This window comes from Citrobacter sp. CK206 (genome assembly GCF_030333125.1).
Taxonomy (GTDB): Bacteria; Pseudomonadota; Gammaproteobacteria; order Enterobacterales; family Enterobacteriaceae; genus Citrobacter_B; species Citrobacter_B koseri.
This window is the reverse complement of sequence record NZ_JAOWGM010000023.1, coordinates 114,732-230,074: the sequence shown is the minus strand read 5'-3', so window position 1 is coordinate 230,074 and position 115,343 is coordinate 114,732. Positions and strand designations below refer to the sequence as shown.

Below are 115,343 nucleotides of genomic sequence, written 5' to 3'. Positions count from 1 at the left end.
TTCTCGCGTGAAGGCGCTAACGTCTCCATCATTGAGAACGGGAAAACGATCGAAGCGGTGGAAGGCCCTTACGGCGAAGAAGGCATGATTGTGCAGCAGTTCTGTCCGCTGCCGAAGTTTGGCGACAGCTATATGCTGATTGGCAGCTGGTTGATCAACGATCAACCCGCCGGGATCGGTATTCGCGAAGACAGAGCGTTGATCACCCAGGATCTGTCCCGCTTCTACCCGCATATCTTTGTCGAATAGTTTCTTGTGCCGGGTGGCGGCTCCGCCTTACCCGGCCTACGGCACGAACGGTAGGCCCGATAAGCGTAGCGCCATCGGGCATTAATCATCCCACCTGTACCGACAGCATACTCAGGCTGCCCATCTCGATGCCGTCAACCGGGATCGTCACCGGCTCTTTGCCATCCCATGCGCCTAACACATACAGCAGCGGCAGATAGTGATCCGGCGTTGGGTTCGACAGCGATCCTCCTTCATGATCGAGGTAGTTAACCAGCGGATGCTGCTCTACCGGCCCCTGCCATGTCAGATTCGCTTTCACATACTCATTGAATGACGTTGCCCACGGGTAGGGCGTATTCTCGCCATGCCAGCGCGCCGTGCGCAGGTTATGCACCACGTTGCCACTGGCGACCAGCATAATGCCTTCGTCCCGCAACGCCGCCAGTTTGCGCCCTGTTTCAAAATGCCAGGCCGCCGGTTTGGTGCTGTCGATGCTCAACTGCACCATCGGGATATCCGCATTCGGGTACATCTTGATCAACACGCCCCAGGAGCCGTGATCAAAGCCCCACGCCTCTTTATCCAGCGCGACCGGCGCCGGCGACAGCAACTCAACCAGATGTTGCGCCAGTTCCGGCGAACCGGGCGCAGGATAGTGCGTGTCATACAATGCCTGAGGAAAGCCGCCAAAATCATGGATCGTCTTTGGCGCTTCCATCGCCGTCACGCCCGTCCCTCGCGTGAACCAGTGCGCCGAAACAACGACAATCGCTTTTGGACGCGGCAATGTATCCCCCAGATGCCGCCAGGCGCGGGTATACACATTATCTTCCAGAACGTTCATCGGGCTACCGTGACCTAAAAACAATGCTGGCATACGTGTTGAAGACATGATGATATCCTTACTGAGGGAGTCATTTTGATATCATCACAATACGCTTTTTCGATGGATGAAGAACTCAGATAACCATGATGAAGATCATCAGTTATTTTGAAGGTCAGGTTCGGACAGTTGAATCATAAGGAGTTGTCGATGTCAGTACCTTTAATTCTGACCTTACTGGCGGGTGCCGCCACCTTTATTGGCGCGTTTCTTGGCGTGCTGGGGCAAAAACCGTCCAACCGCGTACTGGCGTTTTCACTGGGATTCGCCGCAGGCATTATGCTGCTGATCTCGCTGATGGAGATGCTGCCAGCCGCGCTGGCGGCGGATGGCATGTCTCCGGTGCTGGGTTACGGTATGTTTATTATCGGCTTGCTGGGTTATTTCGGTCTCGACAGGCTGCTTCCCCACGCCCACCCACAAGATTTAGTGCAAAAAACCGCGCGTCCTCTCCCCGGCTCGATAAAACGCACCGCCATCCTGCTGACGCTGGGCATCAGCCTGCACAACTTCCCGGAAGGTATCGCCACCTTCGTCACCGCCAGCAGCAACCTCGAATTGGGTTTTGGCATTGCCCTGGCGGTCGCCTTGCACAATATTCCTGAAGGATTAGCGGTCGCCGGGCCAGTCTATGCCGCAACCGGTTCAAAACGGACAGCAATTTTCTGGGCCGGTATCTCCGGGATGGCGGAAATTCTTGGCGGTGTGATGGCGTGGCTTATTCTGGGCAGCCTGATCTCACCGGTCGTTATGGCGTCCATCATGGCCGCCGTCGCGGGAATTATGGTGGCACTATCCGTTGATGAGCTGATGCCGCTGGCAAAAGAGATCGACCCTAATAATAATCCCAGCTACGGCGTACTGTGTGGAATGTCGGTGATGGGGTTGAGTCTTGTCGTGCTTCAGGCGATGGGAATCGGATAACAGAGGCAGCAGGAAGCGCTTATTCCTGCTCTTTGGTCATAACGCGTTCTTCATCATCGCGACGAAGTAATTTATTGCGGATTTCCAGCAGCGCATCTCTGTCCTGCCGAAACGCCTTACAATAGCGTTTCATATGGCAAAAATACCCTACGATCACCAGAAAAATTAAGACGAGCCAATACCAGGCGATAAACATCCTTTTACCCTTAAAATCTAATATTACCAAACAATTAGCGTTAAAACCTTTTCTACCTATATTGAGGTAGCCCTATATACTGGCACAGTATGAAATCGAGAATATGATTTTGATCATAGAGAAAAAGGTTGGGCTTTTATTAACAGATGGGATGTTTAAAAAAGCAAAATATAAGGGATAAACGGCGGGATTAATGACCTCTGTAAACACAAAAAACCGAAGCCTGCGAACCGGCTTCGGTTTTTATTATCATCTCATCGCCTGATGGCGCTTCGCTTATCAGGCCTACAGAATTAGCTGGCTTTACGCTCGTGCGCCTGGCGGTAAGCCACCAGATCTTCGATCGTCACTACTGCCATGTTGTGTTTACCGGCAAACGCGATGCATTCCGGCGCGCGCGCCATTGTGCCATCGTCATTCGTCAGCTCGCACAGTACGCCAGCAGGTTTGAACCCGGCCAGCATCACCAGATCGATGGTAGCTTCAGTATGGCCGCCACGGGTCAGAACGCCGCCCGGCTGCGCGCGCAGCGGGAAAACGTGGCCTGGACGGTGCAGATCGGCAGGTTTCGCGCCATCGGCAATGGCTGCGCGAACGGTCGTTACGCGGTCTGCGGCAGAAACGCCGGTAGTCACGCCTTTTGCGGCTTCAATGGTCACGGTAAAACCGGTGCCGTAGGCGCTGGTATTGTTCTCCACCATCATCGGCAGATCGAGCTGCTTGCGACGATCTTCAGTGATGCACAGACAAACAATGCCGCTGCCGTGGCGAATGGTCAGCGCCATCTGCTCAACGGTCATGGTCTCGGCCGGGAAAATCATATCGCCTTCGTTTTCGCGATCTTCATCGTCAAGCACCATCACACCGCGTCCTTCACGCAGCGCGGATAGCGCATGTTCCACACGTTCAAAAGGCGTACCAAAAGAGGAAAGTAGCGTCTGATTCATGGTAAAAAAACCTCATTAAAATTATGGTTACCAGAATCAGGGCAGTCTTAGGAGTACCGACAAGCGGCAAAAAAATAACGTGAGCGGGCCCATGCCCGACTGGATCGTTACTCTCTCCCATCCGGACTTTAACCGTCGGCCCCGGAATTACACCGGATCTGCTGACCTTCAGATTTGCACCTGAAGCGCTCGCGGGCTTTCAACCTGTCCTTCATCTTTCACGCCGCTGCTGCGTTGCCGCAACGCGAAATCTTTTGGACATACGCTGATTTACCGCCGGTGGGGAATTTCGCCCCGCCCTGAGAATAAGCGAGTTAACTATAACGCTATTGATTACCTTCATCAACGCCTTTACTCCGCTAAGCGACACACAATTCTGGTTTATGACGCCTGCATATCGCACTACAATGTGTTCTGACACTTACCAGTTCAGGGAAACCACAATGATTGACCCGAAAAAAATTGAGCAACTCGCTCGTCAGGTTCACGAGTCGATGCCGAAAGGGGTTCGGGAGTTCGGGGAAGATATCGAGAAGAAAATCCGTCAGACGCTGCAATCGCAGCTGACGCGTCTCGATCTGGTGAGCCGTGAAGAGTTTGACGTGCAGACTCAGGTCTTACTGCGCACCCGCGAAAAGCTGGCGCTGCTGGAGCAACGCCTCAGCGAGCTGGAAGCGCGTGAGAAACCTGTAGATGTTAAACCTGCGCCCGCCATCCCGCCTGTCGATCCGCAAGAGTAAAAACCACAACGGGCCGTAAGGCCCGTTGATATTTTCAGTGTTCGAGTTCTAGCTTCTTAGCCTGTGTCGCCTGTTGGCAGTAAAGCGCATAGCGTTTGCAAAACCAGCTGCGGTGCGCCTCATCCATATTTCCGGTAACGGCCTGGATATCAACAGGATGGCCCTCAGCCTGCATCCTGGCGAAACTGCGCGCCAGAAAATCAAAATTGTTTAACGAATATACGTTCTTGTCGTTCATCAGCATACCCTCCAGTTATCAAATATCTGTTAAGGCCATATGCTTTTTCTAATTTCAGTATTCTCTTATATGTGTTGAACGGTTGTGCAAAAAGTGCGCATATCAGTTGCCTGACATCACACTTTGGGAACAAGCCAGATGCCCGATGGCGCTGTGCGTATCGGGCCGTCTGTTCAGCGGTTATTTATCGCTGTCTTTCTGGATTTTCTTGATGATATTGGTGGTCGAACAACCGTCTTCGAAGTTAAGCACCAGCACTTCGCCGCCGTTGGCCCAGACTTCTTCGCTACCGGCAATCTCTTCTGGCTTATAGTCACCGCCTTTCACCAGCAGATCCGGCAGCACGCCTGCAATCAGCCGCTGCGGGGTGTCCTCGTCGAAAGAAACCACCCAGTCAACGGACTCCAGCGCACCCAGCACGATCATTCGCTGTTCCAGCGGATTCACAGGGCGAGTTTCGCCTTTCAGACGTTTGGTGGAGGCGTCGCTGTTCACCGCGACGATCAGGCGATCGCCCAGCTTGCGGGCGTTCGCCAGGTAAGACACATGTCCGGCATGCAGAATGTCAAAAACACCGTTGGTCATGACCACTTTCTCGCCGCGTTTACGCGCGCTGGCCACGGCCTGTTTCAGTTCGGCTTCCGTCATCACGCCGAAGCCGGTATCCGCACGACCGCGCACCGCATTTTCCAGTTCGATTGGCGAAACGGTTGATGTTCCCAGTTTACCGACGACAACGCCTGCTGCCGCGTTCGCGAAATAGCAGGCCTCTTCCAGGGAGTTCCCCGCCGCTAATGTGGCCGCCAGTACGCCGATCACCGTATCCCCGGCACCGGTAACGTCATACACTTCCTGCGCCTGGGTCGGCATATGCAGCGGCGCTTTACCCGGTTGCAGCAGCGTCATTCCCTGCTCGGAACGGGTCACCAGCAGCGCAGAAAATTCGAAATCGGCAATCAGCTTCATGCCGCGTTCGACAATCTCTTCTTCACTTTTACATTTACCCGCCACCGCTTCGAACTCAGACAGGTTCGGCGTCAACAGCGTGGCGCCGCGATAACGTTCGAAATCGGTGCCTTTCGGGTCGATCAGCACCGGGACGCCCGCTTTACGCGCAAGCTGAATCATCTGCTGAACGCTGGCCAACGCGCCTTTGGCGTAATCAGACAACACCAGCGCGCCAATTGAGCCCAGCGCCTGGTTAATACGCTCGTGCAATGGCAGCGGATCGACGCCTTCAAAGCCTTCTTCAAAATCCAGGCGAATCAGCTGCTGGTTACGGGAAAGTACACGCAGTTTGGTAATCGTCGGATGCGTAGGCACAGAAACGAAGTCGCATTTTACGTTCACATCCGCCAGCGTTTTGCTCAGCGCGCGCGCCGCATCGTCAATACCGGTCAGACCCACCAGACGCGAATTTGCGCCCAGAGAAGCGATGTTCATCGCCACGTTCGCCGCGCCGCCCGGACGTTCTTCAATGGTGTCCACTTTGACAACGGGCACCGGCGCTTCGGGGGAAATACGGCTGGTCGGCCCGTACCAGTAGCGATCCAGCATCACATCACCAACAACCATGACTCCTGCACGTTCAAACTCTGGCAGCGTTACTTTCATTCCTGTCTCCTGAGAGATTCTCTGAGGGTCTTAAAATTTGCGCGCGATAATAGCACACTTCACCCGGCAACCAGCCACTTCTGCCAGCTTGCCCGTACCAGTGCGCGTTCCTTGCTGAAGCACTCTTGCGCCACATGCCCCGGAAGCTCCTGTAGCGCAAGGTGATGAAGCTCATCGCGCAGCGTGGTATAAGCCTGCGTCAGCGCCTGCGCTTCCTGTTCATCCATAATGTCGTTTTGCGCCAGCAGTTCCAGAATGCGCACGTTATCGGACCAGCGCGTCAGCTTCGGCTTTTCATGCGCATAGCGCAGCACCAGATATTGGGTAATAAACTCAATATCGGTAATCCCGCCTTCGTCGGCTTTGATATCAAAACGATCGCGATGCTTGTTGCCCAGATGCGCGCGCATTTTCTCGCGCATTTCGCGCACCTCGGTCTGCAATGTTTTGCCTTCGCGAGCGAGGGTCATGATATCGCGACGCACGGCGTCAAACTGCGAGGTCAGTTGCGGGTCGCCATAAACCACACGGGCGCGCACCAGCGCCTGATGCTCCCATGTCCAGGCTTCGTTTTTCTGATAATCGGCAAAGGCTTCCGCCGACGTGACCAGCATTCCCGCCGCGCCGGACGGGCGCAGCCGCGCGTCCACTTCATACAAGATACCGGAAGAGGTGCGGGTGCTGAACAGGTGCATAATGCGCTGCGCCAGGCGTAAGTAGAACTGGCGACCGTCGATTTCACGCTCGCCGTCGGTCATCACGTCCATTGGGCAATCGTGCAAAAAGATCAGATCAAGATCGGAACTGTAGCCCAGCTCCCAGCCGCCCAGCTTGCCATAACCCACCACCGCAAACCCGCGTCCGGTGCGCTCAGCAAGGTGCGTCGGCTGCCCATAGCGCGCCACCATTTGCCCCCACGCCTGCTGGACAACGGCGTCGATAATGGCCTCCGCCAGCCAGGTCAGGTGATCGCTGACCTTCATCACCGGTAGCGTACCGGCGATATCCGCCGCCGCAATGCGCAACAGTTGCGTTTGTTTAAACTGGCGCAGCGCTTCCAGCTGCTGCTCTTCGTCATCTTCCGGCACACGCAGCAAATACTGGCGTAACTCATCGCGATAAGCGTCGGTCGCCGTTGGCTGATACAGCGTATTCGGGTCCAGTAGTTCATCGAGCAACAGTGGATAACGCGCCAGCTGGCTCGCCACCATCGGCGAAGCGGCACACAGCGAAATCAGGTGCTTCAGCGCGCCGGGAAATTCGCTCAGTAATTCAAGGTAGGTGGTACGCGTAACGATCCCCACCAGCAGCGGCGTAATACGCGACAGCGGCACAGAAGCATCTTCGCGCGAGCACACGTCGCTAAGCAGATGCGGCATCAGATGGTCGAGCACCTGCCGCCCACGCGGGCCAATGGTGCGCTTATCCAGCTCTTTACGAAAGTCGGCGATTAACGCCAGCACGCGTCCGCGATCGTCGTCGGACAGATGCGCCAGCACTGGCGTGGTATCATCTTCCTGTAGCGCATCCTGCCACAGTTCGCGCCAGTGTTCCGACAGCGTATCTTCCTGAGTATCGGTTTCGTCATCGCCAATCAGTTCGTTAAATACCCGACGCACGTTAGCCATGTGCGCCGCCAGAATGTCGGTGAGCTGCGACCAGTCATCCGTGCGCATTCCCCAGGCCAGGCGCGCCCGGTTCAGTTCATCGCCCGGCAGCGTCTGGGTCTGCTCATCATTGATGCTTTGCAGCAGGTTTTCCAGACGGCGCAGGAAGAGATAGGCCGCGCGTAACTGTCCGGCGTCATTTTCTGGCAACAGGTGCAGCGCATCAATCGCGCTCAGCGTCGGCAGCAACGAGCGCGATTGCAGCGAGGGTTCCCGTCCGCCGCGAATCAACTGGAACACCTGCACGATAAACTCAATTTCACGAATACCGCCGGCGCCAAGCTTAATATTGTCTTTCAGACCGCGACGGCGCACTTCACGGGCAATCATCCCTTTCATATTACGCAGGGACTGGATCACGCTGAAATCGATATAGCGGCGGAACACGAAAGGTCGCAACATGGTGCGCAGTTCATCGACATACGCACTGTCGGCAGCGCCCATAATGCGCGCTTTGACCATCGCATAACGCTCCCAGTCGCGCCCTTGTTCCTGGTAATAATCTTCCAGCGCGGCAAAACTCAGCACCAGCGGGCCACTGTCGCCAAACGGGCGCAAGCGCATATCCACCCGGTACACAAAGCCGTCCATCGTCGGCTGGTCCAGCACTTTGATCAAACGCTGCCCCATGCGGGTAAAGAACTGCGCGTTATCCAGCTCGCGCCGACCGCCCCGGGTGGAACCGTGCTCCGGCCAGGCGAAGATCAGATCGATATCCGAGGAGAAATTCAGCTCGCCGCCGCCCAGTTTTCCCATCCCCAGAATCAGCAACGGTTGAGGTACGCCATCATGGTTGCAGGGCGTCCCCCATTCGCGACAGCAGGCGTCATACAACCAGTCGCGCGCGGCGACGATCAACGTTTCCGCCAGATGGCTTAGCTGTTGCAGAATGTTTTCTTCTTCCACCAGCGACAGCGCCTGCGCCCAGGCGATACGTACCATGATGCGGCGACGGAATACGCGAAGCTCACGCATCAGCGCCGCTTCATCAGTCACCTGCGCCAATGCGTCCTGTAACCACGCGGCATAATGCCGCCACTCATCGGCCTGCGGCGGCGCGCTTTCCAGCTCAGTCAGCCACTCGGGATGCGCAATCACGCTGTCCTGCACAAAGTCACTAAATGTAAGTACTGACTTCGCCTGAACGCTAAGCGTGGCTTCAGCCAGGATTTCTGGTAACCGCTCAACCACGGTCTGCCAGTGCTGCTGTAACGGTGAAGAAAGCGGCTTCATTTAAGGTGTGTCCTCAGATGGCTAACTAATCCCGATGAGTGTTGCCGGATGGCGGCGTAACGCCTTATCCGGCCTACAAAACCTGTGCGCCGTAGGCCTGATAAGATGCGCAGCATCGCCATCAGGCGTTACTGGTTATCGTTTTCCGCTATGCAGCCAGAACGGTTCCTGAAAGATCGCCTCATTGCGGAAGTGTTCAATTTCAATGCGCTGCCCTGTCACAATCGCGTGGCGCAGACCCTGCCAGTTCTCCAGCCAGGCCTGTACCGCATTCGCGTCGTAATAACCTGCCAGCAGCAAAATGCTGTCGATATCGCGGGTCAGGCGCGGAAGCTGATCGCGATACCGATCGCCCAACGGCTGCCCGAAAGTCGCTTTCAGCTCCGCCGCATGGCGCGACAGGTGAATATCGGCAAAGCGTTTGAAAGAATCGGCCATTTTCGCCTGCGCTTTGGCATCGAGGAACGGTTGCCAGGCTTTGGTGACCAGCCATTCGGTCAGCGCCAGTTTAGCCATCGCCGTTTGCGTGCTATAGATAGCCGTGATGGCTGAAACCTCAGAGACAAGGGTCGCTTCCGACTGCGTCAGCAAATCGCGTAAGTGAGCGCTTGCTTTACGCGGTACAATGCCGCCAAACAGCATCAGCGCATGGCGAACCAGCCCCATCGCCGCCAGTACATCCGCTTTGGCGGCGTCATTTCCACGCACCCACAGCTCTTCATGGTACTGCCATTGCGACAATGCCAGCTCCAGCGCCGCTTCCAGCCCCTGCTCAATGCTGGCTTTGGCTGGCGCTTTCAGCACCGCAGTAGGTCTGATCCCACGCGGAGCATTCCCCTGCGCCAGATGATATCCCCGTGCGGCCTTGCTCAGGCTGCCCTGACGCAGACCCGCTTGCGATACCAGTTGGTTTGCCAGTTTCAGCACCGCACGGGTCTCGCCGCTTAACAGTTCCAGCTCCAGCTCGCAAATTGGCTCGGCACATTCTCCGGCCTTCACTTCGCCAAGATCGAGCGCGATTTCAATACGGCTGCCGTCAACGTCCACCAGCCATTTCTCACGGTAAAAATCGGTGCTGAACAGCGGCTGCACGCGTGAAGCGAGATCCGCGGGCAGCTCGCCGTTCGGCCAGACCTCCTGCGGGAGCAGTGCGAGATCCAACGTCGGCTCGCTCAGCGCAACATTGTATTCCGGCCGTTGATGCAGGCCCCCCGTAACCCGACCGGCGATTTTCATGGTCATTTCATAACGACCATTCTCGCCACGGATGCGCAGACCCATATCATGTCCACGCAACCACTTGTCCGGCGTTTCGTAGTAAATATTCTGTAACTGGCTGGGCGCATGGTGCTCGCCGCCGAGTGTTTGCAGATGGTCACGCAACGCGTCTACAGCGTCGTGATTAACGATAAACTTTAATTCGATTTCCTGAGCCATTGCCTTGTACTTATGGGTTATGTCACATATGGGAAGAATGACGGCGAACTTAACGCGTTCTTTTTTGTCAGTAGATAGTATTTTGCGCCAAATTGCCATGCAACGAGCAATTTGACGGGCGTAAAAGTTTAAAACAGTGGCAAAGATGACACAGATGATTCCGATTGATGTCGAATGCTTTGCGTAGAGACACTGATGCCACTACTATCGTTCCACTTTTTATGACAAAAACGACAGCCTGATGCCAAAATTACGCCTGATTGGATTAACTTTACTTGCACTTAGCGCCACTGCCGTCTCCCACGCAGAAGAGAAGCGCTATGTCTCTGACGAACTGAATACCTGGGTCCGCAGCGGTCCGGGAGATAATTATCGCCTCGTGGGTACGGTGAATGCCGGCGAGGAAGTGACATTATTACAGACTGACGCCAACACGAATTACGCTCAGGTGAAAGACAGTACAGGTCGTACTGCCTGGATCCCGATGAAAGAGCTGAACAGCTCGCCCAGCCTGCGTATCCGCGTACCGGATCTGGAAAATCAGGTTAAGACGCTGACCGACAAGCTAAACAATATTGATACCACCTGGAATCAGCGCACGGCCGACATGCAGCAAAAAGTGTCGCAGAGCGACAGCGTGATTAACGGGTTGAAAGAAGAAAACCAGAAGCTGAAAAACGAGCTGATCGTGGCGCAGAAGAAAGTCAGCGCTGCCAATCTGCAACTTGATGACAAGCAGCGCACCATCATTATGCAGTGGTTCATGTATGGCGGCGGCGTGCTGGGGCTCGGCCTGCTGCTCGGCCTGGTTCTCCCGCACATGATCCCAAGCCGTAAACGCAAAGACCGCTGGATGAACTAAATCGCCTTCTCTGCCGCACTGACATATGATTAAGGGATGATTTTTTTCAGGAAGGGAAAGTGGCGTGAAGATTTATCTGGTCGGTGGTGCTGTTCGGGATGCGTTGTTAGGGCTACCGGTCAAAGATAAAGATTGGGTGGTGGTTGGCGCCACGCCGCAGGAGATGCTTGACGCGGGCTACCAGCAGGTAGGCCGCGATTTTCCCGTGTTTCTTCATCCGCAAACGCGTGAAGAGTATGCGCTGGCGCGCACCGAGCGTAAATCCGGTTCAGGCTATACCGGCTTTACCTGCTATGCCGCGCCGGACGTGACGCTGGAAGAAGACCTGCAACGTCGCGACCTCACCATTAATGCCCTCGCGCAGGATGACGACGGCCATATCGTCGATCCCTACCAGGGGCGTCGCGATCTGGACAATCGCCTGCTGCGCCATGTTTCCCCCGCCTTTAGCGAAGATCCGCTGCGCGTGTTGCGCGTGGCGCGTTTTGCCGCCCGCTACGCGCACCTCAGTTTCCGCATCGCTGATGAAACCCTGGCCTTGATGCGCGACATGACCGCCGCAGGCGAACTGGAACACCTCACGCCGGAGCGCGTATGGAAGGAGACCGAGAACGCCTTAACCACGCGCAATCCGCAGGTTTTCTTTCAGGTGCTGCGCGACTGCGGCGCGCTACGCGTTCTGTTCCCGGAAGTGGACGCGCTGTTTGGCGTTCCGGCTCCGGCAAAGTGGCACCCGGAAATCGATACCGGCATCCACACATTAATGACGTTATCAATGGCCGCCATGCTCAGCCCGAACGTTGATGTGCGTTTCGCCACGCTCTGTCACGACCTTGGCAAAGGCTTGACGCCCAAAGCGCTCTGGCCGCGCCATCATGGTCACGGCCCGGCAGGCGTAAAGCTGGTCGAGCAGTTATGCCAGCGTCTGCGTGTGCCGAATGAGATTCGGGATTTAGCCAAACTGGTGGCGGAATTCCACGATCTCATCCATACCTTCCCGATTTTGCAGCCGAAAACGATCGTGAAGCTGTTCGATTCGATTGACGCCTGGCGTAAGCCGCAGCGCGTAGAGCAAATCGCCCTGACCAGCGAGGCCGACGTGCGCGGTCGTACCGGTTTTGAGGCGTCTGACTATCCGCAAGGCCGCTGGCTGCGCGAAGCGTGGCTGGTCGCGCAGGCGGTGCCGACAAAAGAGGTGGTGGAGGCAGGCTTTAAAGGCGCGGAGATCCGCGAAGAACTCACCAGACGGCGAATTGCAGCGGTGGCTAACTGGAAGGAACGGCGTTGCCCGAAACCCGAGGCGTAAGCTCACCGTTTTGTTGCCGGATGGCGCTCCGCTTATCCGGCCTACAAAATCGAACCGCAAGCCGGATAAGGCATTTACGCCACCATCCGGCAACAAAATCGAACCGTAGGCCGGATAAGGCATTTGCGCCGCCATCCGGCAACAAAATCGAACCGCAGGCCGGATAAGGCATTTACGCCGCCATCCGGCAACAAAATCGAACCGTAGGCCGGATAAGGCGTAAACGCCGCCATCCGGCATCAAGCGTTATCAGAAGAAAACAACGTAGACCGCAGCAGCCACGATAAAGCGGTAAATCGCAAACGGAATGAACGAGATACGCTTAATCAATTGCAGGAAGGTTTTGATGGCGATCAGCGCCACAATGAACGCAGTCACAAATCCCACGGCGAACATGGGGATATCTCCCACCGTCAGGAACGACCAGCTCTTGTAGAGATCCAACGCCGTCGCGCCCATCATCATCGGAACGGCCAGCAGGAATGAGAATTCCGATGCGGCATAGCGACTCACCCCCATCAACATCCCACCGGAAATGGTCGCGCCGGAACGGGAAAAGCCCGGCCACAGCGCCAGACACTGGAAGCAGCCAATCATAAACGCCTGACGATACGTCATATCGTCCAGGCCCGGCGCGCGCGGCTCTTTCGGCTTCAGGCATTCCGCGGCAATCAGCAGCAGACCGCCCACGACCAACGCATACATCACGTTGACGGGATTAAACAAAGACTTAATGGTGTCATGGAACACCAGGCCCAGCACCACGGCCGGGATCATCCCCAGCACAATATGCCCTAACGTCAGGCGCCCTTTTCCGGTGCCCTCATGCGGTTGTTTGCCAAAGTGAATGCCGATCAGGCCGAACAAACGCCGCCAGAACATCACCACCACCGCCAGGATCGATCCCAGCTGAATTACCACCTCAAACGTCTCTGCCGTATCGCCTTCAAAACCCAACAGGTGACCGACAATGATCATATGGCCCGTGCTGGAGACGGGCAAAAACTCCGTCAATCCTTCGACCACACCCAAAATTGCCGCCACCAGCAGCGAGTGTATATCGCTCATCAATAAACCCCTAAATCAAAAAAAACGAACAGCAGTTATGACTCCAGCTTTAAGACCCATATATCGCCGTTTGGTTTAAAAACTATGAAGTTAATTATTTTCTTTCAGATTATTGCCACGCTCAATGATAACGCCAACATTCGCCGCACGCGCTACGGCGCCGGGCTTACTGAGTTTGATGCGCACCCACGGAGAGTTAAAGCGGCTGAGCAGCAGATCCGCCACCTCTTCCGCTACGCGTTCGACTAACGCAAAACGGCCGCCCTCCACATGGCTGACTACCGTATCGGCAATGTCGGCGTAGCTCAGACAATCCGCAACGTCGTCGCTTCTGGCTGACTTACGGTTGTCCCACGCCATTTCGATATCGAACACCAGTTTCTGTTCGATAGTTTGCTCCCAGTCGTAAACACCGATAGTGGTGATTACCGAAAGTTGCTCTATAAATACAATATCCATCACGACCTGCCTGCTTTTTGGCTAACCCGGATACCACTTCCGGCGAAATATGCGTATTATCCACAGAAGTAGCGTTTAACACGACATTTTCAAAACGGAACAGCTTATGAGTGCAATCGCGCCTGGAATGATCCTCTTCGCGTACCTCTGCGGCTCAATTTCCAGTGCTATTCTGGTCTGCCGCATTGCAGGTTTACCCGACCCGCGTCAGAGTGGCTCCGGTAACCCTGGCGCGACCAATGTGTTACGCATAGGGGGCAAGGGAGCAGCCGTAGCGGTACTGATTTTCGACGTCCTCAAAGGCATGCTGCCCGTCTGGGGCGCTTATGCATTAGGCGTAACCCCTTTCTGGCTGGGCCTGATTGCCATCGCCGCCTGTCTGGGGCACATCTGGCCGGTCTTTTTTGGCTTCAAAGGCGGAAAAGGCGTCGCGACCGCATTCGGCGCGATCGCGCCCATCGGCTGGGACTTAACTGGCGTGATGGCGGGCACCTGGCTGCTGACCGTCTTACTGAGCGGTTACTCGTCATTGGGCGCGATCGTCAGCGCGCTGATTGCGCCATTCTACGTGTGGTGGTTTAAACCTCAGTTCACCTTCCCGGTCTCTATGCTGTCTTGCCTGATTTTGCTGCGCCACCATGACAACATCCAGCGCCTATGGCGTCGTCAGGAGACGAAGATCTGGACGAAACTCAAGAAGAAGCGCGAGAAAGATCCGCAGTAGTTTTTTGCACCACGCCGTAGGCCAGGTAAGGCGAAGCCGCCATCAGGCACATACGCATCGCCGGATGGCGACGCAAAGCGTCTTATCCGGCCTACAGATTGGTTCACCACGCCACCTGATATCCCTCGTCTGGCTTGCCGAGTCGCTTCTGGCACCATGCCGCCAGAAACTCCACACATACCCGTAACTTTACGCTGCGGTACAGCGGTTCCTGATAGACCGCCCAGATATTGGCGCTCTGCGCATACTCCGGCAATACCCTCACCAGTTTACCGCTCGCCAGAAACGGTTGCACATCCCACTCTGAACGCAGCATGATCCCTTTGCCCTCCAGCGCCCACTGCAAAACAATTTCACCGCTATTGGAAGAGAGGTGTCCGGTTACTTTCACTGATTTTTTCTCTTGCCCGTTCCCCAGTTCCCATATGCCGTGGGTCATATCACGTTCTTTTGTCACCAGACAATCATGACCGCTTAATTCTTGTAAAGTTTTTGGCTCAGGATATTTCTGGAGATATGCGGGAGACGCGCATAATATTCTTTTATTCTTTGTTAACAAATGCGCAATATAATAATCAGGAATTTCATCGTTAATTCGAATATCCAGATCGATATTATCCTGTACCAAATCAATTTGCCGATCGAAGAGTTCAAAGTGAACCTGTAATTCAGGATAATTGCGCATCAGGTCGGTAATGGCAGGTGCAATATAACTGCGGCCAAAACCAAAACTACAGCCAATGCGAATCATTCCCTCCGGGCGCGTTTTAATTTGCGTCACCTCATCCACCAGCCGCTGATAGTGCGTGAGGAGCTTCAGCGCATGTTCATAGCAGCGTTGCCCGCTTTCCGTCAGCGCAACACCTCTTGCCGAGCGGTTCAGCAGCGTGGTGGCAAGGGTTGTCTCAAGAATCTGAATCCGTTTCGTCACGAACGCGGGCGTTTGCCCCAGCGCCGCCGCTGCCGCGCTAAAGCTTCCCGTATGGACAATTTCAACCAAAACCTGTAGGTCTTTGGCTAAGGGATAGTTGTTCAGCATCTGTCGGTTATCCGTGATTTTAATACGCGCAGTGTAAATCTCTTAACGTCGTTAAACCCTGCCTTTGCTCAATTTTCATCACCTTTCTGTGGTGTGATTCACGAACTGTTAATTGCATATACACAGTGACAAAAAATATAAAACCACACCTTTAGTGGTAGTTTACTTCAGAGAATTTATTTCCAGATTAATAAAAGAACTGGAGTTGATATGATGAGCAATCAAAATAACCAAAATGCGGTTACCACGTTGACGGATATTGTCGCTAATTTTACCGCCATGATCTCCACCCGAATGCCCGACGACGTCGTCGATAAATTAAAACAGCTGCGTGATGCCGAAACCTCATCGATGGGAAACATTATCTACCACACGATGTTCGATAACATGCAGAAAGCAATCGACCTGAACCGCCCGGCCTGCCAGGACACGGGTGAAATTATGTTCTTCGTAAAGGTCGGTTCCCGCTTCCCGCTGCTGGGCGAGCTGCAAAGTATTCTTAAGCAGGCCGTGGAGGACGCCACCGTAAAAGCGCCGCTACGCCATAACGCGGTTGAAATCTTCGACGAAGTGAATACCGGCAAAAACACCGGCAGCGGCGTGCCGTGGGTCACCTGGGAGATTATTCCTGATGGCGACGATGCGGAAATTGAAGTTTATATGGCGGGCGGCGGCTGCACGCTGCCGGGGCGTTCCAAAGTGCTGATGCCTTCCGAAGGCTACGAAGGCGTGGTGAAATTCGTCTTTGAAAACATCTCCACGCTGGCGGTCAATGCCTGTCCACCGGTACTGGTCGGCGTGGGCATCGCAACCTCCGTCGAAACCGCCGCCGTGCTTTCCCGCAAAGCGATTCTGCGCCCGATAGGCACCCGTCATCCGAATCCAAAGGCGGCAGAGCTTGAGCTGCGGCTGGAAGAAGGACTAAACCGCCTGGGAATCGGTCCACAAGGGCTGACCGGCAACAGCTCGGTGATGGGCGTACACATCGAATCCGCCGCCCGTCATCCGTCAACCATTGGCGTGGCCGTCTCCACCGGCTGCTGGGCGCACCGTCGCGGTACGCTGCTGGTTCATTCTGACCTCTCCTTCGAAAACCTGTCCCACACCCGGAGCGCGTTATGAAAAAGATCCTCACTACCCCGATCAAAGCCGAAGACCTGGAAGATATCCGCATTGGCGATGTGATCTACCTGACCGGAACGCTGGTGACCTGTCGCGACGTTTGTCACCGCCGCCTGATCGAACTCAAGCGCCCCATTCCTTACGATCTCAACGGCAAAGCGATTTTCCACGCCGGGCCGATTGTGCGTAAAAACGGTGATAAATGGGAGATGGTCTCCGTCGGCCCGACCACCAGCATGCGTATGGAAGCCTTTGAAAAAGAGTTCATTGAGCAGACCGGCGTGAAGCTGGTGGTCGGAAAAGGCGGGATGGGGCCGCTGACCGAAGAAGGCTGCCAGAAATTCAAAGCGCTGCACGTCATCTTCCCGGCTGGCTGCGCGGTGCTGGCGGCGACCCAGGTCGAAGAGATAGAAGAGGTGCACTGGACGGAACTCGGCATGCCGGAATCGCTGTGGGTTTGCCGGGTGAAAGAGTTCGGGCCGCTGATTGTTTCTATCGATACCCACGGCAACAACCTGATCGCCGACAACAAAAAACAGTTCGCCGAGCGTCGCGGTCCCATCGTTGACGAGATCTGCGAGTACGTGCACTACATCAAATAACCCTTCAGGAGAGGCGCTACGCCTCTCCCTTTTCTCAGGGATACGACAATGGCACCTTTATCTGGTTGGTGGCGATACCTGGCTCCACTGGTGGTCATCGCCATTATTGCTGTTTTGCCCGTCCCCACCGGTCTTGAGAGCCACACCTGGCTCTATTTTGCGGTCTTTACCGGCGTCATTGTGGGACTCATTCTGGAACCTGTGCCGGGCGCGGTCGTGGCGATGATCGGGATTTCGATCATTGCCGTTCTGTCGCCGTGGCTGCTGTTCAGCCCCGATCAGCTCGCGCAGGAAGGCTTCAAATTTACCGCCAAAGCCCTCTCGTGGGCGGTGTCTGGTTTTTCTAACTCGGTTATCTGGCTGATTTTCGCCGCCTTTATGTTTGGCACCGGCTATGAAAAAACCGGTCTCGGTCGGCGAATTGCGCTGATGCTGGTAAAAAAGATGGGCCATCGCACGCTGTTTCTTGGCTATGCGGTGATGTTTTCCGAGCTGATCCTCGCCCCGGTCACGCCGTCTAACTCCGCGCGCGGCGCCGGGATCATCTACCCGATTATCCGCAACCTGCCGCCGCTCTATAACTCGCAGCCTAACGACGCCAGTTCCCGCTCCATTGGCTCGTATATTATGTGGATGGGCATCACCGCCGACTGCGTTACCAGCGCCATTTTCCTGACGGCGATGGCGCCTAACCTGTTGCTGATTGGCCTGATGAAAAGCGCATCCCATACGGCGCTAAGCTGGGGCGACTGGTTCTCAGGAATGCTGCCGCTAAGCATTCTGCTGGTCTTGCTGGTTCCGTGGCTGGCCTACGTGCTGTATCCGCCGGTACTGAAGTCGGGCGACCAGGTGCCGCGCTGGGCGGAAGCTGAGCTAAAGGAGATGGGCCCGCTCTGCTCGCGCGAGAAAAAGATGCTGGTGCTGATGGTCGGCGCGCTGGTGCTGTGGATCTTCGGCGGTGATTACATTGATGCCGCGATGGTCGGTTATAGCGTAGTGGCATTGATGCTGGTATTACGCATCATCTCCTGGGATGACATCGTCAGCAATAAAGCGGCATGGAACGTTTTCTTCTGGCTGGCTTCGCTGATTACGCTCGCCACCGGACTGAACAATACCGGCTTTATCACCTGGTTTGGCAAACTGCTGGCAAACGGGCTAAGCGGCTATTCGCCGATGATGGTGATGGTCGCGCTCATCGTGGTGTTTTATCTGTTACGCTACTTTTTTGCCAGCGCCACCGCTTATACTTCCGCGCTGGCGCCGATGATGATTGCCGCCGCGCTGGCGATGCCGGACATCCCCTTACCGGTGTTTTGCCTGATGGTCGGCGCCGCCATTGGTCTGGGCAGCATTCTCACCCCCTATGCGACCGGCCCAAGCCCCATCTATTACGGTAGCGGTTATCTGCCGACGGTGGATTACTGGCGGCTGGGCGCTATTTTTGGCCTGATCTTCCTGGTTCTGCTGGTAATAACCGGTCTTATCTGGATGCCTCTCGTTTTGCTGTAAACCTCGTTGGGGCGGCATGACGTCGCCTCTTTTTTCCATAAGCTTCTCGTATGACCGTTTTCCCGATGCGCTGAGGCATACTTTTTTGTATGCACTCCCCTCACGCTGATAAGGGAAACGCTCTGGACACCGTTGCGCACAAGACTCTCACACGGGGCTGGCAGGCCGAACTGGATCTGCGGTTTACCCGCGCCGCGCATAAAACAGTGCTCACTTCGGCGCGACACGTCGGCCCGCTGACGGTACAGCGTCCGTTTTACCCGGAAGACGACGTTTGCCACCTCTATTTGCTTCATCCGCCGGGCGGCATTGTCGGGGGCGATGAACTCACGATTTCCGCCACGCTTGCAACAGACAGCCACGCATTAATCACCCAGCCTGGCGCAGGGAAGTTTTACCGCAGTCGCGGCCCTCAGGCGCAGTTGCGGCAGGATTTTTATCTCGCCCCGCAGGCCACGCTGGAGTGGCTGCCGCAGGATACGATCCTTTTTCCCGGCGCGAACGCTAACATCCAGTCGGTCTTTCATCTGGCGCAAGAGAGCCGGCTGCTGGCCTGGGATCTGCTCTGTCTGGGGCGACCGGTGATGCAGGAGACCTTCAGCCACGGCACGCTGCGCAACCGCCTGGAAGTATGGCGGGACGGTACGCCGCTATTAATAGAAAGGCTGCATCTTGAGGGAGGAAACCTGCACACCGTCGCCAGACATCCCTGGAGCGGTACGCTGCTCTGTTATCCCGCCACGGAAAAGATGCTGGACGGCATACGCGAGCAAATTGCCCCCCTCGGCGACTACGCTGGCGCGACGCTGATTGATTCACTGCTGGCCCTGCGCTTCCTCGGGCACGACAACCTGCTTATCCAGCGCGTTATGCGCGCCGTCTGGCAATCCTTACGACCACAACTGACCCAAAAACCGCCACTCCTGCCCCGTATCTGGCAGACATAAGAGAATCACTATGGAACTGACTCCCAGAGAAAAAGACAAGCTGTTGCTCTTTACCGCCGCGCTGGTGGCGGAGCGTCGTCTGGCGCGTGGACTGAAGCTGAACTACCCGGAATCGGTGGCGCTGATCAGCGCTTTCATTATGGAAGGCGCCCGCGACGGCAAAAGCGTGGCGTCACTGATGGAAGACGGTCGCCATGTGTTGACCCGCGATCGGGTGATGGAGGGCGTGCCGGAAATGATCCCGGATATTCAGGTTGAAGCCACCTTTCCAGACGGCTCGAAACTGGTCACCGTTCATAACCCGATCGTATAAAGGAGGAACCATGATTCCAGGCGAATACAGGATCTCCACGGGAAACATCGCGATCAATACAGGCAGAGAAACCTGCACGATCGTGGTTGAGAATCATGGCGATCGCCCGGTTCAGGTCGGATCGCACTATCACTTTTACGAGGTCAATCCCGCATTACGCTTTGACAGGCGAGCCGCACGCGGTTTTCGCCTGAACATCCCCGCAGGCACGGCGGTGCGTTTTGAGCCGGGGCAAAAACGCGAGGTCGAACTGGTGCGCGTCGCCGGGGCACAGCGTATTTTTGGTTTTCGCGGCGAGGTAATGGGCTCTCTGGAGGCAGACAATGACTGAGATTTCCCGGCAGGCTTATGCCGACATGTTTGGCCCGACGACCGGCGACCGGGTGCGTCTGGCGGATACCGAACTGTGGATCGAAGTCGAAAACGATCTCACGACCTACGGCGAAGAGGTGAAATTCGGCGGCGGCAAAGTGATCCGCGACGGTATGGGCCAGGGGCAGATGCGTGCTCGCGCGTGTGTGGATCTGGTGATCACCAACGCGCTGATCGTCGATCACTGGGGGATCGTCAAGGCGGACATCGGCATCAAAGACGGCAGGATCTTCGCCATCGGCAAAGCCGGTAACCCGGATATTCAGCCCAATGTGACGATCCCAATTGGCGTCGGCACGGAGGCGATCGCCGGTGAAGGAAAGATCGTTACCGCAGGCGGCGTGGACACGCATATTCACTGGATCTGCCCGCAGCAGGCGGAAGAGGCGCTGGTCTCTGGCGTGACGACCATGATTGGCGGCGGCACCGGCCCGGCGGCGGGCACCAATGCCACCACCTGCACGCCTGGCCCGTGGTACATCGCCCGCATGTTGCAGGCGGCGGACAGCCTGCCGGTGAATATCGGTTTTCTCGGCAAAGGGAATGGATCGAACCCGGACGCGCTGCGTGAGCAGATTGCCGCCGGCGCGATCGGCCTGAAGATCCACGAGGACTGGGGCGCGACGCCTGCGGCGATCGACTGTGCGCTGACCGTGGCTGAAGAGATGGATATTCAGGTCGCGCTGCACAGCGACACGTTAAACGAGTCTGGTTTCGTCGAGGACACGCTGGCGGCAATTGGCGATCGCACGATCCATACCTTTCATACCGAAGGGGCGGGCGGCGGTCACGCCCCGGATATTATCACCGCCTGCGCGCATCCCCATATTCTCCCCTCCTCCACCAACCCGACGCTGCCTTATACCGTCAACACCATTGACGAACACCTCGATATGCTGATGGTCTGCCACCATCTCGACCCGGATATCGCCGAAGATGTGGCGTTTGCCGAGTCGCGTATTCGTCGGGAAACCATCGCCGCCGAAGATGTGCTGCACGATCTCGGCGCCTTTTCCCTGACCTCGTCGGATTCCCAGGCAATGGGACGGGTGGGCGAAGTCATTCTGCGAACCTGGCAGGTGGCGCACCGGATGAAAGTACAACGCGGCCCGTTAGCGGAGGAGACGGGCGATAACGACAACCAGCGTGTAAAACGCTACATCGCCAAGTACACGATAAACCCGGCGCTAACCCACGGCATCGCCCATGAGGTCGGTTCTGTTGAGGCCGGAAAGCTGGCGGATCTGGTGCTCTGGTCTCCGGCCTTTTTTGGCGTAAAACCCGCAACACTCATTAAAGGCGGGATGATCGTCTGCGCGCCGATGGGTGATATCAACGCCTCGATTCCCACACCGCAACCGGTGCATTACCGGCCGATGTTTGGCGCGCTTGGCGCAGCGCGTCATCACTGTCGCCTGACCTTTCTTTCTCAGGCTGCGGTTGAAAACGGCATTGCGCAGCAGCTCAACTTACGCAGCGCCACCGCCGTCGTGAAAGGCTGCCGGGCGGTAAAAAAAGCCGACATGATCCACAACAGCCTGCAACCCAACATCACCGTTGACGCCCAGACTTACGAGGTGCGCATTGACGGTGAGCCGATCACCAGCGAACCGGCAGACGTGTTGCCGATGGCCCAGCGTTATTTTTTATTTTGAGGAGACGATATGCTGTATCTGACGCAACGTATTGAAACGCCCGCCGCCGTCACGGCAACGCTGACGCTCCCCATTGATGTCCGCGTCAAAAGCCGGGCGAAGGTAGTGCTAGGCGACGGACGCGAAGCCGGTTTACTGCTGCCGCGCGGTTTGCTGTTACGCGGCGGCGATCGCCTGAGTACGGAAGATGGCGCAGAGGTGGTGGAGATCATCGCCGCAAACGAAGCCGTTTCGGTCGTGCGCTGCGCCGATCCGTTCCTGCTCGCCAAAGCCTGCTACCACCTGGGCAACCGCCACGTTCCGCTGCAAATTCTGCCTGACGAGCTGCGCTATCACCACGATCACGTACTCGACGACATGCTGCGCCAGTTCAGCTTAGAGGTGACTTTCGCGCATCTGCCCTTTGAACCGGAGGCGGGGGCATATGCCAGCGAATCTCACGGCCATCACCACGGCCACACCCACTGATGACTGACGCCAGACAACGGCTGCGCCTGATGCAGCTCGCCAGCAGCAGTTTACCGGTGGGATCGTTTACCTGGTCTCAGGGGCTGGAGTGGGCGGTGGAGATCGGCTGGGTGAAAAACGCGGAAGACTTTGCGCACTGGCAAACGCAACAGCTGGAGCAGAACTTTTTTACCGTCGACCTGCCGATTTTCGCCCGGTTGTACCACGCCTGTGAACGGAATGACGTTACCGCCGCTCGCCGCTGGAGCGCATATCTGCTGGCCTGCCGGGAAACCCGGGAACTGCGTGAAGAAGAGCGCAGCCGGGGGGCGGCGTTTACACGCCTGGTGGTGGACTGGGTGCCGGACTGCCCGCAGACGTGGCGTCCGCTTTTTGCCGACAGCCAGCTCTGCGGTATGGCGTGGCTGGGCGTGCGCTGGCGCATCCCGCTGACGGATCTGGCGTTAAGCCTCGGCTACAGCTGGTTAGAAAGCGCGGTGATGGCGGGGGTGAAGCTGGTGCCCTTCGGACAACAGGCGGCACAGCAGCTCATTCTTTCGCTTTGCGACCATTACGCGCAGGGTATGGCGCAGGCGCTGGCTCGCCCGGATGCGGATCTGGGCTCATCCACGCCGCTGGCCGCCATCGCTTCTGCCCGCCACGAAACACAATATTGCCGATTATTTCGCTCCTGAGGAGACACGATGAACGACTATAAACATCCCCTGCGCGTCGGCGTGGGCGGTCCGGTGGGTTCCGGTAAAACCGCCCTGCTGGAAGCGTTATGCAAAGCGATGCGCGATACGTATCAACTGGCGGTGGTGACTAACGATATTTATACCAAAGAGGATCAGCGTATTCTTACCGAAGCGGGCGCGCTGGCGCCGGAAAGGATTGTCGGCGTGGAAACCGGCGGTTGTCCGCATACCGCCATTCGCGAAGACGCCTCAATGAACCTGGCGGCGGTGGAAGCATTAAGCGAGACATTCGGCAACCTGGATCTGATCTTTGTCGAGAGCGGCGGCGATAACCTGAGCGCCACCTTCAGCCCGGAACTGGCCGATCTGACAATCTATGTGATCGACGTGGCCGAAGGCGAGAAGATCCCGCGTAAAGGCGGGCCGGGGATCACCAAATCCGATTTTCTGGTGATCAACAAAACGGATCTGGCGCCGTATGTGGGCGCGTCGCTGGAGGTAATGGCGCGCGATACAATGCGCATGCGCGGGGATCGGCCGTGGGCGTTTACCAACCTGAAAACCGGTGACGGCCTGGCGACGATTATTGCGTTTCTGGAAGATAAAGGGATGTTGCGGGTGTAGCGTTTTTTATCGCCGGGAGGCGGCTTCGCCTGACCCGGTCTACGGTATTGTAAGCCCGGTAAGCGAAGCCGCCACCGGGCAAAACATCACGCCGCAGGCAGCTCCGCCAGCGGCCAGCGAGGACGCACGCTCACGCCTAAATCCGCCGTTGCGCCGGCTTTGAAGCGCACCATACCGGCGTAGGCGATCATCGCGCCGTTATCGGTGCAAAACTCTGGCCGCGCGTAGAACACTTCGCCACGCCGTTTTTGCATCATTTCCGCCAGCTTCGCACGCAGCGTGCGGTTGGCGCTCACCCCGCCCGCCATCACCAGACGCTTAAAGCCGGTCTTATCCAGCGCTCGCTTACACTTGATCATCAGCGTATCCACCACCGCATCTTCAAACGCACGGGCAATATCGGCGCGGGTCTGTTCATCATCACCGTTGCTGCGGATCGTGTTTGCGGCGAACGTTTTCAGCCCGGAGAAGCTGAAATCCAGCCCAGGACGGTCGGTCATCGGACGCGGAAAGACAAAACGCCCTGCGGTGCCCTGCGCCGCCATTTTCGACAGCATCGGGCCGCCAGGGTAATCCAGCCCCAGCAGTTTGGCGGTTTTATCAAACGCTTCACCGGCCGCATCGTCAATGGATTCGCCTAACAGCGCATACTGACCAATCCCGGTCACGCTGATAAGTTGGGTATGACCGCCGGAGACCAGCAGCGCCACGAACGGAAATTCCGGCGGATTGTCTTCCAGCATCGGCGCCAGCAGGTGCCCTTCCATATGGTGTACCGGAATCGCTGGAACATTCCAGGCAAACGCCAGCGAACGGCCAACGGTCGCGCCGACCAGCAGCGCCCCCACCAGACCCGGCCCTGCGGTATAGGCCACGGCATCAATCTCTTTCGCCGTCAGACCCGACTCTTTCAACGCCGCCTGGATCAGCGGTACGGTCTTGCGTACGTGGTCGCGCGAGGCCAGTTCAGGCACTACGCCGCCGTAGTCAGCGTGTAATTTCACCTGACTATACAATTGGTTGGCTAACAGACCTTTTTCGTCGTCGTAAATAGCGATGCCGGTTTCATCGCAGGATGTCTCAATACCCAGTACACGCATGACTTGTTTTACCTCACTCTGATACCGCGCAGTGTAGGGCCAATGCGGGTTGATGTAAAACTTTGTTCGCCCCTGGCGACAGCCTCGTGTATACTCCTCACCCTTATAAAAGTCCCTTTCAAAAAAGGCGTCGGTGCTTTACAAAGCAGCAGCAATTGCAGTAAAATTCCGCACCATTTTGAAATAAGCTGGCGCTGATGCCAGCGGCAAACCGATTTAATCAAAGGTGAGAGGCACATGCCGGTAATTAAAGTACGTGAAAACGAGCCGTTCGACGTAGCTCTGCGTCGCTTCAAGCGTTCCTGTGAGAAAGCAGGTGTTCTGGCGGAAGTTCGTCGTCGTGAGTTCTATGAAAAACCGACTACCGAACGTAAGCGCGCTAAAGCTTCAGCAGTGAAACGTCACGCGAAGAAACTGGCTCGCGAAAACGCACGCCGCACTCGTCTGTACTAATGCGTTGAGGGCGTAAGCTCTCGATTCAGACCGAGTTGTAGTTGTAAGGCCGTGCTTCCGAAAGGAATGCGCGGCTTATTTTCGTTTATGCATTGGCATATATACAAAATCATTCAGGATGCGGCAAAGCGGCGCCTGAAGGATGAAGTGTATAAAAGGGGCATATGGCTGGACGAATCCCACGCGTATTTATCAATGACCTGCTGGCACGCACCGACATCATCGATCTGATCGATGCGCGGGTGAAGCTGAAAAAGCAGGGCAAGAATTTTCACGCGTGCTGTCCGTTCCATAACGAAAAAACCCCCTCTTTCACCGTGAACGGTGAAAAACAGTTTTACCACTGCTTTGGCTGCGGCGCACACGGCAACGCGATCGATTTCCTCATGAACTACGACAAGCTCGATTTCGTGGAAACCGTCGAAGAACTGGCTGCAATGCACAACCTGGAAATTCCCTACGAAGCAGGGACAGGTCTTAGCCAGATAGAGCGCCACCAACGGCAAAACCTCTATCAGTTAATGGACGGGCTGAATGCGTTTTATCAACAGTCGCTCGCCCACCCCACAGCAGAGCCTGCGCGCCAATATCTGCAAAAACGCGGCCTTAGCGCTGAAATCGTTCAACGCTTCGCGATTGGTTTCGCTCCGCCAGGCTGGGATAACGCATTAAAACGTTTCGGTAATAATAGCGACAACAGAGCGCTGTTACTGGATGCCGGAATGCTGGTCAACAATGACCAGGGCAGAACCTACGATCGTTTCCGTAATCGGGTGATGTTCCCGATTCGCGATAAACGAGGACGGGTGATTGGTTTTGGTGGTCGCGTACTCGGTAACGATACGCCGAAATACCTGAACTCCCCGGAAACCGATATTTTCCATAAAGGTCGACAGCTGTATGGCCTTTATGAAGCTCAGCAACATAACGCTGAACCGCAGCGACTGCTTGTTGTTGAAGGCTATATGGACGTTGTCGCGCTGGCGCAGTACGACATTAACTACGCCGTGGCATCGTTGGGGACATCGACAACAGCTGACCATATCCACATGTTATTCCGGGCGACTAACAATGTGATTTGCTGTTATGACGGCGATCGGGCCGGACGCGATGCGGCATGGCGAGCGCTTGAAACGGCAATGCCCTATATCACCGACGGACGGCAGTTGCGCTTTATGTTCCTGCCTGATGGCGAAGACCCGGATACGCTGGTGCGTAAAGAGGGCAAAGAAGCATTCGAAGCACGGATGGAGCAGGCTCTGCCGCTCTCTTTGTTTCTCTTCAATAGCCTCTTGCCGCAGGTTGATTTGAGTACGCCGGATGGAAGTACGCAGCTTGCCGCGCTGGCGCTGCCGCTGATTAACCAGGTTCCCGGAGATACGCACAGGATCCAGCTACGACAGATGCTGGGGCTGAAATTAGGCATCTTTGACGATAGCCAGCTTGACCGCTTAATGCCAAAACAGGCAGAAAGTGGCACGGTACGCCCAGCTCCGCAGCTAAAACGCACGACCATGCGTATACTTATAGGGTTACTGGTACAAAACCCGGATTTAGCGCCGTTAGTACCACCGCTAGGCGGTCTGGATCAAAAAAAGCTGCCCGGGCTTGGCTTATTTGAAGAACTGGTCAACACTTGTTTGTCTCAACCAGGTCTGACCACCGGCCAACTTTTAGAACATTATCGCGGCACAAATAGTGCTGCGACCCTTGAAAAATTGTCGATGTGGGACGATATAGCTGATAAGGACATTGCTGAAAAAACCTTCACCGACTCACTCAACCATATGTTTGATTCGATGCTTAAGCTGCGCCAGGAAGAGTTGATTGCTCGCGATCGCACACACGGTTTAAGCAACGAAGAACGCCGGGAACTCTGGACGCTGAACCAGGAACTGGCCAAAAAATGAATTGATAGACAAAATCGTTCAAGTTGTATTAAGGCAGCAAGAGAACGCAGCTAACGCAGAGACAACTTGAAGAATGACGTATTTAACGGCTTAAGTGCCGAATAGCGATCGGGAAGCCCCCGACAGCCGCACTGAGAGGCAGCGGCAAAAATATAAGTACGCCCTCGCTTTAAAGGTTGGCAGATACACCGCCGACACCAATCAAACGAAATAAGTGTGGATACCGTCTTATGGAGCAAAACCCGCAGTCACAGCTGAAGCTTCTTGTCACCCGTGGTAAGGAGCAAGGCTATCTGACCTATGCCGAGGTCAATGACCATCTGCCGGAAGATATCGTCGATTCAGATCAAATCGAAGACATCATCCAAATGATCAACGACATGGGTATTCAGGTGATGGAAGAAGCACCGGATGCCGATGATCTGCTGCTTGCTGAAAACACCAACAACACCGACGAAGACGCGGAAGAAGCTGCTGCTCAAGTTTTATCCAGTGTTGAATCTGAAATCGGTCGTACCACTGACCCGGTACGCATGTACATGCGTGAGATGGGTACGGTTGAACTGTTAACCCGTGAAGGCGAAATCGACATCGCTAAACGTATCGAAGACGGGATCAACCAGGTTCAATGCTCCGTTGCCGAATACCCGGAAGCGATTACTTATCTGCTTGAACAGTACGATCGCGTTGAAGCCGAAGAAGCTCGCCTGTCAGATCTGATCACCGGCTTTGTTGACCCGAACGCTGAAGAAGATATGGCGCCTACCGCCACGCACGTCGGTTCTGAACTCTCTCAGGAAGAGATGGACGACGACGATGATGAAGACGAAGAAGAAGACGACGACAGCAGCGATGACGACAACAGCATCGACCCGGAACTGGCGCGCGAAAAATTCGCAGAGCTGCGTACGCAGTACGAAGTCACCCGTGACACCATCAAAGCGAAAGGTCGCAGCCACGCCGATGCGCAGACCGAAATTCTGAAGCTGTCTGAAGTGTTTAAGCAGTTCCGCCTGGTGCCGAAGCAGTTCGACTACCTGGTGAACAGCATGCGCGTCATGATGGATCGCGTTCGCACGCAAGAACGCCTGATCATGAAGCTCTGCGTTGAGCAGTGCAAAATGCCGAAGAAAAACTTCATCACCCTGTTCACCGGCAACGAAACCAGCGAAACCTGGTTCAATGCCGCCATTGCGATGAACAAGCCGTGGTCCGAAAAGCTGCACGATGTCACTGAAGACGTTCAGCGCAGCCTGCAAAAACTGCAACAGATTGAAGAAGAAACCGGCCTGACCATCGAGCAGGTAAAAGACATCAACCGTCGCATGTCCATCGGCGAAGCGAAAGCCCGCCGTGCGAAGAAAGAGATGGTTGAAGCGAACTTGCGTCTGGTTATCTCTATCGCCAAAAAATACACCAACCGTGGTCTGCAATTCCTGGATCTGATTCAGGAAGGCAACATCGGTCTGATGAAAGCGGTAGACAAGTTCGAATACCGTCGTGGTTACAAATTCTCCACCTATGCCACCTGGTGGATTCGTCAGGCGATCACCCGCTCTATCGCGGATCAGGCGCGCACCATCCGTATTCCGGTGCATATGATTGAGACCATCAACAAACTCAACCGTATCTCCCGCCAGATGCTGCAAGAAATGGGTCGCGAGCCGACGCCAGAAGAGCTGGCCGAGCGCATGCTGATGCCGGAAGACAAGATCCGTAAAGTGCTGAAGATCGCCAAAGAGCCTATCTCCATGGAAACGCCGATCGGCGACGATGAAGATTCGCATCTGGGAGATTTCATCGAGGATACCACCCTCGAGCTGCCGCTGGACTCTGCCACCACCGAGAGCCTGCGTGCCGCAACGCATGACGTGCTGGCTGGCCTGACGGCGCGTGAAGCAAAAGTGCTGCGGATGCGTTTCGGTATTGATATGAACACCGACCATACGCTGGAAGAAGTGGGTAAACAGTTTGACGTTACCCGCGAACGTATCCGTCAGATCGAAGCGAAGGCGCTGCGTAAACTGCGTCACCCGAGCCGTTCTGAAGTGCTGCGTAGCTTCCTGGACGATTAATCTCGCCGCATAAGCATCAACGCCACCGCAAGGTGGCGTTTTTTTACCGCTTACAGTCCATCAACCACCAGCGATTCATCAAGTTCCCGATACGCCTCCACCAGTTTTTCCGTCCTGATGCGATTTAAGCCGCTGGGATTCGGCAACACCCAGATCTGCGTATCGCCAATGGTCATCGTCTGTTTTCCCCACTGCGCGCCGCGCTGGCTAAATCCCTGCTCAAACGCCTGCTTGCCCAGAATCGCCAACGCCGCAGGTTGATAGTGCTCAATCTTCTCAATGAGCTTATGACCGCCGCTACGCATCTCCTGAAGCTTAACTTCGTTCGCCTGCACGGTAGGTCTGTCGACAAATTTGGTAACGCCACAGCGGAAATCCAGCAGATGCTGCGCCTCTTCCGGTTTCAGTTGACGCCCGGTAAATCCGGCAAGGTGGATTACCTTCCAGAAACGGTTGGCAGGATGCGCGAACGGGAACCCTGTCCCCGCAGAAGAGAGGCCGGGATTGATGCCGCAAAATACCACTCTCAGCTCCCGCGCCAGTATGTCCTTAACCATGTTAACTCCTGAACGATACATCAGGCTGAAAGTATAACGGATTGAAAATACGTTGTTTATAAAAACAGCATCCGTACGGTTATGGCTGGATTGCAACACGGAGTTACTTTATAATCCACCGCCACGGCCCCTTAGCTCAGTGGTTAGAGCAGGCGACTCATAATCGCTTGGTCGCTGGTTCAAGTCCAGCAGGGGCCACCAAATATCAAGGACTTGCGAGAAATCGCAGGTCCTTTTTTCTGGGTGGCCGGAATAGATGCTCCCGAATTGAAGGCGAGAGCATCGGGGCAGATAGATCTTTTTGCGCGTGCTCAGCTTATACCAGTGCCCGAAGCTGCTCACGCATATATAAAGAAAAATATTCAGGGTTTTTAATAAGCACCCGCTCTCCTGACGCAATTTTTTCAGCCCACCCGACCAATTTTTCCGTAAACCCGGCATTCCACCCTTCCCGATCGCCTCGGGCTGCCACATCTTCTGCTCTCGCCGGAACCCCCAACTCGTTCAAATATTTAAAAATCCCCTTGGCTGTACTTTCATCCATTGGGTGTGGGACTGAAGCGGATGTATTCATACCGTTAATGAAATCTAAGGCTTTATCAATGACTGCTGGCATACTTTTATCCTTAAAATTAACCATCTGAAAAACACCTCTCTAATATGCCCCTGGATTGAACTTAATATCAAAGAAATCATTAAATTTATCCTTTTCTTTCAACCAGGTTTCGAGGTGAGTCACAACACCATCCGTCTTCCTCTCCACAGATCAACCAGATAGCCCGCAAGGCTGGAAACAACAAGCGCAGCAAGTGTGGGGGATTAGACGTCTGGTGAGGAGGCGGTCAGTGCCGGGTTCACCGAGAGAAAAAACAAAATTAATTACGCTCCAGTTTGATACGCCTCTAAAAATATGAGTTTCAGTATGAAACACAAATAATGGTCTGTAGAGAAAAGTGTGATCATGTCGAATGACATTAATCAAAAAATACGTCTGGAAGATAATTGCGTTATCAATTGAGCAATTTTTATCCTGTTGACTTAATACCTGAGAGCGACAAAATAAAGAACATGAAATAAAACATTTACCGCCGCGCGATAATTCATCACGGCCTCAGCCCTGTACGTCGTAGCAGGATATGTTATTGGCAGAAACTGCGTTGCGCTGTTTCTCTGAATGCTCATTCGAACCCGGGAAGGTCTTATTATGAGCTATCGTGTGTTTGATGATCTGGTGCCAAATGTGAACTTTTTCGGCCCCAATGCCATTTCGGTTGTGGGCGAACGCTGCAAACTGTTGGGCGGGCTGTAACCCGGAAAAATTTGCGGATATCGCCGGGAGCCCCCGGCGAAAGCCGGTCTAGTCGTGATGCTTGCGCTTGAACTGGCTGGCGTCGATGTCGTACTGCTTCATCTTACGCCACAGCGTAGTGCGGCCAATGTTCAGCAAATGAGACATTTCCTGCACCCGTCCGCTGGTGACGCGGGCGGCATGGATAATCGCCTCTTTCTCGATAGCCGTAAACGTCAGGCTGGCGGGTAGCAGCGATGATGTCGTATCCATGCCGGGGCGTTCAGAAAACAGATATTCCGGCAGATTACTCAGGCGGATGTGGCCGTTATCGCTGCTGATAGCGATGTTTTCGATGACGCTGTTCAGCTCGAAGTCATTGCCCGGCCAGGAATAGGCCACCAGCTGCGCCAGCGCATCATCATCCACCTTCAGGCTGGTTGAAAAGCGTTTTTTCAGGCCGTTCAGCCGGTTATAGACCAGCGAAGGGATGCTGTTACGCCGCGCGCGTAGCGGAGGAATAATAATTTCAAACGAATGCAGGGCATAGTAAAGCTGACGGCTAAAGCGGTTCTGCTCGACCAGATTCGCCAGATCAACCGTGGTCGTCGCGATCACTTTCACATCCACCGGGATCAGACGTCGCGCGTCAAGGCGGGTTAACACGCCCTGCTTGATCACTTGCAGCAGCGCAGACTGTAACTCCGGCGCCAGATATTCAATTTTTTCCAGAAACAGCGTGCCACCGCTCGCCAGTTCAAGGCGACTCAGACGACCATTTTCATCATCGGTTGGCGCACTGCCCATAAAATCCTGCCCCAGCACGCTATTGGCATAGAGCTGGCAGTTTACGGCGATATAAGGCCCGCTCGCGCGCTCGCTTTCGTTGTGGATAGCCTGGCTGAGAAGCTCTTTGCCCACCCCTTCTTCACCACACAGCAGAACCGGGAAGCTCCCCCTCGCCGCCTGGCGGCCAAAGTGGATCAACCGACGCGTTTCTGGATCGTCCGTCGACATCTGCTCAAAGGTATGGCTCACTTTCCCCAGTTGACTGGTCATCAACTGGCGCATTTGCTCCACCGGGTGCAGCAGCAGAATAAAGCTGTTGCCCTGCTCCTCAACAATCGGTTTCAGGGTAATGACGGCATCAACAAACTGATGCTGACTTTCAAAAGTCACTTCGACATGGCTCAACCCGCGGGCGTGTTTAATGGCGCGACGCAGCAAGGCAGGCAAATTGACCAGATCATGGATGTTTTTCCCCTGGCTGGCCTGCGTATCCAGATGCAGCATCGTGGCCGCCCGCGCGTTGAGAAACTGCAACACACCCTGCTCGTTCCACGCCATAACGCCATCGTCCATGCTTTCCAGCAGCCCGTACATCTGATTCAGATGACGATTAGACTCGGCCAACAGGCTATCGGTTAACAGTGAATTTCCCACTTCACGGGCGATCGCCAGCGTCAGCGATAAATCAGAAACTGACTGGTGCTCCACCAGACAGCAGAGCGAAATGGAGCCAAACAGGCGGCCGTGATTATCAAATACCGGGGTTGAGCAGAATGACCACGGGTGCAGCGCCTGTTTAAAATGCTGCTCTCCGGCCGTTTTGGTTGGTTGCCCCGGCATGGTCGCCAGCGACAGCGCACAGCTGCCGATGATGCTTTCCGCACAGTAGCTGCCGTCGAGAAAGCCCAGTTCCGCCAGTTTCTCCAGCGTCCCGGGATCGCCGCAGCGGTTTAAGATACAGGCGGATTCATCCAGGATAAACAGCGCGCAAGGTCGTCCATCCATGAACTCCCAGGCATCTTCCAGCGCAGCCTGACCTATCGTCAGCAACGCCGTTTTGCGTCGGCAAATCGATTCAAAGGTCAGCCCTTGCGCCTGGTGCGGCGTCTGCCAGGTTTCTCGCTGCATAAACTTGCTGCAACGATGCCATGACTGAGCGATGACGGAAGATACTTCCTTCCCAATGTCCTGCGTCTGAGCCGTCATATCCTTTTCCGCTGTTTTACCATAGACACCCCCTCCGACCGGAACGGTCAGAGGGGAAGAGAAACTGCCTTTTCATCTCGGGAAGAGAACGTAACTAAAGGCGGATTAACGCGCCAGCCACTGCTGGCCTAACAGATCCGCCGTCAGAATCGCGGCATAAACGCTGTCCGGCGTCACCTCAAACGGCATATTGTGGATGGTTTCGCCTTCCGCGCAGGTCGCTTTCGCCACCGCCTGAATTTTCCCTTCAATGCCGTCTTTCACGCCCATCTGCGCGAGGGTAATCGGCAGTCCCACTTTCTCGCAGAACCCCAGAACGGTTTCGATCTCTTCCATCGGGCTGTTCTGTAATACCAGTTGCGCCAGCGTGCCAAACGCGACCTTTTCGCCGTGATACAAATGGTGGCACTCTTCCAGAATAGTGAAACCGTTGTGAATCGCATGCGCCCCGGCCAGACCGCTGCTCTCAAAGCCAATGCCGCTGAGATAGGTGTTGGCTTCAACGATACGTTCCAGCGCATCAGTCACAACGCCAGCCTGAGCCGCCAGACGCGCTTTTTCACCTTCTGCGAGCAATGTATCATAACACAGGCGCGCCAGGCTCAAGGCCGCCGCCGTAGACTGCCCGCCCGCCATGCTGGTCGCTCTGGCGTCATAGCAGGCTTTCGCTTCAAACCAGGTGGAAAGCGCATCCCCCATCCCGGACACCAGTAAACGCACCGGCGCTTTGGCGATGATTGCCGTGTCCATCACCACCATATCCGGGTTTTTCGGGTAGATCAGATACTCTTCAAACTCGCCCGCTTCGGTATAGATAACCGACAATGCGCTGGTCGGGGCATCGGTGGACGCAATAGTCGGAATAATAACGACCGGCAGTTTCTGGTAGTAGCCAATGGCTTTTGCCGTATCAAGCGTTTTCCCGCCGCCGATCCCCACCACGCCACGGCAGCCTTTTTGTTTCAAAATGGCCATCAGACGGTTGATTTCAACATGGCTGCATTCGCCATTGAAACGTTCTGCGTGGCAACGGATTTCGTGGCTATTCAGGCCATTCAGCACCTTCTCTCCCGCCAGCTTCATGACGAAGTCATCTGCAATCACGAAAAAGCTGTCCGCCAGGTCTTTGGCATATTGACCGAATAAGACAGAAGCATCAGGTCCCTGGAGATATTTGGCTGGAGATTGAATAACTTTTAGCATTCCTGTCATCCTCAAATAAGTGCATGTATTTACATGGTGAGCCCTGGCGTTATCCTGTTTGGCCCTGTGTTAATGGCGAAAACGGAGCGATACCGGAGCGATGCAATCACTGTAGGACGAGGCATCGCCAAAAAAATCTTTCCTCTTTTTGTTCTGAAATGGAACACAGAAAAATTCATCACGTTTCATAGTGGAACAATAACCCCTAAAAAACGGCAGGATTGCGATCCCGATCCGTTCAGCCTTCTCATAATGCCTCTGAAAAAAAGGGAATCACGCGTGGTTTTCGCCACCGATTGCCGACAAAACAGGAAAATATTTTTCTGTCCGGCCAACTTTTCTGCGTGAATGAGCGGGAAAAAGGCGCGCTCCGGCTCGCATTTTGGCTTTTTCCCATCATAAAACGTTTCATTACGGAACATAAAAGAATAATTTCGTTTCGTAATGAAACTCATTTTCCTCAAATTTTTTTCTTCATGAACTCAGCCAGAATCTCCTCATCGCCGACCTGCCCCGCAGCGTCCCGATGATGAGCGCCTCCGCAACCATAATGTGCAGCCGGGGGTCTGTTTTTCCCCACTCTCCAGGAACCGTTATGACTCAATTCTTTTTTAACCAGCGACCCCATCTCGTCAACGATGTCATTGAAGGAACGATTATCTCCAGCCCGTGGAACAATCTGGTGCGCCTGGAGAGCGATCCGGCGATTCGTGTCGTGGTTCGCCGCGATCTGAACCGTAGCAACGTCGCGGTGATTTCCGGCGGCGGCTCCGGGCACGAACCTGCCCACGTTGGCTTCATCGGGAAAGGCATGTTAACCGCTGCCGTCTGCGGCGATCTGTTTGCCTCCCCCAGCGTCGATGCAGTGCTGACCGCTATCCAGGCAGTCACTGGCGACGCCGGCTGCCTGTTAATCGTAAAAAACTATACCGGCGATCGTCTGAACTTCGGCCTTGCGGCAGAGAAAGCGCGCCGTCTGGGCTACAACGTTGAAATGCTGATTGTCGGGGATGACATTTCGCTGCCAGACAATAAGCACCCGCGTGGTATCGCGGGCACCATTCTGGTTCATAAAGTCGCCGGCTATTTTGCCGAACGCGGCTACAACCTGGCGACCGTCTTGCGTGAAGCGCAGTACGCCGCCAACAATACCGTGAGTCTTGGCGTTGCGATTTCCAGTTGCCATCTGCCGCAGGAGACGGAGAACGCACCACGCCATCATCCTAATCAGTCTGAGCTGGGAATGGGGATCCACGGTGAACCCGGCGCATCAGTCATTGATACCCAAAACAGCGCGCAGATTGTGAGCCTGATGGCCGACAAACTCCTCTCCGCTCTGCCTGAGACCGGTCGTCTGGCGGTGATGGTCAATAACCTTGGCGGCGTCTCCGTCGCGGAAATGGCCATCATCACGCGTGAACTGGCGCGCAGCCCGCTGCATAAACGCATCGACTGGCTTATCGGCCCGGCTTCGCTGGTGACTGCGCTGGATATGAAAGGTTTTTCACTGACGGCAATGGTGCTGGAAGAAAGTATCGAAAAAGCGTTGCTCTCCGGGGTGGAAACCAGCAGTTGGCAAACGCCGGTGCCGCCGCGTGAGATAACCATTATGCCATCCTCACTGCAAAGCGCGCGGGTAGAGTTTCAGCCTTCAGAGAACGCGTTAGTTGCCGGGATTGTTGAGCAAATCACCCGCACGCTGTCCGATCTGGAAATGGATCTTAACGCGCTGGATGCCAAAGTCGGCGACGGCGATACCGGCTCAACTTTTGCGGCAGGCGCGCGTGAAATCGCGGGCCTGCTACACCGCCAGCAGTTGCCGCTCGACCATCTCGCCACGCTGTTCGCACTCATTGGCGAACGCCTGACCGTCGTCATGGGCGGCTCCAGCGGTGTGCTGATGTCCATTTTCTTTACCGCCGCAGGGCAGAAACTGGAGCAAGGCGCCAGTGTGGCGGAAGCGCTGAATACCGGTCTGGCGCAGATGAAGTATTACGGTGGCGCGGATGAAGGCGATCGTACCATGATCGACGCTTTACAGCCGGCCCTGACATCGTTGCTTGCGCAGCCACAGGATCTGCACGCGGCCTTTTCCGCCGCGCAAAATGGCGCAGAACGTACCTGTCAGTCCAGCAAAGCCAACGCCGGACGCGCATCCTACCTCAGCAGCGAAAGCCTGCTTGGCAATATGGACCCTGGCGCACACGCCGTGGCAATGGTGTTTAAAGCGCTGGCGGAAAGTCACAACGTCTGATAGTCAGCAGAAAACCGGGCCCGCTGTGGCCCGGTTAAGTTTCCACCTATAAGGAATGATTAAGCCGGCTTACGATGCCAGTATGCTGCGGCGCGCACCCGTTGCGGATCAAACTGTTCCGTCTCAAAGCGACGGCTGAGATGCTTAACCACTTTCCCTTCACCCGTGATCCAGATGAAATAATCCGCCTCCGGCACCGTTAATTGCGCCAGCCGCTCATCAATCGCCTGCTCATCGTGTCCGACCACCCATTCAATGGCAAAGCCATCAAGATGCGCCAGATAATCCTGATACGCGGCATCCTGTACGCTGACCAGCGCCGTAACATGCGGGCGAACGGACAAGCGATCGAGCGCTTCCAGGCGGCGGCGCAGCGCTGGCATCCCTGATTCATCGCAAACATAAACCTGATATGCATAGTCTTCCGGCACCACCAGCGATCCACGCGGCCCACCGATGGTGAGCGTGTCGCCTTCGCGAGCGTTTACTGCCCATGTGCTCGCCACGCCGCCGTCGTGAATAAAGAAATCCAGCGCCAGCTCGTGCCGCTCTTCATCATATAAGGGCGTGTAATCGCGGGAAGCAGGACGTACGCCCTCTCCCCAGACAATCCCTTCGTCCGTCACCGTCGGAGGAACGAACAGGCTGCCCGGTTCAGGGAAAAACACTTTGGTGTGATCGTCAAAGCCGCGCGAGCTAAAGCCTTCCAGCGCTTCACCGCCAAGAACAATGCGCTGAAAACCGGCGCTAATACGCTCGACGCGCAGAACGGTAAGTTCACGAAAACGCAGTTCGTTACGAACGCGCTGTGGGTAGCGTGAGGATGTATTTATCATTTTTTCGCCTTCATGCAGATAATACGATATATCTAAATTAAATTTTAAATGATAATGATTGTTAGTTATGAAGATTGCAAGCACTTTTTTGATACAGTAACCTTTGATATATCTCACGATATAAAACAATTTTAATCACTTTAAAATCAATAAATTAAATAAAATAAAAATCGATCCACTTGCAAGATCACAAGTTTTAGATATAAATTAGATATATCTAAATAAAGCAGGAGTACATCATGCGACATCATCATGAAGGTTGCGAGAGAGAGCATCACCACGGCCATGAACATGGCTGCGAGCACCGTCATGGCCGGGGCGGCGGCGGACGTCGCCAGCGCTTTTTTGGCCACGGCGAACTACGCCTGGTGATTCTGGAAATTTTGACCCGCGAGGCCAGCCACGGTTACGAATTGATTAAAGCCATCGAGAACCTGACGCTGGGCAACTACACCCCAAGCCCAGGCGTGATTTACCCAACGCTGGATTTTCTTCAGGATCAGGAATTTATCACTATCAAAGAAGAGGACGGCGGGCGTAAGCAGATCACCATTACAGAGCTGGGGCAACGGTGGCTGGAAGAGAACCGTGAACACCTGGAGCACATCCACGAACGCGTGAAAGCGCGCTGCGTCGGCTTTGAACTGCGTAAGAACCCGCAGATGAAACGGGCGCTGGACAACTTCAAAGCCGTGTTGGATCTGCGGGTGAATCAGGGCGGGATCAGCGACGCGCAGCTTAAGCAGATCATCGGCGTTATCGATCGCGCGGCGCTGGAAATCAGCCAACTGGATTAAGCAGGCGGTACGTCCTCCGCACGGATGCGGAACACTTTCACGATCTCTTTTAAGTGCTGGGCCTGCTCATTCAGCGACGCCGCTGCCGCAACGGACTCCTCAACCAGACACGAGTTCTGTTGCGTGGTGGCGTCAATCAGCCCAATCGCGCTGTTGATTTGCGAAATCCCATCGGTTTGTTCGCGACTGGCCTGACCGATTTCACGCAGAATCACATCCATCTCTTCAACGTTATCCACCATACCATTAATCAACGCACTGGCTTTTTCCACCAGTTGCATCCCCTCCTGCGTCTGGCTGGTAGAGTCTTCGATCAGGTGGCGGATCTCACTGGCCGACGACGCGCTTTTTTGCGCCAGTTGACGAACTTCCCCCGCCACGACCGCGAAGCCACGCCCGTGTTCCCCGGCGCGAGCGGCTTCCACGGCGGCGTTAAGCGCCAGAATGTTGGTCTGGAAGGCAATAGAATCAATCAGGTTGATAATGTCGGACATGCGGTTAGAGGTCTCATTTATCACGCGCATTTTTTGCGTGACCTGACGCATCATCTCACCGTTATTTTTCACCACGCTGGCCGCATCGGCAGAAAGATGGGTCGCTTCGCTGGTGTGGTCCGCCGTATTTTTGACAGTGGCGGTAATCTGCTCCATAGAGGCCGCCGTTTGCTCAACAGAACTGGCCTGTTCTTCAGTACGCGCCGCCAGATCCTGGTTGCCCGCGACAATTTGCGCCGCCGCGCTGGAGATATTTTCAGAGCCGTTCTGAACTTCCTGCACGATCACCAACAGACGGTTTTTCATCTCCATCAGCGCCTGCAACAGCACGCCGGTTTCATCCTTTTGCGCGATATGAATCGTGCGGGTCAAATCCCCCTCCGCAATCGCCCCGGCAAACTGCACGGCGTCATTAAGCGGTCGGGTAATGGAACGTACGATGTACCATCCCATTATCACTCCGGCGGCAATGCTGATAAGCGCCAGGAGAATCAGCTGTGCCCGGTTGGTGCGAAAATCCTGGTCAACCGACGCGCCCGCGTTGCGCATCAGCGTATCTTCAATAGCGATCAGCTCCTGTACTTTGGCTTTATACGCCTGCTGTATGTTGACGGTGGTCGTCATCATTTCCTGTATCGCCGCCGGACGATTATGGTTCTGAATTTCCTGCAAAATACGGAACCGGGAGGCCAGATACTGCTGACGCACATCGCGAATTCCGGCGATAATGGCCTTTGAGGCCTCGTCCTGACTGCTGGCGGACAGTTCATCGAGCAATACCGTAATGCGCTGGCTAATCGCATCCAGCTGCTTTTGCGACTCCTGGCTCCAGCGTCCTTCTTCATCCAGCAGCATCAGCTGCTGCGTGCTAACGAAATCCTGAAAATTATCGATCAGCAGGTTGGCTTTCACCGTCGTGGGATAATCGTGAGTAATGATGTTCTGCATACTGGTATTCGTTCGATCCAGGCTGAACAACGAAAGGCCAGAACTCACGATCATCAGTACAATAAACAAACCAAACGCAATAAATAATTTCGAGCGGATCTTCATGTTATGCAAAAGCATATTTCCCCCTGGAGATTGTTTTTCCTCTATACAGGGTTCGTTATCGGTTACGGTTGTGCTAACTTTATGATATTGATCGTTTTTTATTTCAAGTTATTACAGTAAATAGTTTTCAACGATGAATATCGGCAGACCGATCGTTGTACAATTCATTTTTCAGGTTCGGGAAAATGAAGAATCACACAAAATAACGCAGCGGGTTTAAATAAGGAAATAGCTCGAAATGGTAAATATTTAATATGTGCTTAACATTGTTAGCCCAATATTATGACAAAACGCTTATCGGCTTCGATAAGCGTTTGTCGGCAGAAATAAAGGGAATTTGATTTAATGCAGAACCGTTACCGCGTCTTCCAGACGGCTGGCGCGATGTTTAACCATCGCTGAAACCTGAGCGCTCTCCTCCACCAGCTCGGCATTTTTCTGCGTGATATGGTTTAACTCATCCACGGCACGGGTCAGGCTGGAGAGTCCGTCCGCCTGTTCCAGCGTCGAGTGGCTGATTTGCGCAATAAGCTGAGTGACGTTTTGCACCTGAGCCACAATATCATCCATCGTGCGTCCTGCCGCATGCACCTGTTCGGAACCGGACTGTACCCGGCTTGCGCTGGCGTCAATGAGCTTACGAATATCATTCGCCGCGCTGGCGCTTCGGCTGGCAAGATGGCGAACTTCCCCGGCGACAACGGCAAATCCTTTACCCTGCTCGCCCGCTCGCGCCGCTTCAACCGCCGCGTTCAGCGCCAGGATATTCGTCTGAAAAGCAATATCGTTAATCAGCGTAGTGATTGTGCCAATCTGCTGCGTGCTGTCAGCGATGTCATCCATCGTTTTAATGACGGTTTCCATCGCCTCTCCGCCCTGCGTCGCCGCACTGCTGGCCGCGCTGGATAATTTATCGGCGGCGGACGCGGTGGTGGAATTTTTCTTCACGGACTCCGCCATCTGGTTCATAGTCGTCACCGTCTGCTGCACATTCTCCACCGTCTGGCGGGTGTGTTTATTCAGATCGTCATTGCCTTTCGCTAACGTCTCGCTGCCGTTTCTGACGCTGGAAACCTGGCTTGAGACGTCATTAATCAGCCAGCGGCACATAAGCCCAAGCTGGCCTACCGCGCGCAACATCAGCCCCAGTTCGTCACTACGGTTAAGATGCGATACGCTGTTACGCTCGCCCGTTGCGACTTTCAACGCCTGCCGGGCGACATTTTCGATCGGACGCACAATCTGCCATTCAAACACCGCCGTTCCCGCCAGCATCAGCAGGGCGTTCACGAATAGCGCTGGCCACGCAACGCCCATTTGCGCCATCGCCGCCATCAGCACCACGCCCGTCAGCGCCATAACGCTGCGTACACGCCAGCGAATGGGGATTGCCGGCAGTTTCCCCAGCCAGCCTTTACGCACCACCAGTCCTTTGTGGATACGTTTGTTGCTGCGGCCTTCATTCAGCGCCTTATACAAAGGCTCAACGGCAGCAATCTCTTCGTCTGTCGCGCGGGTACGAATCGACATATAGCCGGTCACGCGCCCTTCCCGCACCATCGGCACCGCATTCGCCCGCACCCAGTAGTGATCGCCATTCTTCCGTCGGTTTTTCACGATGCCGCTCCACGGCTCACCCTGCCTGAGGGTGTACCACATATCCGCAAACGCGGCTTTCGGCATGTCCGGGTGGCGTACCAGATTATGCGGTTGCGTAAGCAGTTCATTCAGCGTAAAGCCGCTTACCTGAACGAAGGTATCATTTGCATGGGTGATATAGCTTTGCAGGTCAGTTGTGGACATCAGAGTTGTATCATCATCCAGCGGATAATTATGCTGGCTGACGTAGGGATGAGAAGACATGGTTGCGTCCTGTGCAGGTTACTTGAATGTTAACTTTTCTGTCAGATGTTATTTCGGCGATAATTGGTTTATCTTTAGTTGTTAAATTTGATTTAGATCGCAATTTGCGTTTAAACCGTAATATTTGTATGTTTTCTAATTCATTGATTTAAAATACTTTCGTTAAGTAACTATTCAGTTCTGCTATAACTTCCGCCCCATATACGCACACCGCCCGCACTGTTCTGGTGCGACTGCCCGCTCGTCAGCCCCCGCGTCCCCACACACGCACTGCGCAAAACATCACCAATTGTTAATGAATGAGATTAAATATTGCACACTTGATATTTTCCCTGGTGTTTATCCCGATTTTCATGATCCACGCCGATATGGCGCAATCCCTGCAATACTTAACTCAGTATCATGTGATACGCGAGTTCCGGGAGCATATTTTGAACAGGTTACCTTCCAGCGCATCGGCCCTGGCCTGTAGCGCACACGCACTGAATCTCATTGAAAAGCGAACGCTTGATCATGAGGAAATGAAAGCACTGAACCGAGAGGTGATTGATTACTTCAAAGAGCATGTTAATCCGGGGTTTTTAGAGTATCGAAAATCTGTGACCGCTGGCGGGGATTACGGAGCCGTAGAGTGGCAAGCGGGAAGTCTGAATACGCTTGTCGACACCCAGGGACAGGAGTTTATTGATTGCCTGGGTGGTTTTGGCATTTTCAACGTGGGGCACCGTAATCCAGTTGTCGTATCCGCCGTACAGAATCAACTCGCAAAACAACCTCTGCACAGCCAGGAGTTACTGGACCCGCTCCGGGCCATGCTGGCTAAAACGCTCGCAGCGCTCACGCCTGGAAAACTGAAGTACAGTTTTTTCAGCAACAGCGGCACCGAATCGGTGGAAGCGGCGCTGAAACTGGCGAAAGCGTATCAGTCGCCGCGCGGTAAGTTTACCTTTATCGCTACCAGCGGCGCGTTTCACGGTAAATCGCTGGGGTCGCTTTCCGCCACGGCGAAATCCACGTTCCGCAAGCCGTTTATGCCGCTGCTGCCGGGCTTTCGCCATGTACCGTTTGGCAACATTGAGGCCATGCGTACTGCGCTTAGCGAGTGTAAAAAAACCGGCGACGATGTGGCAGCCGTCATTCTGGAACCAATTCAGGGCGAGGGCGGCGTGATCCTGCCGCCGCAGGGCTATCTGACCGCCGTGCGTAAACTCTGCGATGAGTTTGGCGCCCTGATGATTCTGGATGAAGTCCAGACCGGCATGGGGCGCACCGGTAAGATGTTCGCCTGTGAACATGAAAACGTGCAGCCTGACATTTTATGTCTGGCAAAAGCGTTAGGCGGCGGCGTGATGCCGGTTGGGGCAACCATCGCTACCGAAGAGGTATTCTCCGTTCTGTTCGATAATCCGTTCCTGCACACCACAACCTTTGGCGGCAACCCGCTGGCCTGTGCGGCAGCATTAGCGACCATTAACGTGTTGCTGGAGCAGAATCTACCGGCACAGGCAGAGCAGAAAGGCGATATGTTGCTGGACGGCTTCCTCCAGCTTGCCAGGGAATATCCTGACCTGGTGCAGGACGCTCGCGGAAAAGGGATGTTGATGGCGATTGAGTTTGTTGACAACGAAATCGGCTACAACTTCGCCAGCGAGATGTTCCGCCAGCGGGTACTGGTTGCCGGGACGCTCAACAACTCGAAAACGATTCGCATCGAACCACCGCTGACATTAACAATTGAGCAGTGTGAACAGGTGTTAAAAGCGACCCGCAAGGCTCTGGCGGCGTTACGGGTGAGCGTTGAGGAAACATAACACACCGCCGGATGGCGCTACGCTTATCCGGCCTACAGGAATCCGATCCGTAGGCCGGATAAGATGCGCCAGCATCGCCATCCGGCAACGTTCACACAGCCCGCACACCCGCCATCCGGCAACGTTCACACAACCCGCACGCCCGCCTGTAGGCCGGATAAGACGCGCCAGCGTCGCCATCCGGCAATGTTCACACAGCCCGCACACCCGCCTGTAGGCCGGATAAGATGCGCCAGCGTCGCCATCCGGCAATGTTCACACAACCCGCACACCCGCCTGTAGGCCGGATAAGATGCGCCAGCATCGCCATCCGGCAATGTTCACACAACCCGCACGCCCGCCTGTAGGCCGGATAAGATGCGCCAGCATCGCCATCCGGCAATGTTCACACAACCCGCACGCCCGCAGGCATTACGCGTTCCGGCGTCAGCAATACGCTTTCACTGCCGTCATCGGTTTCGGCGCACAGCAACATGCACTCTGACGTTTCACCACGCATTTTGGCTTTTTGCAGATTGCACAGTACCACCACCGTTTTCCCCATCAGCGCATCCTCACGGTAATAAGGTACGAGGCTGGTTACCGTTTGCAGCGTACGCTCGCCCACATCCACCTGCACAATGTAAAGCTTATCGGCATTATCATGACGCTTTACCTGTACAATCTTTCCAACACGCAGCTCCAGTCGGGCAAAATCCGCAAAGGCCACCGTCTCCATCTTTTTCTCCCTTTGGTAAAAATTTACTAAATCATAGCAATAATTTTTCCAGGCGCTGTTCTTAAAAAAGGGGAAATGCTGCGTTTATCACACTCTTTAAGCTGAAATTTACCCCTGGCACGTCAAATAAACGCGCTTTATTTACTGAAAACAGATGCATAGATAAGCACTTCCTTTACAATGAAAAGGCTACTCAGGGGAAAGTCGAAAAAGGTAATCATGGCAACACTTAAAGATATCGCAATTGAAGCTGGCGTATCCCTGGCGACAGTGTCGCGGGTCTTAAACGACGACCCCACGCTGAATGTCAAAGAAGAGACCAAACACCGCATTCTGGAAATCGCGGAAAAGCTGGAGTACAAAACCAGCAGCGCCCGTAAGAGCCAGAATAGTACGGTCAGCCTGCAACACATCCTTGCCATCTACAGTTATCAGCAAGAGCTGGAAATTAACGATCCCTACTATCTGGCAATCCGCCACGGGATTGAGACACAGTGTGAAAAACTGGGGATTGAACTGACCAACTGCTACGAACACAGCGGGTTGCCGGATCTTAAAAACATCACCGGCATTCTCATTGTCGGCAAGCCCTCAGCCGCCTTACGCGCCGCCGCCGCCGCGCTGACTGACAATATCTGCTTTATCGACTTTCACGAATCAGGCAGTGAATACGATGCCGTCGATATCGATTTGTCCCGCATCAGCAAAGAGATCATCGACTTTTTCATTGCTCAGGGCGCAACCCGTATCGGTTTTATTGGCGGGGAGGATGAGCCCGGCAAAGCCGATATCCGCGAAGCCGCGTTTGTCGAATATGGCCGCCTGAAGCAGGTCGTGCGTGAAGACGATATCTGGCGCGGTGGTTTTTCCAGTTCATCAGGTTACGAACTGGCGAAACAAATGCTGGCTAAAGCGGATTATCCGCGCGCGCTGTTTGTCGCCTCCGACTCGATAGCCATTGGCGTGTTACGCGCAATCCATGAGCATGGCCTTGAGATCCCACGCGACATCTCCCTGATAAGCGTGAATGACATTCCGACGGCGCGATTCACCTTCCCACCGCTTTCCACGGTGCGCATTCATTCCGAAATGATGGGCAGCCAGGGCGTAAATCTGGTGTACGAAAAAGCCCGTGACGGGCGCGCACTGCCGCTGCTGGTCTTCGTTCCCAGTAAACTTAAACTGCGCGGCACCAGCCGCTAACCCCCTTTTTCCGCCGCCCGGTTTTCCTGATAGCCGGGCGTATTCCGCTTTTCGCCGCTTTTCTTCTCACAGCTTATTTTCGTGATCCAGTTAAAGTAAATCATTTTACCCACTACATTTTAGTAAAAATTTTACTAAAATCATTTCCCATAACGCACACTTACCATCGCCTTGAAGGGTTCCGACTTCGCTCCACAGGGAGGCATTATGAATCGCTGGGAAAACATTCAGCTGACCCACGAAAACAGACTGGCGCCACGCGCCTACTTTTTTTCTTATGACTCAATAGTCCAGGCTCGCACATTCGCCCGCGAAACCAGCAGCTATTTTTTGCCACTAAGCGGTCAGTGGAACTTTCAGTTCTTCGACCACCCGCTTCAGGTGCCGGAAGCCTTTACCTCAGAGTATATGCGTGACTGGGGAACAATTACCGTTCCGGGGATGTGGCAAATGGAAGGCCACGGCAAGCTGCAATATACCGACGAAGGTTTCCCGTTTCCGATCGATGTGCCGTACGTCCCCAGCGATAACCCCACCGGCGCTTATCAACGCATTTTCACGCTGAGCGAAGGCTGGCAAGGAAAGCAAACGCTGATTAAATTCGACGGCGTCGAAACGTATTTCGAAGTTTATGTGAACGGCCATTATGTGGGATTCAGCAAAGGCAGCCGCCTGACGGCAGAGTTCGACATCAGCGCAGTCGCGAAGACGGGCGACAACCTGTTATGCGTCCGCGTGATGCAGTGGGCAGATTCCACCTATGTTGAAGATCAGGATATGTGGTGGTCGGCGGGCATCTTCCGCGACGTTTATCTGGTTGGTAAACACACCGTCCACATTCAGGACTTCACCGTTCGCACCGATTTTGACGACGATTATCGCAATGCCACCCTCTCCTGTCAGCTGGTTCTGGAAAACCTGACCGCCGACCCGGCAATCGCTTCTCTGGAGTATGCGCTGTTTGACGGTGAGGATGTTGTACATGCAGGCGCCATCAACGCACTGACCATTGACCAGCGCATCAGCACCGACTTTGCCGTTAGTGTCCACGCTCCGCACCAGTGGTCCTCTGAGTCGCCGTATCTCTACCACCTGGTGATGACCCTGAAAGACGCCGATGGCAATACTCTTGAAGTGGTGCCGCAACGCGTGGGCTTTCGCGATATTCAGGTTCGCGACGGGCTGTTTTACATCAACAACCGCTACGTGATGCTGCACGGCGTCAACCGCCACGATAACGATCATCTTAAAGGTCGGGCTGTCGGCATGGATCGCGTTGAAAAAGATCTGCGGTTAATGAAACAACACAACATCAACTCGGTACGAACCGCGCACTACCCTAACGATCCACGTTTCTACGAGCTCTGCGATATCTACGGCCTGTTTGTGATGGCGGAAACTGACGTCGAGTCACACGGATTCGCTAACATCGGCGATATCAGCCGCATCACCGACGACCCGGCGTGGGAAACGGTCTACGTCGAGCGCATCGTGCGCCATATCCATGCGCAGAAAAACCACCCTTCTATCATCATCTGGTCGCTGGGCAACGAATCCGGGTACGGCTGTAATATTCGCGCGATGTACCACGCCGCCAAAGCGCTGGATGACACGCGCCTGATTCACTACGAAGAAGACCGCGACGCCGAAGTGGTGGATATCATCTCCACCATGTATACCCGCGTGCCGCTGATGAACGAGTTTGGTGAGTACCCGCATCCGAAGCCGCGCATCATCTGCGAATACGCCCACGCGATGGGCAACGGCCCCGGCGGACTAACCGAATATCAGAATGTCTTTTACCAGCACGACTGCATTCAGGGGCACTATGTCTGGGAATGGTGCGATCACGGTATCCAGGCGAAAGACGACGATGGCAACGTGTGGTACAAATTTGGCGGCGATTACGGCGACTACCCGAATAACTACAACTTCTGCCTTGATGGTCTGATTTACCCTGACCAGACGCCGGGCCCGGGTCTGAAGGAGTACAAGCAGGTCATTGCACCTGTAAAAATCCACGCGCAGGATCTGGAACGTGGCGAACTGAAAGTAGAAAACAAACTGTGGTTCACCTCCCTTGACGACTATACCCTGCATATTGACGTTCGTGCCGAAGGGGAGACGCTCTCCACGCAGCAGATCAAACTGCGCGACGTCGCGCCGAATAGCGAGGCGTTACTGCACTGCACGTTGCCAGCGCTGGATGGGCGAGAAACGTTTCTTAACGTCACCGTGACCAAAGACTCCCCCACACTCTACAGCGACGCAGGGCATCATATCGCCGCCTGTCAGTTCCCGCTGAAGGCCAGAACGGCGCCTCCTGTACCGTTTAGCCAGCCAAACGCGCGCGCGTTGACGCTGGAAGACGATCGTCTGAGCTGCACCGTGCGCGGCTACAACTTCCATCTGACGTTCTCAAAACTGAACGGGAAGCCAACCGCCTGGAACGCTAATGGTGAAGCGCTGCTGACCCGCGCGCCAAAAATCAATTTCTTTAAGCCGACGATTGATAACCACAAGCAGGAGTTCGACGGGCTCTGGCAACCAAACCATCTGCACATCATGCAGGAGCATCTGCGGGCGTTTACCGTCGAGCAAACGGAAGATGCGGTGCTGATTACCAGCCACACCCTTATTGCTCCGCCGGTATTTGATTTCGGCATGCGCTGTACGTATCGCTGGCGCATTGCGATGGATGGTCAGGTAAACGTCGCGCTTTCCGGCGAACCCTACGGCGAATATCCGCACATTATTCCGTGTATTGGCTTCACGATGGGAATCAATGGCGCCTTCGATCAGGTTGCCTGGTATGGTCGCGGCCCGGGAGAAAACTATGCCGACAGTCAGCAGGCCAACATCATCGACATCTGGCGCTCCACCGTGGATGACATGTTTGAGAATTACCCGTTCCCGCAGAACAACGGTAATCGCCAGCATGTACGCTGGGCGACGCTAACCAACCGCCACGGCAACGGCCTGCTGGTGGTGCCGCAACGCCCCATCAACTTCAGCGCCTGGCATTACACACCAGAAAACCTCTTTGTCGCGCAGCACTGCAATGAGTTGCAGCACTGCGACGACATCACTCTGAATCTGGATCATCAGTTGCTTGGGCTGGGTTCCAACTCCTGGGGAAGCGAAGTGCTCGATTCCTGGCGCGTCTGGTTCCGGTCATTCCGTTATGGCTTTACGTTGCTACCGGTGTCCGGCGGCGAAGCGACCGCCCAGGCTATCGCCAGTCATGCCTTCGGCACGGACTTCTTTTCCACAAATTTGCATAGCGAGAATGAAAAATGAGGCTCCTCGATAACTTAGAACAGTTCCGGCAGGTCTACGCCTCTGGTCGAAAATGGCAGCGCTGCATTGAAGCGATTGAAAATATCGACAACATTCAGCCCGGCGTCGCTCACTCCATCGGGGATTCTCTGACGTATCGCGTGGAAACCGACTCTGCCGCTGATGCGCTGTTTACCGGGCATCGCCGTTACGTTGAAGTGCATTACTACCTGCAAGGGCGACAAAAAATTGAATATGCTGCCAAAGATACGTTGCAGGTCGTTGAATATTATCGCGATGAAACCGATCGCGAATATCTGAAAGGTTGCGGAAACACCGTAGAGGTTCACGAAGGACAGATGGTGATTTGCGACAACCATGAAGCCTACCGTTTTATCTGTAATCACGCTGTAAAAAAAGTCGTACTCAAAGTGACCATTGAAGATGGTTATTTTCATAACAAATAAAAATAACGGGCGGCACCTGTGATGTGCCGCTGACTACCCTACAAAAATCAGGAATCGGAGATGTGTTATGTCTGATACCAAACGTAATACAATCGGCAAGTTCGGCTTACTCTCGCTTACCTTTGCCGCCGTTTACAGTTTTAATAACGTTATCAATAATAATATTGAGCTGGGGCTGGCATCGGCGCCGATGTTTTTCCTGGCAACGATTTTCTACTTTATCCCCTTCTGTTTAATTATTGCAGAATTCGTTTCATTAAATAAAAACTCTGAAGCAGGCGTTTATGCTTGGGTAAAAAGCTCCCTCGGCGGACGCTGGGCATTTATTACCGCCTACACCTATTGGTTCGTTAACTTGTTCTTTTTCACCTCGCTGCTCCCGCGCGTAATTGCCTATGCCTCTTATGCGTTCCTGGGCTACGAATATATTCTGACGCCGGTCGCAACAACCGTATTGAGTATGGTGCTGTTCGCCTTCTCAACCTGGGTTTCCACCAACGGGGCAAAAATGCTGGGGCCAATCACCTCCGTCACCTCCACGCTGATGCTCCTGTTGACGCTTTCCTATATTTTACTGGCCGGTACGGCGCTGGTGGGCGGCGTTCAGCCTGCCGATCCGATCACCGTGGAGGCGATGATCCCAAACGTTAACTGGGCGTTCCTCGGTATTACGACCTGGATCTTTATGGCCGCAGGCGGCGCGGAATCCGTTGCGGTGTATGTTAACGACGTAAAAGGCGGATCAAAATCATTTGTAAAAGTGATCATCCTGGCCGGGATTTTCATCGGTGTGCTTTATTCCATTTCGTCGGTACTGATCAACGTATTCGTGAGCAGTAAAGAGCTGAAATTTACCGGCGGTTCAGTACAGGTCTTCCACGGTCTGGCAGCCTGGTTTGGTCTGCCCGAACTGTTGATAAACCGCTTTGTCGGTCTGGTTTCTTTTACTGCGATGTTCGGCTCCCTGCTGATGTGGACTGCAACGCCGGTTAAAATTTTCTTCTCCGAAATTCCCGCAGGGATTTTTGGCAAAAAAACCGTCGAACTGAATGAAAACGGCGTCCCCGCCCGCGCCGCCTGGATTCAGTTCCTGATTGTCATTCCGTTGATGATTATCCCGATGCTCGGCTCGAATACCGTTCAGGAATTAATGAACACCATCATTAATATGACCGCAGCGGCCTCCATGCTGCCTCCACTGTTTATTATGCTGGCCTACCTGAATCTGCGGGCAAAAATGGAGCACTTACCGCGAGACTTCCGTATGGGATCGCAAAGAACCGGTATTATCGTCGTGTCGATGTTAATTGTTATATTTACCATCGGATTTATTGCCTCCACTTTCCCAACCGGCGGCAATATTATGACCATTGTTTTCTATAACGTGGGCGGTATTGTTATTTTCCTCGGATTCGCCTGGTGGAAATACAGCCGATACATTAAAGGACTCACAAAAGAAGAACAGGATATTGAAGCCGCACCCGCATCAAACATTAATTAACAGATTGATTTCATAACTATAAGAACCATTTTCACATTGGCTATAACAATAAAAAATATTTATTTTGGCTTAGGACAGAAGCATGAAAATGATGAAAAATATTCGCAGGGCAATGATTGCCCTGCCCTTCCTCTGTGTTTTTCCCCTGGCTGCGGAAGACGTTCATCCGGCAGAACACGACGACACAAAAATGCCAGCCGTCACCTCTCCCTCCTTTCGTTTTTACGGCGAGATGGGGCTGGGGGGATATATGGATTTAGAAGGACAGGATAAACATAAATACAGTGACGGCACCTATATTGAAGGCGGCCTGGAGATGAAATACGGCTCATGGTTTGGCCTGATTTATGGCGAAGGCTGGACGGTGCAGGCCGACCATCAGGGGAACGCCTGGGTTCCCGATCATAGCTGGGGCGGGTTCGAAGGCGGTATCAACCGTTTTTATGGCGGTTATCGTACTGATGACGGCACGGAACTGATGCTGAGCCTGCGTCAGGATTCCTCGCTGGATGACCTGCAATGGTGGGGCGATTTTACGCCGGATCTGGGCTACGTCATCCCCAATACCCGTGACATCATGACCGCGATTAAGGTGCAGAATCTGAGCGGCGCCTTCCGTTATAGCGTCACCGCCACGCCAGCCGGGCATCACGATGAGGGGAAAGCCTGGCTCCATTTCGGCAAATACGATCGCTATGACGATAAATACACCTATCCGGCGATGATCAACGGTTATATCCAGTACGATCTTGTCGAAGGCGTCACCTGGATGAACGGTCTGGAAGTTACCGACGGCACCGGGCAACTGTTTCTGACCGGCGTTCTCTCTCCCAACCTGGCCGCCCGCGCCTGGCACCACACTGGTCGCGCCGACGGTCTGGACGTGCCGGGCAGCGAAACCGGCTTTATGGTCAGCGCCATGTACGAAGCGCTAAAAGGCGTTTATCTCTCTACGGCCTACAGCTATGCCAGACACCGGCCAGACCATGCCGCAGACGAAACCACCTCTTTTATGCAGTTTGGCGTCTGGTACGAATACGGCGGCGGGCGTTTCGCCACCGCCTTCGACAGCCGGTTCTATATGCAAAACGCATCTGGCGATCCCAGCGACCAGATTTTCCTGATGCAATATTTCTACTGGTAATAAGGACATGAACACCATGAAAATCACGACGACCCTGACGCCGCTGACCTGCGCTTTGCTGATAAGCCTCTCCGCACATGCCGCCACTGCGGACGATTATAAAAATGTCATTAACCGCACCGGCGCGCCGGGCTATATGCATGATTACGATTACGATGATCACCAGCGTTTTAATCCGTTTTTCGATCTTGGCGCGTGGCATGGATACCTGCTGCCAGACAGCAAGGCCACGATGGGCGGCTTTCCCGGCGTCGCACTGCTGACGGAAGAGTACATCAACTTTATGGCCACCCATTTTGACCGTCTGTCGGTGTATCAAAACGGCCAACAGGTTGACTTTGCGCTTGAGGCTTACAGCATTCCCGGCGCGCTGATCCAAAAATTATCCTCAAAGGACGTGCAGGTTGAGATGACGCTGCGCTTCGCCAGTTCGCGCACGGCCCTGCTGGAAACGAAAATCACCAGCAAGACGCCGCTGGATCTGGTGTGGGACGGCGAGTTACTGGAAAAACTGGAAGCGAAAGAGGGAAAAGCGCTCTCCGATAAAACCATTGATGGAGAATACCCGGACTATCAGCGAAAAATCATCGCCACCCGTGATGGTCTGAAAGTCACCTTCGGCAAAGTGCGTTCCACCTGGGATCTGCTCACTTCCGGCGAATCTGAATATCAGATACATAAATCCCTGCCAACAGACACGAAGGTCAACGGCCACCGCTTTACCAGCAAGGCGCACATCAACGGTTCCACCACGTTTTATACCACCTGGTCGCATCTGCTCACCGCGCAGGAAGTGGATAACGAGCAGGCACAGATCCGCGACATTCTGGCTCGCCCGACTGACTATCTCAACGCATCACAAAAACGCTGGGAGGGCTATCTGCAAAAAGGCTTAACCAACCCGGACGCCACGCCAGAACAGACGCGGGTTGCGGTTAAAGCCATTGAAACGCTGAACGGCAACTGGCGCTCGCCAGGCGGCGCGATCAAACACCATACCGTGACGCCATCGGTCACTGGCCGCTGGTTTTCCGGTAATCAGACCTGGCCGTGGGACACCTGGAAGCAGGCCTTTGCGATGGCGCATTTCAACCCGGAAATCGCCAAAGAGAATATTCGCGCCGTCTTCTCCTGGCAGATTCAACCCGACGATCCGCTTCGCCCACAGGATGCGGGCTTCGTTCCCGACCTGATCGCCTGGAATCTCAGCCCGGAACGCGGCGGCGATGGCGGCAACTGGAACGAGCGCAACACCAAACCAAGCCTCGCGGCATGGTCAGTGATGGAAGTCTACAACGTCACCAAAGACAAAGCCTGGCTTGAAGAGATGTACCCGAAACTGGTGGCATACCATGACTGGTGGCTGCGTAACCGCGATCACAACGGCAATGGCGTCCCGGAATATGGCGCAACCCGCGACAAAGCCCACAATACCGACACCGGCGAAATGCTGTTTACGGTAAAACAGGGCGACAAGGAAGAGACGTTATCCGGGCTGAGAAACTATGCCCGCATCATCAGCGAAGGCCAGTACGACAGCCTGGAAATTCCGGCGCAGGTCGCCGCCTCCTGGGAGTCCGGGCGTGATGACGCCGCAGTGTTCGGTTTTATTGATAAAGCGCAGTTGGATAAATATGTCGCAAACGGCGGCAAACGCAGCGACTGGACGGTGAAATTTGCGGAAAACCGTCGCCAGGACGGCATGCTGCTGGGCTATTCGCTGCGACAGGAGTCAGTCGATCAGGCGAGCTACATGTACAGCGACAACCACTATCTGGCGGAAATGGCGACCCTCCTCAATAAGCCGAACGAGGCGCAGCACTATCGCCAGTTGGCGCAGAAGCTCGCGGATTACATCAACACCTGCATGTTCGATCCGACAACACACTTCTTCTATGATCTGCGGATTGAAGAAAAGCCGCTGGCAAACGGCTGTGCGGGGAAACCGATCGTTGAGCGTGGCAAGGGGCCGGAAGGCTGGTCGCCATTGTTTAACGGCGCTGCGACGCAGGCTCACGCCGATGCGGTTGTGAAGGTGATGCTTGACCCGAAAGAGTTCAACACTTTCGTACCGCTCGGCACCGCCGCGCTGACTAATCCGGCGTTCGGCGCGGATATTTACTGGCGCGGACGCGTATGGGTGGATCAGTTCTGGTTCGGATTAAAAGGCATGGCGCGTTACGGCTATCGTGATGATGCGCTGAAGCTGGCGGATACTTTCTTCAGGCATGCGAAAGGGCTGACCGCCGACGGGCCGATTCAGGAAAACTACAACCCGTTGACCGGCGCACAGCAGGGCGCGCCGAACTTCTCCTGGAGCGCCGCGCACCTGTATATGCTGTATAACGACTTCTTCAGGAAACTGTAATCTGAAATGCGATGCCGGATGGCGCTACGCTTATCCGGCCTACAGGAATCCGATCCGTAGGCCGGATAAGATGCGCCAGCATCGCCATCCGGCAAATTCGTTCTCTGGCCCCGCTCCTTTTTTGAATCCCATCACAATCATCGCATTCCCCTTTTCCCTTTTACGCCGCGACGGCTAAATTATTAACTCATCCGACCACATAACAATAATTTTACATACTGGACACACTTATGAGCTATCCGTCGCTTTTCGCCCCGCTCGATCTGGGCTTTACCCGGCTTAAAAACCGTGTGCTAATGGGTTCGATGCATACCGGGCTGGAGGAATACCCCGATGGCGCCGAACGGCTGGCGGCTTTCTACGCCGAACGTGCGCGGCATGGCGTCGCGCTGATCGTCACCGGGGGGATTGCCCCCGCACTGTCCGGGGTGGGAATGGAAGGCGGCGCTACATTAAATGATGCCAGTCAGCTGCCGCACCACCGCGTGATCACGGACGCCGTTCATGAGGAAGGCGGGAAAATTGCGTTGCAGATCCTGCATACCGGACGCTATAGCTATCAGCCGCATCTGGTCGCCCCTTCGGCGATCCAGGCGCCCATCAACCGTTTTACGCCGCACGAACTCACGCACGATGAAATCCTGCAACTGATTGACGATTTCGCCCACTGCGCCCAGCTGGCGCGGGAAGCGGGTTACGACGGCGTCGAGGTGATGGGTTCGGAAGGCTATCTGATCAACGAATTTCTTACCGTGCGCACGAACCAGCGCGACGATGAATGGGGCGGCGATTACGCCAGGCGTATACGTTTCGCGGTGGAAGTGGTACGGGCGGTACGCCAGCGCGTGGGCAGCGATTTTATCATTATCTACCGTCTGTCGATGCTCGACCTGGTGGAAAACGGCGGGACGTTCGACGAAACCGTACAGCTGGCGCAGGCCATTGAAGCGGCTGGCGCGACGCTCATCAACACCGGTATTGGCTGGCACGAAGCGCGTATCCCGACGATCGCCACGCCGGTTCCGCGCGGCGCCTTTAGCTGGGTGACGCGCAAACTGAAAGGCCACGTCACCGTTCCGCTAGTCACGACCAACCGGATCAACGATCCGCAAGTAGCGGACGATATTCTGGCGCGCGGCGATGCGGATATGGTATCGATGGCGCGCCCGTTCCTGGCAGATGCCGAGCTGCTGTCGAAAGCGCAATCAGGGCGGGCGGATGAGATCAACACCTGTATCGGCTGCAACCAGGCCTGTCTGGATCAGATCTTCGTGGGTAAAGTCACCTCTTGCCTGGTGAATCCACGAGCCTGTCACGAAACCAAAATGCCGATAGTTCCGGCTGAACATAAGAAAAGCCTGGCCGTCGTCGGCGCAGGCCCGGCGGGTCTCGCATTTGCCATTAACGCGGCGGCGCGCGGGCACGACGTTACGCTGTTTGATGCCCTGGCCGAGATCGGCGGGCAGTTCAACATCGCTAAACAGATCCCCGGCAAAGAAGAATTTTATGAAACGCTGCGCTATTACCGTCGGATGATCGAAGTGACCGGCGTGACGCTGAAGCTCAACCGGTTTGTCACCGCAGACGATCTGCAACCGTTTGATGAAGCGATCCTCGCTTGCGGGATCGAGCCGCGTAAACCGTCGATCGAGGGCATTGATCACCCGAAAGTGCTGACCTATCTTGAGGTGCTGCGCGATAAAACTCCCGTCGGGAAACGTGTCGCGATTATCGGCTGCGGCGGGATTGGTTTTGATACCGCGATGTACCTCAGCCAGCCAGGCGATCCCAGCAGCCAGAGCATTGCCGAGTTCTGCGTGGAATGGGGGATCGACACCAGTCTGCAACAGCCCGGCGGGTTACGCCCGGAAGGGCCGCATCTGTCTCGCAGCCCACGTCAGATTGTGATGCTACAGCGTAAAGCCAGTAAACCCGGTCAGGGGCTGGGGAAAACCACCGGCTGGGTCCATCGCGCAACGCTGTTGTCCCGCGGCGTAAAAATGATCCCGGCAGTCAGTTATCAGAAGATCGACGATGACGGATTGCACGTATTGATCAACGGCGAACCGCAGCTTCTGAACGTCGATCATGTCGTGATCTGCGCGGGGCAGGAGCCACGGCGCGAACTGGCGGAGCCGCTGCGCGCGTCAGGGAAAACGGTACACCTGATTGGCGGATGCGACGTGGCGATGGAGCTGGATGCGCGGCGGGCAATTGCGCAGGGAACAAAATTAGCGCTGGCGATTTAAGGGGCATTGCCTGATGGCGCTACGCTTATCCGGCCTACGGGGTAGCACGTTGTAGGCCGGATAAGGCGTTAGCCGTCATCCGGCACACGCTATTAGCGGCGGCGACCGATTTTGACCGCTTTCAACACCACAAATTTGTTATTGGTGGCGATGGTGGTGCAGTTACCGAAAATCTTCTTCAGCTTGTGGAAATAATCCAGGTGACGGTTCGCCACAATGTACAGCTCGCCGTTGATCTTCAGGCAACGGCGCGCATGGTGGAACATCTCCCAGGCAACGTTATCCGTCAGCGCATGTTTCTGATGGAACGGCGGGTTGCACAGCACGGCGTTAAAGCAGAAAGGCTCCACGCCGGACAAAGCGTTGTTAATCATAAACTCGCAGCGATCCAACGCTTCCGGCATGTTGGTTTCCACATTCAAACGGCTGGACGCGACCGCCATCGGCGATTCATCGACAAACACGACGCTCGCCTGAGGGTTCTTCGCCAGCAGCGTCAGGCCAATCACGCCATTGCCGCAGCCGAGATCGACGATCTCCCCTTCCAGATTTTCCGGTAAATGCTGCATAAAGAAGCGCGCGCCGATATCCAGGCCGGTACGCGAGAAAACGTTCGCATGATTGTGGATAGTCCAGTCGGTGCCGTCCAGTTTCCAGCTCAGCGTCTGCGGCGCATCCGCCAGTTCAGGCTTACTAAAGGTACAGTTGATCAGGCGCGCCTTTTTCCAGGCCAGCGTCGTGGTCGTGGGGCCGAGCACTTTTTCGAACAGTTCCAGCGTGGAGGTATGAATGTCACGCGCCTTTGCTCCCGCAATAATACGGGTCTGCGGAGTCACGACCTGGCGCAACGCGCGCAATTGTTGCTCCAGTAGCGCCAGCGTTTTCGGCACCTTAATCAACACGACGCCCGGCGCCGGCGGGTACGCGGCAGTGCTGTCGAGAAACTTCACGCTGGATTCGGCGATATCGTTGTGGCGTAAATTTTCGCGCGTCGCCAGCTCGCTTAAATACGAGTCGCCGATGCTGTATGGTGTATGTTCAGCCAGCGCGCAGCTTAATGCGCCAAAGGCATCATTCAGGATCAGCAGCGGGCCGCTGATTTCCGTGTCGTCTAACTGTTGCAGCAGATATTCATCCGCCGCTTCCCACGCCTGAAGCGGGTTAACGTCATCCGTTTCCGGGAAACGTTTCAGTGTCAGTGAACGGAAACCGTTGTCTACGTGGCTCATCGGCCCTCCTGAATGGTAAAATTTCGCTGTTATCCCTGAAAGGGTGCGTGAGTATACTCTTTTTTTAGATTTAATTTGGGGCTTTGATGGGTCAACTTACTTATCTCCACGGCTACCCGGAGAATTTACTGTCTCAGGTACGCACGCTCATTGCTGAACAGCGTCTGGGCGCAGTGCTGGAAAAACGCTACCCGGGAACGCATGATTTTGCGACCGATAAAGCGCTCTGGCAGTATACCCAGGATCTGAAAAGCCAGTTTCTGCGTAACGCCCCGCCGATCAACAAAGTGATGTATGACAACAAGATCCATGTGCTGAAAAATGCGCTGGGGCTGCATACCGCCGTTTCGCGCGTACAGGGCGGCAAGCTGAAGGCGAAAGCCGAGATCCGCGTCGCTACCGTGTTTCGCAATGCGCCGGAACCTTTTCTGCGAATGATCGTGGTTCACGAACTGGCGCATCTGAAAGAGAAAGAGCACAACAAAGCGTTTTATCAACTGTGCTGTCATATGGAGCCGCAGTATCACCAGCTTGAGTTTGATACCCGCCTGTGGTTAACGCATCTTTCGTTAAAGCAATCTGAGCAGTAGCGCACTGGCTTTGTCATAAAGGCATGCTAAATTGACGAAAGAATCCCTTTATGGAGCCTGAAGGCGTTTATGATACGTTTCGCTGTTATTGGCACAAACTGGATCACCCGCCAGTTTGTCGATGCCGCCCATGAAACCGGCAAATATAAGTTAACCGCAGTCTATTCCCGTCGCCTCGAACAGGCGCAAACCTTCGCCAATGATTATCCCGTCGAGCATTTATTCACTTCGCTTGAAGCAATGGCGCAAAGCGACGCCATTGATGCGGTGTATATCGCCAGCCCGAACTCGCTGCATTTCCCCCAGACTCAGCTCTTTTTAAGCCACAAAAAGCATGTGATCTGCGAGAAGCCGCTGGCCTCGAATCTGGCCGAAGTCGACGCCGCCATCGCGTGCGCGCGTGAAAATCAGGTCGTCCTGTTCGAAGCCTTTAAAACCGCCAGCCTGCCTAATTTTCAGTTGCTACAGCAGTCGCTGCCGAAAGCAGGAAGAATGCGCAAAGCCCTTATCAACTACTGCCAGTATTCTTCGCGCTACCAGCGCTATCTGGACGGCGAAAACCCCAATACCTTTAATCCGGCCTTCTCGAATGGCTCCATTATGGATATCGGTTTTTACTGTCTGGCGTCAGCGGTTGCGCTCTGGGGAGAACCGCAAAACGTTCAGGCATCCGCCAGTCTGCTGGAAAGCGGTGTCGATGCGCATGGCGTGGCGGTGCTGGATTACGGCGACTTCAGCGTCACCCTACAGCATTCCAAAGTGAGTGATTCCGTACTGCCCAGCGAAATCCAGGGCGAAGCCGGTTCTCTGGTCATTGAGAAAATTTCGGAATGTCAGAAAGTGTGCTTCATTCCACGCGGCGGAAAAACGCAGGATTTATCCGTTCCTCAGCATATCAATACGATGCTGTATGAGGCGGAACGCTTTGCACACCTGGTCGAAACCAACGAGGTGAACCATCCCGAGCTGACCGTCAGCCGTATCACGGCCAAACTGCTCACGGAGATCCGTCGGCAGGCGGGCGTCGTCTTCCCCGCTGATGACGCCACAGCGTAAAACAATGTAAAACAGATGTAACAGGCCATTGACTGATCGTATGGCCTGTCATATTTTGTTACGTGCAAAGGGGAGTAACTTCATTGTCGGTCGATCGTCATTACGATGTGTGAAAAACCACATCCGGTCGCCGGGCAATAAGAAAGTGATGTGCCTTCATGTCTTTGATTGATGACGAAGCCGATTCGCCATCACCCGTGGAGTGAGTACATATCACTTTCTTGTTGTAAGTGAGACCTTGCCGGAAGGCGAGGTCTATGCATATAAAAAGCAGCGGCTGACGTCTTTCGACGTTGGCCGTTTTTTTTATGTGTAAGGAAATTCTATGAATACTGTCGGCACACCGTTGTTATGGGGCGGATTCGCTGTCGTTGTGGTGATTATGCTGGCTATCGACCTTCTGTTGCAGGGGCGTCGTGGCGTACATACGATGTCCATGAAGCAGGCGGCGGCCTGGTCTCTGGTCTGGGTGACGCTTTCATTGCTGTTCAACGCCGCCTTCTGGTGGTATCTGGCGGAGACCCAGGGCCGGGCGGTGGCCGATCCGCAGGCGCTGGCGTTTCTCACCGGTTATCTGATCGAAAAATCGCTGGCCGTTGATAACGTCTTTGTCTGGCTGATGCTGTTCAGCTACTTCTCTGTTCCGCCTGCCCTGCAACGCCGGGTTCTGGTGTATGGCGTACTTGGCGCCATTGTTCTGCGTACGATTATGATTTTCGCCGGTAGCTGGCTGATCGCCCAGTTCGACTGGATACTGTACCTGTTCGGCGCTTTCCTGCTGTTTACGGGTGTGAAGATGGCGCTGGTGAAAGAGGACGAATCCGGCATCGGCGACAAACCGCTGGTTCGCTGGCTGCGTAGCCACCTTCGCATGACCGATACCATCGAAAACGAGCATTTCTTTGTGCGTAAGAATGGCTTGCTGTTCGTGACGCCGCTGATGCTGGTTCTGATTCTGGTGGAACTGAGCGATGTGATTTTCGCCGTCGATAGCATTCCGGCCATCTTTGCCGTGACTACCGACCCGTTCATCGTCCTGACCTCCAACCTGTTTGCGATCCTGGGTCTGCGCGCCATGTACTTCCTGCTGGCAGGGGTAGCAGAGCGCTTCTCGATGCTCAAATATGGTCTGGCCGTCATTCTGGTCTTTATCGGTATTAAGATGCTGATCGTCGATTTCTACCACATTCCGATCGCCATCTCGCTGGGCGTGGTGTTCAGTATTCTGGTGATCACGCTGATTGTTAACGCGTGGGTAAATCGCCAGAACGATAAAAAGCAGCAGCTACAGTAAGACCCTGCCCGGCAGCGCCATGTCTGCCGGGCTTACAAAAACCACGGTCGTGGGTTGAGTACACGCAGCACTACCCGATAACATGTAAATGTTTAGTTAAAAAATATGACGCAGTACGTAAATTCCAGCATTTTACGCTTTCCCAATCCCCATCTTTCCTTATACTCACTCAGGCAAACACTTTGTTACATCCTGAAAGATGCGCCAACAGAGCGTGCAAAGGATGAACAACATCACACTGAAAGGATCATGAAATGACTACGCAACGTTCATCGGGGCTACTCCAGCGTTTGGTTCAAGGGAGCCTGGTTAAACAAATTTTAATTGGGCTTATACTGGGAATTTTACTGGCTTTAGTTTCAAAACCTGCCGCAGAGGCAACGGGTCTGCTGGGCACCCTGTTCGTTGGTGCGCTGAAAGCTGTCGCGCCGGTTCTGGTACTGACGCTGGTGATGGCGTCTATCGCCAACCATCAACACGGTCAGAAAACCAATATTCGCCCGATTTTGTGGATGTATCTGCTCGGCACATTTTCAGCCGCGCTGACGGCGGTTGTGGTGAGCTTCCTCTTTCCGTCCACGCTGCAACTGACGACTGGCGCCACGGATATCACGCCGCCGAGCGGCATTGTCCAGGTTATACACGGGCTGCTGATGAGCATCGTTGCGAACCCGATCCATGCGCTGATCAACGCCAACTACATCGGTATTCTGGTGTGGGCTATCGGCCTGGGCTTTGCGCTGCGCCACAGTAATCAAACCACCAAAAATCTGGTGAACGATCTGTCCGACGCCGTCACCTTTATTGTGAAACTGGTGATTCGTTTCGCGCCGATCGGTATCTTTGGCCTGGTCGCCTCAACGCTCGCCACTACGGGCTTCTCAGCGCTGTGGGGCTATGCGCAACTGTTACTGGTGCTGATTGGCTGTATGGCGATTGTGGCGCTGGTCATCAACCCGCTGCTGGTCTTTTTACAGATCCGCCGCAACCCGTATCCGCTGGTTCTCACCTGCCTGCGTGAAAGCGGCGTGACCGCCTTCTTTACCCGTAGCTCCGCTGCAAATATTCCGGTGAATATGTCGCTGTGCGAAAAACTGAATCTGGACAGAGATACCTATTCTGTTTCCATCCCGCTGGGAGCAACCGTCAATATGGCCGGTGCGGCAATCACGATTACCGTGCTGACGCTGGCGGCGGTGTATACGCTGGGTATTCCGGTTGATCTGCCGACGGCGCTGCTGCTAAGCGTGGTGGCATCGCTGTGCGCATGCGGCGCTTCCGGCGTGGCGGGCGGTTCACTGTTGCTGATTCCGCTGGCGTGCAACATGTTCGGTATTCCGAACGAAATCGCCATGCAGGTGGTTGCGGTTGGCTTCATTATCGGCGTGTTGCAGGACTCCTGCGAGACCGCAATCAACTCCTCTACCGACGTTATGTTTACCGCCGCGGTATGTCAGGCGGAAGACGCGCGTTTAGCGAAAAGCGCGCTGCGTAGCTAAATAACCACAAGCCTGATGGCGCTACGCTTATCAGGCCTACAACGACTCCCACTCGTAGGCCGGGTAAGACGTTCACGTCGCCATCCGGCATTTTTCATTGCCTGATGGCGCTACGCTTATCAGGCCTACAACAGCCCCACACATAGGTCGGATAAGACGTTTACGTCGCCATCCGGCATTTTTCGTTTCCTGATGGCGCTGCGCTTATCAGGCCTACAACGCCCCACACGTAGGCCGGATAAGACGTTTACGTCGCCATCCGGCATTTTTTTACAGCGTTACGCCGCTTTTGAAAATCGCCAGCTCGCGGAAATCATTGCGCTCATTGCAGGTCTGCTTGCCGTTGGCAAACGCCACAATCGTATCCACAAATTCATTCAACAACTGCGGCATCGCCTTACCGTGAATCAACTGCCCGGCGTCAAAATCGATCCAGTGCTTCTTCTTCGCCGCCAGTTCGCTGTTGGTGGCGATCTTCACCGTCGGGACAAACCCGCCATATGGCGTACCGCGGCCGGTACTGAACAACACCATGTGGCAACCCGCGCCCGCCAGCGCGCTGGTGGCGACCGCATCGTTGCCCGGCGCGCTTAACAGATTCAGACCGCGCGTTTTCAGGCGTTCACCGTAGCGCAGCACATCCACAACCTGGCTGGAACCCGCCTTCTGCGTGCACCCCAGAGACTTGTCTTCCAGCGTCGTAATCCCGCCCGCCTTGTTACCCGGCGACGGATTCTCATAAATCGGCTGGTCATGAGCGATAAAGTATTGCTTGAAGTCATTGACCATTGTCACCAGTTTTTCAAACGTCTCTTCATCACGGCAATGGCTCATCAACAGCTGTTCTGCACCGAACATTTCTGGCACTTCCGTCAGCACCGTCGTCCCGCCGTTAGCGATAACATAGTCGGAGAAGCGCCCCAGCATCGGGTTCGCGGTAATACCGGACAACCCATCTGAACCGCCGCATTCCAGACCAAACTTAAGTTCGCTCAGTTTGCCCGGCACGCGTTTGTCATGGCGCATCACGTTATACAGCTGATGAAGATGCTCAACGCCCGCCTCCACTTCATCGTCCTGCTGTTGGCAGGTCATAAAATGAACGCGTTCAGGGTCGAACTCGCCCAGCGTCTCGCGAAAGGCATCCACCTGATTGTTTTCGCAACCCAGTCCAATCACCAGCACTGCCCCCGCATTCGGGTGACGCACCATGTTTTGCAGCATGGTGCGGGTGTTGATGTGATCGTCGCCAAGCTGAGAACAGCCGTAGGTGTGGCTGAAGAGGAAAACGCCGTCAGTTCCTTCGGCATCAAAAGTCTCTTTCAGGAAACGGTTCTGGATCTGCCGCGCAATGCCGTTGACACAGCCGACGGTCGGCAGAATCCACAGCTCATTGCGCACGCCGACATCTCCGTTGGCACGGCGGTAAATCTGCACATCGCGATCCGCCGGTTGTACTTCAGGGGCCTGAAAATCGGGTTGATAGCTGTACTCATCCAAATCGCTGAGGTTAGTCCGGGTATTGTGGGCATGAATATGCTCACCCGCCGCGACGTCCACCAACGTATGGCCGATAGGCAGGCCATATTTGATGACGTTCTCCCCCTGCGCAATATCGCGTAAGGCAAACTTATGACCGCGTACGACATCCTGGCGTAGCGTCACGGTATGGTTATCGACGCTGACCTCAGCGCCCTGCGTTAAATCGGCCAACGCTACCGCAACGTTATCCAGCGTATGGATCCTGATGTATTGCATATCAACCCCAGACCTTAGTTCAGTTCAATGGCGAAATAGTCGCGCGCATTGTTGAAGCAGATGTTTCGTACCATTTCACCCAGCAACTGGATATCCGCCGGCGCTTCGCCCGCGTTAACCCAGCGGCCTATCATCTGGCACAGGATGCGACGGAAATATTCGTGACGGGTATAAGACAGGAAGCTGCGGCTGTCGGTCAGCATACCGACGAAGCGGCTCAGCAGGCCAAGCTGCGCCAGTTGCGTCATCTGACGCTCCATCCCGTCTTTCTGATCGTTGAACCACCAGCCGGAACCAAACTGCATCTTGCCCGGCATCCCTTCGCCCTGGAAGTTGCCGATCATAGTGCCCAGCACCTCGTTATCGCGCGGGTTCAGACAGTACAGGATAGTTTTCGGCAGCAGATTTTCTTCATTCTGCTTGCTCAGCAATTTTGACAGCTCTTCCGCCAGCGGACGATCGTTGATGGAATCGAAGCCGACATCCGGCCCCAGCAGTTTGAACTGGCGCTGGTTGTTATTACGCAGCGCGCCGATGTGGTACTGCTGTACCCAACCGCGACGCGCATATTCCGCGCCCAGCCACACCAGTACGGCCGTTTTGAACTGCGCGACCTCATGCTCGCTCAGGGTCTCGCCCGCCAGACGGCGTGCCAGAATGCTGTCCAGTTCAGCGTCGCTGGCTTCAGCAAACATAACGACGTCAAGCGCGTGGTCAGAAACCTTACAGCCGTGGGCGGCAAAATGATCCAGACGCTGAGTCAGCGCGGCTTGCAGATCGGTGAAGCGGCGAATATCGGTATCCGATGCTTCGCCCAGCTTCGTCATGTAATCGCCAAAGGTTGCCTGCTCAATGTTGAACGCTTTATCAGGGCGCCAGCTCGGCAGCACTTTAACGGTGAACGCGCTGTCTTTCGCGACCGTGGCGTGGTGCTCCAGCGAATCGACAGGATCGTCGGTAGTGCCGACCATTTTTACATTCATCTGCTGCATGATTCCCCGCGCGGAGAATGCATCCTGCGCCAGCAATTCATTGCAACGATCCCAGATCTCATCTGCCGTCGCAGGCGACAGCAGCTTACCTGTAATACCAAATGGGCGACGCAGTTCAAGGTGCGTCCAGTGATATAACGGGTTGCCGATCGTGTGCGGCACCGTGGCGGCCCAGGCGTCGAACTTCTCACGATCGGACGCATCGCCCGTACACAGACGCTCAGCAACGCCGTTGGTGCGCATCGCCCGCCATTTATAGTGGTCGCCTTTCAGCCAGATATCATACAGGTTGTTAAAACGGTAGTTTTCCGCGATCTGCTGCGGCGGCAGGTGGCAATGATAGTCGAAGATGGGCTGATCTTTTGCGTAATCATGGTACAGACGGCGGGCAAACTCGGTATCCAGCAGAAAATCTTCAGTCATAAACGGGGTCATTATCGTCTTCCTCTCAACGAGTGCGTCAGATTGCTTATGTTTTGATGCTGTCAAAGTTATCACACCAATTTCCAGACCCTGAAGATATTTTCGTGAGTTGGATCAATAAAAACCAACAAATAAATTACCCCTAAAAGAGTAAACAGCGCTCCAGGCCGCGCCATTGCTGGTATTTCTAAATCGAAATAATGACCACACTAAGAATCCTGCATTTGTGATGTCACTCACCTTTTGAAGTTGTATGACAAGTTATCTTTCTGGCCGTCGCGATACATAAGCCGACGGAATGCAAAGTTATCGATGGTTAAGACATCGAATTGACCGGTACGGAAACCGAATTAGCACGATGACTCATGGCAACGTTCGGGGCGTACCGGCTTTTTTTCGGTTATCCCGTCGTCAATAACTTCCCCGCTCAGCGCAGGAAGATAACCGCGATTGTTGCGGAAATAACAAAACGATGAGGTTTTACATGCGTAAAATTAAAGGGTTACGTTGGTATATGATTGCACTGGTGACATTAGGCACCGTGCTGGGCTATCTGACGCGTAACACTGTGGCGGCGGCTGCGCCAACGCTGATGGAAGAGTTACACATCTCCACACAACAGTATTCCTATATCATCGCAGCCTATTCTGCTGCTTACACTGTCATGCAACCCGTAGCCGGTTACGTACTGGATGTTCTCGGTACGAAGGTGGGTTACGCCATGTTCGCCGTTCTGTGGGCCGTATTCTGCGGCGCAACCGCACTAGCTGGAAGCTGGGGCGGCCTGGCGCTGGCGCGCGGCGCGGTCGGCGCTGCTGAAGCCGCGATGATCCCGGCTGGCCTGAAAGCCAGCTCTGAATGGTTCCCGGCAAAAGAACGCTCTATTGCGGTCGGCTACTTTAACGTCGGCTCTTCCATCGGCGCGATGATTGCGCCTCCGCTGGTCGTCTGGGCTATCGTGATGCATAGCTGGCAGATGGCGTTTATTATTTCCGGCGTGCTGAGCTTCATCTGGGCAATGGCCTGGCTGGTGTTCTATAAACACCCGCGCGACCAGAAAAAGCTGACGGATGCAGAACGCGACTACATCATTGGCGGTCAGGAAGCGCAGCACAAAGACAATACTGCGAAGAAAATGTCTCTCGCGCAGATCCTGCGTAACCGCCAGTTCTGGGGTATCGCCCTGCCACGTTTCCTCGCGGAACCGGCATGGGGAACCTTCAACGCCTGGATCCCGTTGTTCATGTTTAAAGTGTACGGCTTTAACCTGAAAGAGATCGCCATGTTCGCCTGGATGCCCATGCTGTTTGCCGACTTAGGCTGCATCATCGGCGGTTATCTGCCGCCGCTGTTCCAGCGCTGGTTCGGCGTAAACCTGATCGTCTCCCGTAAAATGGTCGTTACCCTGGGCGCGCTGCTGATGATTGGCCCAGGCATGATCGGCCTGTTCACCAGCCCGTATATCGCCATCATGCTGCTTTGCATCGGCGGTTTCGCTCACCAGGCGCTGTCCGGCGCGCTGATTACGCTCTCTTCTGACGTCTTTGGCCGTAATGAAGTGGCAACCGCGAATGGCCTGACCGGGATGTCCGCCTGGCTGGCGAGCACATTGTTTGCTCTGGTGGTCGGCGCGCTGGCTGACACCATCGGCTTCAGCCCACTGTTCGCGGTACTGGCGGTGTTCGACCTGCTCGGCGCGCTGGTTATCTGGACGGTGCTGCAAAACAAACCGGCCAGCGAGGCGGGGCCAGGGTCACAGGTCAATCGCCCCGCAACGCAAAGTTGACCTGACCTGCGCCATCATCCAACAAGGTTTACTCATCCAAAGCCGCCTGTTAAACAGGCGGCTTTTTCAACGGTACAAGTGGAGCCAGCCTCGCAAAAGTGGTATAACAAATATAGTCTGCCGTCTTATGCCTGGAGCGCATATGGAAATCACCGAACCACGACGTTTGTATCAACAACTTGCTGCTGACCTGAAAGAGCGCATCGAACAGGGCGTCTACCTTGTGGGCGATAAACTCCCTGCCGAACGCTTTATTGCCGATGAGAAAAACGTCAGCCGTACGGTGGTTCGTGAAGCGATTATCATGCTGGAGGTCGAAGGCTACGTAGAAGTCCGCAAAGGTTCCGGCATCCACGTCATTTCAAATCAACCGAAATATTATGTCGCCCCGGATGAAAACCTTGAGTTCGCCAATTATGGCCCGTTCGAACTTCTCCAGGCGCGCCAGTTGATAGAAAGCAATATTGCCGAGTTTGCCGCCACGCAGGTGACGAAACAGGACATCATGAAGCTAATGGAAATCCAGGAGAAAGCGCGTAACGAAAAATGTTTCCGCGACTCCGAATGGGATCTCCAGTTCCATGTGCAGGTCGCGCTGGCGACGCAAAATACCGCGCTGGCTGCCATTGTCGAAAAAATGTGGACTCAGCGCGTACATAACCCGTACTGGAAAAAACTGCACGATCATATTGATTCACGCACCGTCGATAACTGGTGCGACGATCATGACCATATTCTCAAGGCGCTGATTCGCAAAGATCCTCATGCCGCGAAACTGGCAATGTGGCAGCATCTGGAGAACACCAAACAGATGCTGTTTAACGAAACCAGCGACGATTTCGAATTTAACGCCGACCGCTATCTTTTTGCTGAAAATCCCGTTGTTCATCTGGACACCGCCGCTAACGGGGCAAAATAGACAATCTTACGCTGGCAGGCGCATCAGGGCGCCTGTCTGCGACGCCGCTCAGTAAGCGTAAGATATAAAGTGTCAGCCTGTGTAAATCCTCTCGCCACCCACCTTTGTGATAAGCAAAATCATATTTTAACGACGTGCGATTTCTATAACGGACTACGTCGACCTTTGTTACAATTAGATGCATTTTGAATTTTTGTGTGTTAGTGCTTGCTTACTTCACAACTTAACAAGGAATGGTTCAGGCCGCGATTTTGCGCCCGTCCGCAACCCAAGTAAAAAATGAATAATGTTGCGGTATTGCAAACTCAAAAAACCGGCGTGACGTTAACCGATTCTCCAGGAATACTGAATGGAACTATTGACTCAATTACTGAATGCCCTGTGGGCTCAGGATTTTGAAACACTCGCCAACCCTTCCATGATTGGCATGCTTTATTTCGTACTATTTATGATTTTGTTCCTAGAAAATGGGTTGCTTCCTGCCGCCTTTTTACCTGGTGACAGTTTGCTGGTGCTGGTCGGCGTACTTATCGCCAAAGGCGCAATGGGGTTTCCGCAAACGCTCCTGCTGTTAACCGTGGCCGCCAGCCTGGGCTGCTGGGTCAGTTATATTCAGGGGCGATGGCTGGGCAACACGCGTATTGTACAAAACTGGCTGTCGCATCTGCCCGCGCATTATCATCAGCGCGCTCACCATTTGTTCCATAAACATGGTCTGTCCGCGCTGTTAATTGGCCGTTTTATCGCTTTCGTTCGTACCTTGTTACCCACTATCGCGGGTCTGTCCGGCCTTAATAACGCGCGCTTTCAATTCTTTAACTGGATGAGCGGGTTGTTGTGGGTCCTGATCCTGACCTCGCTGGGTTACTTGCTGGGCAAAACGCCTGTATTCCTGAAGTACGAAGACCAACTGATGTCATGTCTGATGCTGCTGCCGGTGGTGCTGCTGGTCTTTGGGCTGGCGGGTTCGCTGGTGGTGCTCTGGAAAAAGAAATACGGAAATCGGGGATAGAGTATGGTGAAACCACGCATAACGCTTCGACAACTGGCCTGGACAACCTCTTTTCTCGTGCTGATGAGCGTGCTTTTTCTCGTCTGGTCGACCATTCGCCAGCAGGAATCCACGCTGGCCATTCGCGCCATCCATCAGGGCGTCAGTATGCCGGACGGCTTTTCCATCTGGCATCATCTGGACGCTAACGGCATTCGCTTCAAAAGCATCACGCCACAAAATGACGCGCTGCTCATTACGTTTGACTCCAGCGCGCAAAGCGCGGCGGCTAAGGCCGTGCTGGACAGAACGTTGCCGCATGGCTATATCATCGCCCAACAGAACGGCGACAGCCAGGCCGTACAGTGGTTGACCCGCTTACGGGATAACCCACATCGCTTCGGTTAATTTCCAGGAATCCGAATCATATCACCCACTTTGGTGATTTCGCCGTTTACTGACTATGATTAATAAGGCGGACTTATTGTCCGCCGTGTTATGACCTGGATCATCGTCCCCCGGTAACGGGTTCGAATCACAATGGAAGGTTCAAGAATGAAATACCGCATCGCTTTCGCTATTACCCTTTTCACGCTCAGTGCAGGCAGCTATGCCAATACCCTCTGTCAGGAAAAAGAGCAGGATATACAGAAGGAAATTAGCTACGCCGAAAAGCACAACAACCAGAACCGCATTAATGGTTTGAATAAAGCGCTCAGCGAACTCAGAGCAAACTGCACCGACAGTAAACTGCGTGCTGACCATCAGAAAAAGATCGCAAAACAAAAAGATGAGATTGCTGAACGTCAGCGTGATCTGGTCGAAGCAAAACAAAAAGGCGATGCGGATAAAATTGCGAAACGTGAACGCAAGCTGGCTGAAGCTCAGGATGACCTGAAAAAGCTTGAGGCACGCGACTACTAAGTCAAATCAAACGTTAACGACTCACTCACCTGGAGAAAACTATGTCGAAAGATAACACTACGGAACATCTGCGCGCTGAGTTGAAATCCCTGGCTGATACGCTCGAAGAGGTGCTTAGCTCCTCTGGCGATAAGTCGAAAGAAGAGTTGAGTAAGATTCGTAGCAAAGCCGAGCGCGCGCTGAAAGAAAGCCGCAACCGTCTGGGCGAAACCGGCGATGCGATTGCCAAACAAACCCGCGAAGCCGCAGCGCGCGCTGACGACTATGTACGCGAGAACCCGTGGACGGGCGTCGGCATTGGCGCAGCCGTTGGTGTGGTGCTGGGCGTACTGCTGACGCGTCGTTAATTATGGCGGATTCTCATCACGCGCAGGGGCCAGGCAAAAGCGTTCTGGGCATCGGGCAGCGGATTGTCACTATCCTTGTTGAGATGGTAGAAACCCGACTGCGACTGGCGGTTGTGGAACTGGAAGAGGAAAAAGCGAATCTCTTTCAGCTTCTGCTGATGCTGGGGCTGACCATGCTTTTCGCGGCGTTCGGTCTGATGAGCCTGATGGTGCTTATCATCTGGGCGGTTGACCCTCAGTATCGCCTCAATGCGATGATCGCCACCACCGTTGTGTTGCTGGTTCTGGCGCTGATCGGCGGACTCTGGACGTTACACAAAGCCCGCCAGTCAACGCTGTTACGCCATACGCGTCATGAACTGGCTAACGACCGGCAAATTCTGGAGGATGATAAGCCGTGAGCAGTAAAGTCGAACGTCAAAAGCGTAAGGCGTTGCTGCTCAGCCAAATCCAGCAGCAAAGGCTGGACCTTTCAGCCGGTCGTCGCGACTGGCTGGAAGCGACGGACAGCTGGGATCGCGGCTGGAACACGCTGATCAGCCTGCGTTCCTGGGCGCTGGTCGGCAGCAGCGTTATGGCTATCTGGACAATTCGCCACCCAAATCTGCTGGTGCGCTGGGCAAAACGCGGTTTTGGCATCTGGAGCGCCTGGCGGCTGGTCAAAAGCACGATCCGAAAACAGCAGCTGCGCGGCTGATTCCTGCACCCTTCCTCCTCGCCATCCGGCATAACGCCCGATGGCGCTACGCTTATCGGGCCTACGCATTGCTGTTGATCCAATAAGGTGTTTACACCGCCATTCGGCAATCTGTGCCCTGTCACTCAAAATTTTTGAAAATTATTGACAGTTTTCCTTGCTAACAATTGTTACATGTCACGTTTATGATTCTCTCCATCAACCGCAACGACGCGACATTCCGCGTGATTGCACAAAAAATGAAATCAGCAGCCTGAGTGGTTCCCTGGAGAGTAAAATGAAAAAATTAGAAGATGTTGGTGTACTGGTAGCGCGCATTCTGATGCCCATTCTGTTTATCACCGCAGGTTGGGGAAAAATCACCGGTTATGCGGGTACCCAACAATACATGGAAGCGATGGGTGTTCCGGGGTTCCTGTTACCGCTGACTATCCTGCTTGAGTTTGGCGGCGGTCTGGCGATTCTGTTCGGTTTCCTGACCCGTACAACGGCGCTGTTTACCGCAGGCTTTACCCTGCTGACCGCGTTCATCTTCCACAGCAACTTTGCGGAAGGCGTGAACTCACTGATGTTCATGAAAAACCTGACCATCGCAGGCGGTTTCCTGCTGCTGGCCATCACAGGTCCGGGCGCATTCAGCATCGACCGCGTCCTGAATAAAAAGTGGTAAGCACGCTATACTGAATCAAAAAACGAGGGGATATTCTCCTCGTTTTTGCTATCTGGAGGAGAGAGAAAATGGGACAACTGATTGACGGCGTATGGCATGACACCTGGTATGACACCAAGTCTACGGGGGGGAAATTTCAACGTTCTGTATCGGCTTTCCGTAACTGGCTCACCGCTGATGGCGCGCCGGGCCCGACTGGCGAAGGGGGCTTTGCCGCCGAAAAAGATCGCTATCACCTGTATGTTTCACTTGCCTGCCCGTGGGCGCATCGCACGCTGATCCTGCGTAAGCTCAAGGGGCTGGAACCGTTTATCTCCGTTTCTGTTGTGAATCCGCTGATGCTGGAGAATGGCTGGACGTTTGATGATAATTTCCCGGCGGCAACCGGTGATACGCTGTATCAACACGAGTTTCTGTATCAACTCTATCTGCATGCCGATCCGCACTACAGCGGTCGCGTCACCGTACCGGTATTGTGGGATAAAAAAAATCACACCATCGTCAGTAATGAATCGGCGGAAATCATTCGCATGTTCAATACCGCATTCGATGCGCTGGGTGCCAAAGCCGGGGATTACTACCCGACGGCCCTGCGCGGAAAAATTGACGAACTCAATAGCTGGATTTATGACAACGTCAACAACGGCGTGTACAAAGCCGGGTTCGCCACCAGCCAGCAGGCCTATGATGAAGCCGTAGAGAAAGTGTTCGAGTCACTGGCGCGTCTGGAGCAAATCCTGGGGCAGCACCGTTACCTGACCGGCGACCAGTTAACCGAGGCGGACATTCGCCTGTGGACCACGCTGGTGCGTTTTGACCAGGTTTACGTTACGCACTTCAAGTGCGACAAATACCGCATCAGCGATTACCTGAATCTTTATGGTTTCCTGCGCGATATCTGGCAGATGCCCGGCATTGCGGAAACCGTCAACTTCGACCATATCCGTAACCACTACTTCCGTAGCCACAAAACCATCAACCCGACGGGGATTATCTCAATCGGCCCGTTGCAGGATCTCAATGAGCCTCACGGACGCGACGTCCGCTTTGCAAAAGCGGGATAATCCCTTTACGCCGCCACCAGAAAACAGCCTGATGGCGGCGCTGACTCACCTTACCCGCCCGGTGCATTAAACACATTAATCATTCGAATATTTACCACCATTCCATTCACGGCTATTCTTATTTAAAAACAAGTGATTGACCGTATGTTGAGGCGAAAATGGACTGGTATTTAAAAGTATTGAAGAACTATATCGGCTTTGGCGGCCGCGCGCGTCGTAAAGAGTACTGGATGTTTATTCTGGTCAACGTCATTTTTACGTTCGTGCTGGGCGTGCTGGACAAGATGTTCGGCTGGCAACGCGCCGGGGGCGAAGGCGTGCTGACAACCATTTATGGCATTCTGATTTTCTTACCGTGGTGGGCAGTACAGTTCCGTCGGTTGCATGATACCGATCGTTCCGCATGGTGGCTGTTACTGCTCCTCATCCCTGTTATTGGCTGGCTGGTCATCATCCTCTTTAACTGCCAGAACGGTACGCCAGGCGAAAACCGTTTCGGGCAGGACCCTAAAATTCTGCCCTGAAGTGAAGCCGGTAGATGCCTGATGGCGCTGCGCTTATCAGGCCTACGCGAGCGCCTGCACCACCATCCGGCTAAACCGGGCTTGCGCTCTTATCTGCTGGCAAACAGTTTCGGGATTTCCCGCAGGCACCAGGCTTTCGCCTCGCCCATGCTGTCGCGTCGCCAGGCCATAATAATATCAATTTCGCTGGTCGATTCCGGGCTGACGACCCGCAGTCTTCCTTGCGCGATATCCTGTTCGACCAGCGGATACGGCATGGTCGCGACGCCCAGCCCGGCCAGCAAAGCCTGACGTTTGTCTTCAATGGTACTCACCGTCAGGCGCGGCTGTTTGTCCAGCAGTTGCACGGTCAATACCGGTCGCTCGCGGGCGGTATCCGCCACCGCCACACCACGATATTTCACGCGGGTCACTTCAGACAGCGGCTCCGGCTCCTGATGAATCGGATGGTCCGGTGCCGCCACGTAGACGTTCATCAGCGTATACAGCTTGCGGGAGTTAATTTCTGACGACGAGCGGAAATGCATATCCGGTGCAATCACAATATCGGCCCGCCCCTGCTCCAGACGTTCCCAGGCGCCCGCCAGCACTTCCGTGATCACCGAAAGCTGGGTGTTGGCTTTCGCGGCCAGTCGGTCAATCAGCGGGAAGAAGGCTGAGGTCGGCACCAGCGCTTCTGTCACCAGCGTCAGGTGCGTTTCCCAACCGCGCGCCAGCGCTTCGGCATCGGTGGTCAGCTTGTCTGCCGCTTCCAGCAATACGCGCCCGCGTTCCAGCAGCATACGCCCCACGTTGGTGAATTTTGTCCGATGGCCGGAACGGTCAAACAGCACCACATCCAGCTCTTCTTCCAGTTTTTGCATGGTGTAGCTGAGCGCGGATGGTACGCGACCTAACTCATCTGCCGCCGCCGCGAAGCTCCCGCGTCGATCTATTGCGTCCATGACGCGTAACGCTTCCAGTGTTAACGCCCTTTCTTTGGCCATATCGTTCTCATTCAGGAAATTTGAACATACCGGGCAGAATATCTGGCTAACAATGCAGCGTCCAGCCCCTTAACATAAAAGGAAGTAAAGAGAGGTCAAGAATTATGATTACTACCCGAACAGCCAAACAGTGCGGACAGGCAGACTACGGATGGTTGCAGGCCCGTTATACCTTCTCCTTTGGACACTACTTCGACCCTAAACTGCTGGGCTATGCCTCCCTGCGCGTACTCAACCAGGAAGTGCTGGCGCCGGGCGCCTCCTTCCAGCCGCGCACCTACCCGAAGGTGGATATTTTAAACCTGATTCTGGAAGGCGAAGCGGAATATCGCGACAGCGAAGGCAATCATGTCCAGGCGAAAGCGGGCGAAGCCCTGCTGCTCGCCACGCAGCCGGGCATTAGCTATAGCGAGCATAATCTCAGTAAAGATAAGTCGCTTACCAGGATGCAGCTATGGCTGGACGCCTGTCCTGAGCGGGAAAACCCGTTGGTACAGAAAACCACGCTAACCGCGAGCAAACAGCAACTCCTCGCCTCCCCGGATGGAGAACAGGACAGCCTGCAATTACGCCAGCAGGTCTGGGTGCACCATATTGAGCTGAAAAAAGGCGAGTCGCTGAGCTTTCAACTGCATGGCCCACGCGCCTATTTGCAGTCGATTCACGGTACGTTTCATGCGGTAACGCATAACGAGGAGCGAGAAGCGCTTACCTGCGGCGACGGCGCATTTATTCGTGATGAAGCTAACATAACGTTAGTTGCCGACACGCCATTGCGCGCTTTACTGATAGATTTGCCTGTGTAGTCAGAAAAAATAAGGGAGTTATGACTGTGAGCAAAAAATCGGCTAAAAAGCATCAATCCGTAACCCAACCCGCAGCACAGGATGCGGCAAACGCGCCCGGGAAATTTGGCTACGAGGAGATGCTAACCGAACTGGAAGCGATCGTCGCGGATGCAGAGATCCGGTTAGCGGAAGAAGATGAAGCCGCCTGAAAAGGCGGCTTCTGATTATCGACAAACGCAATGCCGGATGGCGGCGTAAACGCCTTATCCGGCCTACAAACACAAGTTACCGTAGGCCTGATAAGCGTAGCGCCATCAGGCAAACTGAAAAGGCGGCTTCTGATTATCGACAAACGCAATGCCGGATGGCGGCGTAAACGCCTTATCCGGCCTACGAACGCAAGTTACCGTAGGCCTGATAAGCGCAGCGCCATCAGGCAAACCCGCGCCACAGGGTTAATGCGCCTTACTGGCCATAATTTCGATAACCTGACGGTCGGTTTGCTGCATTGCATGACAGGCCAACGCGCACAAATTCGAAATAGATTGCTCGACGTTATGCGCCACAATCCCTTCGTTGCCGGTTACCGCCGTATCATCCAGCGCCATTAACACCGCTTTCCAGGCCGCAGACGCGCTGGTCGATACCTTCATCGCACAGCTATTCGATGCGCCGTCGCATATCATCCCGCTCACGTCGCCGATCATACTGCTGATCGCCATCGCAATCGTGTTATAGCGGCCATCCATCAGCCACGCCATTCCTGCCGCCGCCCCCATTGCCGCCGTGGTCGCCGCACAGAGCGCTGACAGGCGTGGAAGCTGATGGTGAATGTAGATCGCGCTCAGGTGCGAGAGCATCAGGGCGCGCGCCAGACGTTCGTCATCCGCCCCCACATGCTCCGCCACCACCATTACGGGAACTGTCGCGGTGATCCCCTGATTGCCGGAGCCGGAGTTACTCATGGCTGGCAGCGTCGCGCCGCCCATCCGCGCATCCGAAGCTGCGCTGGTGCGAATCAGGATCGCCGTTGACAGATCGTCCGCCAGCAGACCGCGTGCGCACTGCTTTTGCAACGTCGCCCCGATATGCAGCCCCCAGGTGCCGCGCAATCCTTCCTGCGACAGCGCGCCGTTCAGTCTGGCGGCCTCCAGAATAAAGCGGATTGACGCAAACGGCACCGCATTCACAAACGCCAGAATCTCTTCCAGCGAGGTCTTTGATAAGACCGACAGCGGCGATTCTTGCGCCTCCCCCTGCACGCTTTCGGTCTGCGTAAAGATCACCCCAGTGTGAGTTTCAATGCGCACGATATTGGTGTGCCCGCCGACGATCGTTACGCAGGCCCACGCATCGCCGCTGTACACTTTAGCGCGTGAGAAGAGGATGTCGTCGCATGGCTCCTGCAACATCACCGACACCTTCCCGGCAGCCAGCATCGCTTTCGCATCCGCAATCGCCCCCGAAGAGGCGTTTTTCAACACTTCCAGCCCCGCGCTGGCATCGCCGCCAAGCGCCCCCAGCGCTGCCGCAATGGGAAGCCCAACCATCCCGGTGCCCGGTACGGTGACGCCCAGGCCATTCTTCATCAGGTTCGGCGAGACCCACGCGTCAACGCGTTCAACTTCGCCGTCAAGTTCAGCCGCGGCAACCGCCGCCGCCAGCGCCAGAGAGACAGGTTCCGTACATCCCAGTGCCGGTTTTACCTCTTCTTGTACTGCGAGGATAAAACGCTGCCATAACGGATTTTCTGTAGACTCAAACATAACAACAACCTTACTTTCAGGAAGATCAAGCAAATGCCAGGAACGGAGAAACGCACAGCAGCAAACCCGTGACGATAATCAGATACAGAGACGCGCCCTTGTATTTGTGCAGTGCAGGAACTTTGTAGACCAGCCAGGCCGGGATCAAACATCCCACCATGCCGAAGATCGGGCTACAGATAGAGGTGAAACTCAGCACCGGCGCATTCAGCACAATGGCGCTCCAGGCCAGTAAGATGGCGAAAACCATAATGCCGCGCTGCACGAAGCGTTCGTTAATCTTCTCGACAGGCATTCTGCGGCGCAGCAGGTTCATCACAATTCCCTGAGTCGCTTCGTGAAAGCCTAAGTAAACGCCGAAGAACGCGGTCATAACGGCAAAGATATTCAGGATCACACTGACCACTTTCACCCAGCCCGCACCCGCGCCGCTAATAAACTGCGCGGCGATCGCCAGTGCAGAGATGTTCTGCTCGTAGGCTTTGACCGCTTCGTCATGCCCCATCGCCAGGGTGAAAGAGACCGCGTAGAAAAAGACGGTAACAAACAGAATGCCGAACGCGATGTTCATGGCGCGCAGCGCTTTATGCCGTGCGACCTCAATGGATTTTTCGCGTGAACGATAAGAGATCACCATCGGACTCAAGGTCTGGATAAACAGGATAGAGGTCAGCGTAAACGGCAAGGTGATGATGGCGTTTTTAATCAACAGCGCCATCGGCGGCAGCGCGCCAATGTTGTACAAATGCCACATCCCGATCATTGAGACGCCGAGTGCCGCGACCACCAGCAGTTTAGTCAGCACCATGCCGGTCGAAATCTTGAACAGAAGCTGCTCGCCGCGTGACGAGATCGCCACCAGAATGCAAATCAGCACCAGTCCATAAAACGGGCTGTCGGAGAGCAAACCTTCCGTGACGCCAAAGGTGTGCAGATAAGAGGCGCTGTCGTTAGTGATGGCGGTGGAGTAGACAAACATCCAGATCACCAGCATCACAAAGTAGAGTGCGCCTAACAGGATGCCCCAGTTTTTCCCCAGATAGCCGCTGATGACGCTCGGGTAGTCTTTACATTCCGGGGACTCCGCCAGCGTGTTGATGAACAGGCGCTGGAACAGATACATCGCGGGATAGCCGATAATGGAGGAGAGTAAAAAGACCCACAGCCCCATTAAACCGACCTGCACCGGGAGAAAAACAATCCCCGCGCCGATCGCCATACCAATACTCATGATGACCCAGCCCGTGTCGGTGCTGTCGAATTTAATGGCTTCGCGCCATTCGCTTTCGGTCATCCCTGCCCGGCGCGCCGGAGCTGATGCGTCGAGTATTACGCTGTTATTCGTTGCCGTTTCCATTACGTTCTCGCTTAATATGTAGGTAGAGTTTTTTATTATTTTTCCGTGCCGCATCAAGGCGATACGCGGTACGTCGTGCGCAGGCGAGTTATTGGAGTAGTGAGGGAATCATACGCGCAGGATCAGAGAAAAACTTCACAAACAAACCCCTGTAATTTCTAAAAGTTAAGAAATATTTTCTCTTTTTCAGCAAAATAAAGAATTGAATTTCTATTTTTGAAGCAGATCACAACAAAAAAGGTGCACTAAAGTGCACCTTTTTTATCATGCCATGTTGATTAGTTCATTGCCGGATGGCGGCGCTTGCGCCTTCTCCGGCCTGCAAACGTACGTAAACCGTAGGCCTGATAAGCGCAGCGCCATCAGGCACGGCTATTCACCTCAGGTACAAACGACCTTAATCGCCAGCCCACCGCGCGAAGTCTCGCGATACTTATCGTTCATATCCTTGCCGGTTTCATACATCGTCTCGATCACTTTATCGAGCGACACTCGTGGCTCAGACGTCCGCCGCAGTGCCATTCGCGCCGCATTCACCGCTTTTACCGCATTAATCGCGTTACGTTCAATGCAAGGAATTTGCACCTGCCCGGCCACCGGATCGCAGGTCAATCCCAGGTTGTGCTCCATCGCGATTTCCGCCGCAATGCAAACCTGCGATGGACTACCGCCCAGCAGTTCCGTCAGCCCTGCCGCCGCCATCGAGCAGGCGACGCCAACTTCCCCCTGACAGCCCACTTCCGCACCGGAGATAGACGCATTCATCTTATACAGCGCGCCAATCGCGCCCGCGGCCAGCAGATAGCGGGCAATCGAGTTGGCATTCACCGGACGGCGGAACTTATCGTAATAGGCCAGTACAGCTGGAATAATGCCGCATGCGCCGTTAGTTGGCGCCGTTACGACCCGTCCTCCTGCCGCGTTCTCTTCGCTGACGGCCAACGCAAACATGTTGATCCAGTCGATAACGTTCATCGGGTCGCTGGAGAGGCTGTCGCTGGAGACCAGCAGACGCCTTAACGCAACGGCGCGACGCGGCACATTCAGCGGCCCCGGCAGTACGCCCTCGGTGTTCATACCGCGTTCAATCCCGGCGTGCATCACATCCCAGATGCGCGCGAATCCGGCGTCAATCTCCTCTTTGCTGCGCAGCGCCAGCTCGTTTTGCATCATCAGGCCAGAGACCGAAAGCCCGTTTCGCTCACACAGTTTCAGCAGTTCGCTGGCCGAGTGAAAATCATAAGGCACAGGCGTTTCGACATCATGCGCCTGCCCGAAACGCTCCTCTTCGACGATAAACCCGCCGCCGATGGAGTAATAGGTTTTGCTCAACAGCGTCTCTTGCCCGTTCCATGCCGTAATACGCATCCCGTTTTCATGGCGCGGTAGCGTTTCGGCGTGAAAGAGAATGCTGTCTGCTACCGGGAAATCAACAACGTGCGCTCCCTCGGCCACCGGCAGGCGTCCGCTGCGCGTTACGTCTTCAATAAAGGTGGGAATCGCGTCGATATTCACGTTTTGCGGGCTGTTACCTGCCAGCCCCATCATGATGGCGGTATCCGTCGCATGACCTTTCCCGGTCAGCGATAACGATCCATACAGATCAACCGTAATACGCGTCGTGCGAAGTAAATCACCCTTGCTGGTCAGTTGATCGATAAAACATTTTCCTGCATTCATCGGCCCTACGGTATGGGAGCTGGAAGGTCCAATGCCAATCTTAAAAATATCGAATGCGCTAATCATATCCAGAACCTCGGATTGCCGTTCAGTGGAGACCAGACATCAAATAGTTTCACACTCGTTTTTGGGATCGGGGCGATCCTGACGATCGCCCCGCAGGGGGTTACAGCGTATCGCCACGCACCGCGATAGCTTCAATCTCCAGCTTCACATCCTTCGGCAAACGGGCGACCTGCACACAGCTGCGCGTAGGGTAAGTCGCCTGATGCTCATCAAAGAACTGCTGATACACCTCGTTGATGGTGGTGAAATCGTTCAGATCGGTAATGAACACAGTGGTCTTCACGATATCGCCCACTTTCAGGCCCGCAGCTTCCACAATCGCTTTGACGTTTTCCAGGCTCTGACGCGCCTGATCGACGACATTTTCCGCGACCTCGCCCGTTTGCGGGCATACCGGGATCTGACCTGAGGTCAGCACCATACTGCCCAAATCCACACCCTGTACGTAGGGGCCGATGGCTCCCGGTGCATGTTGGGTGGCAATAATCTTTCTCATAGCGCCTCCGGCGTTATATCGCCTGGGTAAAGGTACGTGAAATCACATCCTGCTGTTGCTCGCGGGTGAGCGCATTAAAGCGCACGGCGTAGCCGGACACGCGGATCGTCAGGTTCGGATAGCTTTCCGGGTGCTCGATGGCGTCCAGCAGCATTTCACGGTTCATCACGTTGACGTTCAGGTGCTGACCGCCTTCCACATGCGCTTCATGATGGAAGTATCCGTCCAGCAGGCCGACCAGATTGGTTTTCCGCACGCCGTCATCTTTGCCCAACGCCGCAGGCACAATGGAGAAGGTGTAGGAAATCCCGTCTTTGGCATAGGTGAACGGCAGTTTCGCGACGGAAGTCAGCGAAGCGACAGCGCCTTTACGGTCACGGCCGTGCATCGGGTTCGCACCCGGCGCGAACGGCGTACCGCCACGACGTCCATCCGGCGTGTTCCCGGTTTTCTGGCCGTACACCACGTTCGAGGTGATGGTCAGAATGGACTGCGTCGGCACCGCGTTGCGGTAGGTTGGCAACACTTTAATTTTCTTCATAAAGCGTTCAACCAGATCGCAGGCAATGCTGTCCACGCGCTCGTCGTTGTTGCCGTACTGCGGATATTCGCCTTCGATGACAAAATCGACTGCCAGCCCGTTATGGTCGCGCACCGGTTTCACCTTCGCGTACTTGATGGCGGACAGCGAATCCGTCGCCACGGACAGCCCCGCGATGCCGCATGCCATCGTGCGATAAACGTCACGATCGTGTAGCGCCATCAGCGACGCTTCGTAGCTGTACTTGTCGTGCATGTAGTGGATGATATTCAGCGCGCTGATGTACTGCACCGCCAGCCAGTCCATGAAGTGGTCAAGGCTCTCCATCACCGTGTCGTAATCCAGCACGTCATCCATTAATGGCGCCGTTTTCGGCCCGACCTGGATTTTCAGCTTCTCATCCACACCGCCGTTGATTGCATACAGCAGCGTTTTAGCGAGGTTGGCGCGGGCGCCGAAGAACTGCATCTGCTTACCGATGACCATTGGGCTGACGCAGCAGGCAATGGCGTAATCATCGCTGTCAAAGTCAGCGCGCATCAGATCGTCATTTTCATACTGCAAAGATGAAGTGACGATCGACACCTGTGCCGCATACTTTTTAAAAGCGACCGGCAGCGCTTCTGACCACAGCACGGTCAGGTTCGGCTCTGGCGCAGGCCCCATCGTGTGCAGGGTATGCAGATAGCGGAAGGAGTTTTTGGTCACCAGCGTGCGGCCATCCAGCCCCATACCGCCGATCACTTCGGTTGCCCAAATCGGGTCGCCGGAGAACAGCGTGTCAAATTCCGGCGTGCGCAGGAAGCGCACCATTCGGATCTTCATGATGAAGTGGTCGATCAGTTCCTGCGCCTGTTCTTCCGTTAAGATCCCGGCTTTGAAGTCTCGCTCAATGTAGATGTCGAGGAACGACGCGGTACGGCCCAGCGACATTGCGCCGCCGTTCTGCGATTTCACCGCTGCCAGATAGGCGAAGTAAAGCCACTGGACGGCTTCCTGCGCGTTACGCGCCGGACGGGAGATATCGCAACCGTATTTGGCGGCCATTTCCTGCATTTGCAGCAGCGCACGGCGGTGTTCGGCCAGTTCTTCACGCAGGCGAATCGTCGCTTCAAGGTTCTGCCCCCACTCCAGATTTGACTGGAGATCGGCAAACTGCAATTCACGCTCGCGCACCAGATAACGGATACCGTACAGCGCAACGCGGCGATAGTCGCCGATAATGCGCCCACGGCCGTAGCCATCCGGTAAGCCGGTCAGCACCCCGGATTTACGGCAGCGCAGCATATCCGGCGAATACGCGTCGAATACACCCTGGTTATGGGTTTTACGCAGTTCGGTAAACTGATATTCAAAATCAGCATCCATTTCACGACCATACGCCTGGAATGAGCTTTTGATCATGTTGATGCCGCCAAACGGATGCAGCGCGCGCTTGAGTGGCTTATCGGTTTGCAAACCGACGATTTTTTCCAGCTCCTGCTCAATATAACCCGCGTCATGGGCAGTAATGGTGGTCGCAATGTTGGTATCGAAATCGACTGGCGCATGCGTCGAGTTTTCAATACGAATACCCGCCATAACTTTTTCCCACAATGCGGTAGTCGCAGGCGTGGCTTCCGCGAGGAAGGATTCATCTCCCTCATAGGGCGTATAGTTGTGCTGAATAAAATCACGGACATTAATTTCTTCTTTCCAGTCCGTACCTTTAAAGCCAAGCCAGGCTTCGGCATACAGCATATCGCTGGTATCGATATTTACCTTCATGAAAAATAGTCTCTCTACAGAACAACAATAAATTATGCAAATTCCACAGGTGCGTTAACTTTGCCTAAATGAATAGCGTCGAGGGCAATCATCTTTTCTTCATTCGTTGGAATGACGGCACAAATAACGTTGGTGTCTTTGCTGGAGATAATTCTTTCACCGTGAGAATTAGGCAGGCTATTCATCTCGTGATCTAATTTCACGCCCAGAACAGCCAAATGTTCAATGACCAGACGGCGAATTAACACGGAGTTTTCGCCAATCCCCCCGGTAAAAATAATACCGTCCAGACGGTGTAACGATGCGGCATGCCCGGCAATGTGGCGGGCAATACGGTGCACAAAGGTTTTAATCGCCAGTTGCGCACGTTCATGCCCTTCATGCCAGGCTTTTTCCAATACACGTAAGTCAGATGACAGACCGGAAATCCCCAGCAAACCAGACTCTTTATTCACCACGCGTTCCATATCGCCCAGCGTCTGGTTGGTTTCGCTGGCAATCCAAGCCATCGCGCCGAAGTCCACATCGCCGCTGCGGGTGCCCATCATCAGCCCTTCCAGCGGGGTCATCCCCATAGAGGTATCGACGCTTTGACCGTTACGAACGGCACAGATAGAAGCGCCATTGCCCAGATGCGCGACAACCAGACCCGAGTCCTCTTCCGGTAGCGCAAGAAGGTCATGCGCACGCTGCGAGACATAGCGGTGCGAGGTGCCATGAAAGCCATAGCGCCGGACGCCCAACTCCTCAAAATATTTCCACGGCAAGCCGTACAAATACGCTTCAGGCGCCATCGTTTGATGGAAGCTGGTATCAAATACCGCCACCTGCTGTACGCCCGGGAAAAGATGCTGCGCCGATTCAATTCCGCTTAAATTGGCGTAATTATGTAACGGCGCTAAAGGAGAAACCCGGCGGATATTCTCGATAACTTCATCCGTAATAATGGCTGATGCCGTAAAGATATTTCCGCCGTGGGCAATACGGTGGCCAATTAAGGCCACGCTGTCGATTAAATTACGTTTTTCCAGTTCAAACGCAATCGCCTTTAATGCGCCTTCGTAGCTGTGGTGAGCCAGCTTAGCTGGCTCTCCTCCATTTACGGATAAAAACGCATCTTCAGAATTAATACCGTCCGCAATTCCTGCCATTAACACATCGCAATGGGTTGCATCCAGTACTGAAAACTTAATGGAAGACGATCCACAGTTAATCACCAGAACTACCGGAAATTCATTCATTTCACTACTCCGCTCATCCTGAGCTAAAGGATTAGAACAGTTTGTACACGATATTCAGGATGGTCAGCAGACCAATCACGGTCACAAACACGTTATCCAGACGACCACGGTATTTCGCCAGTGACGGCGCTTTACGGATGGCGTACATCGGCAACAGGCAGAGCAGCGAGGCAATGATCGGCGCACCCATTGCTTCAATCAGGTCCAGGATGTTCGGGTTGGCGTATGCCACAACCCAGGTGGAACCCATGATGAAGATCATGCTGATGGTGTTGAGTTTGCCCAGTGAAACTTTGGTTTTATCGCCTTTGTAACCAAACTTCAGCACCAGACCGTTCAGGCCTTCCAGCGTGCCCAGGTAGTGACCGAAGAACGATTTGAAGATAGCGACCAGTGCGATGATGGAAGCCCCGTACTCCAGAACCGTAGCAAACGTTGATTTAGTGCCAGACAGCGATGCAAAGTGGTTCGCCAGATATGAGAGCACCGGAATGTTCTGCGCTTTCGCATCCGCCATGTTGGCCGGAGAGAGCGTGAACAGGCAGCTGAAGGCGAAGAACATCACCACGGCCACCATCAGCATGCTGGCGCGGGAGATGATCTGTGAACATTTACGCTCGGTAAATTCACGACCAAAGTCTTTCTCATACTCTTCACGTTTGGAAACCACGAAAGAAGAGACGATAGGCGAGAAGTTAAAGGAGAACACCATGATGGAGATACCCAGCCACACGGTAACCAGAATGCCGTCATGCCCGGTTAACGCGATATTGCTGAGATCCACCTGATCGATAACCGCAGAGTTCCAGTAAGGGATCAGCGACAGAGAGATCAGCACCAGGCTGGCAATGAACGGCCATACCAGGTAGCTCATCACTTTAACCATCAGGTCTTTACCAAACCAGATAACGAAAGCCATCAGCAGCAGCAGGAACAGCGCCACAAAGCCACGGTTAAGCGCCGGCATCTGCAACTGGTTTTCCCAGAAGGTCATAAAGGTGTTGGTAATGGTTACGCCATAAATCCACAGCAGCGGACAGATAGCGAAGAAGTACAGGAACGTGATGACCACGCCGCCTGTTTTACCAAAGTGCTCTTCTACCGTTTCTGTGATGTTGCCGGAAGGGTTAGAACCGGAAAGACACAGGCGCGCCAGCGCACGGTGGCAGTAAAACGCGATGGGGTAGGCCAACACCAGCATCAAAAGAATCGGGATCAGCCCGCCAAACCCTGCGCGAATAGGGAAGAACAACACCCCGGCGCCGATGGCAGTACCAAATAGTCCCAGTGTCCATGTGGTGTCCGATTTACGCCAGGACGACTGTTTTGTCTGGCTGGATACAATGCTATCAGTAGTACTCATATCCTATCCTCAACGAAAAGATTAATAGCCGGGTTTAAGCGTCAACTAAGCCCGTAATTTGCGATACACGAGAAAGATCGATATTGCCGCCAGAAATAATGCTGACCGTTTTTCTGTTCTGGATATAGCTATCTAATTTCCCGCTTAATAATGCGGCACATGCCAGTGCGCCAGCGCCTTCAGTGACGACTTTATTGCGCTGAATTAATGCAATCATGCTGTTACGAATTTCATCTTCGCTGACCAGGACAATGTCATCCACTAATTCACGAACAATCTCATACGTTAAATTACCCGGGCGAGAAACATCACAACCATCCGCCAGGGTGCCGGTCGTTCGGTGAGTGGTTATTTCTCCTGCATGATAAGATGCCGCCATGCCGTGTACGTTTTCGGACTGTACGCCAATAACTTTAATTGTCGGGTTAATGGATTTAATAGCAATCGCAACACCGGCAATCAGACCGCCGCCGCCAATTGGTACAATGACGTTATCGACATCATACAGATCTTCCATAATTTCCAGGCCAATCGTTCCCTGCCCGGCAATCACTTTCGGATCGTCATAAGGTGGAATAAAAATGCGGCCTTCAGTCTCAACAATTTCGCTCACTTTGGCGATGGTATCGTTGAAGTTGTCACCGTGCAGCACCACTTCAGCGGAGTAGTCGCAGGTGGCCGCCACTTTGGACTTCGGCGCGCCTTTCGGCATCACGACTTTGCCGTCGATACCGAGCATCGCGCAGGAGAGAGACACCCCTTGCGCATGGTTACCGGCAGAGCAAGCCACCACGCCTTTACGTTTTTCTTCTTCCGTTAATGAACTGAGTTTGTTAAACGCACCGCGGATTTTAAAAGAGCCCGTGCGTTGCATATTTTCGAACTTAAGGAATATTTCGCCTTTGCAGCGCTCGCTGAAATAGTTAGAGCGCGGCATACCTGTTTTATAAATTTTCCCCGCAAGTCTTTTTTTCGCTTCGAGGATATCTTCAATCGCAACCGGGAGATCGTATGTAATATGCATTATAACCTCTTAACCTGGGTATTAAGGTAAAATAAATAGTCAGTACCAACGTCCGATATTCAGACAGATGGCATCAGTTTTTGATTAAATTAAATTTAATCCGTTACTTAATTTCTATTAATTGCTTTCGTCTGCAACCATTATAAGATGAATATTCTTTGGCTAATTCCACCAAAACCGATGCTGCTTTTTTAATCCGATAATTTTTAGACCAGATCGCGGCATAACGCGCGACCGGTAAATCTTCCTCTACTGGAATCGTAATAAACTGGTTTGAACCGAATGGAGATGTCATATCGCAGGGAATGACGGTCAGAAAATCAGCATTGAGAACAAGATTATAAATAGTGACAACGGAATCTGTTTTAACGATGTTTTCACTGCTGATGCCATTTCTTTGTAACGTGGTGAGGAGTTCGCTGTAGTAGCCCATATTCGTTTGTGGCAACACCCACTGTTCGTTCTGCAACGATTCCAGTGTGGTGATGCCGGTGCATGTTCGGGACTTACTGGCCACCAGGACAAACTCTGACTCAAAAAGCGGCTCCACGTGTAGATCCTGTAGTTTCATCTCATCACTGAGCGTGCCGATAGCGAAATCCAGGCGTCCGTCGCGAATCGCGGGCAGGAACGAGGAGAGCTGCGCTTCATACATCGACACCTGCGCTTTTGGGAACACCTCTTTAAATTTATGAATCATGTCAGACATAAAGGTAAAGCCAATCAACGAAGGAAAACCAAACGAAACGTCGACCACCGTGTTGCAGGTCATGCTGTTCATCTCGTTCACCATGTTTTTCATTTCACGGGTGATGGATTCAGACCAGGTAAGCAGCACCTGACCTGCGCTGGTTAACGTGACACCGGTATTTTTGCGAACGATTAACTCAACGCCAAAATAGGCCTCAACATCATTGATAATTTTACTTACAGCAGGCTGAGTTAACCCTAACTCTTTTGCGGCAGAACCGATAGAACCACTTCTAATGACTTCCTGAAAGACCACCAAGTGCTGTGTTTTAGGGAGAAGAATAGTATTCATATCGACCTGCACTAATTACTTTGTTGACGGCATGAAGTGTACCAAATAAAGGTTACATGGTTATGTGCGACTACTCACAAATTAACTGACCTTACATTTTGTAAGCTTATTTTTTAAAAAATAAACCATTTACTATCAACAAGTTGAAAGAACCAGACTGCACTTTATCATGATTTTTGTCAAAAAATCATGAGGGGATAACAATATTTTATGGCGATAACATATGCGTTTCATTCGCTATTTTACAAATTCGGGAAAGACGATAATTCAATCAATTATCGCATAATTAACACGCAGATTTACGTTTAAATTTAACGGACAATTAATCAAAAATAAGTACAATTACGCCCTTATTGGGATTAAAGATTGTGGCATATCACATTTTTTCTTCTTATTTGTTTGTAAAAAAACATTACACACACGAATATTTAATTCATTTAATACACGTCATTATCATTACCAACAATATATTAACACTGTGATTGTCAATTTTTGTAGCGCGTAATTTTGTGATAGCGATCAACAGCCAATCTTTTATCCGGTTAAAAAATCACCACACAGCGTTTTGTGTTAGTGGTCACAGAACAAGAAATATCTTTTGGCGGGGAGATTATGTTACGCAGCGAGATCGGGCACCTTCTGCGGGGAATCCGCCGGATGGCGACGCTCACGCGTCTTATCCGGCCTACAAAAAGCGCTCAGCCACAGGACTGATAAGCGCAGCGCCATCAGGCAATCTCTGCGGGGAATCCGCCGGATGGCGACGCTCACGCGTCTTATCCGGCCTACCAAAGCGCTCTGCCGTAGGCCTGATAAGCGCAGCGCCATCAGGCAACGTACGCGGAGAATCTGCCGGATGGCGACGCTCACGCGTCTTATCCGGCCTACCAAAGCGCTCCTGATAAGCGCAGCGCCATCAGGCAGTACCGGGAACCCAAACGCTATGAAAGTAAAAACCCGCCGAAGCGGGTTTTTACATGAAGAGGTGAAACTGACCGATAAGCCGGGTTCTGTCGTGGACAGTCATTCATCTAGGCCAGCAATCGCTCACTGGCTCAAGCAGCCTACCCGGGTTCAGTACGGGCCGTACCTTATGAACCCCTATTTGGCCTTGCTCCGGGTGGAGTTTACCGTGCCGCGAACTGTTACCAGCCGCGCGGTGCGCTCTTACCGCACCCTTTCACCCTTACCTGATCCCGCTTGCGCGGGCCATCGGCGGTTTGCTCTCTGTTGCACTGGTCGTGGGCTTGCGCCCCCCAGGCGTTACCTGGCACCCTGCCCTATGGAGCCCGGACTTTCCTCCCCTCCGCCCGTCTCCCCGAAAGGGACGACGACGAAGCGGCGACTGTCTGGTCAGCTTCGGCGCGCAGTATAGAGGGTTTGCACGCCATTGTCACCCTGCACTACGCATTCCTATCGCCAGCGTTGCGGCGATGTTTCGCGAGGCGCGGTAGATATTATCAAACGCGCCGCGAAAGGCTTCATCCAGCGTGCCAATGCGGGTAAGCACGCTGAACACGGCATCAATACCATGCTGATGCACCACTCCCACATCATGCGTCAGACTCCCCGCGATCCCAATCACTGGCTTATGATACTTTTTCGCCACACTGGCGACGCCTATCGGTACTTTGCCGTGAATACTCTGGCTGTCGATACGCCCTTCGCCGGTGACGACTAACGCGCAGTCGTGGATATGTTCTTCCAGATTGAGCGCCGTGGTGACTATCTCAATGCCGCTGCGCAACTCTGCGCCGAGGAAAGCCATTAAGGCCGCCCCCATCCCGCCAGCAGCGCCCGCGCCGGGGACATTTTCCACATCCACGCGCAGCGACTTTTTAATCATGTCGGCATAATGAGCAAGATTGCCGTCCAGTTCATGAATGAGCTTTTCGGTCGCTCCTTTCTGCGGCCCAAAGATTCGCGACGCGCCATTTTCGCCCGTCAGTGGATTGGTCACATCGCAGGCCACCCGAATAGCACACGTTTTTAAACGTGGATCGAGACCGGTGATATCAATCGCATTCAGGCTGTTCAGGCTGCCGCCGCCGTTCCCAATTTCAGTACCGTTCGCATCCGTTAATCGGGCGCCCAGCGCCTGCACCATGCCCGCGCCGCCGTCATTGGTCGCGCTGCCGCCAATGCCGATGATAATACTTCTGGCGCCGTGCTCCAGCGCATGCAGGATCAGCTCTCCGGTGCCGCGCGACGTGGTAATTAACGGATTACGTTTTTCTGGCGGAACCAGCGCCAGCCCGCTGGCCGCCGCCATTTCAATAAACGCGGTACAGCCGTCCCCGGACATGCCCCAGTTGGCCATGACGGTCTCCCCCAGCGGCCCCGTCACAAAAGCGGTATACTGCGTTCCATGCGTGGCGGCAATCATGGCTTCGACCGTTCCCTCTCCGCCGTCAGCGACCGGGATAGAAACATACTGCGCATCGGGAAAAATTTCCCGGAATCCTTTTTCTATCGCCTGCGCAACTTCAGCGGCAGAAAGGCTTTCTTTATAAGAGTCTGGGGCGATTACGATTTTCATAGTTGTAGCCTGTTACTGCACAACGCCGGATGGCGTTTCACTTATCCGGCCAGGGTCATAGGCCCGGACCGCCGCGCGCGACCGGGCATGACGTCATTAGCGAGCGATTTCCACTTTCGCCAGTTTTTCGTAGTAGCAGGCCAGGGCGCTATGGTCGGCCGTGCCCAGACCATCGGCACGTAGCGCCTGCATCATTTCCATCACGGCGGCGGTCAGCGGCAGCTGCGCGCCTACGCCATGAGAGGTGTCCAGCGCATTCGCCAGATCTTTAATATGCAGATCGATGCGAAAGCCCGGTTTGAAATTCCGTTCCATCACCATCGGCGCTTTCGCATCCAGCACGGTGCTACCCGCCAGACCGCCGCGAATCGCCTGATACACCAGATCCGGGTTCACCCCCGCTTTGGTCGCCAGCGTCAGCGCTTCAGACATGGCTGCGATGTTCAGCGCGACAATCACCTGGTTAGCCAGTTTGGTCACGTTGCCCGCGCCAATATCACCGGTATGCACCACGGAACCGGCCATTGCTTTTAGCAGATCGTAATATTTATCGAAAATCGCTTTATCGCCGCCAACCATCACCGACAGCGTGCCGTCGATCGCTTTCGGCTCGCCGCCGCTTACCGGCGCATCCAGCATATCAATACCTTTTGCTTTCAGCGCGTCGCTGATTTCACGGCTTGCCAGCGGAGCGATAGAGCTCATATCGATCAAAACGGTGCCTGGCTTCGCGCCTTCAACAATGCCTCCTTCGCCCAGCGCCACTTCTTTCACATGCGGCGAGTTCGGCAGCATGGTGATAATCACATCGCACTGTTCGGCAACGGCTTTTGCCGTGGTTGCGGTTTCTGCGCCTGCGGCAATAACTTCGGCAATCGCGTCAGGGTTACGGTCAGAAACCACCAGCGAGTAACCGGCTTTGAGGAGGTTTTTGCTCATTGGTTTACCCATGATGCCCAGGCCAATGAAACCTACTTTCATCGTCATAATCTTCTCTCTCTTGTTTCAGTGGTGGTTATTTCTTAAAGGCGTCAGCCAGCTTTTGCGTGGCGGAGCGGAACACGCCCAAATCGCTCCCCACGGCAACGAACGTCGCGCCCCATTCCAGATAGCGGCGCGCGTCGGCTTCGACCGGCGCCAGAATGCCGCACGGTTTACCGTGGGCTTTGGCGCGGGCAAAGATATGCTGAATGGTTTTCTGTACTTCCGGGTGAGAGGCGTTGCCAAGATGACCTAACGCCGCAGCCAGATCGCTTGGGCCGACAAAAATACCGTCAACGCCTTCAGTGGCCGCGATAGCATCAACGTTATCCACCCCCTGCTGGCTTTCGATCTGCACCAGAATGGTGATGTTCTTATTTGACTGGGCAAAGTAATCCGGCACGGTGCCAAACATATTGGCGCGATGGGAAACGGAGACCCCACGGATGCCTTCCGGCGGATAACGCGTCGAGGCCACGGCGCGAACGGCTTCTTCTTCCGTCTCGACAAACGGGATCAGGAAGTTATAGAAACCGATATCCAGCAGACGCTTAATAATGACCGGCTCGTTCGTCGGCACCCGTACCACCGGCGCGCTGGCGCTGCCTTTCAACGCCATCAGTTGTGGAATAAAAGTTGAGATATCGTTCGGTGCATGTTCGCCATCCAGCACCAGCCAGTCAAAACCTGCCAGCCCTAACACTTCCGTACTGATGGGGTTTGCCAGCGCGGACCAACAGCCGATCTGAATGCGTTGCGCTGCCAGCGCAGCTTTAAATTTGTTCGGGAAGATATCGTTACTCATCATTTATACCCTGGATGAATCATTATTTATTTCCGCAATTCCGGGAGATATTTCGATTTGCTCATCTAAGGAATTACGCTGATATTTTATCGATAGCGGATAATGAAAGTCGTGAATCAGTATAATCATACTTACGCCGCTAAACATTGTTGTATTGCTCAATTTTAATATTCACAATGAATAATATTTTGAGCATTTGCACAACGTCATGGGCGGTGATGCACAGATTTGTACATTACTCGCCCAGCGCCCGTACCATCGGGAATAATGGCCGATCGCGATCACATTTTTAAACAAAAACTCCTGGCATTCTTTATTTAGCAGCAACGTATTTTTAATTCTGACAATAAAAAGCAGTTGTTCTCTTTAACACATTTATTATCACCACCTGGCTGGAGAATACTGGACAATGGCCGATATCGAAATTAGACAAGAATCGCCAACCGCGTTTTATATTAAAGTGCATGACACCGATAACGTGGCAATTATTGTTAATGACAATGGTCTGCAAGCCGGAACGCGTTTCCCGGACGGTCTGGCGTTGGTTGAACATATTCCTCAGGGGCATAAAGTGGCGCTGGAGGCGATTCCTGCCCACGGCGAAATCGTGCGTTATGGCGAGGTGATCGGCTATGCCGTTCGCGACATCGCACGCGGCAGCTGGATAGATGAGTCGCTGGTTGAGCTACCGAAAGCGCCGCCGTTACACACCCTGCCGCTGGCGACGAAAGTGCCGGAACCGCTGCCGCCGCTGGAAGGCTACACGTTTGAAGGCTACCGCAACGCGGATGGCAGCGTCGGCACCAAGAATCTGCTCGGCATCACCACCAGCGTACACTGCGTGGCGGGCGTCGTGGATTATGTCGTGAAGATCATTGAGCGTGACCTGCTGCCCGGATACCCGAATGTAGACGGCGTTGTCGGTCTGAACCACTTGTACGGCTGCGGCGTGGCGATCAACGCGCCTGCGGCCGTGGTGCCTATCCGCACCATTCATAACATCTCGTTGAACCCGAACTTCGGCGGCGAAGTTATGGTCATCGGCCTTGGCTGTGAAAAACTTCAGCCGGAACGTCTGCTGGAAGGCACGGAAGATGTGAAAGGGATTCCGGTGGACAGCGCCAGTATTGTGCGTTTGCAGGATGAGCAGCACGTCGGCTTTAAGTCGATGGTCGAGGATATTTTGCAGGTGGCCGAACGCCACCTGACGAAGCTCAACCAGCGCCAGCGTGAAACCTGCCCGGCTTCCGAACTGGTGGTCGGAATGCAGTGCGGCGGCAGCGATGCGTTTTCCGGCGTGACGGCCAACCCGGCGGTGGGCTACGCCTCGGATCTGTTAGTGCGTTGCGGCGCGACGGTGATGTTCTCGGAAGTCACCGAAGTCCGTGATGCGATCCACCTTCTCACGCCACGCGCAATTAACGAAGAGGTCGGCAAACGCCTGCTGGAAGAGATGGCCTGGTACGATAATTATCTTGATATGGGGAAAACCGACCGCAGCGCCAACCCGTCGCCGGGCAACAAAAAAGGCGGTCTCGCGAACGTGGTGGAAAAAGCGTTGGGCTCTATCGCAAAATCCGGGCAGAGCGCGATTGTGGAAGTGCTGTCCCCCGGTCAGCGACCGACAAAACGCGGTTTAATTTACGCCGCCACGCCCGCCAGTGATTTTGTCTGCGGCACGCAGCAGGTCGCTTCCGGGATCACCGTGCAGGTGTTCACAACCGGTCGCGGAACGCCATATGGCCTGATGGCGGTTCCGGTAATCAAAATGGCGACCCGCACAGAGCTGGCGAATCGCTGGTTTGATTTGATGGACATCAACGCGGGCACCATTGCCACAGGGGAAGAGAGTATTGAGGACGTGGGCTGGAAGCTGTTCCACTTTATTCTGGACGTCGCGAGCGGTCGTAAAAAAACCTTCTCAGACCAATGGGGGCTGCATAACCAGCTGGCCGTGTTTAACCCCGCGCCAGTGACCTGATGACGAAAAAGGCCGGATGGGGATCGCATCACCATCCGGCCTTTTACAGATAACTGAATTACGCGTTCACCAGAATCACTTCAATACCGCTCTTGCGTAAACCTTCCAGACTGTCGACAGGAATACCTTCATCCACAATGATGGTATGAATACGCTGCGTATCAATGATCTTATGCAGACTGGAGCGGTTAAACTTCGTGGAGTCCGTGACGACAATGATGCGCTCGGCCACTTCACACATCCGGCGGTTAAGTCTGGCTTCATCTTCATTGTGCGTGCTGACGCCACGCTCTAAATCAATGGCATCGACCCCCAGAAACAACATATCGAAATGGTAATTCTGTAGCGACTGCTCTGCCTGGTCACCATAAAATGACTGCGACTGGCGGCGCAGATGCCCACCAGTCATCAGCAGTTCCACTCCCTCAGCTTCCAGCAATGCATTGGCGACATTCATGCCATTGGTCATGGCGATGATATCCGTATGCTGGCGCATCATGCGCGCGATTTCATATGTCGTGGTGCCTGAGTCAAGGATCACCCGGTGTCCGGGTTTAATCAGCGAAACCGCCGCCTGGGCGATACTGCGCTTTACAGCGGTATTGAGTGAACTTTTATCTTCCACCGAAGGCTCAATACCCGGAGTATTGCTGTCGCAAATTAACGCGCCGCCATACGCACGCACGGCAATCCCCTGTTTTTCGAGAAAAGCCAGATCGTTACGGATGGTCACGGTGGAGACGCCGAATAAGACGGAAAGATCGTTAACCTGTACGCTTCCCTGCTGTCGCAACCGCTGGATAATTTGCTCCCGCCTTTCACTGGTAGCGGTAATGCGCTTATCCGCAGAAGAATCAGTACTGCTCATAAAAAATCCTTTAATCAAATCTTTCGTTTCATTTCGATTTTTCTATTAACGCCTTTCTTTTACTGGAATGCAAGCCCCCATACCTGCAAGCCATAAGACGACGCATCGCTGAAACCTTTCATTATGTTTCTTTTGTGAAACAGATCCGAAAACCGATATCTTTCGTTTTATTTTTATAGCGTCTTGCATCAGTATCAGATGAAACAAAATGAAAGGCAATTGTCTTAAGCATTCAACCTGGAGAGGAAAGTGAAACATCTAACAGAAATGGTGGAGCAGCATAAACGAGGGAACACAAATGGGATTTATGCCGTTTGTTCTGCGCATCCACTGGTGCTGGAAGCCGCTATACGTTATGCCCATGCAAACCATACCCCACTGCTGATTGAAGCCACATCTAACCAGGTTGACCAGTTCGGGGGTTATACCGGCATGACGCCCGCCGATTTTCGCGGCTTTGTTTACCAGCTGGCCGACTCACTTAATTTTCCACAATCACAGTTGATTCTGGGCGGCGATCACCTCGGCCCCAACCGTTGGCAAAATCTGCCTGCCGCCCAGGCGATGGCAAATGCGGATGATTTAATAAAGAGCTACGTGGCAGCCGGGTTTAAAAAGATCCATCTCGATTGCAGCATGTCCTGCGCCAACGATCCGATACCGTTAACCGATGAGATCGTTGCTGAGCGCGCCGCGCGACTGGCGAAGATCGCAGAAGAAACCTGCCGTGAGCATTTTGGCGAATCCGATCTGGTTTACGTGATCGGTACTGAAGTTCCGGTTCCCGGCGGCGCGCATGAGACATTGACTGAACTGGAAGTAACAACACCTGACGCGGCGCGAGCCACGCTGGAAGCGCATCGTCATGCATTTGAGAAACAGGGACTGAGCGCCATTTGGCCTCGCATCATCGGGCTGGTTGTACAACCGGGCGTTGAGTTCGACCATACGCATATCATTGATTACCAACCGCAAAAAGCCATCGCGTTGAGTGCAATGGTAGAAGCGTATGACACGCTGGTGTTTGAAGCGCACTCCACGGATTACCAGACGCCACAGTCGCTGCGCCAGTTGGTGAAAGATCACTTTGCGATTCTGAAAGTCGGCCCGGCCCTCACCTTTGCCCTGCGCGAAGCGTTATTCTCGCTGGCCGCAATTGAAGAAGAGCTGTTACCCGCCAAAACCAGCTCTGGTCTGCGCCATGTGCTGGAAAGCGTGATGCTCGATCGCCCGGAATACTGGCAGAGTCACTACCACGGCGACGGCAACGCACGCCGCCTGGCGCGTGGTTATAGTTATTCCGATCGCGTTCGCTATTACTGGCCGGATCAGCAGATTGATGAGGCGTTTGCACGGCTGGTTCGCAACCTGGCGGATGACCCTATTCCACTGCCGCTCATCAGCCAGTATTTGCCGCTACAGTACGCCAGAGTGCGCGAAGGGGATCTCAACGCAACGCCGCGAGAGCTCATTATCAGCCACATTCAGGACGTACTACAGCAGTACCACGCCGCCTGCCAGGGCGTTACATCCCAAAACGCATAACAACGAAGAGGAAACGCTATGCCAAACATTGTATTGAGTCGAATTGACGAACGTTTAATCCACGGCCAGGTCGGCGTGCAGTGGGTTGGGTTTGCGGGGGCAAATCTGGTACTGGTCGCCAATGACGAAGTGGCTGAAGACCCGGTACAGCAAAACCTGATGGAGATGGTGCTGGCGGAGGGGATCGCCGTACGTTTCTGGCCGCTGCAAAAAGTGATCGACAATATCCATCGCGCTGCCGATCGACAGAAAATTCTGCTGGTCTGCAAGTCGCCAGCGGATTTCCTCAAGCTGGTGGAGGGCGGCGTTCCCGTAACACGTATCAATGTAGGCAATATGCACTATGCCAATGGCAAACAACAAATTGCCAAAACGGTTTCTGTCGATGCTAACGATATTACGGCATTTAATGGCCTGAAAACCGCCGGTGTCGAATGCTTCGTACAGGGCGTTCCGACAGAACCCGCTTTGGATCTCTTTAAACTACTCTGAGGGATTCATAATGGAAATCAGTCTGTTGCAGGCTTTTGCGTTGGGTATTCTCGCCTTTATCGCAGGCCTGGATATGTTCAACGGGTTAACGCATATGCACCGTCCGGTGGTGCTTGGGCCGCTGGTCGGCCTGATTCTGGGCGATCTACATACCGGTATTTTGACGGGTGGTACGCTGGAACTGGTGTGGATGGGCCTGGCACCTTTAGCTGGCGCACAGCCGCCAAACGTGATTATCGGCACGATCGTGGGAACGACGTTTGCGATTACGACCGGCGTGAAACCCGATGTCGCCGTGGGTGTCGCCGTACCGTTTGCCGTCGCCGTACAAATGGGGATTACCTTCCTGTTCTCAGTGATGTCTGGCGTAATGTCCCGCTGCGACCGTATGGCGGCTAACGCTGACACCCGCGGCATTGAACGAGTCAACTATCTGGCGCTGCTGGCGTTAGGCATCTTCTACTTCCTCTGCGCCTTCCTGCCGATTTACTTTGGGGCGGAACATGCGAAAACCGCCATTGATGTGCTGCCGGAACGTCTGATTGACGGGCTTGGCGTCGCAGGCGGCATTATGCCTGCTATCGGTTTCGCCGTACTGCTGAAAATCATGATGAAAAATGTCTATATCCCCTATTTCATCATCGGTTTCGTTGCCGCAGCCTGGCTCAAACTTCCGGTGCTGGCCATTGCCGCAGCGGCCCTCGCAATGGCATTGATTGACCTGCTGCGTAAATCTCCTGAACCGACTCAACCTGCGGCACAGAAAGAGGAATTCGAAGATGGCATCTAATCAAACCACGCTACCAAACGTCTCCGACACTGACGAGACGCTGCTGTCCGGCGTAAACGAAAACGTCTATGAAGACCAGAGTATCGGCGCTGAACTGACGAAAAAGGATATCAACCGCGTGGCCTGGCGTTCCATGTTGTTGCAGGCTTCCTTTAACTACGAGCGTATGCAGGCATCTGGCTGGCTGTACGGTTTACTGCCCGCCCTGAAAAAGATCCATACCAACAAACGCGATCTGGCGCGTGCAATGAAGGGCCATATGGGTTTCTTCAACACCCATCCATTTCTGGTGACGTTTGTGATCGGCATTATCCTCGCTATGGAGCGCTCCAAGCAGGATGTGAACAGCATTCAGAGTACCAAAATTGCCGTTGGCGCCCCGCTCGGCGGAATTGGCGATGCGATGTTCTGGCTGACATTGCTGCCCATTTGCGGCGGTATTGGAGCCAGTCTCGCACTGCAAGGTTCTATCCTCGGCGCCGTCGTCTTTATTGTTCTGTTCAATGTGGTTCACCTCGGCCTGCGTTTTGGCCTGGCGCACTATGCTTATCGGATGGGGGTCGCGGCCATTCCGCTTATCAAAGCGAACACCCGGAAAGTGGGTCATGCGGCGTCTATCGTTGGGATGACGGTGATTGGCGCGCTGGTGGCAACCTATGTTCGTCTGAACACCACGCTTGAAATCAAGGCCGGTGATGCGGTTGTTAAATTACAGGCCGACGTTATCGATAAGCTCATGCCCGCGTTTTTACCGCTGGTCTATACCCTGACCATGTTCTGGCTGGTACGCCGCGGCTGGAGCCCGCTACGCCTTATTGGTATCACCGTCGTTCTGGGTGTAGTCGGTAAATTCTGTCACTTCCTGTAAAGACAAAGAGGTTTGAGATGTTAGGCATTATTTTGACGGGGCACGGCGGATTTGCCAGCGGGATGGAAAAAGCGATGAAGCAGATCCTTGGCGAGCAGTCGCAATTTATCGCCATCGACTTCCCGGAAGCATCAACGACCGCGCTGCTCACCTCACAGCTTGAGCAGGCCGTTGATGAACTGGACGACCGGGAGGATATCGTGTTTCTGACTGACCTGTTGGGCGGTACGCCTTTTCGGGTGGCATCAACACTGGCGTTACAGAAACCGGGACGGGAAGTGATCACCGGCACGAATTTACAGCTCCTTCTGGAGATGGTGCTGGAACGCGAAGGATTAACCAGCGAAGCCTTTCGCCAGCAGGCGCTGGAGTGCGGGCATCGCGGCCTGACCAGTCTGGTGGATGAGCTGGGGCGCTGTCGCGAAGAAAACGCCATAGAGGAAGGGATATGAGCCAGTTGCTGCGCGCCCGACGCGTGTTGACCGAGCAGGGCTGGCTTGATGATCACCAACTCCGTATTGAGAAAGGCGTTATTGCGGCAATAGAGCCCGTTCCCCCAGGAATCACAGCGCGTGATGCAGAGCTACTGTGCCCGGCATATATTGATACGCATGTTCACGGTGGCGTAGGTCTGGATGTCATGGACGACGCGCCGGAGACGCTCGATAAACTGGCGTTGCATAAAGCGCGCGAAGGCGTGGGCGGTTGGCTTCCCACGACGGTCACTGCACCGTTGGATGCTATCCGCAATGCGCTGGAACGTATTGCCCGACGCTGTCAGTCCGGCGGCCCCGGCGCGCAGGTGCTGGGTAGTTATCTGGAAGGCCCCTGGTTCACGCCGCAGAACAAAGGGGCTCATCCGCCTGAACTGTTTCGTGAATTGGATCTTGCCGAGCTGGACGACCTGATAGCCGTCTCACAGAACACCTTGCGCATCGTCGCGCTGGCGCCGGAAAAACCTGGCGCACTGCAAGCGATTCAACATCTCAAACAACGCGGCGTACGCGTCATGTTAGGCCATAGCGCGGCAACGTACGAACAGACCTGCGCCGCATTTGATGCCGGTGCAGACGGGCTGGTGCATTGTTTTAACGGTATGAGCGGATTACACCATCGGGAACCTGGAATGGTGGGCGCCGGGTTAACCGATACGCGTGCGTGGCTGGAGCTTATCGCCGACGGGCACCATGTCCATCCTGCGGCACTGCATCTGTGCTGTGGCTACGCGAAAACGCGGGTTGTATTAATCACCGATGCGATGCGCGCAGCAGGTATGCCTGACGGGCAATATGATATTTGCGGCTACGACGTCGAAATGCGTGGCGGCATTGTACGCACCGCGTCCGGTGGGCTGGCGGGCAGTACGCTCTCGATTGATACCGCCGTGCGAAATATGGTCAAACACGCTGGCGCGACGCCAGAAGAGGCTATCCATATGGCCTCACTGCATCCTGCCCGCCTGCTTGGCATCGATCGCCAGTTGGGATCGATCGAGCCAGGCAAATGCGCCAGCCTCATCGCGCTGGACAATGGCCTGCATCTCCAGCGTGTCTGGATTCAGGGGCAGCCCTTCGCCTTGTAGACCTTTCATTCTCTGTCATATTGGCCTTAGACGTAACGTCATGAGGCCTTTCTTTTTCTTTCGCTAAGGAAATCCTTAGATAACGTAAGTTAAAGCCAACACGTTATATATCAATGAGATAACTACACCCTTCGTTTCACCGATCACATTTTTCGTTTTATTTCACTTTGCATCATTGAACTTTCGATTTCTTTTCTATAGATTTTATTTAACTGAACAGAAGAACAAGTGAAACGAAACGAAAGTCAAAGGAACAATACCAACGGCTGAGTGGAGTTCACAAGACTAAGGACTATGTTATGCCAGAAACTCGCACCTCCGTTACCGGCACCTGGACGGAAGAAGAGATCCGTCAACAACCGGCCAGTTGGATCCGCTCACTCAATAACATCAGCAGTATTCGATCGGCCATTGATCGTTTCCTGACGCCATTGCTGTGCAAAAACGATCTGCGGATCATACTGACCGGCGCAGGCACTTCCGCGTTTATCGGCGATATCATCGCCCCCTGGCTTTCACGCCACACCGGGAAAAACATCACGGCCGTACCCACCACTGACCTCGTCACAAATCCAATGGATTACCTGACGCCCGCACATCCGTTACTGCTGGTCTCCTTCGCCCGCTCCGGCAACAGCCCGGAAAGCGTTGCCGCCGTTGAGCTGGCAAATCAGTTTGTGCCTGAGTGCTATCACCTTTCGATCACCTGCAATGAAGCCGGAAATCTGTATCAAAATGCCGTCGACAGCGATAACGCCTTCGCATTGTTGATGCCTGCTGAAACGCACGATCGCGGCTTTGCGATGACCAGCAGCATCACCACCATGATGGCAAGCTGTCTGGCGGTGTTCGCACCCGATATGATCAACAACCAGACCTTCCGCGATGTTGCGGATCGCTGCCAGACGATCCTCACCTCGCTCGGTGATTTCAGCAAAGGCGTTTTTGGCAATGAGCCCTGGAAACGGATCGTTTACCTCGGTAGCGGCGGGTTACAGGGCGCTGCGCGTGAATCTGCGCTCAAAGTTCTGGAGCTGACAGCCGGTAAGCTGGCTGCATTTTACGACTCGCCGACGGGTTTCCGTCACGGCCCGAAATCGCTGGTTGATAACGAAACGCTGGTCGTGGTGTTTATCTCCAGCCATCCCTACACCCGTCAGTACGATCTCGATCTGTTAGCGGAACTGCGTCGCGATCAACAGGCACTGCGCGTCGTCGCAATCGCCGCTGAAAGCGATCCTGTCATCGACGCAGGCCCACATATCCTGCTGCCGCCATCGCGCGCTTTTATTGATACAGAACTGGCTTTCTGCTTCCTGATCTACGCGCAGGTGTTCGCACTCACGCAATCCATCAGCGTCGGAAACACCCCGGACACCCCATCCGCCAGCGGCACGGTTAACCGTGTGGTGCAAGGTGTTGTTATCCATCCCTGGAATGCCTAAGAGGATCGCATCATGAGCATTATTTCCACCAAGTACCTCCTGCAAGATGCCCAGACGAAAGGTTACGCTGTCCCTGCATTCAACATCCATAACGCCGAAACGATCCAGGCGATCCTCGAAGTTTGCAGTGAAATGCAATCCCCCGTGATCCTCGCCGGTACGCCTGGCACCTTTAAGCACATTGCGCTGGAAGAGATCTACGCGCTATGCAGCGCTTACTCCAACAGCTATGACATACCGCTGGCGCTGCATCTCGATCACCATGAGTCGCTGGAAGATATCCGCCGCAAGGTCAATGCCGGCGTACGCAGCGCCATGATCGACGGTAGCCACTTCCCGTTTGAAGAAAACGTGAAGCTGGTGAAATCGGTGGTGGATTTCTGTCACGCGCGCGATTGCAGCGTGGAAGCTGAACTGGGACGTCTGGGCGGCGTGGAAGACGACATGAGCGTCGATGCGGAAAGCGCCTTCCTGACCGATCCGCAGGAAGCGAAACGCTTTGTCGAACTCACCGGTGTCGACAGCCTCGCTGTGGCAATCGGTACTGCACACGGCCTTTACACCAAACGTCCTAAAATCGATTTCCAGCGTCTGGCTGAGATTCGCGAAGTGGTTGATATCCCACTGGTGCTGCACGGCGCAAGCGATGTACCTGATGAGTTGGTGAGACGGGCCATTGAACTCGGCATATGCAAAGTGAACGTTGCAACGGAGTTGAAAATCGCTTTCGCCGCAGCGGTTAAAAAATGGTTCAGTGAAAACCCTGATGGCAACGATCCGCGTTATTACATGCGCGTAGGCATGGATGCGATGAAAGAAGTGGTACGTAGCAAAATTCAGGTTTGCGGTTCGGCAAATAAAATTTTAGCGGATCACCATTTAGCGTAAAAAGGTCTTAATTCAGCCATTTTACTCAGGAGCGCCATCTGATAAATATCAAATGGCGCTCTCTGACAAAATAACCAGGGAGACATAACGTACTCAATCACCTGAATAAATTCAGAAAGTGCTGCTGTAGAAATAATATATTTCAATAAGTTCTGTCATTCAAATATTTTATGGTGAGGATTTAAACATGAGCAGTCCAAATATCCTGTTAACCCGTATTGATAACCGATTAGTTCATGGTCAAGTTGGCGTTACCTGGACATCCACTATCGGCGCTAATCTGCTGGTCGTTGTCGATGATGACGTTGCACAAGATGAGATCCAACAGAAATTAATGGGGATTACCGCTGAAGCTTATGGTTTTGGTATCCGCTTCTTTTCCATAGAAAAAACCATTAAAGTGATCGGCAAGGCCGCCCCACATCAGAAGATATTCCTGATTTGCCGCACTCCGCAAACAGTCAGAAAATTGCTCGAAGGCGGCATCACCCTCAACGACGTTAACGTCGGCAACATGCATTTCTCTGAAGGTAAAAAACAGATCAGTAGCAAAGTTTATGTTGATGAACAGGATCTTCAGGATCTGCGCTTCATTAAACAGCACGGTGTGAACCTGTTTATTCAGGATGTCCCTGGCGATCAAAAAGAGCAGATCCCTGCGTAAAAAACAGGTCAACATTTTCGTATTAAAGGGACTTATTGATTTGAGGTGCTAAAATGCATGAAATAACGTTACTTCAGGGAATATCCCTGGCTGCATTAGTCTTCTTTCTGGGAATCGATTTTTGGCTGGAAGCCCTGTTTTTATTCCGACCGATTATTGTCTGTACGCTTACTGGCGCCATCCTCGGTGATATTCATATCGGTTTGATTACCGGTGGTCTGACCGAACTAGCGTTTGCCGGTCTGACTCCGGCGGGAGGCGTGCAACCCCCAAACCCAATCATGGCGGGTTTAATGACCACGGTTATCGCCTGGTCCACCGGTGTGGATGCCAAAACCGCTATTGGTCTCGGCCTACCGTTCAGCCTGCTGATGCAATATGTCATTCTGTTCTTCTATTCCGCCTTTTCACTGTTTATGGCGAAAGCCGATAAATATGCAAAAGAGGCAGACACTCATGCTTTCGCCCGCCTGAATTGGCTGACGACGCTAATTGTCGCCTGCTCTTACGCCATTATCGCCTTCTTGTGTACATACCTGGCGCAAGGTGCGATGCAGGCGCTGGTTAAAGCCATGCCCGCCTGGCTAACGCATGGCTTCGAAGTCGCTGGCGGCATTCTGCCTGCCGTCGGTTTTGGTTTGCTGTTGCGCGTGATGTTCAAGGCGCAATATATCCCTTACCTGATCGCCGGTTTCCTCTTTGTTTGCTACATCCAGGTCAACAACCTTCTCCCGGTTGCCGTCCTCGGTGCAGGCTTTGCCGTGTATGAATTTTTCAATGCGAAAGCAAAACAACAGTCGCAACCCCAACCTGTCGCCAGTAAAAATGATGATGAAGAGGATTACAGCAATGGGATCTGAAATCAGTAAAAAAGATATTACCCACCTGGGTTTCCGCTCATCTTTTCTTCAGGCCAGTTTTAACTATGAAAGGATGCAGGCAGGTGGCTTTACCTGGGCGATGCTCCCGGTACTGAAAAAAATCTATAAAGATGATAAAGCCGGCCTGAGCGCGGCGATGAAAGATCATCTGGAGTTCATTAATACCCACCCAAACCTGGTCGGCTTTCTGATGGGATTGCTGATCTCAATGGAAGAGAAAGGAGAAAACCGCGACACCATTAAAGGCCTGAAAGTCGCTCTTTTTGGCCCTATTGCCGGGATCGGTGATGCCATATTCTGGTTCACCTTACTGCCCATTATGGCGGGGATTTGCTCCTCTTTCGCCAGCCAGGGAAACTTACTGGGGCCCATTCTGTTTTTCGCCGTCTATTTGATGATCTTTTTCCTACGTGTCGGCTGGACTCACATCGGCTATTCGGTAGGCGTCAAAGCGATCGATAAAGTAAGGGAAAACTCGCAGATGATCGCCCGCTCGGCAACAATCCTCGGGATCACGGTTATCGGCGGTCTTATCGCCTCCTACGTGCATATTGATGTCGTGACCTCTTTCGCCATCGACAGCACGCACAGTGTAGCGCTGCAAAAGGATTTCTTTGACAAGGTCTTCCCGAATATTTTACCGATGGGCTACACGCTGCTGATGTACTACCTGTTACGGGTGAAAAAAGCGCATCCGGTACTGTTAATCGGTGTGACCTTCATTCTCTCTATTGTCTCTTCGGCACTGGGCATTCTGTAAATGGAACAGGGGGATAACTGCGCGTTATTCCCCCTTTTTAAAAGGATCACCAATAAATGCAATGTATACAGTACTGTCACAGTTATGACGCATTGAGCAATCGCGCCAGCGAGCAGATGATTACGCTCATACAGAACAAACCTGACGCCACAATCTGCCTGGCAACAGGCGCGACGCCATTACTCACCTATCGTTACTTTGTCGAGAAAATTAACCAACGTAAGATCGATATCGAGCGGGTGGTTTTCGTTAAACTGGATGAGTGGGTTGGTATTCCGCTGAATTCACCTGCAACGTGTGAATCTTTCCTGCAACAACACATCGTTCAACCGCTGGGTTTACGAGCAGAACAGCTGGTCGGTTTTCAATCTGAAAATATTAACGAGCAGGAATGCGAGCGTATCACAGAGATTATTGCCAGCCGGGGCGGCCTCGATTTATGTCTGCTCGGAATCGGAAAAAATGGTCATTTGGGGTTGAATGAACCCGCAGAGAGCCTGGAGCCGTTTTGCCATATCAGCGTACTTGATGAGAAAACGCGCCATCATGACATGTTAAAAACGGCTGCTAATCGTGTAACTCGCGGCATTACGCTGGGGTTGAAGGACATCCTGAATGCAAAAGAGATCTTGCTGCTGATAGCAGGTGAAGGGAAGCACGATGCGGTAGAAAAATACCTGACCGCCACCGTTACTACTACAATCCCTGCTTCATTTTTATGGCTGCACCGTAATGTGAGTTGCCTGATTGACGGCTCACAATATCCTGATAAATAAAATTTACAGCAACCGCCACATCCCCCCTTTTGTCGCGCCAACACGTTGCAGTTTGCCTTTTAGCTGCAACGCTTTCAGATAGCGTTCTACGGTTCGGGCTGAGAGCTCACACTCATCAGCGATACTTTTGGCAGATCTGCCCGGATGATTCGACAAGATTTGTAGAATACGTTTTTCTATATCCAGTAAATCAGGCGACATTTCTTCCGACATTTCTTCCGACATTTCTTCCGACAGGGCTGATGATTTTCCCAATCCCTCCTGCAAAGCAGAGATGATGTTTTCCAGGATAAATTCTATAAATGGCGTGCAGCTACTTTGCCGATCGCACTGCCCTAACACCTGGTAATAGCGGTCCTGTTGGTAGTGGATCAGCGTCTCTACAGGTAGCCACGCCAATTCCGATCGCCACTCACGTAGGATTAATGTCTGCCACAACCGCCCCATACGTCCATTTCCGTCGGCAAAAGGATGAATAAATTCAAACTCATAATGGAAAACAGCACCAGCAATCAGTGGGTGGAGCTCTGTCGTTTTTAACCAGCCAAGTAAATCATTCATCAAACGAAAAACTTGTGAGGCCGGAGGAGCCATGTGAATAAGCTGTTTTTCCCTGTAAACGCCAACATTTCCGGTACGTAACTGGCCCGGATTATCGACCAGACCGAGCATAAGAACCCGATGTGCTTGTAAAAGGTCAGATAACTTTTCACTTTTCCATTCCGACATCTTTTCATAGGCCAGAATCGCATTTCTAACTTCCTGTATATCTTTAGCAGGAGCCAGAATACGTTTCCCCTCCATCAGAGCGGTGACTTGTTCCGTAGTCAACGAATTATGCTCAATCGCTAAAGAGGCCTGAATAGTGCGAATACGATTCTCTTTGCGCAAAAGAGGAGATGTCCTACCAGCCATCGCAGCCCAATGCCCCATCAACTCACCAACCTCAATGACTTGATTGAGGATCAATGGAGTGATGACGAAAGGTGGTTGGTAGGTGCTCACTGTTACTCCCCCTGCTGCTCCAGCGCATACTTATACAGCGCGTTCTTTTTCACGCCGTGGATTTCGGCGGCAAGGGCGGCGGCCTTTTTCAGCGGCAGTTCCGCCTGTAACAACGCCAGCGTTCGCAGCGCGTCGGCGGGAAGCGCATCGTCCTGGGCTTTGTGCCCCTCGACAATCAGTACCATTTCCCCCTTGCGGCGGTTTTCGTCCTCTTTCACCCATTCCAGCAGTTCGCCGACCGGCGCGCCGTAAATGGTCTCCCAGGTTTTGGTCAGCTCACGCGCCAGCACCACGTAGCGAGATTCTCCCCACACGGCGACCATATCTTCCAGGCTGTCCAGCAAACGGTGTGTGGATTCATAAAAAATCAGCGTCCGTGGTTCTGCTTCAATCGCTTTCAGCGCATCACGGCGGCCTTTCGATTTCGCGGGCAGAAAACCTTCATAGCAAAAACGATCGGACGGCAACCCGGCGGCGCTCAGCGCGGCAATCGCGGCGCACGGCCCCGGCAACGGAACCACACGGATGCCGGCTTCACGACAGGTGCGCACCAGATGGTAACCCGGATCATTGATCAATGGCGTTCCGGCATCAGAAACCAGCGCAATGTTCTGCCCCTCTTTTAGCTTCGCCACCAGCGTCTCGGCTTTTTGCTGCTCATTGTGGTCATGTAAAGCGAACAAACGGGCGTTAATCGCGAAGTGTTGTAACAATAGCCCGGTATGACGAGTGTCTTCAGCAGCAATTAAATCAACGGCTTGCAAAACTTCGAGCGCTCGTTGGGTAATATCAGCCAAATTCCCGATAGGAGTAGGTACAATATAGAGTTGGCCCTGAGAATTATCCGCCGATTCGTTTTGTTTCATTGTGTCGTCCGTATTGCCGATTTAATATTGAGCATTGCGTAAAAAATATCACTGGATACAGTATGGTACCCTCAACATTTTCTCGTTTGAAAGCCGCGCGCGCGCTGCCTGTCATTCTGGCAGCATTGATTTTCGCGGGCTGTGGCACCCAGGCGCCGGATCAAAGTGCTGCCCATATGCAGGGCACGGCACAAGCTGATTCCGGCTTTTATCTGCAACAAATGCAGCAAAGTTCAGATGATAGCAAGACCAACTGGCAATTACTCGCCATTCGTGCACTGCTGAAAGAAGGCAAAAGCCAGCATGCCATCGAATTATTCAACCAGTTGCCGCAAAATCTGAACGATGCGCAGCGTCGCGAACAGTCGCTGCTGGCGGTTGAGATCAAACTGGCGCAGAAAGATATCGCTGGCGCGCAGGCGCTGCTGGAAAAACTCACTCCGGCTGATTTGGATCAGAACCAACAGGCGCGTTACTGGCAGGCGAAAATTGATGCCAGCCAGGGCCGCCCTTCTCTTTCACTGCTGCGCGCGTTAATCGCCCAGGAGCCGCTGCTGTCTGCAAAAGACAAGCAGAAGAACATGGACGCCACCTGGCAAGCGCTCTCCTCTATGACCCAGGAACAGGCTCAGGCGCTGGTCATTAACGCCGATGAAAACGTCCTGCAAGGCTGGCTGGATTTACAGCGTGTCTGGTTCGATAACCGTAACGACCCGGACATGATGAAAGCCGGGATTGCTGACTGGCAAAAACGCTACCCGCAAAATCCAGGGGCAAAACTGCTGCCCACGCAACTGGTCAATGTGCAAAGCTTTAAACCGGCTTCCACCAGCAAAATCGCCCTGCTGCTGCCGTTGAACGGCCAGGCCGCCATTTTTGGCCGCACCATTCAGCAAGGTTTTGAAGCGGCGAAAAATCTGGGGACGCAACCGGTGGACGCGCAGCCTGCCACTGCGCCTGTCGCGGAACCGACAGCGTCGGCAGAACCTGCCCAGCCGCAAGCCGCTGACGGCGTCGCCAGCCCTTCCCAGGCGGCGGTGAACGATTTAACCGGCGACGAACAAACGCAGCCTGTCGAACAACCGGTAAGCGCCCCGGCGCAGACCGCTACGGCGAGCGCGCCGGCCAACCCTTCCGCTGAACTGAAAATCTACGACACCACCTCTCAACCGCTGGATCAGATCCTCACGCAGGTTCAGCAGGATGGCGCCAGCATTGTTGTCGGGCCGCTGCTGAAAAATAACGTTGAAGAGCTGATCAAAAGCAATACGCCGCTGAATGTCCTGGCGCTTAATCAGCCTGAGAAGGTGCAGAACCACGCCAATATTTGCTACTTTGCCCTCTCACCTGAAGACGAAGCCCGCGACGCGGCGCATCATATTCACGACCAGAGCAAACAAAATCCGCTGTTGTTGATTCCACGCAGCGGGCTGGGCGATCGCGTGGCGAACGCTTTCGCTCAGGAGTGGCAGAAGCTGGGCGGCGGCACGGTGTTGCAGCAGAAATTCGGTTCTACCGCTGAGCTGAGAATGGGCGTCAACGGCGGCTCCGGCATTGCCCTGACGGGCAGCCCTGTCGCCGCCAGCCAGCCCTCACAGCCGGGCGTCACCATTAGCGGCCTGACGATTCCGGCACCGCCGACAGACGCGCAGATCACTGGCGGCGGCGGTCGCGTTGACGCGGTCTACATTCTGGCGACGCCGGAAGAGATCGGGTTCATTAAACCGATGATCGCCATGCGTAACGGCAGCCAAAGCGGCGCAACGCTGTACGCCAGCTCGCGCAGCGCGCAGGGCACTTCCGGCCCCGACTTCCGTCTGGAGATGGAAGGCTTGCAGTACAGCGAGATCCCAATGCTGGCCGGTAGCAACATGCCGTTAATGCAGCAGGCGCTCGGCGCCGTACGCAACGACTACTCCCTTGCCCGTATGTACGCGATGGGCGTAGACGCGTGGTCGCTGGCGAACCACTTCTCGCAGATGCGCCAGGTGCCGGGTTTTGAAATTAACGGTAATACCGGGGCGTTAACCGCCACACAGGATTGCGTGATTAACAGGAAGTTATCATGGCTCAAATACCAGCAAGGGCAAATCGTCCCCGCCAGTTAACGAGTAAACAGACCGGCGACGTGTGGGAAGCCGCCGCACGCCGCTGGCTGGAGAGCAAGGGACTGCGTTTTGTTGCCGCCAACGTGCGTGAGCGCGGCGGCGAAATCGATCTGATAATGCGTGACGGAAAAACCACGGTCTTTGTTGAGGTTCGTTATCGCCGCTCGGCACAGTTTGGCGGCGCGGCCGCCAGTGTGACCTGGAGCAAACAACACAAATTATTACAGACCGCCCGCTTGTGGCTTGCTCGCCACAATGGGAGTTTTGATACTGTGGATTGCCGGTTCGATGTGTTAGCCTTCACCGGAAATGATGTTGAGTGGTTTAAGGATGCCTTTAACGACCGCTCATAATTGAAGATTTAAGGATTAGCGTGCTCGATAGAATTAAAGTCTGCTTTACAGAAAGCATTCAAACGCAAATTGCTGCGGCAGAAGCTCTCCCGGATGCAATTTCCCGTGCCGCCATGACGCTGGTTCACTCCCTGCTCAACGGCAACAAAATTCTCTGTTGTGGTAATGGTACTTCCGCCGCCAACGCACAGCATTTTGCTGCCAGCATGATCAACCGTTTTGAAACAGAACGTCCCAGTTTACCCGCTATTGCACTTAATACCGATAATGTGGTCTTAACAGCGATTGCCAACGATCGCCTGCATGATGAAATCTATGCAAAACAGGTCCGTGCGCTGGGCCATGCCGGTGATGTTTTATTGGCGATTTCTACGCGTGGCAACAGTCGCGATATCGTTAAGGCCGTTGAGGCCGCCGTCACTCGGGATATGACCATTGTGGCGTTGACAGGCTATGACGGGGGCGAGCTGGCCGGGTTATTAGGGCCGCAGGATGTTGAAATCCGTATTCCCTCGCACCACAGCGCGCGCATTCAGGAAATGCATATGCTGACGGTAAACTGCTTGTGCGATTTGATCGACAACACGCTTTTCCCTCACCAGGATGATTAAGGAGTACATATGAAGGCATTTTCGCCACTCGCAGTCCTTATTTCTGCGTTGCTGTTGCAAGGTTGCGTCGCTGCCGCGGTGGTTGGAACCGCCGCTGTGGGTACGAAAGCCGCAACCGATCCACGTAGCGTTGGCACCCAGGTGGATGACGGAACCCTGGAACTGCGCGTAAACAGCGCGCTGTCGAAAGACGAACAAATCAAGAAAGAAGCGCGCATCAACGTAACGGCGTATCAGGGCAAGGTATTACTGGTGGGTCAGTCGCCGAATAGCGAACTCTCCTCGCGGGCAAAACAGATTGCGATGGGTGTCGATGGGGCGACAGAAGTGTATAACGAAATCCGCCAGGGCCAGCCGATTGGTCTTGGGACGGCTTCGAACGATACCTGGATCACCACCAAAGTGCGTTCGCAGCTGTTGACCAGCGATCAGGTGAAATCGTCCAACGTAAAAGTGACGACCGAAAATGGCGAGGTTTTCCTGTTGGGTCTGGTCACCGAGCGTGAATCAAAAGCCGCTGCGGACATCGCCAGCCGGGTCAGCGGTGTGAAACGCGTCACCACCGCCTTTACGTTTATCAAATAACCCGCCGTTTTAGCCGGATGGCGGCTAACGCCTTATCCGGCCTACGGGAAGTACCATTTGTAGGCCCGGTAAGCGCCAGCGCCATCGGGCATTGAGCCGGATGGCGGCTTTGCCTTATCCGGCCTACAGGAAGTGCCATTTGTAGGCCCGGTAAGCGCCAGCGCCACCGGGCATTGCGCCGGATGGCGGCTGCGCCTTATCCGGCCTACAGAGAAGCACTTACGTAGGCCGGGCAAGCGAAGCGCCCCCGGCATTGCCACTTCACACCAGCGCAATACTTCCCACTATCACCCCAGAAATCGCCACCAGTACACCTGTAAGCCACAACGCTTTTACCGGGAAGGCTTTACGCAGCATAATCAGCGACGGCAGACTCACCGCCGGCAAGGTCATCAGCAGCGCCAGAGCAGGTGCGGTTCCCATTCCTGCCAGCATCATCGTTTGTACAATCGGAATCTCTGCGGCGGTAGGGATCACAAACAGGCATCCCGCGACGGCCATCGCAATAACCCACATCAGCGTATTATCAACTGCGCCATCGGCATGTGGGAACAGCCAGACACGCGCCGCGCCTAATACCAGTACCGCCAGGATATAAACCGGGATCGTACTCCAGAATAGCGACCACAATGCCTTTCCCCAGCGAGCAAAGAATCCGCCCTGCGGTTCAGATACGGTGATCTCCTGAGGAATGTCTACCTGCGGCGACTCTTTCACCCATTTCTGCACCAGCGTCGCCACCACCAGCACCATCGCCAGCCCGGCAACCAGACGAATAGCCGCAAAATGCCAGCCGAGCACAAAGCCCATAAACACCAGCGTTGCCGGATTCAGTAACGGATTACCCATCCAGAACGCCAGCGCGCCGCCCATAGAAACCTGCTGGCGACGCATTCCCGCCGCCACCGGCGCGGCGCAGCAGGTACACATCATGCCTGGCAGCGAGAACAGGGTGCCAAACAGCGTGCCGCGAAAACGTGACTGCCCCAGAGTACGCAGCAGCCAGTCGCGCGGGATCAACACCTGAATCAGCGAACCGAGGATCACCCCCAGCACCGCCGCCTTCCAGACCGCGATAAAATAGATCATCGCGTAGTCCCAGGCCGCTCGCCACGGGTTCGCATCCACCTGCGCCAGAATAGATTTACCGATACTGTGCGTTTCCGCAGCCGTGAAGGCTTTGCCGTAATAAGGCTGCCATTTCACATACCAGAGGCCAACGATAACGACGAGAAAGAAGAGTGCGGGTTTCCACCATTGAAATGGCGTCACCGCCTGAGATGAAGACTGACCAGCCATAGCATTCCCCAGGAAGTTATTGAGATAATTAAGCCCGTGAATACTACGCCTTTGGGAAATGTTTGGAAACGTCGTTTTTTATTGGATGGGGACAGAATGCCCGGTGGCGCTCGCGCTTATCGGGCCTGGAGAACGCCACGAAATCCCATGTCGGATAAGGCGTTAGCCACCATCCGGCAGTGAACAGATGCTATAACGCCCTTTCCCGCAACCGGGATGAGGTCAGGATGGTAACGCCTTCTTGCTCCGGCGCCAGAGCCTCCTCCAGCATCGCACGCGCCACATCTCTGGCGTCGATGGATTTCCAGTTTCCCGGCAGCAGCCGGAACAGCGGCGCAAACAGCGTTTCATTCATCCGGTGTTTAGCTCTGTCGCCAAGCAACATAGAGGGACGCGCAATCGTCAGGCGCGGCCATTGCTGGGCGATTAACGCCTCTTCCATTTCACCTTTGACCCGGTTATAGAAAAACGGCGATCGCGCATTTGCGCCCATCGCACTCACGACCAGCATATGCCGGGCGCCCAGCCGCCGCCCCGTCAGCGCGGTATCCACCACCAGCGTATAATCCGCATGAATAAACGCCTCTTTGCTTCCGGCCTCGCGGCGAGTCGTTCCCAGACAGCAAAAAACAATGTCCACCGGATCGGTCACCTGCGCCAGCGCATCGGTCAGTTGAGGATCGTGAGGATTATAAACGCCGACCATATCCGCCAGAGGGCGGCGTGTGGGCGCGGCTATCGAATGAATCCGGGGTTCATTAAGCAACATCCGCAGGAGGTGTCCTCCCACCAGCCCCGTCGCCCCTGTAATTAACACCTGAGTCATCGCGCGCTCCATAACCTCAACCATTCATCTAACTATAGGCTACGGATCGGGCTGCGTAGCCAGTGCATTTTTTTGCCAAATCCCAACGTGTTGTCAGTGAATTTGATTTCATCCAGGCGGATTTCCCATACTGGCGCAGGCAGCATTCTGGCGACAGGAAAGCGGCGGAGATAGGCCTGACGCGCCGCATCGCTTTCCTCTCCCTCAAGCTTGCGGATCTCCCCTTTAAACTGTATTCCGCGAATCCGCGCCACCGTTTTCGGCTGGCCGTTGACCGTTCCGGCAACGGGCGCGCGCGGGCCGGACATCTGCGCATGGCGCGTTTTCTCTTCCGTGAGTACATAAAACGCAACCTTTTGCGCATCAAACAGATAAAACGCGTTTGCGCACCAGAGTTCGCCCTCATGCTGAACGCACCAGGTGACCACATGCTGCTTTGCCAGCCAGCGGCTTATCGCGGTGAGTGTTTCCATCGTTATTCTCTCTTATACTGGGCATCTGAAAATTAACACGCTGATGGTCATGATGACACCCTGGTATCTGTATCTGATCCGCACCGCAGACAATGCCCTCTACACCGGGATTACGACCGATGTGGCGCGCCGCTATAAGCAGCATCAAAGTGGTAAAGGCGCAAAAGCGTTGCGCGGAAAAGGGGAACTCACCCTGGCGTTTTCGGCGCAGGTCGGCGAGCGCTCGCTTGCCCTGCGCATGGAGTATCGCATCAAGAGATTCACAAAGCGCCAGAAGGAGCGCCTCGTGACAGAAGGTGAAGGGTTTGAGGCGTTACTGGCCAGCCTGCAAACCCCAACGCTTAAAAGCGATTGAAATGGTCGTGGTATTCCACCAGGCCCGTCACGCCGTCCAGCGCGTCTTCCGCCAGGCGGTGTACCTGGAAAGCGCTTTCGGTGCCCGGCCAGCGGCAATGAAGATCGTAATGCGCCGCCAGTTCAAAACCGAAACGGCTGTACAATGCCGGCTCGCCCAGCGTGACGACCGCCGCATAGCCAAACTCGTTGAGTGAATCCAGTCCTTCGTAGACCAGTTGGCGCGCAAGCCCTTGTCCACGGTAGTTTTCATCTACCGCCAACGGCGCCATTCCCACCCATTGCAGGTCTTCACCCTGTACATCGACCGGACTAAACGCCACATAGCCAACCACCTGACCTTCGTCGTCAGTGGCGACCAGACCCAGCGTCAGGAAGCCATCTTCGCGCAGGTCATGCACCAGCTTCGCTTCCGCATCGCTTTCGAACGTGCGGCGCAGCAAAGCGTCGATACCGGGCGCGTCAATGGGAATTTCAACTCGAATCAGCATGGTTCACCTACCGAGGTCTGTTTGGTTTCTGGCGAGGTTTTCATACCCGCCTCAACAAAATCCGCCAGTTGCAGCAGCATAATGCGTAACGCTTTCGGCATCTGCTCCAGTTCGATGGCGTCCATCAGGTTTTTCACATACAGCCCTAACTCTGTATCGCCTTCAATGACCAGACGACGCTGGAAGAAGAGCGTATCAGGGTCCTGCTTACGCGCCGCAATCATCAACAAGTCGCTGGCATCGGCGCTAAAGCTCACGTCGGCCTCAGCGTTCTGACTGACAATCAGTTTGCCGTTCTCAACAGAGGTGTACCATCTGAGGTTAATATCACGCACCGTAATACTTAACCAACGGCCTTCGAGGAACTCAAGCTCCCCATCTGCCAGCGCCTGACGAAATTGCCAGCTCAGAACCTGTTCCAGAACCTGGCGCTTCAGCGCAAAGGGCGTCAGTTTAACCGGAACACTCATCAGAGACGGGCCAAAATGTACTAAGCGTGAACGCAGTTTATCCAACACGAGCTTTACTCCCTGTTTCAATAATCCCGTTATTTTGCCATATCAGATAAACGACATAGCGGCGTAAATCAACAATTCGATACGAAATTGTTACCCAGTTATAGGTGTAACCAATACGCCTTTAACTGCCTTAAATCAAAAATTGTCGCAGCAAGGTTAACTAAAATCTCTCTTCGTTAACAATTTTGCGGCCTGGACGGCGCAACATTCAGGAATAATTATGGAGCTGCTCTGCCCTGCCGGAAATCTCCCGGCGCTTAAGGCGGCCATTGAGAACGGTGCTGATGCCGTTTATATCGGGCTAAAAGATGATACTAACGCCCGTCACTTCGCCGGTCTTAATTTTACTGAGAAAAAATTGCAGGAAGCGGTGAATTACGTCCATCAACATCGCCGTAAACTGCACATCGCGATTAACACGTTTGCACACCCGGATGGATATGTTCGCTGGCAGCGTGCCGTGGATATGGCGGCGCAACTGGGCGCGGATGCGCTGATCCTGGCCGACCTTGCTATGCTTGAGTATGCAGCAGAACGCTATCCGCATATTGAGCGCCATGTCTCTGTTCAGGCATCGGCAACGAATGAAGAAGCAATTAACTTCTACCATCGCAACTTTGACGTTGCGCGC

The 115,343-nt window shown here is 54.1% G+C and carries 109 protein-coding genes, 1 tRNA gene, 1 other RNA gene, 4 pseudogenes and 1 riboswitch (2 of these 116 cut by a window edge); of the genes and pseudogenes, 68 read left to right on the top strand and 47 right to left on the bottom strand.

The window, feature by feature from the left end:
* A protein-coding gene (locus OGX81_RS07770; protein ID WP_012135169.1) for a glutathionylspermidine synthase family protein crosses the window boundary here: on the top strand, positions 1-249 show its 3' end. Its footprint begins 912 nt before the window's first position; the window shows 249 of its 1,161 coding nt (coding positions 913-1,161); the start codon falls outside the window, past its left edge; it ends in the stop codon at positions 247-249.
* An 85-nt stretch (positions 250-334) separates the two neighbouring features.
* Here OGX81_RS07770 and ygiD read toward each other — a convergent pair whose 3' ends face one another.
* Positions 335-1,123 carry a 4,5-DOPA-extradiol-dioxygenase gene (ygiD, locus tag OGX81_RS07765; protein ID WP_104868176.1) on the bottom strand — a complete coding sequence of 263 codons (789 nt, stop codon included), beginning with the start codon at positions 1,121-1,123 and terminating at the stop codon, positions 335-337.
* Between the two features lie 141 nt (positions 1,124-1,264).
* Between ygiD and zupT the strand changes: the two genes are divergently transcribed.
* Positions 1,265-2,038 (top strand): zinc transporter ZupT, encoded by a 774-nt coding sequence (gene zupT / locus OGX81_RS07760; RefSeq protein WP_024130960.1) that lies wholly within the window; start codon positions 1,265-1,267, stop codon positions 2,036-2,038.
* A gap of 19 nt (positions 2,039-2,057) precedes the next feature.
* Here the strand turns inward: zupT and OGX81_RS07755 are convergent, their stop codons facing one another.
* Both OGX81_RS07755 and ribB read right to left on the bottom strand, forming a co-directional pair.
* Positions 2,058-2,234, bottom strand: a complete 177-nt coding sequence (locus OGX81_RS07755; RefSeq protein ID WP_012135172.1) for a hypothetical protein — start codon at positions 2,232-2,234, stop codon at positions 2,058-2,060.
* A gap of 293 nt (positions 2,235-2,527) precedes the next feature.
* Positions 2,528-3,181 carry a 3,4-dihydroxy-2-butanone-4-phosphate synthase gene (gene ribB / locus OGX81_RS07750; protein WP_104868175.1) on the bottom strand — a complete coding sequence of 218 codons (654 nt, stop codon included), beginning with the start codon at positions 3,179-3,181 and terminating at the stop codon, positions 2,528-2,530.
* A 105-nt stretch (positions 3,182-3,286) separates the two neighbouring features.
* Positions 3,287-3,492, bottom strand: a riboswitch (FMN riboswitch).
* A gap of 132 nt (positions 3,493-3,624) precedes the next feature.
* On the opposite strand from ribB, the gene ubiK reads away from it, so the two are divergent.
* Entirely contained in the window at positions 3,625-3,921 is a 297-nt protein-coding gene (gene ubiK / locus OGX81_RS07745; RefSeq protein WP_024130961.1) for a ubiquinone biosynthesis accessory factor UbiK, read from the top strand.
* Positions 3,922-3,955: 34 nt separating this feature from the next.
* Here ubiK and glgS read toward each other — a convergent pair whose 3' ends face one another.
* From glgS to OGX81_RS07725, 4 genes are all read right to left on the bottom strand, one after another.
* The gene (glgS, locus tag OGX81_RS07740) at positions 3,956-4,165 is read right to left on the bottom strand and encodes a cell surface composition regulator GlgS (RefSeq protein ID WP_012135175.1); all 210 of its coding nucleotides are present in this window, start codon (positions 4,163-4,165) and stop codon (positions 3,956-3,958) included.
* 174 nt (positions 4,166-4,339) lie between these two features.
* Positions 4,340-5,773 carry a bifunctional D-glycero-beta-D-manno-heptose-7-phosphate kinase/D-glycero-beta-D-manno-heptose 1-phosphate adenylyltransferase HldE gene (gene hldE, locus OGX81_RS07735; protein WP_012135177.1) on the bottom strand — a complete coding sequence of 478 codons (1,434 nt, stop codon included), beginning with the start codon at positions 5,771-5,773 and terminating at the stop codon, positions 4,340-4,342.
* A gap of 59 nt (positions 5,774-5,832) precedes the next feature.
* Positions 5,833-8,673 carry a bifunctional [glutamate--ammonia ligase]-adenylyl-L-tyrosine phosphorylase/[glutamate--ammonia-ligase] adenylyltransferase gene (gene glnE, locus OGX81_RS07730; RefSeq protein WP_047461150.1) on the bottom strand — a complete coding sequence of 947 codons (2,841 nt, stop codon included), beginning with the start codon at positions 8,671-8,673 and terminating at the stop codon, positions 5,833-5,835.
* 135 nt (positions 8,674-8,808) lie between these two features.
* Positions 8,809-10,110, bottom strand: coding sequence for a CYTH domain-containing protein (locus tag OGX81_RS07725; protein WP_104868174.1), 1,302 nt, complete (start codon positions 10,108-10,110; stop codon positions 8,809-8,811).
* Between the two features lie 241 nt (positions 10,111-10,351).
* On the opposite strand from OGX81_RS07725, the gene OGX81_RS07720 reads away from it, so the two are divergent.
* From OGX81_RS07720 to OGX81_RS22105, 3 genes and pseudogenes are all read left to right on the top strand, one after another.
* The gene (locus OGX81_RS07720; protein WP_012135182.1) at positions 10,352-10,972 is read left to right on the top strand and encodes a TIGR04211 family SH3 domain-containing protein; all 621 of its coding nucleotides are present in this window, start codon (positions 10,352-10,354) and stop codon (positions 10,970-10,972) included.
* A gap of 64 nt (positions 10,973-11,036) precedes the next feature.
* Positions 11,037-12,278, top strand: a complete 1,242-nt coding sequence (locus OGX81_RS07715; protein WP_012135183.1) for a multifunctional CCA addition/repair protein — start codon at positions 11,037-11,039, stop codon at positions 12,276-12,278.
* Positions 12,274-12,387 (top strand): annotated as a pseudogene (locus OGX81_RS22105) (hypothetical protein); the annotation flags it as partial. The gene OGX81_RS07715 and the pseudogene OGX81_RS22105, both read left to right, overlap by 5 nt.
* Before the next feature lie 140 nt (positions 12,388-12,527).
* Here OGX81_RS22105 and bacA read toward each other — a convergent pair.
* Complete coding sequence (bacA, locus tag OGX81_RS07710; RefSeq protein ID WP_104868173.1) at positions 12,528-13,346, bottom strand: undecaprenyl-diphosphate phosphatase; 819 nt, start codon at positions 13,344-13,346, stop codon at positions 12,528-12,530.
* Positions 13,347-13,436: 90 nt separating this feature from the next.
* Positions 13,437-13,805, bottom strand: a complete 369-nt coding sequence (gene folB, locus OGX81_RS07705) for a bifunctional dihydroneopterin aldolase/7,8-dihydroneopterin epimerase (RefSeq protein ID WP_012135187.1) — start codon at positions 13,803-13,805, stop codon at positions 13,437-13,439.
* A gap of 106 nt (positions 13,806-13,911) precedes the next feature.
* On the opposite strand from folB, the gene plsY reads away from it, so the two are divergent.
* Positions 13,912-14,529 (top strand): glycerol-3-phosphate 1-O-acyltransferase PlsY, encoded by a 618-nt coding sequence (plsY, locus tag OGX81_RS07700; protein ID WP_012135188.1) that lies wholly within the window; start codon positions 13,912-13,914, stop codon positions 14,527-14,529.
* 103 nt (positions 14,530-14,632) lie between these two features.
* On the opposite strand, the gene ttdR is transcribed toward plsY, so the two are convergent.
* Positions 14,633-15,568 (bottom strand): L-tartrate utilization transcriptional activator TtdR, encoded by a 936-nt coding sequence (gene ttdR / locus OGX81_RS07695; protein ID WP_012135189.1) that lies wholly within the window; start codon positions 15,566-15,568, stop codon positions 14,633-14,635.
* A 210-nt stretch (positions 15,569-15,778) separates the two neighbouring features.
* Between ttdR and ttdA the strand changes: the two genes are divergently transcribed.
* From ttdA to ureG, 10 genes are all read left to right on the top strand, one after another.
* On the top strand, positions 15,779-16,690 hold the full coding sequence (gene ttdA / locus OGX81_RS07690) for a L(+)-tartrate dehydratase subunit alpha (protein ID WP_012135190.1): 912 nt from the start codon (positions 15,779-15,781) through the stop codon (positions 16,688-16,690).
* Positions 16,687-17,292 (top strand): L(+)-tartrate dehydratase subunit beta, encoded by a 606-nt coding sequence (gene ttdB / locus OGX81_RS07685; protein ID WP_104868172.1) that lies wholly within the window; start codon positions 16,687-16,689, stop codon positions 17,290-17,292. Before ttdA ends, ttdB begins: the two co-directional genes overlap by 4 nt.
* Before the next feature lie 48 nt (positions 17,293-17,340).
* Positions 17,341-18,804: an anion permease gene (locus OGX81_RS07680; protein WP_104868171.1), complete on the top strand. Its 1,464-nt coding sequence runs from the start codon at positions 17,341-17,343 to the stop codon at positions 18,802-18,804.
* A gap of 89 nt (positions 18,805-18,893) precedes the next feature.
* On the top strand, positions 18,894-19,751 hold the full coding sequence (locus tag OGX81_RS07675; protein ID WP_197982138.1) for an urease accessory protein UreD: 858 nt from the start codon (positions 18,894-18,896) through the stop codon (positions 19,749-19,751).
* Between the two features lie 10 nt (positions 19,752-19,761).
* Positions 19,762-20,064, top strand: a complete 303-nt coding sequence (locus tag OGX81_RS07670) for an urease subunit gamma (protein ID WP_012135194.1) — start codon at positions 19,762-19,764, stop codon at positions 20,062-20,064.
* 10 nt (positions 20,065-20,074) lie between these two features.
* Positions 20,075-20,395 (top strand): urease subunit beta, encoded by a 321-nt coding sequence (locus OGX81_RS07665; RefSeq protein WP_104868170.1) that lies wholly within the window; start codon positions 20,075-20,077, stop codon positions 20,393-20,395.
* Entirely contained in the window at positions 20,388-22,091 is a 1,704-nt protein-coding gene (gene ureC / locus OGX81_RS07660; RefSeq protein ID WP_104868169.1) for an urease subunit alpha, read from the top strand. The genes OGX81_RS07665 and ureC overlap by 8 nt, the downstream gene beginning before the upstream one ends.
* A 9-nt stretch (positions 22,092-22,100) precedes the next feature.
* A complete protein-coding gene (gene ureE / locus OGX81_RS07655) occupies positions 22,101-22,559 on the top strand; it encodes an urease accessory protein UreE (protein ID WP_104868168.1) in 459 nt (152 codons plus the stop codon).
* Entirely contained in the window at positions 22,559-23,233 is a 675-nt protein-coding gene (locus OGX81_RS07650; protein WP_047461132.1) for an urease accessory protein UreF, read from the top strand. The genes ureE and OGX81_RS07650 overlap by 1 nt, the downstream gene beginning before the upstream one ends.
* 9 nt (positions 23,234-23,242) lie before the next feature.
* Positions 23,243-23,860, top strand: coding sequence for an urease accessory protein UreG (gene ureG / locus OGX81_RS07645; RefSeq protein WP_012135199.1), 618 nt, complete (start codon positions 23,243-23,245; stop codon positions 23,858-23,860).
* Between the two features lie 86 nt (positions 23,861-23,946).
* Here the strand turns inward: ureG and tsaD are convergent, their stop codons facing one another.
* Positions 23,947-24,960, bottom strand: a complete 1,014-nt coding sequence (tsaD, locus tag OGX81_RS07640; RefSeq protein ID WP_104868167.1) for a tRNA (adenosine(37)-N6)-threonylcarbamoyltransferase complex transferase subunit TsaD — start codon at positions 24,958-24,960, stop codon at positions 23,947-23,949.
* A 237-nt stretch (positions 24,961-25,197) separates the two neighbouring features.
* Here tsaD and rpsU point away from each other — a divergent pair, with 237 nt between their 5' ends.
* From rpsU to rpoD, 3 genes are all read left to right on the top strand, one after another.
* Positions 25,198-25,413, top strand: a complete 216-nt coding sequence (gene rpsU, locus OGX81_RS07635; protein ID WP_001144069.1) for a 30S ribosomal protein S21 — start codon at positions 25,198-25,200, stop codon at positions 25,411-25,413.
* A gap of 164 nt (positions 25,414-25,577) precedes the next feature.
* A complete protein-coding gene (dnaG, locus tag OGX81_RS07630; RefSeq protein WP_012135203.1) occupies positions 25,578-27,323 on the top strand; it encodes a DNA primase in 1,746 nt (581 codons plus the stop codon).
* Positions 27,324-27,523: 200 nt separating this feature from the next.
* Positions 27,524-29,398, top strand: coding sequence for an RNA polymerase sigma factor RpoD (gene rpoD / locus OGX81_RS07625; RefSeq protein WP_256372597.1), 1,875 nt, complete (start codon positions 27,524-27,526; stop codon positions 29,396-29,398).
* A 50-nt stretch (positions 29,399-29,448) separates the two neighbouring features.
* Here rpoD and mug read toward each other — a convergent pair whose 3' ends face one another.
* Positions 29,449-29,955: a G/U mismatch-specific DNA glycosylase gene (gene mug, locus OGX81_RS07620; RefSeq protein ID WP_012135205.1), complete on the bottom strand. Its 507-nt coding sequence runs from the start codon at positions 29,953-29,955 to the stop codon at positions 29,449-29,451.
* A gap of 125 nt (positions 29,956-30,080) precedes the next feature.
* Between mug and OGX81_RS07615 the strand changes: the two genes are divergently transcribed.
* Positions 30,081-30,156, top strand: a tRNA-Ile gene (locus OGX81_RS07615).
* Positions 30,157-30,271: 115 nt separating this feature from the next.
* On the opposite strand, the gene OGX81_RS07610 is transcribed toward OGX81_RS07615, so the two are convergent.
* A complete protein-coding gene (locus OGX81_RS07610) occupies positions 30,272-30,571 on the bottom strand; it encodes a DUF1889 family protein (RefSeq protein WP_024130967.1) in 300 nt (99 codons plus the stop codon).
* Positions 30,572-31,159: 588 nt separating this feature from the next.
* Between OGX81_RS07610 and OGX81_RS07605 the strand changes: the two are divergent.
* Positions 31,160-31,258, top strand: a pseudogene (locus OGX81_RS07605) (hypothetical protein); the annotation flags it as partial.
* Between the two features lie 54 nt (positions 31,259-31,312).
* Here OGX81_RS07605 and dhaR read toward each other — a convergent pair.
* The 3 genes from dhaR to OGX81_RS07590 all read right to left on the bottom strand — a co-directional run bounded on the left by dhaR (position 31,313) and on the right by OGX81_RS07590 (position 34,896).
* On the bottom strand, positions 31,313-33,238 hold the full coding sequence (gene dhaR, locus OGX81_RS07600) for a dihydroxyacetone kinase operon transcriptional regulator DhaR (protein ID WP_047461122.1): 1,926 nt from the start codon (positions 33,236-33,238) through the stop codon (positions 31,313-31,315).
* 105 nt (positions 33,239-33,343) lie between these two features.
* Positions 33,344-34,441, bottom strand: coding sequence for a glycerol dehydrogenase (locus OGX81_RS07595; protein ID WP_024130968.1), 1,098 nt, complete (start codon positions 34,439-34,441; stop codon positions 33,344-33,346).
* Positions 34,442-34,626: 185 nt separating this feature from the next.
* A complete protein-coding gene (locus tag OGX81_RS07590; RefSeq protein WP_104868166.1) occupies positions 34,627-34,896 on the bottom strand; it encodes a hypothetical protein in 270 nt (89 codons plus the stop codon).
* A gap of 140 nt (positions 34,897-35,036) precedes the next feature.
* Here OGX81_RS07590 and OGX81_RS07585 point away from each other — a divergent pair, with 140 nt between their 5' ends.
* Positions 35,037-36,695, top strand: a complete 1,659-nt coding sequence (locus OGX81_RS07585; protein WP_104868165.1) for a glycerone kinase — start codon at positions 35,037-35,039, stop codon at positions 36,693-36,695.
* A gap of 59 nt (positions 36,696-36,754) precedes the next feature.
* On the opposite strand, the gene OGX81_RS07580 is transcribed toward OGX81_RS07585, so the two are convergent.
* Positions 36,755-37,531: a siderophore-interacting protein gene (locus tag OGX81_RS07580; protein WP_047463900.1), complete on the bottom strand. Its 777-nt coding sequence runs from the start codon at positions 37,529-37,531 to the stop codon at positions 36,755-36,757.
* A gap of 239 nt (positions 37,532-37,770) precedes the next feature.
* Between OGX81_RS07580 and OGX81_RS07575 the strand changes: the two genes are divergently transcribed.
* Positions 37,771-38,328 (top strand): PadR family transcriptional regulator, encoded by a 558-nt coding sequence (locus tag OGX81_RS07575; RefSeq protein WP_058668131.1) that lies wholly within the window; start codon positions 37,771-37,773, stop codon positions 38,326-38,328.
* Here the strand turns inward: OGX81_RS07575 and OGX81_RS07570 are convergent.
* Together OGX81_RS07570 and OGX81_RS07565 are read right to left on the bottom strand one after the other, a co-directional pair.
* Complete coding sequence (locus OGX81_RS07570) at positions 38,325-39,890, bottom strand: methyl-accepting chemotaxis protein (protein WP_104868164.1); 1,566 nt, start codon at positions 39,888-39,890, stop codon at positions 38,325-38,327. The two genes, OGX81_RS07575 and OGX81_RS07570, sit on opposite strands and share 4 nt — an antisense overlap.
* A gap of 327 nt (positions 39,891-40,217) precedes the next feature.
* Positions 40,218-41,738, bottom strand: a complete 1,521-nt coding sequence (locus tag OGX81_RS07565; protein WP_049010696.1) for a methyl-accepting chemotaxis protein — start codon at positions 41,736-41,738, stop codon at positions 40,218-40,220.
* 431 nt (positions 41,739-42,169) lie between these two features.
* On the opposite strand from OGX81_RS07565, the gene ygjG reads away from it, so the two are divergent.
* Positions 42,170-43,549, top strand: a complete 1,380-nt coding sequence (gene ygjG / locus OGX81_RS07560) for a putrescine aminotransferase (protein WP_111925746.1) — start codon at positions 42,170-42,172, stop codon at positions 43,547-43,549.
* A gap of 385 nt (positions 43,550-43,934) precedes the next feature.
* Here ygjG and OGX81_RS07555 read toward each other — a convergent pair whose 3' ends face one another.
* Positions 43,935-44,267, bottom strand: coding sequence for a tRNA-binding protein (locus OGX81_RS07555; RefSeq protein ID WP_049009430.1), 333 nt, complete (start codon positions 44,265-44,267; stop codon positions 43,935-43,937).
* 219 nt (positions 44,268-44,486) lie between these two features.
* On the opposite strand from OGX81_RS07555, the gene ebgR reads away from it, so the two are divergent.
* The 7 genes from ebgR to OGX81_RS07520 all read left to right on the top strand — a co-directional run bounded on the left by ebgR (position 44,487) and on the right by OGX81_RS07520 (position 56,478).
* Positions 44,487-45,470, top strand: coding sequence for a transcriptional regulator EbgR (gene ebgR / locus OGX81_RS07550; protein WP_104868163.1), 984 nt, complete (start codon positions 44,487-44,489; stop codon positions 45,468-45,470).
* A 207-nt stretch (positions 45,471-45,677) separates the two neighbouring features.
* On the top strand, positions 45,678-48,770 hold the full coding sequence (gene ebgA / locus OGX81_RS07545; protein WP_104868162.1) for a beta-galactosidase subunit alpha: 3,093 nt from the start codon (positions 45,678-45,680) through the stop codon (positions 48,768-48,770).
* Positions 48,767-49,216, top strand: coding sequence for a beta-galactosidase subunit beta (locus tag OGX81_RS07540; RefSeq protein ID WP_049009427.1), 450 nt, complete (start codon positions 48,767-48,769; stop codon positions 49,214-49,216). Before ebgA ends, OGX81_RS07540 begins: the two co-directional genes overlap by 4 nt.
* A 67-nt stretch (positions 49,217-49,283) precedes the next feature.
* Positions 49,284-50,717 (top strand): amino acid permease, encoded by a 1,434-nt coding sequence (locus OGX81_RS07535; protein WP_104868161.1) that lies wholly within the window; start codon positions 49,284-49,286, stop codon positions 50,715-50,717.
* 88 nt (positions 50,718-50,805) lie between these two features.
* Positions 50,806-51,861, top strand: a complete 1,056-nt coding sequence (gene ygjJ / locus OGX81_RS07530) for a protein YgjJ (protein ID WP_373561836.1) — start codon at positions 50,806-50,808, stop codon at positions 51,859-51,861.
* 16 nt (positions 51,862-51,877) lie between these two features.
* Positions 51,878-54,229, top strand: coding sequence for an alpha-glucosidase (ygjK, locus tag OGX81_RS07525; RefSeq protein ID WP_104869102.1), 2,352 nt, complete (start codon positions 51,878-51,880; stop codon positions 54,227-54,229).
* Positions 54,230-54,459: 230 nt separating this feature from the next.
* The gene (locus OGX81_RS07520) at positions 54,460-56,478 is read left to right on the top strand and encodes an NADPH-dependent 2,4-dienoyl-CoA reductase (protein WP_104868159.1); all 2,019 of its coding nucleotides are present in this window, start codon (positions 54,460-54,462) and stop codon (positions 56,476-56,478) included.
* Between the two features lie 92 nt (positions 56,479-56,570).
* Here the strand turns inward: OGX81_RS07520 and rlmG are convergent, their stop codons facing one another.
* Positions 56,571-57,707: a 23S rRNA (guanine(1835)-N(2))-methyltransferase RlmG gene (rlmG, locus tag OGX81_RS07515; protein WP_104868158.1), complete on the bottom strand. Its 1,137-nt coding sequence runs from the start codon at positions 57,705-57,707 to the stop codon at positions 56,571-56,573.
* Positions 57,708-57,793: 86 nt separating this feature from the next.
* Here rlmG and OGX81_RS07510 point away from each other — a divergent pair, with 86 nt between their 5' ends.
* The 4 genes from OGX81_RS07510 (at position 57,794) to sstT (ending at position 62,146) form a co-directional block, all read left to right on the top strand.
* Positions 57,794-58,297: a M48 metallopeptidase family protein gene (locus tag OGX81_RS07510; RefSeq protein WP_012135226.1), complete on the top strand. Its 504-nt coding sequence runs from the start codon at positions 57,794-57,796 to the stop codon at positions 58,295-58,297.
* 69 nt (positions 58,298-58,366) lie between these two features.
* Entirely contained in the window at positions 58,367-59,353 is a 987-nt protein-coding gene (locus OGX81_RS07505) for a Gfo/Idh/MocA family protein (protein WP_104868157.1), read from the top strand.
* A gap of 325 nt (positions 59,354-59,678) precedes the next feature.
* On the top strand, positions 59,679-60,647 hold the full coding sequence (locus OGX81_RS07500; RefSeq protein WP_012135228.1) for a TerC family protein: 969 nt from the start codon (positions 59,679-59,681) through the stop codon (positions 60,645-60,647).
* Between the two features lie 254 nt (positions 60,648-60,901).
* Positions 60,902-62,146, top strand: a complete 1,245-nt coding sequence (sstT, locus tag OGX81_RS07495; RefSeq protein WP_012135229.1) for a serine/threonine transporter SstT — start codon at positions 60,902-60,904, stop codon at positions 62,144-62,146.
* 270 nt (positions 62,147-62,416) lie between these two features.
* Here the strand turns inward: sstT and OGX81_RS07490 are convergent, their stop codons facing one another.
* Together OGX81_RS07490 and uxaC are read right to left on the bottom strand one after the other, a co-directional pair.
* On the bottom strand, positions 62,417-63,904 hold the full coding sequence (locus OGX81_RS07490; protein ID WP_012135230.1) for a UxaA family hydrolase: 1,488 nt from the start codon (positions 63,902-63,904) through the stop codon (positions 62,417-62,419).
* A 14-nt stretch (positions 63,905-63,918) separates the two neighbouring features.
* On the bottom strand, positions 63,919-65,331 hold the full coding sequence (gene uxaC / locus OGX81_RS07485) for a glucuronate isomerase (protein WP_104868156.1): 1,413 nt from the start codon (positions 65,329-65,331) through the stop codon (positions 63,919-63,921).
* 472 nt (positions 65,332-65,803) lie between these two features.
* Here uxaC and OGX81_RS07480 point away from each other — a divergent pair, with 472 nt between their 5' ends.
* From OGX81_RS07480 to OGX81_RS07430, 11 genes and pseudogenes are all read left to right on the top strand, one after another.
* Complete coding sequence (locus OGX81_RS07480; protein ID WP_024130972.1) at positions 65,804-67,105, top strand: MFS transporter; 1,302 nt, start codon at positions 65,804-65,806, stop codon at positions 67,103-67,105.
* 142 nt (positions 67,106-67,247) lie between these two features.
* Positions 67,248-68,024 (top strand): transcriptional regulator ExuR, encoded by a 777-nt coding sequence (gene exuR / locus OGX81_RS07475; protein WP_012135233.1) that lies wholly within the window; start codon positions 67,248-67,250, stop codon positions 68,022-68,024.
* A 349-nt stretch (positions 68,025-68,373) separates the two neighbouring features.
* Entirely contained in the window at positions 68,374-69,036 is a 663-nt protein-coding gene (yqjA, locus tag OGX81_RS07470) for a DedA family general envelope maintenance protein YqjA (RefSeq protein ID WP_012135234.1), read from the top strand.
* A 3-nt stretch (positions 69,037-69,039) separates the two neighbouring features.
* Complete coding sequence (gene mzrA / locus OGX81_RS07465; RefSeq protein ID WP_047461090.1) at positions 69,040-69,423, top strand: EnvZ/OmpR regulon moderator MzrA; 384 nt, start codon at positions 69,040-69,042, stop codon at positions 69,421-69,423.
* A 147-nt stretch (positions 69,424-69,570) separates the two neighbouring features.
* Entirely contained in the window at positions 69,571-69,939 is a 369-nt protein-coding gene (locus OGX81_RS07460; RefSeq protein ID WP_049010354.1) for a DUF1090 domain-containing protein, read from the top strand.
* Positions 69,940-69,980: 41 nt separating this feature from the next.
* Entirely contained in the window at positions 69,981-70,286 is a 306-nt protein-coding gene (locus OGX81_RS07455) for an ElaB/YgaM/YqjD family protein (RefSeq protein WP_012135237.1), read from the top strand.
* 2 nt (positions 70,287-70,288) lie between these two features.
* Positions 70,289-70,694, top strand: a pseudogene (locus tag OGX81_RS07450) (phage holin family protein).
* The gene (locus tag OGX81_RS07445; protein WP_012135239.1) at positions 70,684-70,983 is read left to right on the top strand and encodes a YqjK-like family protein; all 300 of its coding nucleotides are present in this window, start codon (positions 70,684-70,686) and stop codon (positions 70,981-70,983) included. Before OGX81_RS07450 ends, OGX81_RS07445 begins: the two are co-directional and overlap by 11 nt.
* Positions 70,984-71,260: 277 nt before the next feature.
* Positions 71,261-71,653 carry a DoxX family protein gene (locus OGX81_RS07440; protein WP_012135240.1) on the top strand — a complete coding sequence of 131 codons (393 nt, stop codon included), beginning with the start codon at positions 71,261-71,263 and terminating at the stop codon, positions 71,651-71,653.
* A 68-nt stretch (positions 71,654-71,721) separates the two neighbouring features.
* A complete protein-coding gene (locus tag OGX81_RS07435; RefSeq protein WP_049010352.1) occupies positions 71,722-72,717 on the top strand; it encodes a glutathione S-transferase family protein in 996 nt (331 codons plus the stop codon).
* 158 nt (positions 72,718-72,875) lie between these two features.
* A complete protein-coding gene (locus tag OGX81_RS07430) occupies positions 72,876-73,241 on the top strand; it encodes a DUF805 domain-containing protein (RefSeq protein WP_012135242.1) in 366 nt (121 codons plus the stop codon).
* An 89-nt stretch (positions 73,242-73,330) separates the two neighbouring features.
* Here the strand turns inward: OGX81_RS07430 and yhaJ are convergent, their stop codons facing one another.
* Positions 73,331-74,227, bottom strand: coding sequence for a DNA-binding transcriptional regulator YhaJ (gene yhaJ, locus OGX81_RS07425; RefSeq protein ID WP_012135243.1), 897 nt, complete (start codon positions 74,225-74,227; stop codon positions 73,331-73,333).
* A gap of 104 nt (positions 74,228-74,331) precedes the next feature.
* On the opposite strand from yhaJ, the gene OGX81_RS07420 reads away from it, so the two are divergent.
* Both OGX81_RS07420 and OGX81_RS07415 read left to right on the top strand, forming a co-directional pair.
* A complete protein-coding gene (locus tag OGX81_RS07420) occupies positions 74,332-75,033 on the top strand; it encodes a pirin family protein (RefSeq protein ID WP_047461083.1) in 702 nt (233 codons plus the stop codon).
* A 26-nt stretch (positions 75,034-75,059) separates the two neighbouring features.
* Entirely contained in the window at positions 75,060-75,224 is a 165-nt protein-coding gene (locus tag OGX81_RS07415) for a protein YhaL (RefSeq protein ID WP_047463896.1), read from the top strand.
* Positions 75,225-75,256: 32 nt separating this feature from the next.
* On the opposite strand, the pseudogene OGX81_RS22100 reads toward OGX81_RS07415, so the two are convergent.
* From OGX81_RS22100 to garL, 15 genes and pseudogenes are all read right to left on the bottom strand, one after another.
* A pseudogene (locus tag OGX81_RS22100) lies at positions 75,257-75,394 on the bottom strand (hypothetical protein); the annotation flags it as partial.
* A gap of 76 nt (positions 75,395-75,470) precedes the next feature.
* Positions 75,471-76,781: an L-cysteine desulfidase family protein gene (locus tag OGX81_RS07410; protein ID WP_071257772.1), complete on the bottom strand. Its 1,311-nt coding sequence runs from the start codon at positions 76,779-76,781 to the stop codon at positions 75,471-75,473.
* A gap of 25 nt (positions 76,782-76,806) precedes the next feature.
* Complete coding sequence (locus OGX81_RS07405; RefSeq protein WP_104868154.1) at positions 76,807-78,138, bottom strand: SLC5/6 family protein; 1,332 nt, start codon at positions 78,136-78,138, stop codon at positions 76,807-76,809.
* Positions 78,139-78,519: 381 nt separating this feature from the next.
* Positions 78,520-79,884, bottom strand: a complete 1,365-nt coding sequence (tdcG, locus tag OGX81_RS07400) for an L-serine ammonia-lyase (RefSeq protein WP_012135249.1) — start codon at positions 79,882-79,884, stop codon at positions 78,520-78,522.
* A gap of 100 nt (positions 79,885-79,984) precedes the next feature.
* Positions 79,985-80,380 (bottom strand): enamine/imine deaminase, encoded by a 396-nt coding sequence (locus tag OGX81_RS07395; protein ID WP_012135250.1) that lies wholly within the window; start codon positions 80,378-80,380, stop codon positions 79,985-79,987.
* A gap of 13 nt (positions 80,381-80,393) precedes the next feature.
* Positions 80,394-82,688, bottom strand: a complete 2,295-nt coding sequence (gene pflB, locus OGX81_RS07390; protein WP_012135251.1) for a formate C-acetyltransferase — start codon at positions 82,686-82,688, stop codon at positions 80,394-80,396.
* 32 nt (positions 82,689-82,720) lie between these two features.
* Positions 82,721-83,929: a propionate kinase gene (tdcD, locus tag OGX81_RS07385; protein WP_058668140.1), complete on the bottom strand. Its 1,209-nt coding sequence runs from the start codon at positions 83,927-83,929 to the stop codon at positions 82,721-82,723.
* A gap of 31 nt (positions 83,930-83,960) precedes the next feature.
* On the bottom strand, positions 83,961-85,292 hold the full coding sequence (gene tdcC / locus OGX81_RS07380; protein WP_012135253.1) for a threonine/serine transporter TdcC: 1,332 nt from the start codon (positions 85,290-85,292) through the stop codon (positions 83,961-83,963).
* Between the two features lie 34 nt (positions 85,293-85,326).
* Positions 85,327-86,316, bottom strand: a complete 990-nt coding sequence (gene tdcB / locus OGX81_RS07375; RefSeq protein WP_012135254.1) for a bifunctional threonine ammonia-lyase/L-serine ammonia-lyase TdcB — start codon at positions 86,314-86,316, stop codon at positions 85,327-85,329.
* A 103-nt stretch (positions 86,317-86,419) separates the two neighbouring features.
* Entirely contained in the window at positions 86,420-87,358 is a 939-nt protein-coding gene (gene tdcA / locus OGX81_RS07370) for a transcriptional regulator TdcA (RefSeq protein ID WP_047461068.1), read from the bottom strand.
* Between the two features lie 615 nt (positions 87,359-87,973).
* Positions 87,974-88,228: a hypothetical protein gene (locus tag OGX81_RS07365; protein ID WP_146209158.1), complete on the bottom strand. Its 255-nt coding sequence runs from the start codon at positions 88,226-88,228 to the stop codon at positions 87,974-87,976.
* A 113-nt stretch (positions 88,229-88,341) separates the two neighbouring features.
* An RNA gene (gene rnpB, locus OGX81_RS07360) (RNase P RNA component class A) lies at positions 88,342-88,719 on the bottom strand.
* Positions 88,720-88,751: 32 nt separating this feature from the next.
* Positions 88,752-89,897, bottom strand: coding sequence for a glycerate 2-kinase (garK, locus tag OGX81_RS07355; RefSeq protein WP_104868153.1), 1,146 nt, complete (start codon positions 89,895-89,897; stop codon positions 88,752-88,754).
* 96 nt (positions 89,898-89,993) lie between these two features.
* A complete protein-coding gene (gene garR / locus OGX81_RS07350) occupies positions 89,994-90,884 on the bottom strand; it encodes a 2-hydroxy-3-oxopropionate reductase (RefSeq protein ID WP_104868152.1) in 891 nt (296 codons plus the stop codon).
* Between the two features lie 28 nt (positions 90,885-90,912).
* Positions 90,913-91,683 carry a 2-dehydro-3-deoxyglucarate aldolase gene (gene garL, locus OGX81_RS07345; RefSeq protein ID WP_024130976.1) on the bottom strand — a complete coding sequence of 257 codons (771 nt, stop codon included), beginning with the start codon at positions 91,681-91,683 and terminating at the stop codon, positions 90,913-90,915.
* Positions 91,684-92,092: 409 nt separating this feature from the next.
* Here garL and garD point away from each other — a divergent pair, with 409 nt between their 5' ends.
* Positions 92,093-93,664 carry a galactarate dehydratase gene (gene garD / locus OGX81_RS07340; RefSeq protein ID WP_104868151.1) on the top strand — a complete coding sequence of 524 codons (1,572 nt, stop codon included), beginning with the start codon at positions 92,093-92,095 and terminating at the stop codon, positions 93,662-93,664.
* A gap of 58 nt (positions 93,665-93,722) precedes the next feature.
* Here garD and OGX81_RS07335 read toward each other — a convergent pair whose 3' ends face one another.
* On the bottom strand, positions 93,723-94,532 hold the full coding sequence (locus tag OGX81_RS07335) for a DeoR family transcriptional regulator (protein WP_012135265.1): 810 nt from the start codon (positions 94,530-94,532) through the stop codon (positions 93,723-93,725).
* Positions 94,533-94,781: 249 nt separating this feature from the next.
* Between OGX81_RS07335 and kbaZ the strand changes: the two genes are divergently transcribed.
* From kbaZ to OGX81_RS07275, 12 genes are all read left to right on the top strand, one after another.
* Positions 94,782-96,077 (top strand): tagatose-bisphosphate aldolase subunit KbaZ, encoded by a 1,296-nt coding sequence (kbaZ, locus tag OGX81_RS07330; protein ID WP_024130977.1) that lies wholly within the window; start codon positions 94,782-94,784, stop codon positions 96,075-96,077.
* A gap of 18 nt (positions 96,078-96,095) precedes the next feature.
* The gene (gene agaV / locus OGX81_RS07325; protein WP_012135267.1) at positions 96,096-96,569 is read left to right on the top strand and encodes a PTS N-acetylgalactosamine transporter subunit IIB; all 474 of its coding nucleotides are present in this window, start codon (positions 96,096-96,098) and stop codon (positions 96,567-96,569) included.
* Positions 96,570-96,579: 10 nt separating this feature from the next.
* Positions 96,580-97,359, top strand: a complete 780-nt coding sequence (gene agaW, locus OGX81_RS07320; RefSeq protein ID WP_049008849.1) for a PTS N-acetylgalactosamine transporter subunit IIC — start codon at positions 96,580-96,582, stop codon at positions 97,357-97,359.
* Positions 97,349-98,227, top strand: coding sequence for a PTS N-acetylgalactosamine transporter subunit IID (gene agaE / locus OGX81_RS07315; RefSeq protein ID WP_049008850.1), 879 nt, complete (start codon positions 97,349-97,351; stop codon positions 98,225-98,227). Before agaW ends, agaE begins: the two co-directional genes overlap by 11 nt.
* Before the next feature lie 17 nt (positions 98,228-98,244).
* The gene (gene agaF, locus OGX81_RS07310; protein WP_049008851.1) at positions 98,245-98,679 is read left to right on the top strand and encodes a PTS galactosamine/N-acetylgalactosamine transporter subunit IIA; all 435 of its coding nucleotides are present in this window, start codon (positions 98,245-98,247) and stop codon (positions 98,677-98,679) included.
* Positions 98,676-99,809, top strand: a complete 1,134-nt coding sequence (gene nagA, locus OGX81_RS07305; RefSeq protein ID WP_049008852.1) for an N-acetylglucosamine-6-phosphate deacetylase — start codon at positions 98,676-98,678, stop codon at positions 99,807-99,809. Before agaF ends, nagA begins: the two co-directional genes overlap by 4 nt.
* A 299-nt stretch (positions 99,810-100,108) precedes the next feature.
* Positions 100,109-101,254: an AgaS family sugar isomerase gene (locus OGX81_RS07300; protein WP_104868150.1), complete on the top strand. Its 1,146-nt coding sequence runs from the start codon at positions 100,109-100,111 to the stop codon at positions 101,252-101,254.
* A 12-nt stretch (positions 101,255-101,266) separates the two neighbouring features.
* Positions 101,267-102,142 (top strand): tagatose-bisphosphate aldolase subunit KbaY, encoded by an 876-nt coding sequence (kbaY, locus tag OGX81_RS07295; protein ID WP_104868149.1) that lies wholly within the window; start codon positions 101,267-101,269, stop codon positions 102,140-102,142.
* 187 nt (positions 102,143-102,329) lie between these two features.
* The gene (gene agaB / locus OGX81_RS07290; protein WP_104868148.1) at positions 102,330-102,806 is read left to right on the top strand and encodes a PTS galactosamine transporter subunit IIB; all 477 of its coding nucleotides are present in this window, start codon (positions 102,330-102,332) and stop codon (positions 102,804-102,806) included.
* 53 nt (positions 102,807-102,859) lie between these two features.
* The gene (gene agaC / locus OGX81_RS07285) at positions 102,860-103,666 is read left to right on the top strand and encodes a PTS galactosamine transporter subunit IIC (protein ID WP_104868147.1); all 807 of its coding nucleotides are present in this window, start codon (positions 102,860-102,862) and stop codon (positions 103,664-103,666) included.
* Complete coding sequence (gene agaD, locus OGX81_RS07280) at positions 103,656-104,447, top strand: PTS galactosamine transporter subunit IID (protein ID WP_104868146.1); 792 nt, start codon at positions 103,656-103,658, stop codon at positions 104,445-104,447. The genes agaC and agaD overlap by 11 nt, the downstream gene beginning before the upstream one ends.
* A gap of 56 nt (positions 104,448-104,503) precedes the next feature.
* Positions 104,504-105,223: a galactosamine-6-phosphate isomerase gene (locus tag OGX81_RS07275; protein WP_104868145.1), complete on the top strand. Its 720-nt coding sequence runs from the start codon at positions 104,504-104,506 to the stop codon at positions 105,221-105,223.
* A gap of 3 nt (positions 105,224-105,226) precedes the next feature.
* On the opposite strand, the gene OGX81_RS07270 is transcribed toward OGX81_RS07275, so the two are convergent.
* Both OGX81_RS07270 and rsmI read right to left on the bottom strand, forming a co-directional pair.
* Entirely contained in the window at positions 105,227-106,228 is a 1,002-nt protein-coding gene (locus OGX81_RS07270) for a Fic family protein (protein WP_104868144.1), read from the bottom strand.
* Between the two features lie 2 nt (positions 106,229-106,230).
* A complete protein-coding gene (gene rsmI, locus OGX81_RS07265; protein WP_104868143.1) occupies positions 106,231-107,094 on the bottom strand; it encodes a 16S rRNA (cytidine(1402)-2'-O)-methyltransferase in 864 nt (287 codons plus the stop codon).
* A gap of 62 nt (positions 107,095-107,156) precedes the next feature.
* Here rsmI and OGX81_RS07260 point away from each other — a divergent pair, with 62 nt between their 5' ends.
* The 4 genes from OGX81_RS07260 to dolP are packed head-to-tail and all read left to right on the top strand — an operon-like array spanning position 107,157 to position 110,751.
* Entirely contained in the window at positions 107,157-109,202 is a 2,046-nt protein-coding gene (locus OGX81_RS07260; protein ID WP_104868142.1) for a penicillin-binding protein activator, read from the top strand.
* On the top strand, positions 109,160-109,555 hold the full coding sequence (locus OGX81_RS07255) for a YraN family protein (protein ID WP_047461029.1): 396 nt from the start codon (positions 109,160-109,162) through the stop codon (positions 109,553-109,555). Before OGX81_RS07260 ends, OGX81_RS07255 begins: the two co-directional genes overlap by 43 nt.
* A 20-nt stretch (positions 109,556-109,575) precedes the next feature.
* Complete coding sequence (gene diaA / locus OGX81_RS07250; protein WP_012135279.1) at positions 109,576-110,166, top strand: DnaA initiator-associating protein DiaA; 591 nt, start codon at positions 109,576-109,578, stop codon at positions 110,164-110,166.
* A 9-nt stretch (positions 110,167-110,175) separates the two neighbouring features.
* Positions 110,176-110,751: a division/outer membrane stress-associated lipid-binding lipoprotein gene (gene dolP / locus OGX81_RS07245; protein WP_012135280.1), complete on the top strand. Its 576-nt coding sequence runs from the start codon at positions 110,176-110,178 to the stop codon at positions 110,749-110,751.
* 261 nt (positions 110,752-111,012) lie between these two features.
* On the opposite strand, the gene OGX81_RS07240 is transcribed toward dolP, so the two are convergent.
* The 3 genes from OGX81_RS07240 to OGX81_RS07230 all read right to left on the bottom strand — a co-directional run bounded on the left by OGX81_RS07240 (position 111,013) and on the right by OGX81_RS07230 (position 113,349).
* Complete coding sequence (locus tag OGX81_RS07240; RefSeq protein WP_104868141.1) at positions 111,013-112,050, bottom strand: permease; 1,038 nt, start codon at positions 112,048-112,050, stop codon at positions 111,013-111,015.
* Between the two features lie 190 nt (positions 112,051-112,240).
* Positions 112,241-112,876: an NAD(P)H-binding protein gene (locus OGX81_RS07235; RefSeq protein ID WP_058668149.1), complete on the bottom strand. Its 636-nt coding sequence runs from the start codon at positions 112,874-112,876 to the stop codon at positions 112,241-112,243.
* Positions 112,877-112,908: 32 nt separating this feature from the next.
* A complete protein-coding gene (locus OGX81_RS07230) occupies positions 112,909-113,349 on the bottom strand; it encodes a YhbP family protein (RefSeq protein WP_012135284.1) in 441 nt (146 codons plus the stop codon).
* 52 nt (positions 113,350-113,401) lie between these two features.
* On the opposite strand from OGX81_RS07230, the gene OGX81_RS07225 reads away from it, so the two are divergent.
* A complete protein-coding gene (locus OGX81_RS07225) occupies positions 113,402-113,704 on the top strand; it encodes a GIY-YIG nuclease family protein (protein ID WP_104869101.1) in 303 nt (100 codons plus the stop codon).
* On the opposite strand, the gene OGX81_RS07220 is transcribed toward OGX81_RS07225, so the two are convergent.
* Positions 113,691-114,194 carry a GNAT family N-acetyltransferase gene (locus OGX81_RS07220; protein ID WP_012135286.1) on the bottom strand — a complete coding sequence of 168 codons (504 nt, stop codon included), beginning with the start codon at positions 114,192-114,194 and terminating at the stop codon, positions 113,691-113,693. The two genes, OGX81_RS07225 and OGX81_RS07220, sit on opposite strands and share 14 nt — an antisense overlap.
* On the bottom strand, positions 114,188-114,712 hold the full coding sequence (gene ubiT / locus OGX81_RS07215; RefSeq protein ID WP_024130981.1) for a ubiquinone anaerobic biosynthesis accessory factor UbiT: 525 nt from the start codon (positions 114,710-114,712) through the stop codon (positions 114,188-114,190). Before ubiT ends, OGX81_RS07220 begins: the two co-directional genes overlap by 7 nt.
* A gap of 220 nt (positions 114,713-114,932) precedes the next feature.
* Here ubiT and ubiU point away from each other — a divergent pair, with 220 nt between their 5' ends.
* On the top strand, positions 114,933-115,343 hold the 5' portion of the coding sequence (gene ubiU, locus OGX81_RS07210; RefSeq protein ID WP_012135289.1) for a ubiquinone anaerobic biosynthesis protein UbiU. 585 nt of this gene lie beyond the right edge of the window; the window shows 411 of its 996 coding nt (coding positions 1-411); its start codon is at positions 114,933-114,935; the stop codon falls past the right edge of the window.

Excerpts from the sequence above, each read along its gene's own strand:
- ygiD (WP_104868176.1), bottom strand. The coding sequence starts at position 1,123 with ATGTCTTCAACACGTATGCCAGCATTGTTTTTAGGTCACGGTAGCCCG.
- zupT (WP_024130960.1), top strand. The coding sequence starts at position 1,265 with ATGTCAGTACCTTTAATTCTGACCTTACTGGCGGGTGCCGCCACCTTT.
- OGX81_RS07755 (WP_012135172.1), bottom strand. The coding sequence starts at position 2,234 with ATGTTTATCGCCTGGTATTGGCTCGTCTTAATTTTTCTGGTGATCGTA.
- ribB (WP_104868175.1), bottom strand. The coding sequence starts at position 3,181 with ATGAATCAGACGCTACTTTCCTCTTTTGGTACGCCTTTTGAACGTGTG.
- ubiK (WP_024130961.1), top strand. The coding sequence starts at position 3,625 with ATGATTGACCCGAAAAAAATTGAGCAACTCGCTCGTCAGGTTCACGAG.
- glgS (WP_012135175.1), bottom strand. The coding sequence starts at position 4,165 with ATGCTGATGAACGACAAGAACGTATATTCGTTAAACAATTTTGATTTT.
- hldE (WP_012135177.1), bottom strand. The coding sequence starts at position 5,773 with ATGAAAGTAACGCTGCCAGAGTTTGAACGTGCAGGAGTCATGGTTGTT.
- glnE (WP_047461150.1), bottom strand. The coding sequence starts at position 8,673 with ATGAAGCCGCTTTCTTCACCGTTACAGCAGCACTGGCAGACCGTGGTT.
- OGX81_RS07725 (WP_104868174.1), bottom strand. The coding sequence starts at position 10,110 with ATGGCTCAGGAAATCGAATTAAAGTTTATCGTTAATCACGACGCTGTA.
- OGX81_RS07720 (WP_012135182.1), top strand. The coding sequence starts at position 10,352 with ATGCCAAAATTACGCCTGATTGGATTAACTTTACTTGCACTTAGCGCC.
- bacA (WP_104868173.1), bottom strand. The coding sequence starts at position 13,346 with ATGAGCGATATACACTCGCTGCTGGTGGCGGCAATTTTGGGTGTGGTC.
- folB (WP_012135187.1), bottom strand. The coding sequence starts at position 13,805 with ATGGATATTGTATTTATAGAGCAACTTTCGGTAATCACCACTATCGGT.
- plsY (WP_012135188.1), top strand. The coding sequence starts at position 13,912 with ATGAGTGCAATCGCGCCTGGAATGATCCTCTTCGCGTACCTCTGCGGC.
- ttdR (WP_012135189.1), bottom strand. The coding sequence starts at position 15,568 with ATGCTGAACAACTATCCCTTAGCCAAAGACCTACAGGTTTTGGTTGAA.
- ttdA (WP_012135190.1), top strand. The coding sequence starts at position 15,779 with ATGATGAGCAATCAAAATAACCAAAATGCGGTTACCACGTTGACGGAT.
- ttdB (WP_104868172.1), top strand. The coding sequence starts at position 16,687 with ATGAAAAAGATCCTCACTACCCCGATCAAAGCCGAAGACCTGGAAGAT.
- OGX81_RS07680 (WP_104868171.1), top strand. The coding sequence starts at position 17,341 with ATGGCACCTTTATCTGGTTGGTGGCGATACCTGGCTCCACTGGTGGTC.
- OGX81_RS07675 (WP_197982138.1), top strand. The coding sequence starts at position 18,894 with ATGCACTCCCCTCACGCTGATAAGGGAAACGCTCTGGACACCGTTGCG.
- OGX81_RS07670 (WP_012135194.1), top strand. The coding sequence starts at position 19,762 with ATGGAACTGACTCCCAGAGAAAAAGACAAGCTGTTGCTCTTTACCGCC.
- OGX81_RS07665 (WP_104868170.1), top strand. The coding sequence starts at position 20,075 with ATGATTCCAGGCGAATACAGGATCTCCACGGGAAACATCGCGATCAAT.
- ureC (WP_104868169.1), top strand. The coding sequence starts at position 20,388 with ATGACTGAGATTTCCCGGCAGGCTTATGCCGACATGTTTGGCCCGACG.
- ureE (WP_104868168.1), top strand. The coding sequence starts at position 22,101 with ATGCTGTATCTGACGCAACGTATTGAAACGCCCGCCGCCGTCACGGCA.
- OGX81_RS07650 (WP_047461132.1), top strand. The coding sequence starts at position 22,559 with ATGACTGACGCCAGACAACGGCTGCGCCTGATGCAGCTCGCCAGCAGC.
- ureG (WP_012135199.1), top strand. The coding sequence starts at position 23,243 with ATGAACGACTATAAACATCCCCTGCGCGTCGGCGTGGGCGGTCCGGTG.
- tsaD (WP_104868167.1), bottom strand. The coding sequence starts at position 24,960 with ATGCGTGTACTGGGTATTGAGACATCCTGCGATGAAACCGGCATCGCT.
- rpsU (WP_001144069.1), top strand. The coding sequence starts at position 25,198 with ATGCCGGTAATTAAAGTACGTGAAAACGAGCCGTTCGACGTAGCTCTG.
- dnaG (WP_012135203.1), top strand. The coding sequence starts at position 25,578 with ATGGCTGGACGAATCCCACGCGTATTTATCAATGACCTGCTGGCACGC.
- mug (WP_012135205.1), bottom strand. The coding sequence starts at position 29,955 with ATGGTTAAGGACATACTGGCGCGGGAGCTGAGAGTGGTATTTTGCGGC.
- OGX81_RS07610 (WP_024130967.1), bottom strand. The coding sequence starts at position 30,571 with ATGCCAGCAGTCATTGATAAAGCCTTAGATTTCATTAACGGTATGAAT.
- dhaR (WP_047461122.1), bottom strand. The coding sequence starts at position 33,238 with ATGACGGCTCAGACGCAGGACATTGGGAAGGAAGTATCTTCCGTCATC.
- OGX81_RS07595 (WP_024130968.1), bottom strand. The coding sequence starts at position 34,441 with ATGCTAAAAGTTATTCAATCTCCAGCCAAATATCTCCAGGGACCTGAT.
- OGX81_RS07590 (WP_104868166.1), bottom strand. The coding sequence starts at position 34,896 with ATGAGTTTCATTACGAAACGAAATTATTCTTTTATGTTCCGTAATGAA.
- OGX81_RS07585 (WP_104868165.1), top strand. The coding sequence starts at position 35,037 with ATGACTCAATTCTTTTTTAACCAGCGACCCCATCTCGTCAACGATGTC.
- OGX81_RS07580 (WP_047463900.1), bottom strand. The coding sequence starts at position 37,531 with ATGATAAATACATCCTCACGCTACCCACAGCGCGTTCGTAACGAACTG.
- OGX81_RS07575 (WP_058668131.1), top strand. The coding sequence starts at position 37,771 with ATGCGACATCATCATGAAGGTTGCGAGAGAGAGCATCACCACGGCCAT.
- OGX81_RS07570 (WP_104868164.1), bottom strand. The coding sequence starts at position 39,890 with ATGCTTTTGCATAACATGAAGATCCGCTCGAAATTATTTATTGCGTTT.
- OGX81_RS07565 (WP_049010696.1), bottom strand. The coding sequence starts at position 41,738 with ATGTCTTCTCATCCCTACGTCAGCCAGCATAATTATCCGCTGGATGAT.
- OGX81_RS07555 (WP_049009430.1), bottom strand. The coding sequence starts at position 44,267 with ATGGAGACGGTGGCCTTTGCGGATTTTGCCCGACTGGAGCTGCGTGTT.
- ebgR (WP_104868163.1), top strand. The coding sequence starts at position 44,487 with ATGGCAACACTTAAAGATATCGCAATTGAAGCTGGCGTATCCCTGGCG.
- ebgA (WP_104868162.1), top strand. The coding sequence starts at position 45,678 with ATGAATCGCTGGGAAAACATTCAGCTGACCCACGAAAACAGACTGGCG.
- OGX81_RS07540 (WP_049009427.1), top strand. The coding sequence starts at position 48,767 with ATGAGGCTCCTCGATAACTTAGAACAGTTCCGGCAGGTCTACGCCTCT.
- OGX81_RS07535 (WP_104868161.1), top strand. The coding sequence starts at position 49,284 with ATGTCTGATACCAAACGTAATACAATCGGCAAGTTCGGCTTACTCTCG.
- ygjJ (WP_373561836.1), top strand. The coding sequence starts at position 50,806 with ATGATGAAAAATATTCGCAGGGCAATGATTGCCCTGCCCTTCCTCTGT.
- ygjK (WP_104869102.1), top strand. The coding sequence starts at position 51,878 with ATGAAAATCACGACGACCCTGACGCCGCTGACCTGCGCTTTGCTGATA.
- OGX81_RS07520 (WP_104868159.1), top strand. The coding sequence starts at position 54,460 with ATGAGCTATCCGTCGCTTTTCGCCCCGCTCGATCTGGGCTTTACCCGG.
- rlmG (WP_104868158.1), bottom strand. The coding sequence starts at position 57,707 with ATGAGCCACGTAGACAACGGTTTCCGTTCACTGACACTGAAACGTTTC.
- OGX81_RS07510 (WP_012135226.1), top strand. The coding sequence starts at position 57,794 with ATGGGTCAACTTACTTATCTCCACGGCTACCCGGAGAATTTACTGTCT.
- OGX81_RS07505 (WP_104868157.1), top strand. The coding sequence starts at position 58,367 with ATGATACGTTTCGCTGTTATTGGCACAAACTGGATCACCCGCCAGTTT.
- OGX81_RS07500 (WP_012135228.1), top strand. The coding sequence starts at position 59,679 with ATGAATACTGTCGGCACACCGTTGTTATGGGGCGGATTCGCTGTCGTT.
- sstT (WP_012135229.1), top strand. The coding sequence starts at position 60,902 with ATGACTACGCAACGTTCATCGGGGCTACTCCAGCGTTTGGTTCAAGGG.
- OGX81_RS07490 (WP_012135230.1), bottom strand. The coding sequence starts at position 63,904 with ATGCAATACATCAGGATCCATACGCTGGATAACGTTGCGGTAGCGTTG.
- uxaC (WP_104868156.1), bottom strand. The coding sequence starts at position 65,331 with ATGACCCCGTTTATGACTGAAGATTTTCTGCTGGATACCGAGTTTGCC.
- OGX81_RS07480 (WP_024130972.1), top strand. The coding sequence starts at position 65,804 with ATGCGTAAAATTAAAGGGTTACGTTGGTATATGATTGCACTGGTGACA.
- exuR (WP_012135233.1), top strand. The coding sequence starts at position 67,248 with ATGGAAATCACCGAACCACGACGTTTGTATCAACAACTTGCTGCTGAC.
- yqjA (WP_012135234.1), top strand. The coding sequence starts at position 68,374 with ATGGAACTATTGACTCAATTACTGAATGCCCTGTGGGCTCAGGATTTT.
- mzrA (WP_047461090.1), top strand. The coding sequence starts at position 69,040 with ATGGTGAAACCACGCATAACGCTTCGACAACTGGCCTGGACAACCTCT.
- OGX81_RS07460 (WP_049010354.1), top strand. The coding sequence starts at position 69,571 with ATGAAATACCGCATCGCTTTCGCTATTACCCTTTTCACGCTCAGTGCA.
- OGX81_RS07455 (WP_012135237.1), top strand. The coding sequence starts at position 69,981 with ATGTCGAAAGATAACACTACGGAACATCTGCGCGCTGAGTTGAAATCC.
- OGX81_RS07440 (WP_012135240.1), top strand. The coding sequence starts at position 71,261 with ATGAAAAAATTAGAAGATGTTGGTGTACTGGTAGCGCGCATTCTGATG.
- OGX81_RS07435 (WP_049010352.1), top strand. The coding sequence starts at position 71,722 with ATGGGACAACTGATTGACGGCGTATGGCATGACACCTGGTATGACACC.
- OGX81_RS07430 (WP_012135242.1), top strand. The coding sequence starts at position 72,876 with ATGGACTGGTATTTAAAAGTATTGAAGAACTATATCGGCTTTGGCGGC.
- yhaJ (WP_012135243.1), bottom strand. The coding sequence starts at position 74,227 with ATGGCCAAAGAAAGGGCGTTAACACTGGAAGCGTTACGCGTCATGGAC.
- OGX81_RS07420 (WP_047461083.1), top strand. The coding sequence starts at position 74,332 with ATGATTACTACCCGAACAGCCAAACAGTGCGGACAGGCAGACTACGGA.
- OGX81_RS07410 (WP_071257772.1), bottom strand. The coding sequence starts at position 76,781 with ATGTTTGAGTCTACAGAAAATCCGTTATGGCAGCGTTTTATCCTCGCA.
- OGX81_RS07405 (WP_104868154.1), bottom strand. The coding sequence starts at position 78,138 with ATGGAAACGGCAACGAATAACAGCGTAATACTCGACGCATCAGCTCCG.
- tdcG (WP_012135249.1), bottom strand. The coding sequence starts at position 79,884 with ATGATTAGCGCATTCGATATTTTTAAGATTGGCATTGGACCTTCCAGC.
- OGX81_RS07395 (WP_012135250.1), bottom strand. The coding sequence starts at position 80,380 with ATGAGAAAGATTATTGCCACCCAACATGCACCGGGAGCCATCGGCCCC.
- pflB (WP_012135251.1), bottom strand. The coding sequence starts at position 82,688 with ATGAAGGTAAATATCGATACCAGCGATATGCTGTATGCCGAAGCCTGG.
- tdcD (WP_058668140.1), bottom strand. The coding sequence starts at position 83,929 with ATGAATGAATTTCCGGTAGTTCTGGTGATTAACTGTGGATCGTCTTCC.
- tdcC (WP_012135253.1), bottom strand. The coding sequence starts at position 85,292 with ATGAGTACTACTGATAGCATTGTATCCAGCCAGACAAAACAGTCGTCC.
- tdcB (WP_012135254.1), bottom strand. The coding sequence starts at position 86,316 with ATGCATATTACATACGATCTCCCGGTTGCGATTGAAGATATCCTCGAA.
- tdcA (WP_047461068.1), bottom strand. The coding sequence starts at position 87,358 with ATGAATACTATTCTTCTCCCTAAAACACAGCACTTGGTGGTCTTTCAG.
- garK (WP_104868153.1), bottom strand. The coding sequence starts at position 89,897 with ATGAAAATCGTAATCGCCCCAGACTCTTATAAAGAAAGCCTTTCTGCC.
- garR (WP_104868152.1), bottom strand. The coding sequence starts at position 90,884 with ATGACGATGAAAGTAGGTTTCATTGGCCTGGGCATCATGGGTAAACCA.
- garL (WP_024130976.1), bottom strand. The coding sequence starts at position 91,683 with ATGAGTAACGATATCTTCCCGAACAAATTTAAAGCTGCGCTGGCAGCG.
- garD (WP_104868151.1), top strand. The coding sequence starts at position 92,093 with ATGGCCGATATCGAAATTAGACAAGAATCGCCAACCGCGTTTTATATT.
- OGX81_RS07335 (WP_012135265.1), bottom strand. The coding sequence starts at position 94,532 with ATGAGCAGTACTGATTCTTCTGCGGATAAGCGCATTACCGCTACCAGT.
- agaV (WP_012135267.1), top strand. The coding sequence starts at position 96,096 with ATGCCAAACATTGTATTGAGTCGAATTGACGAACGTTTAATCCACGGC.
- agaW (WP_049008849.1), top strand. The coding sequence starts at position 96,580 with ATGGAAATCAGTCTGTTGCAGGCTTTTGCGTTGGGTATTCTCGCCTTT.
- agaE (WP_049008850.1), top strand. The coding sequence starts at position 97,349 with ATGGCATCTAATCAAACCACGCTACCAAACGTCTCCGACACTGACGAG.
- agaF (WP_049008851.1), top strand. The coding sequence starts at position 98,245 with ATGTTAGGCATTATTTTGACGGGGCACGGCGGATTTGCCAGCGGGATG.
- nagA (WP_049008852.1), top strand. The coding sequence starts at position 98,676 with ATGAGCCAGTTGCTGCGCGCCCGACGCGTGTTGACCGAGCAGGGCTGG.
- OGX81_RS07300 (WP_104868150.1), top strand. The coding sequence starts at position 100,109 with ATGCCAGAAACTCGCACCTCCGTTACCGGCACCTGGACGGAAGAAGAG.
- kbaY (WP_104868149.1), top strand. The coding sequence starts at position 101,267 with ATGAGCATTATTTCCACCAAGTACCTCCTGCAAGATGCCCAGACGAAA.
- agaB (WP_104868148.1), top strand. The coding sequence starts at position 102,330 with ATGAGCAGTCCAAATATCCTGTTAACCCGTATTGATAACCGATTAGTT.
- agaC (WP_104868147.1), top strand. The coding sequence starts at position 102,860 with ATGCATGAAATAACGTTACTTCAGGGAATATCCCTGGCTGCATTAGTC.
- agaD (WP_104868146.1), top strand. The coding sequence starts at position 103,656 with ATGGGATCTGAAATCAGTAAAAAAGATATTACCCACCTGGGTTTCCGC.
- OGX81_RS07275 (WP_104868145.1), top strand. The coding sequence starts at position 104,504 with ATGCAATGTATACAGTACTGTCACAGTTATGACGCATTGAGCAATCGC.
- rsmI (WP_104868143.1), bottom strand. The coding sequence starts at position 107,094 with ATGAAACAAAACGAATCGGCGGATAATTCTCAGGGCCAACTCTATATT.
- OGX81_RS07260 (WP_104868142.1), top strand. The coding sequence starts at position 107,157 with ATGGTACCCTCAACATTTTCTCGTTTGAAAGCCGCGCGCGCGCTGCCT.
- OGX81_RS07255 (WP_047461029.1), top strand. The coding sequence starts at position 109,160 with ATGGCTCAAATACCAGCAAGGGCAAATCGTCCCCGCCAGTTAACGAGT.
- dolP (WP_012135280.1), top strand. The coding sequence starts at position 110,176 with ATGAAGGCATTTTCGCCACTCGCAGTCCTTATTTCTGCGTTGCTGTTG.
- OGX81_RS07240 (WP_104868141.1), bottom strand. The coding sequence starts at position 112,050 with ATGGCTGGTCAGTCTTCATCTCAGGCGGTGACGCCATTTCAATGGTGG.
- OGX81_RS07235 (WP_058668149.1), bottom strand. The coding sequence starts at position 112,876 with ATGACTCAGGTGTTAATTACAGGGGCGACGGGGCTGGTGGGAGGACAC.
- OGX81_RS07230 (WP_012135284.1), bottom strand. The coding sequence starts at position 113,349 with ATGGAAACACTCACCGCGATAAGCCGCTGGCTGGCAAAGCAGCATGTG.
- OGX81_RS07225 (WP_104869101.1), top strand. The coding sequence starts at position 113,402 with ATGACACCCTGGTATCTGTATCTGATCCGCACCGCAGACAATGCCCTC.
- OGX81_RS07220 (WP_012135286.1), bottom strand. The coding sequence starts at position 114,194 with ATGCTGATTCGAGTTGAAATTCCCATTGACGCGCCCGGTATCGACGCT.